This window comes from Sphingobacterium bovistauri (assembly GCF_020295405.1).
Lineage (GTDB): Bacteria > Bacteroidota > Bacteroidia > Sphingobacteriales > Sphingobacteriaceae > Sphingobacterium > Sphingobacterium bovistauri.
Genome location: NZ_JADEYP010000002.1, coordinates 1 through 115,343, shown reverse-complemented (window position 1 = coordinate 115,343; position 115,343 = coordinate 1). Strand labels below are relative to the sequence as shown.

General features: G+C 36.0%; 70 protein-coding genes (1 of these 70 running past the window's edge). 19 read left to right on the top strand and 51 right to left on the bottom strand.

What is annotated here, in order from left to right:
- From IPZ78_RS01665 to IPZ78_RS01615, 11 genes are all read right to left on the bottom strand, one after another.
- Positions 1 to 456: the 5' portion of a SusC/RagA family TonB-linked outer membrane protein gene (locus IPZ78_RS01665; protein ID WP_225551191.1), read on the bottom strand. It extends 2,676 nt beyond the left edge of the window; 456 of the gene's 3,132 nt are visible here — the first part of the coding sequence; the start codon lies at positions 454 to 456; its stop codon lies beyond the left edge, outside the window.
- 279 nt (positions 457 to 735) lie between these two features.
- On the bottom strand, positions 736 to 1,767 hold the full coding sequence (locus IPZ78_RS01660; protein ID WP_225551190.1) for a GntR family transcriptional regulator: 1,032 nt from the start codon (positions 1,765 to 1,767) through the stop codon (positions 736 to 738).
- A gap of 107 nt (positions 1,768 to 1,874) precedes the next feature.
- Positions 1,875 to 4,619 carry a glycosyl hydrolase gene (locus IPZ78_RS01655; protein WP_225551189.1) on the bottom strand — a complete coding sequence of 915 codons (2,745 nt, stop codon included), beginning with the start codon at positions 4,617 to 4,619 and terminating at the stop codon, positions 1,875 to 1,877.
- A 3-nt stretch (positions 4,620 to 4,622) separates the two neighbouring features.
- The gene (rhaM, locus tag IPZ78_RS01650; protein WP_225551188.1) at positions 4,623 to 4,931 is read right to left on the bottom strand and encodes an L-rhamnose mutarotase; all 309 of its coding nucleotides are present in this window, start codon (positions 4,929 to 4,931) and stop codon (positions 4,623 to 4,625) included.
- Positions 4,932 to 4,936: 5 nt separating this feature from the next.
- Positions 4,937 to 7,888, bottom strand: coding sequence for a glycoside hydrolase family 2 protein (locus IPZ78_RS01645; protein WP_225551187.1), 2,952 nt, complete (start codon positions 7,886 to 7,888; stop codon positions 4,937 to 4,939).
- 5 nt (positions 7,889 to 7,893) lie between these two features.
- Entirely contained in the window at positions 7,894 to 9,060 is a 1,167-nt protein-coding gene (locus IPZ78_RS01640) for a glycoside hydrolase family 88/105 protein (protein WP_225551186.1), read from the bottom strand.
- A gap of 135 nt (positions 9,061 to 9,195) precedes the next feature.
- Positions 9,196 to 9,981 (bottom strand): rhamnogalacturonan acetylesterase, encoded by a 786-nt coding sequence (locus IPZ78_RS01635; RefSeq protein WP_225551185.1) that lies wholly within the window; start codon positions 9,979 to 9,981, stop codon positions 9,196 to 9,198.
- 1 nt (position 9,982) lies between these two features.
- On the bottom strand, positions 9,983 to 10,750 hold the full coding sequence (locus tag IPZ78_RS01630) for a rhamnogalacturonan acetylesterase (RefSeq protein ID WP_225551184.1): 768 nt from the start codon (positions 10,748 to 10,750) through the stop codon (positions 9,983 to 9,985).
- Positions 10,751 to 10,756: 6 nt separating this feature from the next.
- Positions 10,757 to 12,622, bottom strand: a complete 1,866-nt coding sequence (locus IPZ78_RS01625; RefSeq protein WP_225551183.1) for a rhamnogalacturonan lyase — start codon at positions 12,620 to 12,622, stop codon at positions 10,757 to 10,759.
- 3 nt (positions 12,623 to 12,625) lie between these two features.
- Positions 12,626 to 13,960, bottom strand: coding sequence for a rhamnogalacturonidase (locus IPZ78_RS01620; RefSeq protein WP_225551182.1), 1,335 nt, complete (start codon positions 13,958 to 13,960; stop codon positions 12,626 to 12,628).
- A 208-nt stretch (positions 13,961 to 14,168) separates the two neighbouring features.
- A complete protein-coding gene (locus tag IPZ78_RS01615; RefSeq protein WP_225551181.1) occupies positions 14,169 to 17,033 on the bottom strand; it encodes a glycoside hydrolase family 2 protein in 2,865 nt (954 codons plus the stop codon).
- Between the two features lie 162 nt (positions 17,034 to 17,195).
- Here IPZ78_RS01615 and IPZ78_RS01610 point away from each other — a divergent pair, with 162 nt between their 5' ends.
- Positions 17,196 to 18,557: a glycoside hydrolase family 28 protein gene (locus IPZ78_RS01610; protein WP_225551180.1), complete on the top strand. Its 1,362-nt coding sequence runs from the start codon at positions 17,196 to 17,198 to the stop codon at positions 18,555 to 18,557.
- A 63-nt stretch (positions 18,558 to 18,620) separates the two neighbouring features.
- Here IPZ78_RS01610 and IPZ78_RS01605 read toward each other — a convergent pair whose 3' ends face one another.
- The 27 genes from IPZ78_RS01605 to IPZ78_RS01475 form a co-directional block, all read right to left on the bottom strand.
- Positions 18,621 to 20,975: a glycosyl hydrolase 115 family protein gene (locus tag IPZ78_RS01605; RefSeq protein ID WP_225551179.1), complete on the bottom strand. Its 2,355-nt coding sequence runs from the start codon at positions 20,973 to 20,975 to the stop codon at positions 18,621 to 18,623.
- Between the two features lie 92 nt (positions 20,976 to 21,067).
- Positions 21,068 to 22,912, bottom strand: a complete 1,845-nt coding sequence (locus tag IPZ78_RS01600; RefSeq protein ID WP_225551178.1) for a RagB/SusD family nutrient uptake outer membrane protein — start codon at positions 22,910 to 22,912, stop codon at positions 21,068 to 21,070.
- Positions 22,913 to 22,916: 4 nt separating this feature from the next.
- The gene (locus IPZ78_RS01595; protein ID WP_225551177.1) at positions 22,917 to 26,096 is read right to left on the bottom strand and encodes a SusC/RagA family TonB-linked outer membrane protein; all 3,180 of its coding nucleotides are present in this window, start codon (positions 26,094 to 26,096) and stop codon (positions 22,917 to 22,919) included.
- 9 nt (positions 26,097 to 26,105) lie between these two features.
- Positions 26,106 to 27,566 (bottom strand): fasciclin domain-containing protein, encoded by a 1,461-nt coding sequence (locus IPZ78_RS01590; RefSeq protein WP_225551176.1) that lies wholly within the window; start codon positions 27,564 to 27,566, stop codon positions 26,106 to 26,108.
- A 14-nt stretch (positions 27,567 to 27,580) separates the two neighbouring features.
- A complete protein-coding gene (locus IPZ78_RS01585; protein WP_225551175.1) occupies positions 27,581 to 29,386 on the bottom strand; it encodes a fasciclin domain-containing protein in 1,806 nt (601 codons plus the stop codon).
- A 6-nt stretch (positions 29,387 to 29,392) separates the two neighbouring features.
- A complete protein-coding gene (locus IPZ78_RS01580) occupies positions 29,393 to 30,859 on the bottom strand; it encodes a RagB/SusD family nutrient uptake outer membrane protein (RefSeq protein ID WP_225551174.1) in 1,467 nt (488 codons plus the stop codon).
- Positions 30,860 to 30,869: 10 nt separating this feature from the next.
- Positions 30,870 to 34,067 carry a SusC/RagA family TonB-linked outer membrane protein gene (locus IPZ78_RS01575; RefSeq protein ID WP_225551173.1) on the bottom strand — a complete coding sequence of 1,066 codons (3,198 nt, stop codon included), beginning with the start codon at positions 34,065 to 34,067 and terminating at the stop codon, positions 30,870 to 30,872.
- A 73-nt stretch (positions 34,068 to 34,140) separates the two neighbouring features.
- The gene (locus IPZ78_RS01570; RefSeq protein WP_225551172.1) at positions 34,141 to 36,357 is read right to left on the bottom strand and encodes a fasciclin domain-containing protein; all 2,217 of its coding nucleotides are present in this window, start codon (positions 36,355 to 36,357) and stop codon (positions 34,141 to 34,143) included.
- A gap of 355 nt (positions 36,358 to 36,712) precedes the next feature.
- A complete protein-coding gene (locus tag IPZ78_RS01565; protein WP_225551171.1) occupies positions 36,713 to 38,023 on the bottom strand; it encodes a rhamnogalacturonan acetylesterase in 1,311 nt (436 codons plus the stop codon).
- 98 nt (positions 38,024 to 38,121) lie between these two features.
- The gene (locus IPZ78_RS01560) at positions 38,122 to 39,480 is read right to left on the bottom strand and encodes an FGGY-family carbohydrate kinase (RefSeq protein WP_225551170.1); all 1,359 of its coding nucleotides are present in this window, start codon (positions 39,478 to 39,480) and stop codon (positions 38,122 to 38,124) included.
- Between the two features lie 12 nt (positions 39,481 to 39,492).
- Complete coding sequence (locus tag IPZ78_RS01555) at positions 39,493 to 40,767, bottom strand: TIM barrel protein (protein ID WP_225551169.1); 1,275 nt, start codon at positions 40,765 to 40,767, stop codon at positions 39,493 to 39,495.
- A gap of 71 nt (positions 40,768 to 40,838) precedes the next feature.
- The gene (locus IPZ78_RS01550; RefSeq protein ID WP_225551168.1) at positions 40,839 to 42,953 is read right to left on the bottom strand and encodes a bifunctional aldolase/short-chain dehydrogenase; all 2,115 of its coding nucleotides are present in this window, start codon (positions 42,951 to 42,953) and stop codon (positions 40,839 to 40,841) included.
- Positions 42,954 to 42,969: 16 nt separating this feature from the next.
- Positions 42,970 to 44,043 carry an L-rhamnose/proton symporter RhaT gene (rhaT, locus tag IPZ78_RS01545; RefSeq protein ID WP_225551167.1) on the bottom strand — a complete coding sequence of 358 codons (1,074 nt, stop codon included), beginning with the start codon at positions 44,041 to 44,043 and terminating at the stop codon, positions 42,970 to 42,972.
- A gap of 160 nt (positions 44,044 to 44,203) precedes the next feature.
- Positions 44,204 to 45,511: a BNR repeat-containing protein gene (locus tag IPZ78_RS01540; protein WP_225551166.1), complete on the bottom strand. Its 1,308-nt coding sequence runs from the start codon at positions 45,509 to 45,511 to the stop codon at positions 44,204 to 44,206.
- 89 nt (positions 45,512 to 45,600) lie between these two features.
- Positions 45,601 to 47,001 carry a DUF4859 domain-containing protein gene (locus IPZ78_RS01535; RefSeq protein ID WP_225551165.1) on the bottom strand — a complete coding sequence of 467 codons (1,401 nt, stop codon included), beginning with the start codon at positions 46,999 to 47,001 and terminating at the stop codon, positions 45,601 to 45,603.
- A gap of 19 nt (positions 47,002 to 47,020) precedes the next feature.
- Entirely contained in the window at positions 47,021 to 48,157 is a 1,137-nt protein-coding gene (locus IPZ78_RS01530) for a DUF4859 domain-containing protein (protein WP_225551164.1), read from the bottom strand.
- An 18-nt stretch (positions 48,158 to 48,175) separates the two neighbouring features.
- A complete protein-coding gene (locus tag IPZ78_RS01525; protein WP_225551163.1) occupies positions 48,176 to 49,621 on the bottom strand; it encodes a RagB/SusD family nutrient uptake outer membrane protein in 1,446 nt (481 codons plus the stop codon).
- Positions 49,622 to 49,670: 49 nt separating this feature from the next.
- Positions 49,671 to 52,805, bottom strand: coding sequence for a SusC/RagA family TonB-linked outer membrane protein (locus IPZ78_RS01520; RefSeq protein ID WP_225551162.1), 3,135 nt, complete (start codon positions 52,803 to 52,805; stop codon positions 49,671 to 49,673).
- A gap of 340 nt (positions 52,806 to 53,145) precedes the next feature.
- Positions 53,146 to 56,544, bottom strand: a complete 3,399-nt coding sequence (locus IPZ78_RS01515; protein ID WP_225551161.1) for a family 43 glycosylhydrolase — start codon at positions 56,542 to 56,544, stop codon at positions 53,146 to 53,148.
- Between the two features lie 146 nt (positions 56,545 to 56,690).
- On the bottom strand, positions 56,691 to 58,928 hold the full coding sequence (locus tag IPZ78_RS01510) for a S9 family peptidase (RefSeq protein WP_225551160.1): 2,238 nt from the start codon (positions 58,926 to 58,928) through the stop codon (positions 56,691 to 56,693).
- Positions 58,921 to 60,333 (bottom strand): APC family permease, encoded by a 1,413-nt coding sequence (locus IPZ78_RS01505; RefSeq protein WP_225551159.1) that lies wholly within the window; start codon positions 60,331 to 60,333, stop codon positions 58,921 to 58,923. Before IPZ78_RS01505 ends, IPZ78_RS01510 begins: the two co-directional genes overlap by 8 nt.
- Before the next feature lie 5 nt (positions 60,334 to 60,338).
- The gene (locus IPZ78_RS01500) at positions 60,339 to 62,090 is read right to left on the bottom strand and encodes a DUF885 family protein (RefSeq protein ID WP_225551158.1); all 1,752 of its coding nucleotides are present in this window, start codon (positions 62,088 to 62,090) and stop codon (positions 60,339 to 60,341) included.
- A 26-nt stretch (positions 62,091 to 62,116) separates the two neighbouring features.
- Complete coding sequence (locus tag IPZ78_RS01495) at positions 62,117 to 63,370, bottom strand: NAD(P)/FAD-dependent oxidoreductase (protein WP_225551157.1); 1,254 nt, start codon at positions 63,368 to 63,370, stop codon at positions 62,117 to 62,119.
- A 24-nt stretch (positions 63,371 to 63,394) separates the two neighbouring features.
- Complete coding sequence (locus IPZ78_RS01490) at positions 63,395 to 64,393, bottom strand: 4-hydroxyproline epimerase (RefSeq protein ID WP_225551156.1); 999 nt, start codon at positions 64,391 to 64,393, stop codon at positions 63,395 to 63,397.
- A 3-nt stretch (positions 64,394 to 64,396) separates the two neighbouring features.
- Positions 64,397 to 65,848 (bottom strand): aldehyde dehydrogenase (NADP(+)), encoded by a 1,452-nt coding sequence (locus IPZ78_RS01485; protein ID WP_225551155.1) that lies wholly within the window; start codon positions 65,846 to 65,848, stop codon positions 64,397 to 64,399.
- Positions 65,835 to 66,758, bottom strand: coding sequence for a dihydrodipicolinate synthase family protein (locus tag IPZ78_RS01480; RefSeq protein WP_225551154.1), 924 nt, complete (start codon positions 66,756 to 66,758; stop codon positions 65,835 to 65,837). Before IPZ78_RS01480 ends, IPZ78_RS01485 begins: the two co-directional genes overlap by 14 nt.
- 109 nt (positions 66,759 to 66,867) lie before the next feature.
- Positions 66,868 to 67,731 (bottom strand): AraC family transcriptional regulator, encoded by an 864-nt coding sequence (locus IPZ78_RS01475; protein WP_225551153.1) that lies wholly within the window; start codon positions 67,729 to 67,731, stop codon positions 66,868 to 66,870.
- 230 nt (positions 67,732 to 67,961) lie between these two features.
- On the opposite strand from IPZ78_RS01475, the gene IPZ78_RS01470 reads away from it, so the two are divergent.
- Positions 67,962 to 70,682 (top strand): DUF5695 domain-containing protein, encoded by a 2,721-nt coding sequence (locus IPZ78_RS01470; RefSeq protein ID WP_225551152.1) that lies wholly within the window; start codon positions 67,962 to 67,964, stop codon positions 70,680 to 70,682.
- A gap of 3 nt (positions 70,683 to 70,685) precedes the next feature.
- On the top strand, positions 70,686 to 72,083 hold the full coding sequence (locus IPZ78_RS01465) for an aminopeptidase P family protein (protein ID WP_225551151.1): 1,398 nt from the start codon (positions 70,686 to 70,688) through the stop codon (positions 72,081 to 72,083).
- A 204-nt stretch (positions 72,084 to 72,287) separates the two neighbouring features.
- Here IPZ78_RS01465 and IPZ78_RS01460 read toward each other — a convergent pair whose 3' ends face one another.
- From IPZ78_RS01460 to IPZ78_RS01400, 13 genes are all read right to left on the bottom strand, one after another.
- Positions 72,288 to 75,344 (bottom strand): beta-L-arabinofuranosidase domain-containing protein, encoded by a 3,057-nt coding sequence (locus tag IPZ78_RS01460; protein WP_225551150.1) that lies wholly within the window; start codon positions 75,342 to 75,344, stop codon positions 72,288 to 72,290.
- Between the two features lie 174 nt (positions 75,345 to 75,518).
- On the bottom strand, positions 75,519 to 78,008 hold the full coding sequence (locus IPZ78_RS01455; protein WP_225551149.1) for a sugar-binding domain-containing protein: 2,490 nt from the start codon (positions 78,006 to 78,008) through the stop codon (positions 75,519 to 75,521).
- A complete protein-coding gene (locus IPZ78_RS01450) occupies positions 78,008 to 79,942 on the bottom strand; it encodes a family 43 glycosylhydrolase (RefSeq protein ID WP_225551148.1) in 1,935 nt (644 codons plus the stop codon). Before IPZ78_RS01450 ends, IPZ78_RS01455 begins: the two co-directional genes overlap by 1 nt.
- 28 nt (positions 79,943 to 79,970) lie before the next feature.
- Complete coding sequence (locus IPZ78_RS01445) at positions 79,971 to 81,896, bottom strand: family 43 glycosylhydrolase (RefSeq protein ID WP_225551147.1); 1,926 nt, start codon at positions 81,894 to 81,896, stop codon at positions 79,971 to 79,973.
- A 23-nt stretch (positions 81,897 to 81,919) separates the two neighbouring features.
- Complete coding sequence (locus IPZ78_RS01440; RefSeq protein ID WP_225551146.1) at positions 81,920 to 84,277, bottom strand: glycoside hydrolase family 127 protein; 2,358 nt, start codon at positions 84,275 to 84,277, stop codon at positions 81,920 to 81,922.
- A 2-nt stretch (positions 84,278 to 84,279) separates the two neighbouring features.
- Positions 84,280 to 86,256: an alpha-L-arabinofuranosidase C-terminal domain-containing protein gene (locus IPZ78_RS01435; protein WP_225551145.1), complete on the bottom strand. Its 1,977-nt coding sequence runs from the start codon at positions 86,254 to 86,256 to the stop codon at positions 84,280 to 84,282.
- 45 nt (positions 86,257 to 86,301) lie between these two features.
- Positions 86,302 to 87,867, bottom strand: coding sequence for an alpha-N-arabinofuranosidase (locus IPZ78_RS01430; protein ID WP_225551144.1), 1,566 nt, complete (start codon positions 87,865 to 87,867; stop codon positions 86,302 to 86,304).
- Positions 87,868 to 87,886: 19 nt separating this feature from the next.
- On the bottom strand, positions 87,887 to 89,830 hold the full coding sequence (locus IPZ78_RS01425) for a glycoside hydrolase family 97 protein (protein ID WP_225551295.1): 1,944 nt from the start codon (positions 89,828 to 89,830) through the stop codon (positions 87,887 to 87,889).
- Positions 89,831 to 89,859: 29 nt separating this feature from the next.
- The gene (locus IPZ78_RS01420) at positions 89,860 to 91,002 is read right to left on the bottom strand and encodes an aldose epimerase family protein (protein ID WP_225551143.1); all 1,143 of its coding nucleotides are present in this window, start codon (positions 91,000 to 91,002) and stop codon (positions 89,860 to 89,862) included.
- Between the two features lie 23 nt (positions 91,003 to 91,025).
- On the bottom strand, positions 91,026 to 92,723 hold the full coding sequence (locus tag IPZ78_RS01415) for a sodium:solute symporter family transporter (protein ID WP_225551142.1): 1,698 nt from the start codon (positions 92,721 to 92,723) through the stop codon (positions 91,026 to 91,028).
- A 15-nt stretch (positions 92,724 to 92,738) separates the two neighbouring features.
- Positions 92,739 to 94,238, bottom strand: a complete 1,500-nt coding sequence (gene araA / locus IPZ78_RS01410; RefSeq protein ID WP_225551141.1) for an L-arabinose isomerase — start codon at positions 94,236 to 94,238, stop codon at positions 92,739 to 92,741.
- A gap of 29 nt (positions 94,239 to 94,267) precedes the next feature.
- Entirely contained in the window at positions 94,268 to 94,960 is a 693-nt protein-coding gene (locus IPZ78_RS01405; protein ID WP_225551140.1) for an L-ribulose-5-phosphate 4-epimerase, read from the bottom strand.
- A complete protein-coding gene (locus IPZ78_RS01400; RefSeq protein ID WP_225551139.1) occupies positions 94,950 to 96,599 on the bottom strand; it encodes a ribulokinase in 1,650 nt (549 codons plus the stop codon). Before IPZ78_RS01400 ends, IPZ78_RS01405 begins: the two co-directional genes overlap by 11 nt.
- A 135-nt stretch (positions 96,600 to 96,734) precedes the next feature.
- Here IPZ78_RS01400 and IPZ78_RS01395 point away from each other — a divergent pair, with 135 nt between their 5' ends.
- The 16 genes from IPZ78_RS01395 to ilvA all read left to right on the top strand — a co-directional run bounded on the left by IPZ78_RS01395 (position 96,735) and on the right by ilvA (position 115,210).
- Positions 96,735 to 97,430: an NUDIX hydrolase gene (locus IPZ78_RS01395; RefSeq protein WP_225551138.1), complete on the top strand. Its 696-nt coding sequence runs from the start codon at positions 96,735 to 96,737 to the stop codon at positions 97,428 to 97,430.
- 505 nt (positions 97,431 to 97,935) lie between these two features.
- Entirely contained in the window at positions 97,936 to 99,438 is a 1,503-nt protein-coding gene (gene atpD, locus IPZ78_RS01390) for a F0F1 ATP synthase subunit beta (RefSeq protein ID WP_225551137.1), read from the top strand.
- A gap of 85 nt (positions 99,439 to 99,523) precedes the next feature.
- Positions 99,524 to 99,772: an ATP synthase F1 subunit epsilon gene (gene atpC / locus IPZ78_RS01385; RefSeq protein WP_225551136.1), complete on the top strand. Its 249-nt coding sequence runs from the start codon at positions 99,524 to 99,526 to the stop codon at positions 99,770 to 99,772.
- 290 nt (positions 99,773 to 100,062) lie between these two features.
- Complete coding sequence (locus tag IPZ78_RS01380; protein ID WP_225551135.1) at positions 100,063 to 101,028, top strand: branched-chain amino acid transaminase; 966 nt, start codon at positions 100,063 to 100,065, stop codon at positions 101,026 to 101,028.
- The gene (gene ilvD / locus IPZ78_RS01375; protein ID WP_225551134.1) at positions 101,012 to 102,712 is read left to right on the top strand and encodes a dihydroxy-acid dehydratase; all 1,701 of its coding nucleotides are present in this window, start codon (positions 101,012 to 101,014) and stop codon (positions 102,710 to 102,712) included. Before IPZ78_RS01380 ends, ilvD begins: the two co-directional genes overlap by 17 nt.
- A gap of 145 nt (positions 102,713 to 102,857) precedes the next feature.
- Entirely contained in the window at positions 102,858 to 104,600 is a 1,743-nt protein-coding gene (ilvB, locus tag IPZ78_RS01370; RefSeq protein ID WP_225551133.1) for a biosynthetic-type acetolactate synthase large subunit, read from the top strand.
- A gap of 1 nt (position 104,601) precedes the next feature.
- The gene (gene ilvN, locus IPZ78_RS01365) at positions 104,602 to 105,192 is read left to right on the top strand and encodes an acetolactate synthase small subunit (RefSeq protein WP_225551132.1); all 591 of its coding nucleotides are present in this window, start codon (positions 104,602 to 104,604) and stop codon (positions 105,190 to 105,192) included.
- A 4-nt stretch (positions 105,193 to 105,196) separates the two neighbouring features.
- Positions 105,197 to 105,664 carry a DinB family protein gene (locus IPZ78_RS01360; protein WP_225551131.1) on the top strand — a complete coding sequence of 156 codons (468 nt, stop codon included), beginning with the start codon at positions 105,197 to 105,199 and terminating at the stop codon, positions 105,662 to 105,664.
- Between the two features lie 33 nt (positions 105,665 to 105,697).
- A complete protein-coding gene (ilvC, locus tag IPZ78_RS01355; RefSeq protein ID WP_225551130.1) occupies positions 105,698 to 107,179 on the top strand; it encodes a ketol-acid reductoisomerase in 1,482 nt (493 codons plus the stop codon).
- Positions 107,180 to 107,270: 91 nt separating this feature from the next.
- Positions 107,271 to 108,668, top strand: a complete 1,398-nt coding sequence (gene leuC / locus IPZ78_RS01350) for a 3-isopropylmalate dehydratase large subunit (protein WP_225551129.1) — start codon at positions 107,271 to 107,273, stop codon at positions 108,666 to 108,668.
- 14 nt (positions 108,669 to 108,682) lie between these two features.
- Complete coding sequence (locus IPZ78_RS01345) at positions 108,683 to 109,504, top strand: methyltransferase domain-containing protein (RefSeq protein WP_225551128.1); 822 nt, start codon at positions 108,683 to 108,685, stop codon at positions 109,502 to 109,504.
- A 58-nt stretch (positions 109,505 to 109,562) separates the two neighbouring features.
- Positions 109,563 to 110,165 carry a 3-isopropylmalate dehydratase small subunit gene (leuD, locus tag IPZ78_RS01340; RefSeq protein WP_225551127.1) on the top strand — a complete coding sequence of 201 codons (603 nt, stop codon included), beginning with the start codon at positions 109,563 to 109,565 and terminating at the stop codon, positions 110,163 to 110,165.
- 6 nt (positions 110,166 to 110,171) lie between these two features.
- The gene (locus IPZ78_RS01335; protein ID WP_225551126.1) at positions 110,172 to 111,638 is read left to right on the top strand and encodes an ATP-binding cassette domain-containing protein; all 1,467 of its coding nucleotides are present in this window, start codon (positions 110,172 to 110,174) and stop codon (positions 111,636 to 111,638) included.
- 3 nt (positions 111,639 to 111,641) lie between these two features.
- Positions 111,642 to 112,715 carry a 3-isopropylmalate dehydrogenase gene (leuB, locus tag IPZ78_RS01330; RefSeq protein ID WP_225551125.1) on the top strand — a complete coding sequence of 358 codons (1,074 nt, stop codon included), beginning with the start codon at positions 111,642 to 111,644 and terminating at the stop codon, positions 112,713 to 112,715.
- Between the two features lie 37 nt (positions 112,716 to 112,752).
- Positions 112,753 to 113,907 carry a 2-isopropylmalate synthase gene (locus IPZ78_RS01325; RefSeq protein WP_225551124.1) on the top strand — a complete coding sequence of 385 codons (1,155 nt, stop codon included), beginning with the start codon at positions 112,753 to 112,755 and terminating at the stop codon, positions 113,905 to 113,907.
- 49 nt (positions 113,908 to 113,956) lie between these two features.
- On the top strand, positions 113,957 to 115,210 hold the full coding sequence (gene ilvA, locus IPZ78_RS01320) for a threonine ammonia-lyase IlvA (RefSeq protein WP_225551123.1): 1,254 nt from the start codon (positions 113,957 to 113,959) through the stop codon (positions 115,208 to 115,210).
- Positions 115,211 to 115,343 lie beyond the last annotated feature (133 nt).

Genomic DNA, 115,343 nt, shown 5'->3' with positions numbered 1-115,343 from the left:
CATAGCTTGTAAAGCATCTTTAACAGGCATAGCCTTTAATTCTTTTTCTCCAATACTTGCAACCGCGCCTGTTACATCTGATTTTCTCACCACATTATACCCCACTACCACGACCTCATCGACTTCAACATTTTCACTTTGCAATTGTACATTGATTGTCTTACGTCCAGAAATAGACTCTTCGAGGGAGGAATACCCTATGACCCTGAAACTCAAGACACCATTATTGGGAGCATCAATACTATACTGACCTGTACTATTTGTTGAAACTGTTTTGGATGTACCTTTTACAATAACTGTTACACTTTCAATAGGATTTCCGAAAGAATCTGTGACTTTCCCTGTCACCAGATTTTGTCCAAAACTCGGAAGTAAACAAATGACCATAAAGTAGAAGAGCAATGACGCTCGTATACTACATGTCATTTGAAAAAATGGTTTAGTTTGTTTTCTCATCTTATAGAATAAAAAGTTTATTTTTGATTATCGCTTGATAGTTTTTAATCCAATATTTATTAATTAAAGCCCACAAAACATGACAAGACATAGACTTGAAATCATTACATTTTGTTAATTAATAAAAGAATAATTCTCTATTAGTAGATAGAAAAAATTATAGATTTAAATTGTTTATCATAGATTATCTTCATAATCATACGCCTAAATTTAACAAGATAAGACAGAATTGGCATCCTGTAATGTCCTGTCCGACACCATATAACTAACTATTATAAATTATATAGAAGGGCGCAAATTCACATAGAAAGGGACTTCTAATTGTTTTTTCTCATTATTTTTTATGATTTGGGCAGCATACTTACCCATTAAATCAAAATCAGTAGAAATGGTTGCTATACCATTGAGGATAAACTTCTTAAGAGCAGTTTCGTTATACGAAATCACACCAATATCCTTTCCAATTTTGTATCCCTTTTTAATACTTTTTTCTAAAAGGAGTTCCAAATCATCTTCTGCCAAATTGATATAACATTCACCTTTTTTAATAGGCTCTTTTGCCAGATTACCTACCAAAAGATGATCAAATGCATATTGATTGCAAAATTTATAAAATCCCTTAATAATAGCTTTGGGGTAATCACTATTATCTGGAAATACAAGCTTAATCATTTGATAACGGGAAAGAGGTTCTAAAAACTTTTCTAAAGCCTCATAGATATCCTTTTCGTAATTCTCATACACACAATCCACATTATCACTAATGCCCTCGATGTGCTTACCTAGTAACATTAATTTTTCTTCAGGCAACAAGGATAATACCTCAGGTGCTTGATCACGTCCTTCCTTGAAGTGAGGAAATACAACGTAACGATCATATTGCTTATTCAAATTAAGCAAAAGACGTCTTAAATGGGAAATATCACTATTATACACAAATAAATCTAGTGATGCATCTTCACCTAATTCTTTAACAAAAGAATCATACACAATCTTTTTATGTGCGCTAAGCTTATTTAAGAATAAAGCGATTTTTAATTTTTTACCTACGTCAGTTTTCGCTACAAAATAACCCTTACCTGGCGTAGATGAAATAATTCCTAAGCTCTTTAATTGCTTGTATCCCTTTTCTACAGTATCTCTTGAAATGTCTAAAAATATACTTAACTCATTAATAGAAGGCAAAATATCCCCCTGTTTTAATGAACTATTTCTCACTCCGTCGATCACAGCATCCACTAGTTGGATATATTTCGGTGTCGATGAAAAGTCATTGATCTGTATATTTTTATTAAACGAAGAACTGCTCATGGCTTTGATAAATGGTAGTGTTAGCATAAAGAAAATATAATTTTCTTACACTAACAAACTTCCATTAACTTTTATTTGAATTAGTCAAATACGATTAAATCTATTTTTTAATAACTGAATAATTTAACAGGACCATTAAGACCGCTGTCCATTACCTTCCATTCACTAGCATCAAACTCTTTATAATTTATATTAACAAAGTTAATTTCATGATAATTTTTCCATTTTACTTTGTTTTTATCAAGATCACGCATGCGATTTGCCATCAAATTAGCAACCTCTATACGTACAGTATTTTGCCCTGTTTTAAGTAAATCTCCAATTTCAACTTGATAAGGGTTCGCCCATAAAACGCCTGCATCAACACCGTTGACAATTACTCGCGCACTCTCTCCTACATCCCCCAACTGCAACAGATATGATTTGTCCCCCTTTTTATCAAGACTTATCGTTGTTTCATATGCTCCAATTCCTGAAAAAGTAGACACTTCGGCTGTATTTAACGCAGTCCAATAACTAAGTTTGTTAAGAGTTGTAGCTTTAGGAATTTTTGGTCCTCCTTTGATAAATGATAGCTTCCATGGATTGTCAAAAACATTTTCCTCTTGCAGTGCATTTATATACGAATAGCTGTTTTTTGTACTTTTTTGATTAGAAGCTAATACAATCCAAGCATATCCTGCCGGAATTTGTAAACGTATCATATCATCATCAACGGGCAAATCAAAAACTTTTCCAGTCTGTGGATCCATCAAACTGTAGTGTTTTCTAACATTATTCAATTGAAACTTTTGATCTACAGTTTTATTACCGTGGTTCACCAGGTAATAATAAACATCCTCACCAACAGCGCGTCGCACGTATTTCAATCCTGAACGCGCTAAACGCTCTGCAAATAGATTTTCTGTTTCCAAAGCTGATGTTACATCCTTAGTCAAATAAACTTTGCCTTTACCGTATTTGGTATATTGATTATCTAAATCTGACTTAAACTTCAATAAAGCTATCTGATCTAACAACTCCTTTTTACGTGCATCATAATTTTGATACCCCTCAACATCTGTTGGTAATGATTCGAAAATTATGGTAGCTCCATTATTCGCTAGTTCTAATAGTTTTTTGAATGTAGCTAGAGAGAAATACTTAGTTTCAGGCACATAAATAGCCTTATAAGGATTTGACTCTGCTGAAACCAACAACTTGTTATTCAATACATTGGTTTTTTGAATAAATGCATCTGAAACAAAGTCAAAACTATATCCTTGTCTTTGTAATCTAACACTTTGTTTGTAGAATGAAGTAGGGTGCAACCAGTCATCAACATGATGAACACCCAATGTCTTAAAAGCACTCTTGGTATCATGCCAAACATCATAAATTGGCCAATAGATTAATAATTCATTATCAGCCTTACCAGATTGTAAAATAGATTGTACACGTGTCACATAACTATTCAAACCAGGTAAATGATCCCAAAATGAGTTACTAGTGGTAAAGTTTGTAGAAGCATAAAACAGCCATCCTGGGTACGCTACATCTTGTGGTGTAAATGTTGTACCATGATAAAACACATGATTTACGCCTGAAAGAAACAATTGTTCTACTTCTGGTTTAGCTTGCGATAGGGCAGTTTTGAAGTGCTCAGTGAGCCATGTAAAAGTCTCAGAAGAGGTATATTTCTTGCCCGAAAGATGTGTCGCTGAAGAAGCAAACTTGAACATCATAGGATCAGGATCTACATTACGGATATCTTGCGTATCACGTCTTAAACCAGGTATATTAAAAGAACTGGAACCAAAAGTTTCACATTCCGCTATATCTGTACTCGCATACAAATCAATTAGATTTCCTGGTGATCCATGAGCCTGATTACGCGATAAAGCCTTATGATTGTTTGAAAACACCGTAAATGGTTGTAGAAAATTCTCTTTCAAAATCAAACTCACTACCTCTCTATAATCTGACTTAATTCGTGATTCTCTATTCTTATCTGTACCTTTTCCCGAAAAATCTAATAAATGATCCTCTAATTTATATCCTTTGATTTTCGCAAACTTTGACAAGAAAGAGTCAGTCCAATTGGCACCATATACTTCGTAACTATCATTAAAAAATGAACGAATATTAAGATCTCTTCCTCTAAACACTCCTGCAAAATGATCAAAATAGCGTTGTGAAGATTCTTTACCTAAATGATCTAATGTAAAGCCCTCACCTCCCGGTGCTGCTCTTTTGACCAACTGCCTCGTACGACCTGTGAATAAAGCGTACACTTTTACATCTTCAGGAGCCAGCCATTCACCAGTCTGTGCTGAAAGATATTGGTCAAGATTGATCTCCTCCCCCTTGGAACTGAATGCCCGAAGAGCTTGCAAATTGCTTAATGTTTGTTTTTTATCACTAACTCGTAACGGGAATGTAAGTTTTTCTCCTTTCTTTAAATCAACTTCATCCAGAAAAAGTTTTGTTGCGGTAAACTGTTGATCTACCTGGGGACCACCAAAAGGCCATCCTGTTCCCAAATTCATATCTACTCCAATACCCAATTTGGCCGATTGATCTGTTGTGACTTTCAACATATCCATCCACTTATCAGACAAGAAGCTAATATATCTTTTTTCAAAGCCTTTGGCACCATAAATCGGTGTGACTTCGACACCGCCGAACCCTGCCTTTTCAATTAATTGCAACTCGCGCTCTAGGTTGGGCTTATCAACAGCCGACCCCATCCACCACCATCGTGTCCAAGGTTTCATTTCTTTTGTCACCTGTGGCCAAAAATCTTGTGAAAATGCTTGAAAAGTACTCAAGCCGCTACATAATAGTAGTAAGAATATATTTTTTTTTAACATGACTTAATCTAAATGAAACATAGGTATTAATGCACTTGATGTCGGTGAAAAATCAGCGTTGGTTTCCATAATGTCAGCCATATATTTCCACCATCTTTGTACTACTTCTTCATTACCCAATTCTTGTGAAGAGTTGCCAGATAATTGCTGAACAGCAAACAATACACCTGTCTCTTCGTCTAAGAATATAGTATAATCAAAAATCCCACTTTTCTTTAACAACTCCACCAATTCAGGCCAAATTTCTGCATGACGTCGCTGATACTCATCCTTCATACCAGGCTTCAATTTCATCTTAAATGCTACCTTCATGGTGATTATATTTTTTTGTGAATATCTATTTCTATTATACTTAAATTACCCTTTGCGTTGGCATCATCTCTTGCTACGCCATCATCCAACTTCTTACCTCCTATTTCAGCGTGTTTATTCACTTCAGCAATGTAAGTGGATCCCTTAAGTTTTATTTTCACCTTCTTACCTTTAGTTCTTGGTATCACAATAGTGTAATACCCTAACGTTGTCTTCGTCGTAATATCGGCTATCAGTTTACCATCCACATATATTTCTAAAGGATAAGCTCTAGATCTAAAATTGTTAAGTTTGATATCAATTTCGTCTATAAACTCAGCTTTTGCGAGTGTATACTCAATCCATGCTGATTGCATTTTACCATCATTCACCCAATCGGTAAGCTCATTATCATCAAAGGATCCTTTCACTTTATCTTGATTAGCTCCAGCAACAGCAGATTTAATTGGCAATGTTATACGTTTGATTTTCAAAGGTGATTCTGACAATCCTTCTCCTCTATCTAAGTTGGAAGGAAGATTATTTTTCGAAGATTTTACAAATACCCCATTATTACTTACAATGGGCTCAACAGACCACGAAAGTTCATCTGACAATAAACCATTTGCATGAGCGGAAAGCCTAACATTTCCTGTTTTATTAAATATTGTGCGTAATAAAACTCTGTTGATTCCGGCTTCTACAGGTAAAGATTCTGACAAAATATAATTATTAGACCCTTGAGCTATTCCTCCTCGCCACTCCATTGGTCCATCGAATTTAAAATCAATCATATTGGTCGCTGTCGGACAACGGTTCCCATCTTTATCAACGACTTCAACGTCCACCATTACCATGTCATTGCCATCTGCGAACAACCCATTCTTACCATGCTGATAATTCAACTTAACTCGGTATGGCTCTCCAGCCGTTTTGATTACTTTTTCATTCAACACTTTACCGCTAGCGTCATAAGAAACAGCCTTTAGTGTTCCCTTTTGGTATTTTACAGCTGAGAATGTATATAAAAAATGTGACGATCTTTCACCTTCACCAATCTTATTATCATTGATAAATAAATCCACTTTTTCACCTGCAGATACTACGAAAACATCTTTTATCGTTCCTTCTTTATAATTCCAATGTCCTACAATATGAAGACCTGAAGGGTCAGACTCTACCCAACCATTCCACATGACCTGATGTGCATAAAAAGCGTCCTTAGGAATACGCATTGGATCGACCTCGCCACTTCTGCGGTAATTTTCTTTACCCCTATAATGTGTATTAGAGTCCGAAAAAATGATATTTAAACCACCAGAACTCACGCGTGCACCTGTTCCTGGACGAACTTTGTAATACTCATACCATCTATGTACTGCTTCTGCGGCAAAAGAATCTTGATTTCTATTATATGAACTAGCATCATTTCCTTTGTACAGTGGCCCTTCTCCATTTTTGTGATAAGGATAAGTGAACTCATCCCAATATTTACGCAAAGCCTCATCGCGCATATATTCTGTAGCAATCATTGGATGTCTTGCACTTTTATTAATGTACAACATCTCTCCTCCATATTCTGCTAATTTACTATCTAACATTTCCCTAGAACCAATAGCTCTATCTCCATGCGGATCATATTGGTCTCTAATAGCAATCATCTCTGCCATGTGTGCTTCAGAAATCGATTCATTACCACATTCATACATCAAAACACTTGGATTATTACGGTAATAAATAATTGCATCACGCATCAATTCAGTGCGCAACTCCCATCGTCGTCCTGTCACATCGCGCTCTGCATCTCCGGCTGGCAACATCTGCATCAAACCTACTCGATCACACGATTCAACATCTTGCCTCCATGGGGTTACGTGCATCCATCGTACTAAATTGGCATTACTCTCTACCATCAATTTATTACTAAAGTCACTTAACCATGGTGCTACAGATAATCCTACAGCAGGCCATTCGTTACTTGTACGCTGTGCGTAACCTTTCATCATCAGTACTTGATCGTTGAGATAGACCATACCATTTCGAAAAGCCGTTTTTCGGAAACCTGTCTTTGTTTCCACGACGTCCATTACATTATTTGGGTTAGTGATTTTTGAGGTAATAGTATATAAATAGCCGTAACCCCAATTCCAAAAATTAACGTTTTGTAATACATCTTTCGCTTGCAATACCTTAGTCTCACCTGCTGCAATTGTATATATTTGTTCGAATTCCTTTACTAATACGTTTTTAGCATCGCGTACTTCAACGATATATTTTCCACTTTGTGCAGCATTCGTCTCATTTTTTACTTCCGATTCTACGAATAAATCTAATTTACGCTTCTTGATATCAATATTTTTCGCGTAAGTGTATACCCCTGTAGTTCCCAAATTAGAGTATAACGGTAGCGTCTGATAAACACTAGGCTTGAAATGTATCCATACATTTTTAGGCATACCACCATAGTTAGCATTGAAATTTTTATCATTCCATTGGTAAGTACTATTGGTCGCTTTCTCTCTGTACGACCAACTATTATCTGTACGTACAGCAATAATATTTTCACCCTTTCGATTTAATACTTTAGAAATATCCAGACCAAAAGCCATTACGCCATTCTCATGAATACCGACATATTCGCCATTTACATAGATTTGCGCACCATGACGCACCCCCTCAAACTCAAGAAAAACTTTTTCCAAAGGTACATTTGTCGGCAAGGCAAGTCTCTTGCGATACCACACCACATTTGTACTGTGAAGATGTATGGGTTTTGCAAAAGCTTCATCTTCATTCCAAGCATATGGTAGGGTCACTTGTTTCCACGTGGAATCATTAAATGCTACATCCTGTGCTTTGTCAATATCGCCAACATGTATTCGCCATTCAGCATTCAAGCTATATACTTTACTATCTTGTGCATTTGAATAATACGTTATAAATAGTAAAAATAAAAATATCAGGTATTTAGGTTTCATCAGAATTAGTTATTAGCGATTAATTTGTATACTTCGGTTCCTGCTAAAAGAAAACAGCCCAAACCATAATCTTCAAAATCTGGAACGGAAGAAAAACTCACAGGCTGACCGTCTTTAGGCTCTTTACCCGTGCCTTGCAAATACCCCAAAAATCCAGAAGGATGAATCGCTTCTTTGACCATCGCATTCCACGCTAACTCCATGGCAGGACGGTATATTTTATCATCCAAAAGCCCGTTATTGATACCCCAAGCCATTCCATAAACGAAAAGTGCTGTACCCGAAGTTTCTCTTCCTCCATAATTGGTCGGATCATGTAAACTTACATTCCAGAAACCATCCTCGCGTTGACAAGCTAATAAACCTTCCATTAGTTCTTTATAATCTTGAAGATATTCTGCTCTATGATTTTCATTTTCTGGAATTAAATCTAATACACGAACCAATGCTGCAACGACCCAACCATTGCCACGAGACCAATAACAATCCTCACCATTAGGCTCTTTGTAAGGTGGAACAAAATCTTTGTCGCGCCACCATAGTTTATCTTTTTTATTGTATAAACCTCCACCTTCAACATTTTTTGAATATGCGTACATCTTATACATGTAGTCAAAATATTTTGGATCTTTATACATGACACCCAATTTTGCAAATACAGGCATAGCCATTTGAATAGCATCAATCCATGTCCAATCGTCGTATTTTCCAGAAGCTATGACATAGTCAATATTTGTTTTGATATCGCGAATACGTTCGGGTTTTGGGTCAATCTCGTAAAGGTCTAGATAAGTTTGACCACACGTCTGATCATCGGCATTTCTGGTTTTAGTTCCATTGCGTAATCCCCATTTATGATTTTCACCCCAATCTACCGCATAATCATAATAGCGCTGATCCTTGTCTATTTTGTATAAAGCCATCAAACCTTCATAATATACCCCTCTAGTCCAAATATTACTAGGGCGCCAACGCGTAGTATATAATGGTTTTCCTGTATCAGGCCATTTATTCATAAAATAATTATTGGTGGAGCGTAAGACAGATAATACATCCTCTTTTTGCATAGTAGAAGTAGGAGTTCTTGAAATTTTACTTTTAGAGGCGCATGCCGTTATTAGCAATATGCTACATAAAAGCAGTCCTAATCCTGTTATTTTTTGTCCTTTCATGTTGAATTTTAAGGTAGTATTTGTATGGTATTATGCATCCTCAAGTATAAATGCATAAGTATTGGTCATCTTTCTATAATACTATTATAGAACTAATTGGTAAAAGCAGCAACCTGTAGTGTCCTGAAAATTTTATTATTTTAAAAATTTTCGAAGTCCTATTTCTTTATTGTTCTTTATATTTTCTGCTACTAATTTTGCGTTCAAAATAGCACCTTCTTTGATCGTATGTGTAGCATCCTTAGTGCCAAAATAAGTTGATTTGACAACATCTTGACCTACCTTCTCATACGAACTGATTATCATGTCTTGTAAAGGAATAAAAAAAGCTCCACTTTGTGCTGCTGCTTCTTGTGCCCACTCCGCATAATTCGATTTCTTCACTTTATTATCCTCCCAAGAATTTCTTGGAATAGGTGAACAGATAACAGGAATAGCTCCTTTGTCTTGTATGTTTTTGACAAATCGACGAAGATAGAATCCATAACTGTACACCATTTCTGTCTGCTTAAGTAAAGGATTTCTAACTTCTTCATAAGAATCGCTATTTCCCTTAATAGTTCCACGTGCCCGCAAAGTATCCACTATTGGACTTGAATCATTATGTCCAAATTGAATGATCACATAATCACCAGGCTTGATATTATCCAATACTTGTTGCCACAATTTTGGATTATTGTAATAGGTTCGCGTACTCGTACCTCCTAATGCCTGATTTCGAACGTTAATTTTATTATCATCAAAATAATCACCGATGAAACTTCCCCAACCCCATTGCCCGTTGGAGCCATCTCCTCTTCCATTTTTAACGGTACTATCCCCAATGATAAATAGTGTAGGTTTATTCCTGTCCTGTACAAAGGAATTAAATAATAAAATTGAAAATATACTTATCACAAGTATGAATACATTCCTTATCATTTTAAAAAGTATTTAAATATTTTATAATTGGATGCTTCAATGCAATTAACCCGTCGATCACTGATGCAGCATTTTCCATTGCCCCATCATAGTTGGTATGCGTGTGGTCTCCAGGGAAATATTTTGACTTGACGGCTTCTGCACCTAATTGATCGTATTTTTTAGCTGTCAACTCATTAAGATCTATAAATGGAACCTGTTCTGCTTCGGCTATTTGTCTAGCCCAAAGTCCAAAATCTTGATTTGCACGTTTGACCTTCGCCTGAGCGTCCCATTGATTTCTAGGTATCATCGAGAACAATATCGGTTGAACACCCTTACTTTTAGCTTGTTTAACCATTCTACGTAGATTCTCACCATATGTACGAACCACTTCATATTGATTATTTCCCCAGTCCAATACAACCGAATCTTGACCAATACCACGTAACACACCTCTATATCCACGTCTAGAAGTATCGGGACTACTACCTTCATTATGACCAAACTGAATAAATAAATAATCTCCAGCTTTCATGGATGAATCAACTTTAGCCCAACGACCTTCTTTGACAAAAGTGCGCGTACTTCGACCCGCCATAGCATGATTGCTTACCCGAATCTTTGCTGTATCAAGAAATTCAGAGAAAAGAGTCCCCCATCCCCAATATTCTTTATTACTATTGCGTACGGTAGAATCTCCTATAATATAAATCGTAGGTTTGGGTTTTAAATAAGACAGGCTTACCAAACCGATTAATGTTATAAACAATAGTTTGAATACTTTCATATTGTTTTATTTTTTCCTATTAGGCGCTATTTTAATGTTTGGTTTATTTGGCTTATCCATTCCCGTCCCTAAGTAATACCCCGTATGTGGAGGCTGATTGTATCCAACATTTTGCCAAGCAACACTTACCCTATAATGTGGATCATGCATCAATGTATATAGTCTATGCGAAGTAGGTATGATCGTGGTATAAATACGTAAAGATTGGTTGTCCGATGACCTAAGAATCAACTCTTCTCGCCAGTCGCCCAAAATATCAGCTGATAAATTTGGTGTACTTTTACTTCCATTTATCGATATAGCACCTTCAGCGGTAAATACTCTACCATGGTTGTATTTTTCAATATAATTGCCATTCAATAATTCTCTACTCAAATCCCCATCCCACCAAATCAAAAAATTAGCCGATCTAGGCGCCCTTCCAATCGATTCACCTTTCATATTAAATAAATTACCTGAACCGGCCCACCACATATAGGCTCCTTTATGATTGGGATCAATATTTGCGGCCACTCCTCTACCAACATCTTGGTCAATTGCTCCTTTAAATATAATTTCACCAGTTTTTGCATCAAGCAATGCAGCTCCTATTCCCTTTCTTCCTCCTTTAAGCTCATGTATACCAAAAATTTCCAATCCTGGACGATTAGGGTCGAAGTCTGACACATGCAGCGCATCACCATGTCCAAGTCGTGTACTGTAAAGACCTGTGCCATCATCATCAACGACCATAGAACCAAAGATGACTTCATCTTTTCCATCCTGATCAATATCAGCCACAGAAAGATTATGATATCCTTGCCCAGAAAATGGATGCGTACGATCCTTAGTATCGAACACCCATCTCCTGACTAATTTTTTATTCTTGAAATCCCAAGCGACTAAAGCTGTTCGTTCATAATAACCTCGAGTCATAATCACAGAAGGTGACTTACCATCTAAATAAGCAACACACGCCAAATAGCGATCTCCTCGATTAGCATTACGATCCCCCCATGACATCAAATCTCCCCTTTCGGGCAGGTAATCTACTGTATGAATTGCCGCTCCTGTTCGTCCATCAAATACTGTTAAGTATTCTGGCCCTTCTAATATCCGCCCATAGAAACGTGATGTACGGACAGTATCACGCCAATCCGCTTTTACATCTCCAACATATTTGCCTACCCCATCTTTAGTCCCATCAGCTGTTTTACAAACTATCTCAGCAATTCCATCACCATCTAAGTCATATACCATAAATTGGGTGTAATGTGCCCCTTCACGAATATTCTTACCTAAATTAATTTCCCAGATAAGTGTACCATCTAGTTTATAGGCTTGCAAAATAGGATCAGACGTCAACCCATTATGCGCATTATCACGTCCTATCCCATTTTGATGAACAATTAATTCATAATTACCATCTCCATCTAAATCACCTACGGAAATATCTCCTGGCGTATATCCTATTGGAGTACGTAATGGTAATTTTAAAAATGATTGAACGTCTTGATTTTTTTCTATTTTAAATTGACCTACCTCCACTTCCTTTTTCCCGTCCAATACGGTTAAAAAATAAGTGATCTCTTGCTCTGATTTTATCTTACTATCCTCAAAATTTGTACCTTCAGTAAGTAAGCTGGAATTAAGTTTTTCACGCTTTTGATCACCATATTGACGATAAAGATTAAAAGCAATAGTATAATCATCCGACCCCAATAATCGCCAACTAAGAAATACGGATGTGTCACTAGTCTTAACACCTACCAATCCTCTATCCAGAAACTCCATTTTCCGCTGAGCAACACACTCGGCATTGAAAATTAACATGCCAAAAAGCAGGGTCAATAACCTAGCTGACAAACTAAAATACCTAAGTGAGCCTGACATCTATTAGTTCTCCTGAGTTACTTTTTTACCATCAACTACCACATTATTTAATGTGAAGTTTTGAATATAGCTCTGCTTTATCGTTCCATTTCGAGAAGACTTTACATTCATGTTGATAAACGAAAAGTCAGAAAGTGTGTATTGTGGTGAATTAATGACATCGAATAAAATTTCACATTCCAAATCAATGTTTTTGAAGATGATATTTTTAGCATGTGACATCTTGATATCTTTCTCACCCTTTAGATCGAAGAACTGTGTCCAAGGCTTAATAAATAAAAAGCTCTTTGCCGTACCTTTCACATTTTCCAATGTAATGTTTTTGTACTCTTGTGGGGTGTCAGGACGCATCTTTAACTGCAATACTTTTTGTGCATTATCTACTGTATTATTTCTGAAAATGACATTGTAGCTCAAAACTGATTCACTACCACAAGTCAAAGCACTATGGCAGAAACCAAATGCACAGTTTTCGATAATAATGTTTGAATTAGGACCATTATTTGGATCTATATCTGCTTTTGGTCCTTTACCACCTTTCAAGGCAATAGCATCATCATTCACAGACATGTAGCAATTCTTGATCAATACATTTTTACATACATCCAAATCTACAGCATCCGAACTAGGTGCTTTCACGGGTTCCTTAGGTGCTGTGATATGAAGATTTAAAAGTTTTAAATTTTCTACTTTGTAAAAATGTGTAGTCCAAAATGGGGAATTGCGAAGCTTTATACCTGAAATTTGCACATCTTTACTATTCGACACGTACAATAAACGAGGGCGCATTTCATCCATATTCGTACAACTCGGGTTGAAACCTCTACGTAACCAAAATGATTTCCAATAACGAAGTCCATTACCATCCAACATACCTTTACCTGTTACTGTAAAGCCATTCACCTCATCGGCATTTACTAGTGCTGCAAAATATTTCAACGTCTGTCCTTCCATGCGGGTGATTAATAATTCAAAATTTGAAATATCATCACTACCTTTCAATACCCCACCTTCTTCAAGATGTAAGTGTGTATTTGCTTTGAAAAACAAAGAACCACTCAAATACACTCCTTTAGGAACGATGATAACACCTCCTCCTGCTTCATGGGCTTTATCTATAACAGCTTGAATTTTTTTGGTCTGAATTACTGTACTATCTTGGATTATACCAAAATCTGTGATTTTATATTTTTTACCTAAGGTATTTACATCAACTAATTTTGCATCCGAAAACCAAGCACTTATTGGTTCTCCATTCGGAAATTTTTGTTGACCAAAGACAGATAAGGTACTTATCATCAAACAAGTAAATAGGATGTTTATCATTGAATTTTTCATCGAAACAATTATTATCTAAGATTTATAATTTGGCTCATCTATGTGCCAGAGATAGACAACTAAAACTATTAACAATAAAATTATTAACCAACCTGTAGCATCCTGTTTTTAGTCTTATTTGGATGTTTATATCCAATTAGTTACATAAAAAAAGCAAATCCCAAAGGATTTGCTTTAACCATACAATTATTAATAAACTATAAACTTGCTAATCTGTGAGCACATTCACCTTTGGCATTTCAAATTGAGTATTATCTTTAGAACCTTTTGGAGTCCCAAAGTAAAAATATAATGTTCTAGTCACTGGCTCACGCATCTTGTTCAATTCACCTGCAGGACCGTTTACACCAGCGTTGTTATTTATACCTAGTGCCAATTTAGACCCAATAGCTGGTATTGCATCTAAGAAAGAGACATTACCTTTTGGCAATTGTGGATACCCTTGAGGACCTGACATTCCGTGAAAATCAAACAGTCGAACAAACAAATCGTCCTGATCTGTAGCCACTAAGAATTTTCCTTGTACGCTATTAAACTGTATCCAATTTATATTCGAGAAATAACCTTTGAATTCTGGAAAATTCCACGGACCTACTCCAGGCTTAGAGTCATTGTACATCTTCTCCCAATTATTACGAAAGACTCCTTGCGTCCTATTCTTCCATACGCGATGAGGTCCATTGCCCAACCATTTTGCTGAAAGCATGTAGCTTTCTGGAAAATCAAAACTCACCCCCGCGAAAGGTACATCAGCATTCAAATGGTATTGATAATCTAACTTTAACCAGCCGTCAGGACGCATTGTCCAGCGAATAAATTTTAAATCCCCTTGGTATAGTGCTTCAATAACTTTATTCTCTCCATCATCCTTTCGTTGAATAGATACAAAAGTAGATGTACCATTAACTAATACTGGCCCATTTCTGAATGCCATTTTCATACTATAATCATTAGCCAAATCAACAAGTAACCCTGTTTTTTTAGAAATAAAAGCCGTTATGCCATTTGCTTTTAAACTATAATTCAGTGAATCCTCTACTGATTCTACAGCTGTACGTGTATCTAATGGTAAGATAGATGCCGTGACATGACTGCTATTTTTCACTTGCCATGACCATGTGAATATTTCCTTATTATGATGATCGACGGCGGTTAATAATAACGCATCATAATCCTTCCAATTCGCTGGCAAATTAAGTTGCACAAAACCGCTGTCTATAGGATTTATTGTTGGACTAGCGACAGCCTTTACAATCTCATTCGCTATGCCTGCAGTATTTGCATATGGCTTTTGATAATTAACAAGTCTATACTCAAACTTACATGAATTCAAATTGGTAAAATGATATCTATTTTCCACTAATATCCTTCCATCAAAAGCAATAGGCAATTTTTTCATTTTAATATGAACCGGCGCATAAATCTCCCGTATAGCATAAAAACTACCTTCTTTTTGTCTATGTGGCCCAAGTATACCGTCAGGTGCATTTACCCCATTTATATCAATCTGGTTGTTAAAATCGGTACGAACCAATCCTTCATCCGCCAAATTCCAAATGAAACCACCAGCACCCAATTTCGACTTCCAATGCAATTCCCAAATATCTGCTAATCCAGCAGCAGCCCCCCCATCATCCTGTGCATGCAAGAATTCAGTAGGCATATATATATTTGGACCTTCTAAGATTTTTTTTGTTGAATAATAATCTTCATAATGATTACAATCTATTCCATTAATTTCATTCCCTGGTCTATGATGCGCATGAATAACTGTTCTATTTGACAAATCATATTTACCATATTCAGCGACTAGTTCTTTATTGTGACCACCTTCATTTCCATTCGCCCAAAGAATAATGCTGGGATGATTTACATCACGCATTACCAACTCTTTAACCAATTTTCGTCCAACATCAGTGCCATATGCCTTTTGCCAACCCGCCAATTCGTCTAGAACATACAAACCCAAGGAATCGCAAATTTCTAAAAAAGCTTTATCAGGTGGATAATGTGAACAACGGACAGCATTCATATTCATTTCTTTGATCAACTTGACGTCTTGCAAATCAATATTTTTATTTACTGAACGTCCTGTTTCAGGCCACCAAACATGACGATTTACACCTTTCATCTTTATTTTGGTGCCGTTGACATAGATTCCATCACCTTGTCTAACTTCAATCGTTCTAAACCCGAAACGTTCTTTCTGTTTATAAGTAGTCTTATTGTTTTGCAACAAAGAGTATTCTGCATGGTACAAATTTGGTGTCTCTGCAGTCCACAATTTTGGATTTTTAACAGTTAACTTCAATGAAACAACAGAATCGTTAGGATTGACCACGACTGTATTTGTAGCGACGATTTTACCCAATTTATCCTTAATATCAACTTTTACATTTGACTTTGACTGAATATTTTCAACATGAATATTCGTTTTGAATGTACCATCTGCTTTAGCATCAATTGCTGTCCACGTAATATGTTGTTTAGGTGTAGCTTGTAAATAAACAGGACGATATATGCCTCCAAATATCCAATAATCGGCTAGTCTTTCGGCATTATTCACCGTTCGGTCTTTGGACATTTTCCACACGACTACCTCAATCGTATTGTTTCCACCAACTTTAATTTTGTCCGAAATATCGTATGCAAATCTATAGAATGACCCTTGATGTGTAGGCCCGGCAACTTTTCCATTTATTTTTACTTCAGTATCCGTCATCGAACCTTCGAAAACTATACTTACTTTTTTGTCTTTCCAGGCTGTAGGAATAGTAAAATTATGTCTGTAAACAGCATACTCTTCATTAAATTGAAAATTTTTGCCATAGGTTACATAATCTCTACCGTAGTTATAACTACCAAATCCTTGTTGCTCCCAATGACTAGGTACTGCTATTTTAGACCACTGACCTGCTTTACGACCACCCGAGACCCAAAAATCCCAGTCTACAGTATTCTCATTATCTTTTCCTGATAAATACTGAATAGCTTTTTCAGTTTGAGCAAATGTTTTAGCATAATTAGCTACTACTAAAATTAATAATACAAAAGCACTAAGAATTCGAAGCATAGGTAAATAGGTGTTTATAATTGATGTTCATCTAAGCTAGCAATATATCAATAGGCTAGCAACCTGCCCTATCCTGTTTATCAGCCATCCAAATAATTAGGTTACACTTGAATTTTTAGATATTTTCGTAGCATTCAACTGATTATAATCATACCTATCAAAATGAAAACAAGCGTAGTATTAATACTTTTTCTATGTTGTTGCTGTCAAATTTCTTTGGCTCAACCGACTAGTGTAAAACTGGAAAACATTAAAGTTGATGCACCTTTTGAGATGCCTGAGATAACAATCCCCAATTTTGCAAATCTTCCAAATTATGACATCAGAAATTATGGAGCAATAGCTGGAGATAAAGAAAAAATCACCCATGCCATAGAAACAGCAATTGAAAAAGCGACTCAACAAGGTGGTACCGTTGTCATTCCTACCGGAGAATGGTTAACAAAAAAAATTCACCTAAAAAGCAATGTCAATTTACATATATCAGAGGGTGCCACCTTACTTTTTTCCGCAGACCCAAAAGATTATTTACCAGCCGTTTTTAGCACATGGGAAGGATTAGAATGTTACAATTATTCACCGTTAATCTATGCATTCGGAATTAAAAATATAGCCATTACAGGTAAAGGAACTATTAAAGCGCAAATGGATGTATGGCGAAAATGGTTTCCACGTCCGCAGGCACATATGGAAAGCATCAAAAACCTGTATAATTGGGCACAAGATGGTGTACCTGTAGAAAATAGAAACATGGTAAATGACACCTCCAACCTACGCCCCCAATTTGTGCAGTTCAATCGTTGTGAGAATATACTGATTGAAGACATTAAAATTCGCAACAGTCCATTTTGGACTGTACATTTATACTTGTCAAAAAACATTGTTGTACGCAATATTGACGTCTATGCACATGGACACAACAATGATGGTATTGATCCTGAAATGAGTCAAAATATCCTAATTGAAAACTGTGTATTTGATCAAGGCGACGATGCTGTAGCGATCAAGTCTGGAAGAAATCCCGAAGGATGGCGTTTACAAACACCTTCCAAAAATATTGTTATTCGTAATTGCACGATGAAAGATGGACATCAATTACTTGCTATAGGTAGCGAATTATCTGGTGGAATTGAAAATATTTTGGTCGAAAATTGTGAAGCTGGTGTTGGTGCTAAACTCATGCACCTATTGTTTATAAAAACAAATGAGCGCATGGGAGGCTATGTAAAAAATGTATATTTCAAGAATATAAAGGCACATGATTTGAGAGATGGAATACTGGGAATAGATACTGACGTATTGTATCAATGGCGCACACTCGTCCCTACTCGAATCAAGAAAACAACACCTATACAAAATGTATATCTTGAAAACATCGTAACTACGAATGGTAAATTCATTAGTAAAATAAATGGCAATCCAAGTGAACCTGTAAAGAATATATTATTGAAAAATGTACAACTTGAAAATGCGAGCGAAGATAAAAACCAACATAAGTTCGTGGAAGGTTTTCAAATCCAATAATTGTATTATTAATCACCTATACCACACACTGCATAGCAAGTGCGTGGTATAGGTGAATATAGGTTAATACACCATAATCTGATCCAAAACAATTCCTTCATCTAATGCTTTCACTTTGACAGTTATTTTTTTAGATGATTCGACAGGAAATTTCAAAGTTCGAAGTGCACGATTGGTTAACACATTTTCTTTCCATTCATCCGATCTACCTACAGTCTGAATCTCCATTATCTTTGCATCACCATCATTTATACTAACCGCGAAACGTAGCTTATTCCCTTCAACTGGATGATTTGGTGCCAGAGCAAAATCAAAATTCAATTCCCCGGATGATGTTGGTTTGATTTCGTAAAGAACTTCCGTGTTTTTAGCGATATGAATAGCTTTACTATTATATCCCAAACCATATGATTTAGGAGCTACCCCAGTGAATTTTTTAAAGTCAAGCCCATCCAATATTCGTATATAGGATTCATTTGTTTTCAACGGTTGTACAGCCTTTTCACGAGGAACACGATGAAAAACTTCGAGATTACGAGGCTTATAATTCATCATTCTTTGCCACTTCCCATTCGATATCGTATCATATTGGTTGGTCATTTGGACAATTTGATCAAAAGCTGCATCACTTTTATCCCACGATTCTTTATCATGTCTTGCTAATTGAGCATACATATGCTTCAGATTCATTGCTGCAGATGCGCGCACAGGGTATTCTACCAATTGAAAAAAGCTATTCCTCTTTGCTGGTAAAATTGAATTATAAATCTTTTTGACACGTTGTTCTAAGCTTTGATAATCTTCGATACGTTGACGAATACGATTTTCAGACCAAGGCATATCTTTAACTTGTTTAGTAACCGGGTTTTTATCTTCCGTATACGTATTGCCCATAAATTCAGGTTTACGTATATAGGCTAATCGGTAAAACTCATTGGTAATTTCTGTCAATTCTTTGCTAGATTTCTTGCCAAACTCTCGACCATACCAATTTTGAGTATAACGATCTAGACCTGATTTGTTGTCTTCAATTTTATTAATATTCCAAGCCATATCCAAGAACAACTCAATAGTGAATTCTGCAGGCTTTATATCGCCAACATTCAATACCCAAATATTATTCACACCTCTATCATACGCTGTTTTCATTTGGGTATAGATTAGCGCTGGATGGTTCGTCGACAACCACAAGTAGTCATGTGGTCTTCCCCAGTAAGAGGCATGATAATACATACCACTTCCACCAATTCTTTTTTGTTCTTTCTCAGTAGGGAAATGACGGATATAACCATAATTATCATCGCACCACACCAAGGTCACATCATCAGGCAAATCCAAGCCTAATTTATACACGTCCAAGACCTCCTTGTAAGGAATAAATACTTGAGACACGTCTTCAACCTTAGGATTTACTAAGTCGGTAATAAGCTTACGTTGGTCCTTGATAATATTATTAATTGCTACACGCTGTTCTTCCAAGGTATTCGCACCTAGCATTTTGCTATCGTGCACACCACGTATACCTAGAGTATAAATATTGTCCGAGCCTGCTAGTTCTCTGACACGCTCCTCCCAAAATTTAACAACAGACTCCCGATTATTTACATAATCATAGGGACCTTGTCCAGCTAATTTCCATTCAGCATTCGTATTGCGCATCATAGGCTCACAGTGGGATGTTCCAATGTAAATGCCGTATTTGTCTGCTATCTCCTTATTTTTTGGTGTCAAATAAAAAGCAATAGTACATTCATGCATCGCTGGCCAAAAGGTATTCGCGCGAAGTCTAAGTAGTAATTCAAAAATTCTTTCGTGCGTCCGTGGTCCAATCTCTCCCGACTTGCTTTCCTTTTCGTAGGTAAGGTAACTCCATGGCAACAACGCAAAATCTTCATCATTTAGAAAAATACCGCGATGCGCTACAGAGGGATAGTCCAACAATTTATAGCCTCTTGGTAAGGAATATTTTTTCAATTTTTCGGGGGTGGAATCTGCCCACCAAACCCAAGGAGAAACACCTATCAATCGTGACAATTCTAAAATTCCATAAGCAGCTCCACGTTTATCTGATCCTAATATTATCAATTCATTGTCAATGACCTGAATCAAAAATCCTTCTGGATTATTCCTTAACAAATTTAAATCTGATATCTGTACCTGCTGTTCAAGTTCTTTAGATACTCCTATTAAACTTACTCGAATAATAGTTTGCTGATTATTATCAATATTCCAATCAAAAACTGATTTATAATCGTTCTTAAAGATATCCAAAGCGGTTTTTATCACTTCTTCTTCAGTATTTAATTCGAGTAAAACCTTGACACCTTTGCCATTTTGAAATAATATATCACCTTTGGCAGCTACAATAGTGGTGCATAATAGGAGTAAAAATATAAGTCGTCTAAGTAATGTATTCATCGTTTAATTAGTGTTAAGAGTGTAGAGCTATATATGATAAAATCTGAACCACAAATGTGATTCAGATTTTGACTTAATGAAAAATATATTCTTTATTGAACTTTAAATGGTAAATACCAATTATTCATATCCAGTAGCTTCGCTCTTACTTGAGCAGCTTTAGGATTATTAGCTTTTAGTAACTTTTCATAAACCTTGTCAGCTAAAAAAGCTGGATCATTTCTTCTTCTCGCTATACGCATCAAATCTGACCAACGACTACCTTCGAAAGCAAGTTCTAAAGCAGCTTCCTCTATGATTTTATCTTCCAAATCTACTACTGGAACATTGTATTCAACCATCATTGTGCCATAATTACTTACAGTACCTGGTCCGTATTTTATTCCTGGAAAAGATATTGCTGGCAACATCGCTCGTCCTCTCACACCTATATTTCTATACCAAACACCTCTTACAATGTATTGATTATCTCGTGCATCAAAATGGTAGGGTGATGACTCAGAAAAAGTGATTCGACTCGCTCCAAAGCCTTCGTGAGATATCTGTGATTCTAACTCAAAAAAACTACCCGCAGCAATAGCCCCTGCCGAAGTAAATGCTCCATAGTAAAATGCTGACTTAATTCCGTGATTTAATAAAGCATAAGCAACACGACCCTTTCCATCACGATTCGCTGCCTCGGCAAAACGAAGGTGCGCTCCTGCTGCTCTTGCAATATTCCATTGCCCTCCTTTATTTAAGAGTGTCAAAGTAGAATTTGAATTGTCTGTATATTTCGTAATAACTGGATCTCCAGCAGCGTCTATTGTGTATGATAATTTACCACGTGCGTCCCAAGGAACACCGTTTATATTTGTTTTGCTATTCCAAATATCCATCGATTTTTGGGATGGTTTAATTTGATAATTACCTTCTTTAGATGCCAACTCAATAAATGGGTTTCCTGGAGCGAAGGAATTGTGATATGGGATAGCCCAGTTCCATTCTGAATTCCAATGTCTGTTTGTATTTGACAATGCAAAGAGGCTTCTCCAACCTTCTGTCAATGAATTCACCAATGATGAACCTTCTTGTCCACGAGCAAATGAAACTTGAATATTAGCATCTGGACCATCGTACCATCCAACACGGTTATGATTAAACTGCTGACTTACATTAGAGTTTTTATCCTCAGCAGACAATACTTTTTTATACCATCGAGCTGCTTCTAGGTAATTTCCTTTCCACAAATACAATTCTCCAATTACATGTGGCTTGTTCGCAAAAATCTTGTTCGTATTATAACCATCTGTAGTAAAAATCAGGGATGTACCCGTTGGATAGCTAAAATATTCTAAAAAAGGTAAGTCTTTTACATCATTTATTAAGATATCTATCAAATCATCAAATTTCGTTTTAGGTTTATTACCTAAATCTTTAATCTGTGTTACATCTTCAATATTACTGTCGATGTAAGGTACATCACCAAAGTGAATTCCCAATTGTAAATATAACCAAGTACGTAATACCATAATATCGGAATAACGTTGGCTGAACTCCGAATTACTCAACTTTCCTTCTTGCTCCATAACCTTAAAATTATGAAGTGCGTCATTACAACTAAATATTACTTTATAGAATAAAGAGGGATCTGCATAAGGATTATCGACAGTTACTTCGTGGTTGGAAATTTGCTGCAAAAAAGGATTAGCATTTCTCGTAACGTCTACCAAATCAGCACGTAATTCATTCCAAATAATATATTTATCACCTAAAGAGGCAAACTGACCATAAATACCTAGCACGGCTGCATCTGCATCTGCTAACGTATTGTAAATTAGCGACCGATCAAGTTTATCCTCGGGCTGAATTTCCAAGGTCTTACTACACGAAATGGCAAGTATACTGGTACAAATTGTACCTATTAAAAAACTTTTTGAAAATCTTATCATATTCATAATATTATAACCCTAAACGTACCCCTAATTGGAATGATCTGAATTGAGGTTCAAGCGTAACATCTATACCTTGATTTAAAATATCAGCAGATTGAGCAAACTCAGGATCATATCCTAGATATTTAGTAAATGTCAATAAATTATTTGCTGTACCGTATATGCGCACATATTTTAATATAGCTTTATCCACAGGGATCATATACTCTACAGATACCTGTCTCAATCTAAGGTAAGATCCATCTTCTATCCAACGATCCGAAAACCTAGCGTTACCCATCGGATCATTGTATGCTGCTTTAGGAACATTAGTAATCTGTCCCTCTGCCTTCCATCTATTGTTTAGCAATTCAGTCTGATTGTAGAAAGAACTTCCTGATTCTAATTGCGCTCTGGTATAATTATACACGTCGTTTCCAAGGGAATATGTAACCAAAGCACCAAATTTCCAATTTTTAAATGTTACGGCATTATTTAAACCGCCATAAATAACTGGATTTGAATTACCTATAACAGTTCTATCTTGTTCATTAATAATTTTATCTCCATTACGATCTGAAAATTTAGCATCACCTGCTTTAAAAGGAACTTTGTCACCTGCCACATTCAAAATGCCCAATCCATCAGCGGAAGCTTCTGCCGAAGTGCTATACACTCCTTCAAAAGTATACCCATAAAATGCATTTGGTGAGTCCCCAACACGTGTAATCATTGTAGCTCCGGCATAGGAATTATAAGCTGTCTCTGGTAGGCTAATGACTTTTGATTTTGCATGACTCATTGTCAAATTTGCATCCCACTTTACTTTTGAGTCTACAATACGACCAAATACTCCTAAGTCTAGACCTTTAGTCTCCAAGCGTCCGTTATTAAAAAGGTAGTAGGCAACTCCAGAAACCGTATTACCTCTATTATACGACAACATATCTTTCGTACTATTTCTATAGACATCTATCGTTAGATTAATGCGCTCTTGAGCGAATGATAAATCCAAGCCTGCATTTATTTTCTCCACATTTTCCCATTGCAAGTATGGATTTGAAATACCATCTCTTACTAACCCTTGTACTCCCAAGAAATTTTGAGATGCATACATGTCTCTAGCATTAAAATTACCTATATCATCATTCCCTACAATACCGTAACTCACTCTCAATTTTGCTAAATTCAAAGATTCGCTACCTTTTAAGAAATCTTCATTAGATAGAATCCAAGCTGCACCAACTGCAGGAAATACTCCATACTTATGACCATTCAATGCTACTCCTTGCTCTACTTTACTACCAAATCTTGAAGAACCATCTAATGATAATGCTGCATTCAGGATATATCTATTTTTAAAAGTCACATTTGAAAGCGCATATAGTGTTTGATTAGCCCATTTGCCAATATATCCACCATACGAACGAGAAGATGCTGTAGAATTACCTATACTTACTAACTGATCTGTCGCCGAGTTATACCCCATAGCATAATCTTGTTCTGCATCATGTTGATGATAACGGAAACCACCTATAGCCTGAACTTTCAATTCGTTATGTAATTCTTTTTGATAGCTTAATCGTATATCATTTGATATACCATAGTAACGACCAACCTGTGTACCCAATCTACTGTAAACCTCCATATTATTTACCGTATCCTTCGCTACACCTTTTTTAGGTATAAAGAAGTTTTCTTGTGCTTTATCGTAAGTAACTGCAGTCACATTACTCAGGGTAAATGAATTATTAAATTTGTAATCAAAATTTATTGACCCATGAAAACGATAAGCCTTTTTATTATTCACACCATTAAAAATTAACTGCATGGGGTTTGAAAGACCAAAGTAATCTGCTTCTGCATAATTAGGTGATATCGTCCCATCAGCAGCCATATCATTTGTATTCAAGAATGGTGCTTTGATCATCGATAGGAATATAGGATTAGTCTTTGGTGAGAGTCCTTGATCCTTAAGAGCTTGTTGACCATAACCAACTGATATATTCGTTTGTGCTGAAAGCTTATTTGCTAGACGCATATCACTATTAAAACGTGCTGAATATCTATCTTGTTTAGTATTGTCAATAATTCCTTTATCACTATTATAACCTACTGACAATGCATAATTAGCAATATTATCACCGCCTGTTACACGCAAATAATAATTTTGATCTAAAGAATTTTTTAACGCTTTATCTTGCCAATTAGTTTCATTATGGTATACAGGGTACAAACTAAAGTTTGGGTTATCAATATTGAAAGGCATTGCTGCAATTTCTTCACCACTAAAATTGGATGTAGCCAATACATCATTGAGATAGCTTCTGTAATTGTAAGCCTTCATCATTGGAATCGACTTTGGTCTAAAATTATAACCTGTCGTCGCTTGAAAATCAATCTTAGTTGCCAATTCATTTGCATGTGTTGTATTTATAACCACAACACCATTCGCCGCACGCGCACCATAAATAGCTGTAGATACCGCATCCTTAAGAACTGTTACATCTTGGATGTCCCTCAAATCTATGTGCTGTAATGGATTATTCTCATGCCCCGATGTAATAGAAGGGGTCAACATCTCAGCATTATAAACTACCCCATCTATAATATACAACGGTTGATTCTGAGTGAACAACGAGCCTATATTACGCACGAACAAGTTGGCTCCCATAGATGGAGTTCCGGATTTACGTATAACTTGTACACCTGACATTTTACCTTGCAGATAACTCGTTATCGTTTCAGAATTTTGCTCCCATGCATTAATATAAGCTTTCTGTACTGCACCTGCTGAATGTAATATATCATTTTTACCAAATACGGTTTCAGTAGCGTCATAATTCGAACTATAACCTATTGGATATAGTTTTACTTGTATAGGCTTATCAAATACTACAGGTATAGACTTCTGAATATAACCATCCATAGACACATTAATTACAGCCCATGAATTATTCACATCTACCTCAAAAGCCCCATTGTTGTCTGTAAGTTTTGCTACAGCAACACCATAAGTAACACGAGCTCCTGCAACAGGTTTATTTGTTCGGCTATCAATTACTATTCCCTTCACATGATTCGATTTTTGCTGTGTGACCAATGCTGCAGACTTTATTTCCTGACTATACGCAGAGGTAACCTGAAGACTCGCAAACAGGCAAATAGTAGTAATCTTAGAATTGAAAATATTATTAAACTTTATCATGCGTATTGGTTATTGAATAATGGGAACAAATCGTAAATATTCCAATATAATCGGCCCAGTTCCGTTAGACATCACAAGAAGTGGAAGGTTTCCATATTGATTCTGGGTTACCTCACCAAGATATACTTCATTATGATTTAACACATTGACGCCAAATGTAAAACGTGTATCTGTGGATCCTAAATGATTGACAACAGATTTTTTATACAAATCCACTTCGTTAGGAGCAACTAACGCAGGATTTAAGAAATGTACATACTGTGTGAATACGGCTGTCTGTGGATCGCCAGGAAGGCCCATGATTGCACGTCCATACACCTTATACCTATTCACATTCATAGCTGTGGCTCTATATTTCACATAGAAAGCAGTCACATTATGACCATGAATCTCAATATCTTTGTAAAGATTTCCTATTGTATCGCGTTTATCTCTGAAATAGGTGTTTCCTCTTTTATCAGTTTGCTTATATCCTATAGGATTCACACCAAATACTATTTTTTCTTTGATCTGATTTACTAACTCAACATCAATACTATGCACCCGATAGACGACACCATTACTAGCCTTATGTCTTGAGATCACACTTCCTGAAGGAATTTTAAATTTCGTACCGCTAATAGAAGTCAGCTCTTGGGACAACTCCGTTTCCAATAAATCTCCTTCTACAATAAAATCTCTTAAGAGAAACTTTTTCGCAAAGAAAGTAGTTGTACTATCAGGTCTATGTGTATTTCCTTCTTCATAATTTGTTTTGAAATAAGGATACAACTTGTTGAATTCAGCATCAAAAGCCGCGTCATCTATCACAAAATAAGTATACTTTCTATTTTCGGTAGTCATATTACGACGCACATCTGATACCCATACAGGACTTGTCTTATAATATGTCTGATCATTTTCTATATAAGCTGTATCAAATGATTCTATTGCCTGTACTTGCTTCGTACCTGCAAACTCTAACTTCACTAAGCTATAAATATTGTTTAGTGGTTGCAATGACTGACCTATTACGTGGTACAATCCATTGCTCGCTGTCAAATTTTTAGATTTTGGTTGTATTCCATCAAAAGAGCCACGCGTAAATTCAACATATTTATTTCTGAAATTTTGTGCTTTAATAGTATCTGTATTATCATTCACACTGTAAATCGAATTGATAATATGGTAACCTACAAAACTTCGAACAACAGCTGTATCATTGAAATTATATTGAGTTTGTGCAGCATTGATTGCCTCATTCGTTGGAATTAATACGGTATAATTCTTAGATGCCTTTAAACTTTCAGCATAGCCTGATTTTTCTAATAAATCAGCAAAAGAACTGTAATCCGAAGAAGATGAAATTATCTCAAATAAATTCAATTGCGAATTAGCATCATTATTTCCAAAATGCGCTTCCCATTTGTCACTACAACCTGTTAAACAAATAAAAAGTATGGGCACTACATATATTAAAATTTTCTTCATACGTATGTAATCAATTATTGTGGTCTATAGAATAATTCACCTGGATAATGGTGGAATCTTGGATAATATTGCTCAGGATCGTCAGCAGGAATAAAATGTACCATATCTAACCATACAGCATTACTTGACCATCTAGGCTCACTAATAGCATAGAAACTTAGCGTATGTCTGTCTGTGGTTTCTACATTGATAGTACCAGCAAGACGTCCTACATTCAATAATCCGTCACCATTTTTTGCTAGAAGTGATTGTGTGACACCATTTGCATTTACATCTCCTACTGTTGCATAATAACGTTTATATCCTTGAGCCAAAAGTAAGTTGTCTGAATTAGGATCGGTTCCTAGTACAGTTGCATTTACACCTGACCCAGTTAAAGTTTGATTTAACATTATAAGATTTGGTAATACTTGCTCATCTGACTTTCCAGGATTAAATGTTACTTGAAGATTTGCTGCATTACTATTTTGGACATAACAAACCCAAACTTTATATCTACCCTTTACTAAAAAAGGAGTTTTAATCTCGAAAGTAGTTGGTCTATTTGGACTCGTTGTACTCATCGTCAAGTCAAGATAATCACCATTTACACCAGGTCTTTTTGTTGATAAGGCTGTCGTTGTGTATCTATTAGTACCAACCGTACTTACATTGAGTGGATAGAAAGTAAACGTATTGGCAATAGGTAAACCATTAGCTATTAATGATGTTTGCCTATTACGATAAGACCCTCCTAATGCTGATACCATTTCTGGAGCTGATGCTAAATCAAAATACACAGGTACTTGAGGTCTTACTTTTATTCTAAACGATTGATTGGTCTCATGCATTACACCATTCGATGCTAATACATCAGATTTAGATCGATTTAATTCGGCCCCAGGCTCTAACACGCCGTTGAAAATATCTTCATTCAAAAGAACTTTTGAATTTTCAAATTTAGTGCTGATTATTTCTTTTGGAGCTAGGGTATATAATGATAATGATTGAATAATATCCTCCAAAAACTTACCGTCATTCATAATATGGTATGCCATGTATAACCATAAACTATCATTTGGATTCTTCGGGTTATTCAAATGCGAATATTTTTGTTTTAAAGCAGCATAATCGTTAATTCCCTGTGTCTTCAAAACAGAATCTGATTCTACAATAACGGTTTGAAAGCGTTTTTCTACAGGTACAATATTTCCTCTTTCAAAATATAGCGTATCGTAGAATCCCGTTTCTTTCAATGCTTCCGTAAATATGGAATAGTTCGGGTTTTTTTCAATTATTTCTGCTAAGCTTAAGGCTGGTGGTGTCAATACTTTATTTACAATATGAATTAAACCATTGCCCGTATATATATTACTTTTACTTAAACTTGCTGTTCTATTAATCCTATATGTTTGATCTGTCAAATCAGTGAAAAGATACTCACCAAACAATGTCGGTGACTTTATCTTACCATCACTAAAACGTGTCGTAGCAACAGTATCCCGAATGACATGATATTTTACGAAATCAACTAAATCACTTTCACTAAAATCAGTAACCGCCGATTTGCCATTCGCCTTTATCCATTCCGTAACGGCATCATTTGTAGGAGCAAATAAGGTATAAGTACCATATGCTCCTAGGAATCCTGCTGTTTTGGAACGATAAAGTATATCAACGAATAAAGAAAATTGATCTTTGTTGTTTTCTAAGTATCCTGTGATATTAACCTCATCTGTAGTCGTCTGCCTATAATTTTCCTTTTGACAGGAATTGATGAATATTACTACTAATATTGTCAATACGCCGTATATCCAATATTGATTTAAAAATCTTTTCATATCGATTTATTTTAGATAAAATGGATTCTGAACCAATTTGTTGTCTCTAAATAGCTCTTCTTCGTGTATAGGCAAATAATGACTATTCACATCTCTACCTTTGTTCAATGCAGATTGTTGAACTGAAGAATCTACTATTTTAGATATCACATCGATAATAACACTGATATTCGTATAATTATCCTTCTTTGCCAATCGCAATACATCGAACCATCTCTTTCCTTCAAAACAAAACTCTCGAGCACGCTCTTGGAAAATAAATTGTATGACATCATCCAAATTATCTTCATCCACAACTCTATTACTTGCTTCAATTGCCCCTCTACTCTCTCTTAGTTTATACAATATTTGAAGTGCTTCAGCCCCTCTATCTTGTTCTGCAGCCGCTTCAGCTTTTAATAACATTGCATCCGAGATTCTGAAAATTGGGAAATTATAGAAGCTTGGGGTTTCTTCTCCGTATTTTAAAACAGTACCATTACTCCTGTAGAGCACACCTTCTCCTCTACTATCAAATTTGTCCATATCGACCTGCAAATTGGGCGGAAAAAATTCAGTGTCAATAATTTCAGTTAAAGCGATATATGGAATACGACCTGTACTAACTAATGGTGTCAGTGGATTTGCCCTAGATTCTTTATGACTAATCTCAAATATGGTCTCTGAATTAGATACATCAAATGAAGTGGAAGTCATACGACCTACTAGCTGGTATCTATTACTGCTTAAAACTTTATCCAATTCTACTTCTGCTGCTGCATATTGTTCTTTCCACATGTACAATTCAGCCAATAGCATATGTACAGCTGGTTTTACAATTCTACCTGTATTGTCAGGATTAACAGAAAAGTTGTTCATAGCTGCCACCTGGTAGTCTGGCACTAGATTTTGTGCTTTCTTAAGATCTTGTTCTAATTGATCAAGAACTACAATAGCCGAAACTTGACCAATAGTTTGCACGTCTGTATCTCTATATGATCCGTTGAGTTTCAAAGGAATTTCTTTGAATGTACGTATTAAATAAAAGTATAATAGACTACGTATAGTCAAAGCTTCCCCCACGTAGCTATTATACTCTGCATCGGTAAATGTAGGATCGCTCGTTTTTGCATCTGGAGCAAAATCGATTAATAAATTACAATTATTGATGACGGAATACAACGCAGCCCAGTTAGATATATCATTCATACTTAGAATGTTGTAATTCCTAACAAGTCTATAATCTTCGGTTGCATAACTTGAAACATCGACCATATCTGCTCTTAACTCACCCCAAAGAAAAATCCTTGTTTCGACAGGTCCAGCATTCAAAGAAGAATATATCCCCATTAAAGCTGCACGCACATCTTCCTTGGTTTTCCAAAATTCAGATTTAGTAATTCCATCTTGAGGCTGTAGATCTAGCCATTTATTACATGATGACACCACAAATCCCAACAAGGTTAATAGACCAACTAAATATATTTTTTTCATCGTCTCTTAATTAAAATCTTGCATTAATACCTAAAGTTATAGTCTTCAATGGCGGAGTCATTGAATTGTCCATCAATACTGAAAATGCATCTTTATATCGTATGGCTACATCTGGATCTTGACCTGTATAATTCGTGAAAGTCAATAAGTTCTCTACTGTCACATAGGTACTCAACTGTCCCATTTTTACACGATCTAAGAATTTCTTGTTGAAATCGTATTTTAATGTCAACGTACGTAAGCGTAAGAAACTTGCATCCTCCACATATCTACTAGACCCCAATGAATTGTATCCTGTGCCAAACAACGCTCTTGGCATATCTGTAATATCCCCCTCTTCTCTCCATCTTCTCAATACTGCTGTACTTTGATTATTGTAATTCAGCATATCAGTAGTATTCATCTTAGTTCCATTAATTATATCAGACCCTTGTCTGTAATTGAAGAATGTTGACAAAGACCACTGTTTGTTGTAACTCACATTAATACCGAAGCCTCCTGTAAATTTTGGGTTACTATTACCTAGATAGACTATATCTTTGTGATCGATTACACCATCAAAATTGATATCCTCATACATAGCATCACCAGCTTGGAATACATAATCAACAGTAGGATAATTGAAGCGCATATAAATGGTCTCGCCATCTGGGCTTATGATTTGGTTTCCTTCGCGGTCAAGTGCAATAGTCTCGTTTTTATCCTTATACACACCTTTATAACGGAATCCATAAAATGATCCGAATGGATTATCTTCCTGCAAATAAGTGAAGAATGATTTATTTTTTAACGAAGCGCGTGCATTTTCACGTGGATATAATGGTGATATTTCACGTATAATATTACGATTGTTGGCAATATTAAAGTTGAGATTCACATTCCATTTGTTATTACGTACAGGTGCATAGTATAAACTAGCTTCCCAGCCGTCATTATCCATTACGCCGACATTCATAGCCAAAGAGTTGAAACCATTATAGTTTGCGATTTGAATGTTGTTCATAAATAAATCTGATGTTCTACGCTTATACACATCACCTCCCAAAATCAATCTATTCTTTAGTAGTTCAATGTCAATACCCACATTAGATTGTGTAATGGTTTCCCAACGCAAATTCGCTAGTTCTATATTAGAAGAATAAACTCCATTCTGACCCAAATAGGCATAATCGTACGTATTATAAATATTTATATACGAATAAGCACCTCCAGGAGCCTTACCGCTTCTTCCCCAACTCGCTCTAAACTTAATATCATCTATAAAGCCCAAATTTTGGATAAACTTCTCTTGCCCCATACGCCATGCGCCTGAGATAGCTGGGAAATAACCAAATCTATTAGCTGCACCAAATCTTGAATTGCCATCCATACGAAAACTAGCCATAAAAATGTATCTATTTTTGAAAGCATAATTCATCTGACCCAATAAGCCTATTGAGCGTGTTTCTGTCAATGATGATTGTGCATAGCCTGTAAGAGTACGTGATGGTATTGATGGATCTTGCAAATAAGATGAACCCGTATTCGTTGATGATAGTCCTTGGATCGTATATCTATCCTGCTCAGTGAATAACGTGACGTTTCCTGTGAACAAATGATCTAAACCCAGTTGCGGGTTAACCAATAAACTTGTCTTTGTACTCATCGCGAATCTGTCATAATCTGAATCATTTGCCACGTTTACTGAATTTTCAGTAAACGGTCTCCCTGTAGCAATTTGAGGTAGGAAAGTTTTAGTTTTATTATTATTAATATTAAAAGATAAATTACTTACCAATGTCAATACTTGTGGAATAATTTTATAATTCACCGCAAATCTCGATGTCAGTACATCTCCCAATTGATTACTCAATGCATTGTCTGCCATTGACAATGGGTTATATGTACCTGCGTACGTACCCTGTGCTGTACTGACAGGCGTAAATAAATTACCTGTTGGATTACCATATTCATCATATTCCCAAACAGCTTGATTTGGCATTTTGCGATACGCAATATCACGAAGTGCTCTAAAGTAGTTTTGATTCGTATTTACATGTGAATACGATAAATCAGATTGAAAAGTAATACGCTCTGATACTATATAATCCAAATTAATACGTGCAGACAACCTATCAGAAGATGTTCCTATTGTTGTACCCGCATTATTGAAATACCCCAAAGACCCCATATACCTAGCCTTTTCACCCCCACCTCGTATCTGTATATTATGATCTTGAAAATACCCCAATTGTGTAATAGCGTCTACCCAATCACTATTATTACTGAAATTATGATAAGTATAGGTATTGTACGGATCGTATTGAAATTGCTGTGCATTTTCGGATATTGAAAATACCCTTCCTGCATTATAAAACTCTTCTAATAACAATGTAGTATACTGGTCTCCATTTAATAAAGGTATCGGACTTGGTTGCTTTGAAATTGAACCCTTGAAGGTATAACCTAAAGTTGGTTTACTTACTGTCCCGCGTTTTGTATTAATCACCAATACACCATTCGCACCACGAGATCCCCAAATGGCCGTTGCTGCAGCATCTTTTAATACCGATATATCTTGAATATCTGATGGAGCAATATTTAATAATTGACCATAAGCATTGTCATCAGAGGTTGCAAAATCAAAATCATCAGGAATAGTGATTTCATATGGCATACCATCTACTACTATCAATGGATCAGAAGCACCATTCAAAGAAGTAGTACCTCTAATCTTGATTTGCATACCTGCACCAGGATCACCTGACACTGTCGCAATATCAACACCAGGAAGTCGACCTTGTAAAGCCTGATCTATAGATGCTGATTGCATCTCCGCCATCTCTGACATGTTGATCGTAGCTATAGACGCTGTATTGCGAGCCTTAGATAACCCCATCCCAGTACCATCGTCAACTGGCTTTGATGCGTTAATAACTACCTCTTCCATTTGTTGGGAAGTAGATTGTATTTGAACATTGATTGTTCTACGATCGCCAATAGTTATATTTCCTGAAGCTTCGTATCCCGTACTTGTAACGTATAGACGCAAGCCTTTAAGTTTAGTACGTAAACTATAATTACCTTCAATATCTGAAGTAGTACCTGCAATAGTCCTATTCTCATTATCCTTCAACACGACAGTGGCTCCAGGAATAGGTTCTTTAGATTCCTTATCTGTGATTTTACCCACAATTACAGTCTCAGTAGTCTGAGCAATTGTATTCATGTGCACAAAAGAGAAGATTAATCCAATTATAATAATTAATAAATTAAAATGTCTTGTCATAAGTCTGTATGAATTAGAATCCGTGTCTTAAATAACCAGATAATGAATGAATAACTAAACGCTGCCCCAATTGATTGCTATTCACAACATCTGCCTCAATGAGATTAAGTGCATTATCTCTAATTTGTAGTCTATTATTTTGGTTAATTAATACTTCTAAAACTTGAGTTGTACCCTCTATATCTTTACATAGCGTTTCAAATGTTCCTTTCTTTTTACCATCAATAGCAAAGGAGTTACGTGTAATGTGGTATTGCAGGAAAAGATTAATCCTATTCTTTAATACAATATCAGTTGTTGTTGGAGACGCAGGTAAATGATTATTTGCTATTGCAGCATCTATCGCGGCATTATTAGGAATCAAAAATGTGTAATTTGCACCGATATCCACCCCCTTTACCACACCATCAGATGCTGAATACAATGAACTCGCCTTTAAATAATTGAAGAATTTGTAATATGGTGATTGTGGCTTATCAGCACCCAAAGAAATTAATAGATTTCCTGTATTTGTATTCGATGAGGTAAGTGCTCCATCCAGATATACAGCGATACCATTCAAAGGACCTGATTGACTATTTCCTATACTTATCGAATCAATTTTAACATATTTCTTGTCAACAACACTATCTTGCGTACCGCTCGACATCAGTTTCATATTATTGAATTTGATATACTCGCCAGCAAAACTTTCTAAAATCCCATTACCAGAGAGTGTTGGAATTGGATCAGTCTCCAATGGGATTATATGAGAATTTATAATCTCGCGCATTTCAGGAGATCCATTAGCACCGTTATATCGAATTGGGTCAGATGTATTATATGCATCGTATGAAAACCCCATGTCATATAAAGTTTCGTCAGAAACTAACACTAGCATATAACGTATTGTCGGCATTCGTAATGTAATATTCAAGCCAAGACGTTCTAAAGCTGTACGCATAAAACTATATTTAGGATCCAATAAGACATTACCATATACGGATTGGAATACATTGGCTTGTTGTGATGAATTCACACCATAAAATGCACCGTTACTCAACAATTTGGCTTCAACAATATTTTGTGTAGTAAGTTTTGTAGTTTCCCCTGTTATATTAGGTTGGCTTACAAATTTGGAAGGCCAAAGTTGTGCATTATACAAATGTGAATTAATATATGCAGTTAGTACCGAAGGATTGCTGTAAAACAAATCTTTTATCGTTGTTCCTGACGGATAGTATTTAAGTAATACACGGTTGGCGTAATCTCGCACTGCAGCATTGGTCGGGATAGTAACCGAAAAATTATTAGTCTGCGCATCATTAGCCTCCTCCTTAACATAGTTTTCATTGTTCAATGCCAATGAAACCCCAATATAACCTTTAACAAAAACTGAATCTCTCCTGCCAGTTAACACTTCATTTTTACGTGTTAAATTCGTATTGTAGGAGTAGGTGGTAAAGAAATTCAACATGTTTTTAAACTCACTATATTCTGGATTCGATTGCAAGTATTGATCGATATTTTTTTCGGGCATCAAAACTTTATCCACGACATGTATATATCCATTCTCTGCAATCAAATTACTACGAGTCGGATCAATAGTTGCCCCCAAAACATTTAAACCTGTGTAATTTGAATTAGGATAGAATGTTTTGTAATCATCCGAACCAAGATTTCTGGCAGACATGTATTCTGTGAAAAAATAGGTCAAATGCTTGTTGTTATTCTCAGACTCCAAGTAAGGAATTCCTACACCTCTATTTGTAGACACGATCTTTCTGATCTTACCATTCTCTTGCACTTCATCCTCTACAAAATCATAATATACCGTTCTTCTCCTAAACCCGTAATCCTCAACCCAACCTCTAGAAGAGAAATAATCTCCTAATTTTTCCAAACGCTCCCCATCATACACCATAGCTGTACGAACGATTTTCTCAGCTAATTTTTTGTCAATTTGGCTCGTATCCGATATTCCACTTTCTGACATAAATTCTAAGAAAGCGCGATCTGTTGGCGCAAACACGGTCCATGATGCAGCAGATCCTAATACATTTCTATATCCAGCTTTTTCAATACAGGATAAAAAATATTTAAAATCACCCATGGAATCAAGCTGTTGATAAATCGGACTGGCTAACCCTTTTGGTCTTCCGTAATAGGCGTCAAATGCTTCCTTCCTACAGCCCACAATGATAATTGTGCAACAGAAAAAAGTAAATAATAAGGTTCTCTTAATACGCATACAATAATCTTGTAGTTTATAATTTTAACATATAGGTCTATCACCATTTCAGTCTGGTGATTTCAAATTGGGTGTAAACTATTTGACAAAATAAATCACAACGATGTGACATCCAGGTTAATAGTTTTTCGCTAAATAAAAATGTTTACTAATCTATAATTTGGTCATTAATTACATACGTAATCAATTGGTCATAAGTATTCAAATGATATATATCAAATATATTACATACCTGCAAAACCAGCAACCTGCACCATCCTGTTACAAATTGATGGACGAGCAGAATACGCAATACTAATACCTAGGTAGGCAAAACGAAACTCTAATACGTAATTAATTGTTAATAAGACAATTATTAGTTTCCATCGGGTTTCAACTCAGAGCTTAAAACACTTAATGGCCAATCCCAAGCCGTAAAATCATCCGGTGTTTTTGGAGAATATTTTTTGTAATTTATTATATTTTTCCTAATAGGCAAGTCTAAATCTATAATACCCTTTAGTATCATTTTTGCAATTTGCCCTGCTCCATATGTATTGAAATGGGTATTATCCGCTAATGCTTGTGATTGATCAGGAAAAGTATTGGCTGGATAATGAACTAGTGCATTTTTAGAATTTTCAACACCCAATGCTTGATAAAATTCCCGAGTCATTGTATTCAAATCAATCAACGGTACATTCATTTCTTCCGCAACCTTACGTGCCGCAGCGGGATATTCTCCTAGTGTAAAATTCAAATTGCCATCCTTGTCAAATGATCGTCGTTCAGTAGAGGTGACTATCAAAGGATACCCTCCGATAGCTCTAAACTTATTTACAAAAAGGCGCAGACGCTCTGTATATCCATTATATGCTCCTGATTTGTCTCCCTTTTCCTTTTGATCATTATGACCAAACTCAATAAATAAATAATCACCTGGCTTTGCGACTGCAAGAATTTTGTCTAATCGATTAGATGATAAAAAAGAACTCAATGCCAAGCCAGATTCAGCGTGATTAGCAACAGCAATTCCTTGATCGAAATATCTAGGAATCATCTGCCCCCATGACGCCCAAGGCTCATGCTCTTGGTTCACTACGGTTGAGTTACCCGCCAAAAATAATGTTGTTACTTTTTCGATAGACTCGATAGTTATACTTTCGATATTATTCTCTCCCTGGAATTCTAACGTCAACTTATTGTCCCAATCTAGCTTTTCTATTTCACGAGGAGTCTTTAATCTTACCACATTATTTTCATCTATCTTTCGATCTTTGATATGAACTATAAATGATTTTTGAACTTTTTTGTTTTTTGGAATTTCAACCCTATCGACTAACCAACGTCTTGATTCAGCACGAACTGTAGAAAATATAGTTTTGTCCTTTAGACCTCTATAATGTATAGTAACTTTATAATTTCCTTCTTCTACATCCGCAGAAAAATAGAAAGGTTTATTGCTATATAAGGAGCTATTTCTACTATGCTTGACAATTTGAACATTTTTATCCGTGTTTAAATCAATACCAAAACCTTGATTCTCGTATTTAATATTTTCATTCATTTTATGAACAGATACTGATTTGGTATCCTGGCCTGTAAATTCAAAAATCTGTTTTGATTGCCCTAACACTAGAGATAGGTTGGCTGTTAAAAATAAAACGGATAATGTTCTTGTCAACATAATTTTAAGTATTTATTGGTTAATAATAGCAAACGCCCTAACCTATCAGCATAGATATAGAGCGTTTACAAAACAGCTTTAATTTATATTCGGTTAATTTAAGCTCTATAGTAACGTAATTCAATGATATTATTTGGAAACGGTAAAGTATTCCAATGTTCATGAATTAACAAAGCAGCACCTACCGCAGTAGCTTGTGCCATGGATGCAGCATAGATTTCAATATCTGAGAATCGTCTTGACAAAAGATTCATATAGATATGATTTTTACTAAAGCCACCATCCACAAAAATTCGCTTCACGTTTTGTTTCGTTAGAACCAATTTTGTCGATTCAACTTGGGCATTCACTAAACAGAGTATCAACGCATGATATGCTTCTTCATATGTATTGAATTGATTCAAATCCAATGACGCAAAAGTCTGCAATGTGAAAGCATCGATGGTTTGTTCTAAATTCAATCCCTCAATAATGCGCCAATTAATTTCAAAATGTTTGAACCGAGCTGTTGTCACATTAAAATGATCTGCAATACGTTTTGATTGGGCCTCATGTTCATATCCAGCGAATAATCGTGATGCTTTCACCGGTGTACCTGAGTATGTCAGATAAAACAAACAATCTTGATCCAATTCATCTTTTGTCAATGGCTCATCATTAAATGGATTCATCGAAATACACCATGTTCCTGTAGAGATCAACACAAAAGGTTCCTGAAAATTAATTAAATAAGGAATCAATGCTGAAGAACTATCATGTAATCCCGTACCTACTTTGTAAGTACTCCCTGGAAAAGTACTCGAAAACACATCTTTACCATTTACAATAGGAGCAAGTTTTTTATCAATTCCACTATCTATAACCCACTGATGATAATCCTTTTTAGTAAAATCCCATAATGCAGTATGACAGCCAATACTAGTCATATCCGAATACATTTGTCCGGAAACCAAAAAACTCAGATATTGAGGTAAATGCAATGCATATTTAATTTGCTCAAACAAGTCAGGCTTTTCTTTTATCAATCGATAAATCTGCTTGCCAGAATTCAAATTCCCCAAAGAAGGGGATGCTGTATCCAATGCAAATTTACTTTCTCCACCGTATGCATTATGCAGCCCTTCCTGCATCTCTGCAGGATAATCTTTTAAATAATTATACAATGGTGTTAATGGTCTTCCATTTTGGTCCAAGTACACAAAACTAGCACCGTAAGAAGTAAAATTAATCGCCCTTATTTCATATTCTGCTTTACGAAACACTTCATGCAGTGAATCAAAAACTGATAGCCTCAGACTTTCCAAATTCTCACAAGGGAATCCATCTTCATCGACAGTTTCCAAAAATCTCGCTGAACGTTCAAATACGATTTGATAATGCTCATCGAATAGGAATAGTTTTTTATTCGTCTTCCCCACATCGAATATAGCAATAACCGGTATCCGCTCTTTTCCCATCCTCATCTATTCTTATAAACCAGTCGCTACAGTCGAATCGCCGCGTTCTTCAGTTAATTTTTCTCTAACCTTCAAATCTGTAAATAACTTTATTGGGTTTAATGCAGCCCCCTCTCGTAATCGAGCTTCTGCAACAAGCGCACGTAAATCTGTACGGAATGCGTCTTGTAATATCTCTTGTGCAGCAACCACATCGTTCTCTTGTTGTGCTTTTTTCAGCGCCTTACGATCCACTAACAATGCCTGAGCATATGCCATTTTTATAGCCTCTACAGATTGTAATAAGTCTGCCAAAGGATCTTTCAGATTGTGTGACGCATCAATCATCCATCCCAATCCTGTTGCATGATCAATACCACGCGCATCCATACCTTCCACCAATTCACTGAAAATCAAAAACAATTGATATGGTTTAACAGCACCCGCTGTCAAATCATCATCAGCATACTTACTATCATTAAAATGGAAACCAGCCAATTTACCTTCCATTAGCAATAGAGAAACAATCTGCTCAATATTGGCATTTGGCAAATGATGTCCAAGATCCACTAACGTGTAAGCCTGGTCACCTAACTTATTCGCTAACAACAATGATTGTCCCCAATCAGCAATTGTTGTGGAATAGAAATTAGGCTCAAATGCCTTATATTCTATAAACATTTTCCAATCAGAAGGTAGGTGCTTATAGATTTCTTTAAGACTTTCTAATGTATTTTGAAATGCTTCACGGAAATTCAATTGACCTGGAAATGATGAGCCATCCGCCAACCATACTGTCAATGCTTTTGACCCTAAAGCAACACCATGTTTGATTACTTCTATATTATGTTCTACAGCTTGTTTACGAACGGCTGGATTCACATGTTGAAGTGAACCATATTTATAACTTAATTCTTGATTAGGTTGATCTTGAAATGTGTTAGAATTAACCGCATCAAATACTAAACCATAAGAAGTAGCTAAATCTTTAATTTTCTCTGCATCCTGAGGAATGTCCCAAGGAATGTGCAAAGAAATAGCTCCACTTGATTTATTCAATGCATGTAATAAACCAACATCCTCAATTTTTTGTTCCAAATTACCTGGCTCGCCTTTACCATTAAAACGACCAAAGCGCGTGCCACCTGTACCTAAAGCCCAGCTTGGAATAGCGATTTGAAATTTTTGTAATTTGGCTACTATCTCCTCAAAATTTGAAATACTTTCCTTTAGAAAATTAACGTTTTTTACGTGTTTAAATACTAAATCTTGGTTATGTTGATCTATAATATGTTGTTCGATTTTCATAAGTACATAGGGTTATAATAGTTAGAAAAATATAAAATATCTTTCTAACTATATCACAGTTAATAAAAATATTACCTAACAAAAGCCATGGCAACGCCACCATCTACATTCAAAACATTGCCTGTAGACTTGTTAAGCTCACCGCCCACAAATGCAAAACAAGCATTGGCTATATCATCTGGCAAGATTATTTCGTTCAACAATGTTCGTTTTGCATAGTAAGCTGGTAATTCCGCTACTGTAATACCATAGGCTTTAGCACGACCTTCGGCCCATCCTCCAGCCCAAATATTACTATCTGAGATAACCGCATCTGGGTTAACCACATTTACTCTAATTTTTGAAGCACCTAATTCTGCTGCATTCAATCTACTTAAGTGTAGTTGAGCAGCCTTCGCTGAGCCATATCCTGCATTATTAGGACCACTCACCAAAGCATTTTTACTTACAATATTTACGATATCACCACCAATATTTTGTGCTTTCAATACTTTGGTAGCTCCTTGGGTTACTAAGAATTGACCCTTTACAAGAACATTGTAAAGTAGATCCCAGTCTTTTTGAGTGTGATCTTCAATTGATTTTGATATCGATAATCCTGCATTATTCACGATAATATCAACACCACCAAAAGCTAATGATGCAATCTTCATTGCCTCTTCGATTTGCTCCTGATTAGTGACATCAAGTACTGCAGTAGTTACATTATCTTTTCCAAATAAGCCATCAAATTCTGCTTTAGCATCTGCAAGACGCTCTTTGTTCATATCGTTTAATACGACAACCGCTCCCTCTTGTGCAAAACGCTTTGCAATAGCCTTACCTATTCCACCAGCACTACCCGTTACTAATGCAATTTTTCCTGACAACGCTTTTGGCTTTGGCATACGCTGCAGTTTTGCTTCTTCTAACAACCAATATTCGATATTGAAGGCTTCTTGTCTCGGCAATGAAGTGTATTGACTTACCGCCTCAGCACCTTTCATTACATTGATTGCATTGGTATAGAATTCTGAAGCAACACGCGCTGTTTGTTTATCTTTTGCGAAAGCAAACATTCCAACACCTGGATATATTATTATTACTGGGTTCTTGTCGCGAATCGCAGGACTATTCGCGTGTTTACAAGACTCGTAATAATCTGTATACATCGCTCTGTACCCTTCGAATAATGGAAGAAGTTTGGTTTTAATAGTTTCTACATCTGACAAATCTTCGTCTTTATCCAAATTAAGGATTAAAGGCTGAATCTTTGTGCGTAAGAAATGGTCTGGACAGCTCGTTCCTAGTGGAGCTAATTTGTCCAAATCATTAGAATTGATAAATTCCAACACACGTACATCATCCGAAAAATGACCTACCATTGGACGCTCACTTGAACAAAATCCTCTTAAAATCGGAGCTATCGAGGCTGCTTGAGCAAGTCTACCTTCTGCTGCAAGACTTTCCACATTTTGCCCTCCAAATACAGGTCTTGTTTTACCGTAGTTTTCTTCCAAATAGGATGCACAAGTCTCAATAACATCTAATGAATTCAAATAACATTCATAAGCTGTATCTCCCCAGGTGAATAAACCATGAGATCCTAACATAATACCACGGATACCTGGATTCTGCGCCAAACAATCTCTCAACTGTAAGCCTAAGTCAAAACCTGGTTTCTGCCAATCTACCCAACCAATTGTTCCATTGAACAATTCTTGCGTAATACGCTTTCCATCTTTAGCTGCTGCAATCGCAATAGCTGCATCTGGGTGTAAGTGATCTATATGGTTGAATGGTAGAAAACCATGCAATGGTGTATCAATAGAAGGTGCCTTTGACGAAAGATCAAAAATACAATGGTTGAACAGTTCCACCATTTCATCTTCGTGATCGATACCTCTATATACCCTTTCCAAATTGCGAAGACGCTCAACATATAATGCTGCTAGACCTGATTTTTTCAGCGTACCAATGTCACCACCAGAACCCTTGATCCACATTACTTCTACTTCTTCACCCGTCAATGGATCCTTATCTACTAATTTACATGATGTGTTACCACCACCATAATTCGTTATCCTTAAATCTGAACCTAATATATTTGATCGGTATAACAATAAAGCTACTTCATCGCCCTCTAAGGATTTGGCAACTTCCTCATCCCAAAGGTAATTCACATGTTGATATGTTTTTGTTTGCATAAATCTTTGTAAAATTTTATTCTAATGTTTTAGCGAACCCTACCACACAAATTGATAGGATAATGATTAAGATTCCCGATATAATGGCTGTATGTGTTGATTTACTCACACCCTTCCACTCTTTCAAGAAAATACCCCAAGCATTGGATATCAAAATGATAAATGCCATGTGCAAAATCCAAGAACTTGCACCATTACCAAGGCGGCTTTCTCCCATTCCATAAAAGAAGAATTGCAAATACCAAGTTGTACCTGCCAAAGCACACAGCAATAAGTTTTTAGCCAAAGGAGCTGACGCTTTTGAGTAATCCGTAAGAGTTTTATTTTTAAATAATAAATATGCACACCATACAAAATTCGTCATAAAACCTCCCCAAAGAATGACGATATAGGTTACATTATTTTGATAAAGGAATTCTCCTTGATTTGGATTTGTAGCTTTCCAGAGCTCATTCGCAACATCAGCCATTGGCTTTCCTGCTTCGATGGCAAAATTGAAACAAGCACTCAATGCTCCTGACACTAAAGCTACTATAATACCAACCCCAAAATTATAATCCTTTTTATCTGTAGTGCCAGCAGAAGCTAACCCCTTTTCCTTTAACATTCCTGCTCTTCCACATAGATAAATACCCAGAACACACAACAGTAAACCTCCCATCACACATAGGCCTGAGGCTGTAGTGAAAAAGAAATCAATACTTTGTTTTCCGTCTGCAGGGTTGAAATAATAAAATATTGCTGGCATCAATGCACCAAGCACCATACTCAATCCCAATATTATACTACTTCCTAAGGAAACCCCTAAATATCGAACACCCAAACCATAAGTCAAGCCACCAATACCCCAAAGCACACCAAATAAAAATGTATAACCCAAGACACTAGTTTCAGCTTGAGAAATAATATCTGAAAAATTAGGAATAGTAAGCCAAGCGGCTATTGGAGGAACAATTATCCATGAGAATAACCCACCTAAAATCCACATCGCTTCCCACGACCAATCTTTTACTTTCTTGTATGGAACATAAAAACTTCCAGACGCAAAGCCTCCTATAAAATGGAAAATAACCCCTGCAATTGCATTCATAAATTGTAATTAAATCTAAATTAGGTTTACAAAAACTAAATTATTTGAAATCGTTCAAACAACTGTTATGGACTGTCATGTTGTTTTCCAACAATTAGTATCGTGCAAGATGATTCTTACACTTAAAATCAAAATAACTTTTAAAAATAGGACTACCGCGCTAAGGCTTATAGTCTAAAACCAATATTGGTGTAGACTGTGAATCAGACAACCCCTCACCATCGACCTGCACCGTATGTTGCACAAATAAACTCAATACATTTTTCTTGCGCCACAACTCTGTGTCAAATGTAGGCTCCCATGCCGCAACAGATTCTTTATATAGATCAACTATTGTGTGCTTGTTTTTTTCTTTCTTCTTCCAGCTCAATATTGAGATTGCATTTTTACGTTCATCGTCTCTGAATATCATCCAAGCTTCCAATTTTCTTCCACGCCCCTTTACTATAAGTTGAGGTCTGGATATCGGAATTTGCTTAGTACCATATCCTCCCAACGTAAAACTAGTTGATCTAAAATCGAAAGATTGTGTTTCCCATCTTCCACTATTTAGATAAACCATTTTGTATTGCGGCCTCTCTGCATATTGACTCTTCCAATATGAAACAATAAATGGATTACCATCCTTATCAGCAGACATGGATGTTTGATTGATTAAATCACTATTTTCAGGTATACGGACAACATATTCTGCTGTGCTTGCTTTGATTGGTAAAATGTAGGTTTCACCGGTTGACTTTTTCCACGAGATCCCACCATCTTCCGAATACGCATAAGCCATATCGTGATTACTTGCAACATTTGGACTCTCTCGCCACACCCATGATATATGAATACGTCCCTTATTATCTACATAGGCTTGCCAATAAGCATTACGCTTCCGTTCTCCATCAATAAGATTTTGATGTAATCTAATCCATGTGCCTTTTGCTCTATCATATTTATTAATGACTAGATTTCCATTTCCAGAACCACCATCTCTATACATAAACAAAATATCACCGTTAAGCAATTTGAAAAATTCAGGATAGGTGACAACTTTCTCTTGCTGTCCCAGCATAGGCAATTCGGATGTAAATTCTAAACTTTCAGCTCGGATAGACTTGATATAACGTAATTTGGAATTGTGATGATCAAAAGCAATATGTAAATAGTCATCACCATCCAACATCATACTAATGACATTGTGCGCATCTTTAGTATTGCCCTTAAAATTAGTTCTTTTTATTTCCCACTGTCTGGACCTCAATCTTCTCTTGCCAACTACCAAAAAACCTTGGCCATCATAATAAGCTATAAATTGATGCTTCCTATTACTAACTAGAGAGTTTTTACGAAATACTGCGGTATTAACAGTATTCTTAGCCCATCCTTGACCTACTTCTGATAGTTTGGTTTTTTTCTGAGCAGATAAATTCATTAAAATGCAACTCAGCAGTATACTGAGTACAAATAGTTTTTTTGACATAATTCAGGCTTTAAGTAGATGATATTAAAACGCAAAACAGATTTGTCAAAATTTAACAAATCTGTTTTACCAATTTAAGATATAATTATTTATTGAATAATTACATTTAATACATATAGAATTTCATTAAAGTATTGTCCATCATCATAGACAAAAGATTGCTTAATTGTCATCTTTTCACCTACCACATTTTTGTCTGGAAACTGACCAACATAGAAAGCCCAATCATTTTTGTTGTATTCTGAATAGAGTTTAGCCCTACCTCCCCAATTCACAGTATTTCCTAGTTCATCCAACCACATACCTGGAGCATTCGCCGTATTAGTAGCATTACGAGTTCCATCAGCTTGAGTTGCATAAAAAGAAACCTCTTTTAATAAACCATCTAAAAAGACCTGTTCTGATATTTTAAGCGCATTTAAAATATCCGTTTTATTGACATCAACTTTTGTTGAAGCATATCCAGCTCCAAATGGAAGGATAACATTTTTAGTAATAGTTGTTGTTTTAAAGAATGGATATCGATGGTTCAAATTCTTCACCTTAAACTTAACAATATGTATCCCTGGCTTATAAAAGCGAGCCATCAAAGAAGTATTAATATTTCTTCCCAAACTTGTAAATGCACCATTAATTCTATAGTTTGAAGTCAAATTTGTGAAATTAGACTCTCCTACGCGAACTGTTGTTTTTACTGGATAAGATAAGCCTTTAAAATAAGGATACTGATATACTATTGATGTATCGGTTAATTGCTCAGGATAAAAAGGTGACCAATCTGCAAAACTTGGCAGGCTTGCTCTTTTAATAACTTCTCCTTGTTTTGGATTAAAGGCCTTTCCATTTTTATCTAACCACATGAATATAATTTTATTTTCATTTCCAGGAATATATTGAATAGTAGTAGAATAATCAGTAGAAGCTAAATTTCTCACATCAGTTTCAGAAGATAGACCTGAAGAGGTGGCACTTTTAGAAAAAATTGAATCTGGTTTTAGTTCTATCAGATTAATATTCAAAACATCTTTATATGATTTTTGTCCAGAAATATTAGATATATCAATATCCAGAGTATAAAGTCCTGCGGGAACACTCTCAGTTGCAGGAGTCAATACTACTTTACCTCCTATTCCATTCACTGAAATCGCAGGTGATTTTTTAGTACCAATCAATGCTGACAATTGATCCATTGTATTAATATCAGAACCTACCTGACCTAAATAAACAGAATACTCTTGTTCTGTCAAAAAATCATTTACGATCTCTCCTGTAACTTTATTTCTTACAGCAACTAACTTAACACTCATGGGTGTTGAACTTCCATTTGCGACTAATGGATTTGTGGTTACTGAGGAGCCCTGTACAGCCTGAAGCTCAGACACATTGTAACGCATATTATCATTCAAAAAACCAATAGTTTCAGGTTTACATGAACTTAAATATACAATGATAATTACAAAGCTCAATTTCCAAATATTTTTCAAATTCATAACATTCTGTTATTAATGATTAATTAATTCTAACATTAAATACAAATTCCACTCGTATCTTCTTATTACTCCTATTTGTATATTCCATGGCTTGTTTAATTGTATATGTATCTCCTATTGCAGATCGACTTGGATATTGTCCAATTAAAAACGTCCATGTAGAAGGAGTATATTCAGAAAACAGGCGTGCATCCGTCCCCCATGAAACAACACCTCCATTTGCACTAAACCAATGTCCTGGAGCTGTCGCTGTATAATTCGTATTAAATGTGCCATTTGGCTCTATAGCTCCAAAAGCAATAGAACTACGTACTATAGATGGAATTTCCTCTGCGTCTAAAGCAAATGTTTCGGCAACCCATGCGCTAGGAATTGTAACTGTAGTACCTGAATAAGATGAGGCTGCTTTAAATGCTACGGAGTATGTAAATCTTAACCCACCATTTTCTATATCCTCAATCAATGGCCCTGTTTCACCTGATTCATTGAAATCTAATATAAACGTATGCAAGTTGTTTAGTACGTTAATAACAGTTCCGGTATTTGTTTTAATTCCCGTAGTTTGACAATATACTCTTACATCTGCTTGATCATTACGATCAACTCTTATACTCCCATCAGGTGCTGTTTGATCAACGTCTCCCCTCACTTTTATATAATATAAGTAAAATACATCCTGATAAGACCATTGACCTTGAGGCTGCTTTTGCTTATTATACGCAAATCCATCTATCGAAGTATTATTAGACAATTGAATATAACTCGTCTTTGCAGTTGATAAACTATGTTGTGCATCACTATACATATAAGCTCGAAGTGAATCAACGGAAATATCTGTCAAAAATTTTTCAAATGTATATTCTGCATTTTCGTCTGTTTCTTTTAGTATTGCCTCTTTTACTTTATAAAATCTCTTTATAGAATAATCAGAGGGTGCCCAAAAAGTTTTCGAAGAATTAAGTTCCTCTTTTAATCCAAAATGATCTATAATTAACAAGAGTGTATCAAACATTCCTTGCGGATGATTAGCTAAATAATCATATGTAGATTGGTTTACATATTCTGAATGTAATCCATCATCGGTTAAATATGCATCCTTTTTACATCCTGAAAAAAGAAAGATAATTCCAATTATTAAAAATATTGTGGCTCTCATAAAATTCATTATTTAATATTAAAAACCTACTGTAGCCCAATATGGTGTTTGTTTCAAAAGTGGATTTTGATTTAACAAACTCGGATCAAATGGCCACATATATTTACCACGATTAAATTGTTCTTGTGTCATACGCGATGCTGGGAATTCAAATATCCCATGATGTCTATACAATCTAACCATATCATAAAAACGATGAGCTTCCATAAACAGTTCCCTTGCACGTTCATCAAATATGGCTTTCATTAATGTCCCATTCCCAGACCATGGTGCTAAACCAGACATCATACGGACTTCATCCAAAACTTGAATAGCTTGACTAGATTTATTAGTTGCGGCTAAGGCTTCTGCCTTTAATAAAACAATATCAGAGTACCTAAAAATTATTATATTATTTTTAAAAACAGGCACAGCATTATTTCCTTCTTCAGGATAGGAAATATTTGAATATTTATTACATATTACAAATGTGCTATTGATTGTAGTATCCATTGTAAATTTACGACGCTTGTCATTTCTATCATTATATAATTCATCAATACGTGTCTTTGATGTAACTAAACGAGGTGAACTTATAGTACGATGATATTTTGGTGAAGCTAATGTAAAGGTTCCAATCCCAACACTTGTACCTTCATTAGTTGCACTCTGTGAGATTTCAAATATCCCTTCAGAGGATTTTCCATTAAAAATGGTTTTGTAAGCCAAACTATCTCTAGATACATAAAAATACATTTCACTATTTATTATTGAATCTGCTGCAGCAATTGTGGAATTATAATTTCCAGTCCATGCGCCAATATGCGCCTCTAAAGCAAATACGGCACCCTTATTTGCTCGGACAGCAAAGTCAGTATTAACTAAATTGCGCCAATCCAAATATTTCTTCGCTTCTTGCAAATCATTTAGGCTTTGTTCCATAACCTTTTCTGCCGTCGCCGACTCATGATTAACAGCATATATTGGAGAAGTCGCTTCAGTCAAAATGGGAACCCCTCCCCATATTCTACCTAAATAGAAATATGTAAACGATCTTATAAAATACGCTTCACCAATAAAATACTTTTTTGTCTTTTCACTATCGAAAAAACTATTTTCCATCTGATTTAGATGTTTGATCACTCTATTCGCCTGATCTATGACTTTATAAAAATCATCATACCTTCTTAATAGGTAAACTGCATTACCTGTATTTGAAGAGGCCAATGACAAATTCAAATTCATATTTACAATATGATGATATGGATCAACATTTGCTGAATTAACCTCGTCAGAAGCTAAGTCCCCATAAGCATAATGTGCAATTCCATATCCACCATTTAATGCCACTCTTAACAAAGCATACATTCCTGCTACTGCAGATTTAGCATCATCTTGTGACTTCCAGAAGTTTTCATCCGTAGCTTCACTTTTAGGTTCTAAGTCCAAAAACCCTTTACATGATACAAGTAATAGTAGTATCATTGTTATATATATATTTACTCTATATTTTTTCATTTTTCAACAGATTACACTATAATGAAATATCTAAACCAAAAGTCCACTTTTTAGGAATTGGATAACCATTTCCCGTAGAATAACCATTAGCTTGTACAGCTTCAGGATCTGGAACGGTCGACCATGAAATTATAGCTATATTATCCAATACACCGTATAAACGAACTGATCTCATACCAAACTTTTTAGAAAAGGATTGTGGAATATTATATCCTATTCTTACATTTTTAATTCGTATAAAACTTGCATTTTCAACAAACGTACTGTTGGCAATATGCCAGTTATCAACAGAGTTTCGAAATAGTGTAGGAAATTTAGCTACATCACCGTCCTTCATCCAGAAATCTGACATATTAAAATCTCCAGCGATAGCTGAATTAGGACCATAAGTTGAATAAATACTTGCTGAACCAGCATCTTGTAATTTGTCGGATAAATATCCATTCCATAAAGTGCGTCCGAAAACAAATGTTGTCAAAGCAGAAATAGACCAGTTTTTATATGCTAATGAGTGTGTCATACCACCTATGAAATCAGGATTAGGATCTCCCATATCCACTTTATCATTATCATCAATAATAAAATCGCCATTATTATCTCTACGTATTGGATCCCCTGCTTGGTATTGAGTACCTCCAGCTGATCCATGTCTAATTCTATCTCCTGTTAATGGATTTACAGGTACATCTGCTAGTGTAGAATACACACCATCAATTTCCCAAACTTTAAATGGATATAATGGTTTACCTACATTCAACGCTCTTTCCATCCAAGGAGGGCCAACTTTAATCTCTCTTCCTCCATCAGGAAGACTAGTTACATAATTACGATTATAGGAGATGTTAAAATTCGTATTCCACTGAAAAGGTGACCTTTGACTCATATTACGGGAATTTAGAGTCAATTCAACACCGGTATTCCTTAAACTAATAAAATTCGTTGAAATCGTTGAATAACCTGAAGTAGCAGGCATTTGCAAAGCATACACTAAATCTTTACTATCTCTTACATAATAATCAGCATTGATTGCTATACGATCATTAAATAGACTTATATCAATACCAGCATTAAATTGAGGAGAACGCTCCCATTTAATTGTAGCTGAAGTAGCTGAGGTATTATAATTTGGATAAACTACATTTGTTCCGTTATATGAATACATACTACTACTCATACCATTATCTAGAACAGAACCATAGTAAGCTCCACTATAACCCAACATGGAATAATGTGCATATTCACCTCCAGGATCTCTTCCTGTTAACCCATAACTACCTCTAAATTTTAGAAAATTTACATTCGAATTAAGGTCTTTGAAAAACTCTTCTTCAGATAAAGCCCAACCTGCAGATATAGAAGGAAATATACCCCATCTATTGGTGTTACTATATCGTGAGGAAGCATCCATACGATAACTCGCCGATAATAGATATCTATCCTTATAATCATATCCAAACCGACCAAATACAGACATTCTAGAACGTTCAGCAATATAAGAGTTACCAGTTAAGTTTGGACCAGAGCCAATACCCGTAATTGTTTTTATGACTTCACTATTGTTGCTTCTCCCCCATAAATAGCTGTTATTCGAAATATTTTTTTCTAATCCAAATCCAAGTACGCCTGATAAGGTATGAGCAGAATTTATCAATTTTGAATAATTGAAATAACTCTCCCATTCCCAACGACGACTTTGATTTACCCAATTAAAAGCCTCATTTTGAGATCCAGTTAATAACTTTGGTCTAAATAAATCTCTAGTATTATTATGTACATTAAAAGAAAACTGTGATCGTAAAGAAAGTTCTGGGATCAAAAATTTCTTAATTGTTCCAGCGAAATTCCCATTTAAGCTAATGCTTCTATCATCATCTAAAAGACCATCATATCTTCCTGTATATACTTGTTTCTCTAGATCATTAATTTCCCAAAATGAAGAAGGAAATCCCCAAGTACTAAATGGATATTTACTGTCATCACCAGAACCATGTTTTGCTTTGGTAAACCCGGAGAAAATATTTGTCTCAAATTGCAAATTTTCCATTGGATTAACTTGAAGCAATAATCTTGGTGTGAGATTTTTATTTTCAAATCCCATCATAACACCTTCTTCATAATAATGTTGTACAGATATACGATAGAGAAATTTATCCATTGAGGCTCCGATACTAAAATTTACGTTGGTAATAGGGGCGCTCTGTAAAAATAGTCCTTGCCAATCAGTGGCATGATTATATGCTGGATTAAGACTATCTGTTAGCATTGGATGAATTTGATTATCATTAAACCAATCGTATTGCCCACCCGCATATAGTAAACCCATTTTCATTCTCCGCTCTGCGGCGCCTACAGTAATAGGTTTCATCGCAGGTCTACTTGAAATACCAGCATAACTAGCAACTCTAATTTCAGGCACACCAGCTGCTGGTCTCTTAGTCTTTACAATGATTACACCATTAGCCGCACGTGCTCCATAAATTGATGATGCAGAAGCATCTTTCAGGATATCAACTGATTCTATATCATTTGGATTTATTGCTTGTAAGGGGCTTGCATCTCCATATGCAGCTTTTATATCACTTACATCGTAAATGATGCCATCAATCACATAAAGTGGTGCTTGCAGTTGATTATCAGCTAATCCCAAATTACTGGAGCCACGAATATTAACAATATTGTTAGTACCAGGTTCTCCTGAAGTGCTCATAACTGTTAAACCAGCAACGCGTCCCTGAAGCATAGCATCAAATGTCGCATAGGGGGTGTTTTCAAATTCGGCACCCTTTACTGTTGAAACAGCGCCAGTCATTTTTTTTCGTTGAATATTTTGATAACCGACTACTACTGTTTCCTCTAGGCTTGTAGTTGCATCATCCAAAATAACATTCAAAACATTCGTACTACTTACTTTTACTTGTTTGGTTTGATAACCAACACTCGTGTAAACAATTGTTTTGCCAGCGGTGGAAACTTTAATCTCATAACTACCATTTTCTTTTGTTTTAGTACTTATTGAACCTCCCAATTCTCTTACACTTACTTCTCCTAAGGGTTGCCCTTGTCGATCACGAACTATACCTGTTACAGTTTGTTGTGCGAAGACGTGTACTGACCCCAAAAACAATAGGAACAAAAGAAAATATCTCTTCATCCTAAATAGATACAAATTCTTCATTGGTTTATAATTAATTAGATAATATTTTGACTCTTAAGCCCTTTGGATAAAATAATATTTAGAAAAAATGAGTTAAATACAATCTGTATGTATTACTCTACTTTTGATAATTTTATAATTATGTTAAACAAATATTAAAAATCGAAAAGCTCGTTTTAAGTATATTTAATTGGTATAAATATTAAAAATGTCAACCTGACGTTTAATCAAATTTAAAATTTTTAGTCTTCTACATTTATTCAGATTTTCACTTATAGCACTTTAATTTTAACTCAATTTATTGAGTTAAAATTAATCACATTTTAATCCTACTTCATTAATGCCACAAATTGATATTTGAAAAGTAGCCGTAGCCTTCTTGATTGTTTGTTGCTATTTGATAAATTCCTATTTGTAATAATTTTCCGTCTAAATCATCTCTTTTGCAGGGCATATTGGGTAAATTAATCCAATTGATTCCATCGATGGATGACCTTAAGAAGAATAAATTACCAAACCTTTGAACTTGAAGATATGGATGGAAGTTTAATCCAGAACCATTATTACCTTCTTGATGTTTCCTATTTCCTGTACTCCTCCATAGATTTCCTAGGTTCCACCCTGTTAATACTGTATTATTTATATAAGAATTTATTTCATCCTTATTTCTTATCATTATTCCAGCTTCACTTGAAGTTCTCGTTTTTGTATTTAAACCAGGTACATCATCAATTTTAATTTGAAAGGTAAAATCACCGATTATTTCTTTATACATAAAAGGTGGAAATAGAGCATCTGAAGCCCAACGGGTATGGGTAGATTTCAAAATCCATTTATCATTATCAAAACTTACATTCGTTTTTGTTGAATCCAAATTGTAGGGAAGTTTTATACCATCCCAGAATGGAATAGTATTACCATTAAAAGTATAACCACTTTTAATGGTAGAACCATCTAATAATTTTAGGGGAGTTTTAGATACCTCAAAGGTATAAGGCAAACTTACATTTCCAAACTCGTCTTTAAGTTGAACTATTATATTATTTGATGATTCTGCTTCTGTAAATAGGTAATAAGGCTCATCGACCCATCCAGAAGATTTATTCTCTGATACAAACACATATTTTACATTATTCAATTTGGATTCTACATGAATAAATACATTTTGATCATTTATAAGTTTAGGTTGAGAAATTACTTTAGGTATAAAACTAGATAATTCTAAACTAAATGTATTTCTCCAGCGATGATAATAATCAGCTACTGAATTGATAGAAACTGTATTTGGGTAAGCATCTAAGAAATGGAAGGAAGCATTTAATTGTAGTGTATTATCTTTATTGATTTTCAATCCTTTTAAAGTAGGTTTTTTTTGCCTTTTACCATTTTTGAATAATACAAAATTATCATTATGATAGTTTAGTATGTAATGATCCCAATTATTATTCTCATAAAGATCTAAAGCTATACAATACTCATCTGAACTCAATACCTCATTGAGTATGGAATCTTGAATTATCGTGCTACCTATTGCAGTTCTATTTCCTACAGTTTCTAATTTTTTGTTTAATATTTTGGTAAAATGTGAACCAATAGATCCTTGATTTCGAATAAATGAAACTTCACCTAGTGGTATACCTTCTGTTCGAAGAGAAAAATAAGATTGAACATTATAAAATTTTTGAATTTCTTGTTCAATAAATTTGACGTCAAGAGCTAAATTAAAAACCTTCAAATCTGCTAAATAGCCTGAGAAATGATTAATGAATAGATCTGAAGATCCTAAAATAAAATTTTCATTAGCCTTTACAAATAACATTCTATTTTGTTCTTTTTGTAAAACTCCGTTAACATATATTTTCTCTAAATACCCATCAAAAGTAAAAACCACATGATTCCATTGATTTGCCTTTGGAACCTCTTTAAATCCCAAATCTGGCCATGCTCCATGTGTAATAGCTCCTCGAGTCGCATCGCTGCCTATCCCGAACACAGATCTTGTAAGATCTTGTACCCCAGAAGAATAAGAAACAACATCCTCATACCTAGAGATTTCAGGATTATTAATCCACATAGAAACAGTATATGGATTATTTCCGGAAATATTTGTTGGGACCTTAAATGTTGATTTAAAATTAGTTTTACCGTCAAAATAGAATGCCTTTTTCCCTTGATAAACCTTTACGGATAATTTTTGTAGGCTTCGAAAGTTTCCATCTAACAAACCTTTATTACTAATTTGGTCTATTTTATCACCTTCAGAGTACTCACTTGCATCAATTTTCACCAATTCTCCAACTACATTTGACACTTCCGGCATAATCTGAGGACTAGACCATAATGTTTCTTGATTAATCCTTTTTTGATAAATTTTAATATTCCAAAGGCCCTTTGGTAGCCCCGGATGTTGGGTGTTAATAACATTAACTCTAACATATCTAGCGTTTGTGTTTCTATGATTTAATATTGGACTAGCCCAACGGTTATTTTTAGATTGATCAACATATAACTCCCAATTTTGACCATCTATTGAGGTCTCAATTGTAAATTGATAAGCATATGTTGGATATTCAAATTGCAAAGCAACCGTACTAATATTTTGCACTTCATCCAGATCTACTGTAAGCCAAGCCGTAGAATTAATATCTTTGGAACGCCATAAAGTACCATTATTATCATCGACTAAAAATGAAGGTTTAAAATCATCACTGTAAAATGATGAGGCTGTAACCTTTTTACCAAAAGCAATATTTTCATGCATTACGGACTTTTTAACTAGGGCTTCAACTCCCTGATGAGTACCTATAATCCTTTTTATTTTACCTTCTGCATCAAAAAACAATTCATCAACAGCTATTTGCCTATGAAACCCTCCTCCAGAATGTGGGTTGTTATGCCTATGGTATACTATAAAATGTCGTCCATTTTCCTCAATCAAACTATGATGTCCTGGTCCATGTATAGTTCCATCAGCATTAGTTTCCAAAATAGGATTATTTGATTCATAATGAAAAGGTCCCATAGGTCCGACTTTACTTGTTGCATACTGTACTCGATATGTATGATCTTCACAATGACCTGACGAATACATAAAATAATATATATTATTCCGTTTAAATACATATGGTGCCTCAAAAAAATCTTTTACATCTGTATTAGGTATTAATTTTACTTTCTCAAAGGATTTCATATCCTCATTTAACAATCCTACAGCACATCCATGATCAGGATAAATCCCCCACGTTCCCCAGTACATATATATTTTCCCATCATCATCTTTAAATGTTTGTGCATCCAAAGTAATTACACCTGGAATCAAATAATTAGGTATAATAGAACTTCCGTCTTTACCTAATGAATGCCATGGCCCTATTGGACTTTCGGATACTGCACCAAATATTTCTACGGGTTGGCTGTAATACAAATAATATCTACCATCGTATCCTTGGGTCATATCAGGAGCCCAATACCAATGTGTATTAGGCCAATTCATCGGTTGAATTGTCCAATTCATGAAATCCTTAGATGTCCAGACCTGTGACGGACCAAGTCCACCTCCATTTCCATCTGTCGTAGCATAGATATAATAAGTATCCTTTATTTTTTTTATAGTAGGATCAGCAAAATATCCAGGAAGAATAGGATTAAGATTTTTTGGTTTAATATGCTCTTGGCTACTTAATGTAAATACATTAGTTAACAATAAAAAGAAAGCAGAGAAAAGGTGTTTTTTCATAATCGTTGATAAATGGCATTTGAAATTACTTTTAAAAACATTACCACAATTATCAGATTTTAGCTCATAGCACCCTCTTTTTATCCCCTTTAAAAAAAACAAAAAAAGCATTCAATAAATGAATGCTTAAATATTAATTAATGATGTTAGTACAGATCCCAATCTGGTGGATTTGCACCAATGAGATGTTTCACAAAAAAATCCCTGCGTTTTTTTTCGCCATAGTCACCACCTGAGGAATGCCCCATTCCTGGAACTAAGATTAATTCATGATTTTTATTTGCTTTTATTAATGCATTACTTAGTTGATAAGTAGATGCAGGATCGACATTATCATCCAACTCACCAACAATTAATAGTAATTTACCTTTTAATCTATATGCATTTTCTACATTTGAACATTCCCCATATTCAACACCAATTGGCCAGCCCATCCACTGTTCATTCCACCAGATTTTATCCATACGATTATCGTGACAACCACAGGAGGATACTGCTACTTTATAAAATTCGGGATGAAATAATACCCCACCAGTTGAACTCTGACCTCCTGCTGATGTACCATAAATGCCTACACGATCAATATCTATATAATTATATTTTTCAGCTGCTGCTTTTATCCATTTTATACGATCAGGGAAACCTGCATCTTTTAAGTTTTTCCAACACATATTATGAAATTCTTTTGAACGATTTGATGTTCCCATCCCATCAATTTGAACAACTATAAAGCCCAATTCAGCAAGCTCTTGCATCCCACTAGGATTGGTATTAAAAGTTTTTGGAACAAAAGAACTATGTGGTCCAGCATAAATATATTCTATAATCGGATACATTTTTGACGAATCAAAATTCGTGGGTCGCACAATTATTCCCCAAATATCGTGTTTATCATCTCTGCTTTTGGATGTAAAAATCTCGGGTGCTTTCCATCCCAAATCATACAATTTAGTTTCATTTGCAGATTCCAGTTCCATCACCACTTTACCTGCTTGGTCTCTTAAAACTGTAATAGGAGCTTTATTGATTAAAGAATATTGATCCACAAAATAAGAAAAATCAGTATTGAAAAATGCGCTATGATTAGCATTCTCTTTTGTTAACTCTTTCAAATTATTACCATCAAAATCGACTTTGTAATAATGAATTAAATAGGGGTCTTGATTTCTATTTTTTCCGCTTCCTTCGAATAAAATATAGCGCTGCTTTTGATCGACATATATAACTTTACGCACCACCCAATCTCCCTTAGTTATTTGATTTATAACTTGACCAGTCTCTCCATTAATGTGATACAAATGATTCCAACCATCTCTCTCTGATGACCAGATGATTTCTTTACCTTCGTTTACATCGTATCTGTATTTCTTACCGCTATAATCAATAAAAGTATCACTAACTTCATTAATGATATACTTACTTTGTCCATTTTCAGCATCTAATTTTACAATTGAATACTGCTGATGTCCTCTTTTATTGAATTCAAAAGTCACACTTTTGCTATCTTCACGCCATTGTAAATAGCCTATAGAAAATTGATTATCTACTAACGATTTATCAATTGCAAATACTTTATTGGTTTCCAAATTACATATTACGGGAAAATATTGTGGTAATGCATCACCGGGTTTTGCATAATGACGGGTTTGCAATTTTGGCTGCAATTGATCAATTGGAGAAGACTCCAACAATGTTAAAATACGTATTTCTTGTTTTGTAACCCTTGTTGAAACTATTTTTTTACTGTCAGGGGACCATTGTATTTGTGCTGAATAATATTCTCCAGGACTCCCATCAAAAGTCAATTGCTTTTCAGATTTGGGATCAGCATATGATACATAATATATGTTATTATTCTTTATATAAGCGGATTTCAATTTATCTGGTGAAACAACTATTCTACCTTTAGTTTCATCTTGACGCTGTCCCCAATAACCAGAAGATCTGGAATTTTCTTCCACTTCACGTACTTTTTTTAAACTTGATAGATTTCTATTCCAATGCCAAATCACATTTTTATAGACAAACTCCACTGTATCTTTCCCCAACAATTTCATGGTATATCCACTAACCATATTTATATCAACTTTCTGCGAAGATTCCCTTTCCAACAACTCTGAGAAAACTTTAGCGTCAAATAGATGTTCTTTTTTTCGTGAAGCAACATCCACAAAAACAAACTCCTTTCCCTTTGGATTACGTTGTTCATATAAAAAAGCATCACCCTTAATGTTCCATTTAATATTGGTTGGAATATTATAGACACCTTCTCCAAGTGAGGAACGAATTTTTTTTGAACGCTGATAATCTTCTATTGTTCCTTGCGCTAAAACAACACTTAGATTTGTTATAAAAACAACTACAGATAATATTTTCCTAATCATTTTTTTTAGATTTTATAATGTAATAAATAGGAATGCCTAATAAGGTAATAATAGCTCCCAATATAGAATATGTCGGTTTAAATAGGACTAATGAAACAATAAAAGCTATACCCATGAATATATACAAAACAGGAAGTACCGGATAGCCAAATGCTTTATAAGGCCGTTCCAAATCAGGTTTTAACCTTCTTAAACGAATAACACCATAAATCGCTAAGACATAAAACACAACAACTACACAGGTTATCATATCCAATAAATCACCATACTTACCACTCAAACACCAAAGCGCCGAAACAAATCCTTGAATCCACAATGCATAGCTAGGTACAGAATACTTATTTAGGCCTTTTGCTTTCTTAAAAAACAAACCATCTTCAGCCATTGAATAATACACACGTGCTCCTGCCATAATAAGACCGTTGTTGCATCCGAATGTACTTATCATAATCATAACTGCAAGAATAGTAATACCTACAGGACCAAATATCTCTTGTGCGACACTCATCGCAACACGATCTTTAGGTGCATTGACCATCGCATTTAAATCCAGCACCGAACTGTACATCAAATTGGTAAGTAAATATATAATGGTTACTATTATGGTTCCTAAAGCTAAACTTAATCCGATATTACGCTTTGGGTTTTTAATTTCACCAGCAACAGCAGAAGAAGAGTGCCATGAATCACTGCTGAATAACGCACCCACCATTGCTGCTGACAGAGCTCCAAAAGCCGCAAAAGAGGTGTAATTTTCAAATGAACCATCGACATTAAGCTTACGTAATGTCCATGTGTTTTGTGAAAACCAATTCTGGTTCCATATTTCGTGCTTAAATGCTAGAAATCCAAATAATACTAACAAAGACAAACTCAATAGTTTGACAAGGGTAACACTTGTCTGCACCCACTTCCCTGCATTGACACCACAAGTATTAATAAATGTCAACAATAAAATAACTGCTATTGATAACATTTGTGCTGAAGATATTTTAAGACCTCCAATCGTTAACAATATTACATCCTCATCCAATATTGGAAATAAATAAGCTGTAAACTTAGCAAAGGCCACCCCTACTGCAGCTATGGTTGCCGTTTGAATAACTGCAAAAAATGTCCATCCAAAAACGAAACTGACTAAAGGATTATAAGCTTCTCTTAAATAAACATACTGACCACCTGCTTTCGGAAACATTGCACTTAGTTCACCATAAGTAATTGCAGCAATTAAAGTCATGATCCCACTAAGTACCCATACAATCATCATCCACCCCACAGATCCTGTATTACGAACTATATCTGCTGTTACGATAAAAATACCTGAGCCTATCATACTTCCTACAACAAGCATTGTGGCATCTAATAAACTTAATGATTTTTTAAAATTAGGTTTTTCGGTGGTCATCGTATTTAATTTTTGAATTGGTAAAATTTCCAAGAGGTCTGGTGGTCTGCATCTAATTTTTGGTCTGTCAATATTGCCCTTAACATTTCCATTGGCATATAATTTTCTTTGATTACTCGATCATGAAATTGCTTATAATTCATTTTACCGGAATCCACCATTTCTTTCTTAATATCCATCAACTGCAATCCACCAACTAGATAAGCCAGTTGATATAATGGGCTATATGAACCTTCAAAAGACCTTTTAACTTCACCATGTGCATTTGCTGGTTCAAATCCTACTCTATCTACCAAATAATCTATACATTGTTGTGGTGTCCATTCACCCAAGTGAAATTTTATGCTGAAAGTTATACGAGCACAACGGTGCATTCGCCAAAAAAGCATCCCTATACGTTCTTCAGGAGTTTTTGCAAAACCTTTTCCATACATCATCAGTTCCCAATACAATGTCCATCCTTCAGTCCAAAATGGGGTATTAAAAGCTTTTTCCCGATAAGGTTTATGTCTTCTATTCATGAAATACTGTAAGTGATGACCTGGAATTAGCTCATGTTGAACGGTACCTCTTGAAAAGTAAGGATTATTACCACGCATACTCATTAACTTTTGTTCCTGTGTCATAGTATTTGTAGGGTAGGATATACTGATTTCACGACCGCCAGTGAAAAATGGATTGACTAATTGACGTTCTGCGCTCATCATTATCATTCCCCAGGTTTCATCTGCTAATGGCGGAATATCCATCAAATCATGTTTTTGAATAAAGGTTTGTGCGTCGTTATATAATTTAAGTATAAGCTCAGGTTGTCTTCCTTCAGGAACATATGTGTTTTTCACTTTCTCTTGTGCTGCTTTCCAATCTTTTCCGAACCCCATTTCTTGTGAAGCTTTCAACAATTCTGCTTCACACCATGCAAATTCTTGGTCTGCAATTCGAAGTAATTCCTCGGTATTATAAGCAATCATTTCATCTTTCAACTGCTTATTGAATGAATTTTTCCCAATTGGTGTTCCTCCTATATTACTACCATCATTAAAAACTTTCCAATCACTTTTTTCCGAGATGAGTTTGCTGTAAGATGTCAAATCCTCAGATAATTGTTTATATGGAGCAGGAACCCACCAACTAAACATAGGTTCATATTCATTATAGAAATCAAAAGAACTGGAAAGGCGTAACTTTAACGATTCTAAAACTTCTTTCAAAAAATTCACATCGGTATATGGGATGGAATTAACACGTTGAAGTTTCTCAGTCTCCTTTTTTATTAACTGAATAGCTTTTTGCAAATTATTCGCAACTTCTTCCCCTTTTATTGTTGTTCCACGTCTTCGCAATTTTTCGAAATCATAAATTATTTGATCAAATGGAATAAATAATTTTATACGTTCATATGTTTTTAATTGCTCAATCAATGATTCCATATTAAATTTCACTTTACGATTAAGTAAAATAAAATCAACTTGACCATTGGTATTTAATTTTTTGTATGGAAAGTCTTTGAGCTTTTGAATGTATTCCTTATCCAATGTTATTAAGCGTTCAATCTGCTCTGGAGTCTCCATTGCAGACTGCTGCCCCCAGCCCTTTGGCATTGGGCCATAAAAATAATTGATCGCCTGTTGATCGTGACCATATTGTATTACAAAAGGCTCAATTGGTGTAGTATGTTGATATAAGTCTTGTGCCATTACAACATTATTAGTAAAAAATAGGATAAGAATAAAAGTGGTTATTTTGGTAGTTTTCATAATGTAGGTTTTTGGTTATAATTGTTTTAGCCAAACCTATCGGGACTAAAAACCGAAATATTTGTTTCAATTTTTCTATTTGACAAAATATCACTTATAGATTTACCCATTGCCGGACCTAAACTTAATCCCATCATACCTCCTCCAGCAGCAATTGTGACATTATCGTATTTGCTTGTTCTTCCTAAATAAGGTAAACCATCTGGTGGACAAGGTCTATATCCATACCAGATATCTTGTTTTGGATAGTCAACACTCAAATTTTTCAAGTATTTAGGTATTGAGTTTACAATCCCTTCAACACGGTTTTTATATATTTTATTGTTGGGAGAACCCAATTCCATAGTTCCTCCAAATCGTATTTTGCCATCCATAGGTGTAACAGCTACTTTTGCTTCTAATAAAAGTGCTGCATGCTCCAATTTCACATGTGTTGGGGGTGTATACATAAATGAATATCCTTTACCTGGCATTAAAGGTAATTTCAAATGAAGCTTATTGGTCAACTCCATCAAATATGACCCTGGACAAAGGACAAATTCATCGCCTGCATAATTACCCTTATCTGTTACTATTTCTTTTATTTTATTACCTAAAATATTATATCCTTTAACCTTTGTTTGCTCGTGAAAAATAACACCTCTACTTTTTAAATAGCTGACAAGCTGTTTCATGAGTTTCATCGGATTGAGCTTGCCATCACATTTATATAGTATTCCCCCTAATATATCAATCTTTACACCTGACTCGAGAGCCTGCATTTCTTCGGCAGTTTTAATTTCTACATCCAATCCTAATTCTTGAGCACGTTTAGCTAATTCTTTTTCTTCATACTCTACCGATTTGGTTTTGTAAAGCATCATTATACCATTTTGTTCCAACTCAAAATTAAATGCTGAATCTTGGGATAAGCTATCATAAAGTTGACTACTATATACATTTAGATCCCTTAATGGCTCCACATGAGCTGATACATGGTTTTTATTTGCATATCTCATAAACTTAAATCCCCAATCCATCAAATTAAAATTCAGAGATGGTCGAACATAGAACGGACTTTTCTTGTCAAACATCCAACGAATTCCTTGAGAAATCATTCCCGGGGAAGCCATTGGTGTAAAATGACTAGGTACAATCATTCCTGCATTTCCGTACGAACAATTGTTATCTAATGTATTTTGTTCAATGATCTGCACATTCCACCCTTGATTTACTAAATAATATGCGGTGGATAAACCTGCTATTCCGGCCCCAATAATGACTACTGTACCTTTTTTCATCTTGTATAAAACATTATTTTGCGACTAAATAACTTGAAAACCGTCTTTGTAAGGATCCTGATCGTCAATAAAAATGGTATTATATCCTGTAATTCGTGCCCAGCCTTCAATTGATGGAATGATAGCTGGTTGTCCATTTATGTCAGTAACAGCTTCAACTTTCCCCGTAAATTGGGAGCCTATATAACTTTCATGAATAAATGCATCACCTTGCTTCAATTTACCTTTAGCAAACCATTGCGCCATTCGCGCCGAAGTACCTGTCCCACAAGGAGATCTATCTAAAGCATTCTCACCTACAAGTACTGCATTACGACCTGAAGAATTACTTTTCATGGGTTTACCCGTCCACTGAATATGGGTTAATCCTTTTATATTAATATCTTCTGGATGGATAAATTCATATTTTTCATTTAACATCCCTCGAATGATTTTTCCGTAATGAATCAGTTGAGCAGCTGTAAAATTCGAAATATCAGCGAAATTTTGCTGTGGATCAATGATTCCATAAAAATTACCACCATAAGCGACATCCACATAAATATCTCCCAAATCAGGACATTTTACTTGTAATGCTTCTTTATAAAGAAAAGATTTTACATTAGTGAGCTTTACAGACGTAACTTTTTCACCTTCCTGTTTATAATCTACCAAAACAAGTCCAGCAGGTGTTTCTAAACGTAATTTTCCTGGAACCTTTGGTTTTATCAAACCTTCCTCAATAGCTATAGTTACTGTACCGATTGTACCATGACCACACATTGGAAGACAGCCACTTGTTTCGATATATAACACTCCTACATCATTTTTTGCATCAATTGGTGGGTATAAGATACTCCCACTCATCATGTCGTGACCTCGTGGTTCAAACATCAAACCCAAACGTATCCAGTCATATTCTTGCATAAAATGGAGCCTTCGCTCCATCATACTATTCCCATTTAAGAATGGTCCTCCTCCTGCAACTAAACGAACAGGGCAACCACAGGTATGTGAATCGATACAAAAAAAAGTTTTTCTCATAATTTAAGGTAAAATGCGCTTGTTATTTTCGATTCTTTCGATTCTTGAAGGATTTGAATTTTGAAGTTCTAATGGTAATAATGTGTCAGGCCAATTTTGAAAACTTATAGGTCTTAGAAACCGTTTCATTGCATCTGGACCAACAGAGGTGAATCGACTATCTGTACTAGAAGGGAATACCCCTCCATGCTGCATAGCATAAACAACTTCTACTCCTGTGGGCATTCCATTAAATAGTAACCTGCCACATTTATTTTTTACTAAATCAACTAAAGTTAAATTTTGTTGAATATCCTGTTTTGTTGCCGCAAAAGTAATTGTTAATTGACCTGCCAAATTTGAAATTATATCTTCCATTTGGGATATTGAATCACATTCTACTATAACACCACAGGGCCCAAAAACCTCTTCTTGCAAATGTTTAAACTTCAGAAAATCAGTTGCATTAACAGAATAAACTACTGCGATAGGTAAATCTCTACTCTCAGCAGTCGATCCTACAACATTCGCTACGACCGTTGAATTTAATAGATCAAGTGATTTATCATAAGATTTACGTATTCCTTCATGTAACATGTGCCCCACTTCTACTGACCCAAACTCTTGCTTTATCAATTGTTTTAAGTTCTCTGAAACTTCATTCTTTAATAAGAACAATATTCCGGGGTTTGTACAAAATTGTCCACAACCCATAGTTAGTGATGCTATATATTCTTTAGCGAAATTTGTCGTATTGGATTGCAAAAATTCAGGCATAGCAATAACAGGATTCAAACTTCCCATTTCTGCAAATACTGGAATAGGTTCAGGTCTATTTGCACCAATTTTAAATAAAGCCATCCCTCCTTGAAAAGATCCAGTAAATGCTACAGCTTTGATTTTTGGATTAGCGACTAAAGATTGACCGACATCATGTGAATTACCTGATGCATATCCAAAAATTTCATTTGGCGCACCGAATGCTTTTAATCCATCATATATTGCTTTCGCCATAATACGTGATGTACGTGGATGTGCAGAATGTTCTTTGTAAATAACTGAACATCCAGCACCTATAGCACTTGCCGTATCTCCACCGGCAGTAGAGAATGCAAACGGAAAGTTTGATGCTCCAAATACAACAACTGGTCCCAATCCAACATTATATTTTCTAATATCATTTTTCCCTTCTCCATAATCAATTCGAGCATCTAACAAAACACCAGATGCCGTAACATCAGCATAAAGTCTCCATTGATGAATTGTACGTGCCTTTTCCCCATTTAACCTGGCCAATGGCAAATTCGTTTCCTCATGAGCCGTTTGTATCAGTTCATCACCCAATGCTTCAATACTTGAGGCTATTGAATACATTAATTCAGCTCGATCTTTTCTAGACATTTGCTGAAGATGTTTATATCCATCCTCAGCATTAGCGATTAAAATATCCAGTTCCATTTTATTAGTTTGTAGCATAATTTAATGCCGTTAAATGAGGTCTGACTGCAATAGCATCTCCAATAATTTTTTCAATTCTTACTTTCTCTTCACCAATTAAAGGTAATCGAGGAGCACGTGTATAAGGCGTGCAAATTCCTTCGTAAGTAGCTGCTAATTTTATATATTGAATTAATTTTGGATGAATATCCAATTCTAGCAATGGCATAAACCAACGGTATAATTCTACAGCTTTGCTATATTCTCCTGCCTTAACCAAATTATACAATGCCATTGTTTCATTTGGAAATGCGTCAACAAGCCCAGCCACCAATCCATCTGCTCCTACCATTAATGATTCTAAACAGATTGTATCTACCCCCCCTAAAACCTTTAACCGATCTCCAAATCTGTTCTTCAATCTAGTCACGTTTGCCAAATCACGCGTAGACTCCTTCACGGCTTGAATTGTTGGCTCTTGTAATAATTCTTCCAACATATCTAATGAAATATAAGTCGCATAGTCTACAGGATTGTTATATACCAAAATAGGCAAGGAAGTACTTTGTGCAATTGCTTTGAAATAAGCGACTACTTCTCGATCATCAGCTTTATAACGCATTGGAGGTAAAACCATCAGGCCATTGGCACCAATTTTCTCCGCACGTTGCGCAAATTCGACAGCATCTTTCGTTGTATTTTCTGTAAGATTAAGGATAATAGGGACTCTCCCCCTAACAATTTCAATCGCTTTTTCTAGCAATAAAAATTTCTCATTCGAAGTCAATGCACTTGCTTCTCCTAAAGATCCAGCTAAAATAATACCATGTACCCCCGCATCAATTTGAGCTTCAGTATTTTTTTCAAACATGGAGAAGTCAATATCATCATGTTTATCGAATGGGGTTAAAACTGCAGGATAAATACCTTCCCAATTTAAGTTTGCCATATTTATAATTTATATTAAAGACCTACTTTCAAAAGTATTTAATCAAATAAGCAAACCCTAACCACCAATTGACATATAATAACCAATAATTAACTTCTTACATATTTGTTTATTGATTTATAGATGTTTCATAACGATGTACAAACTCTTTTGGTGATAACCCCGTACTTGCCCTAAACACCCTATTAAAATTAGTAATACTGTTAAATCCACTATTATATGCAATCATTGAAATACAATCATAACGCTCATTTATTAACAATCGACAAGCCTCGCTAACACGTAATTCATTGAGATAACAGACAAAGGTTTTACCTGTACATTTTTTAAAATACCTACAAAAAGCTTGTGGAGTAAGATTTGCCTTTTCTGCTATAGTATTTAAATGCAAATCTTCACGAAAATGTTGTTTAATATAATTACACAATCCGATGATACGAATGGATGCTACATCATTAATCTCCTTGATTATTGCACCAGACAAAGGTGATACATCTTTTGAAATCACATTCAGTAATTTGAGCAGATATATAAAATTAATTAGTCTATCAGCACCATCTGAATTTTTTAATATTACTATTCGAGAAGATACATCTTTTATATACTCCTTAGGAACACGAAAACCATTACTAAAATTTGTTAAAAAAGTTTTCAAAGTTTTTAATTCAGGAAGACCAAATATGTATTCTAAAGTACCTTTAAGATTAAAAAACACCGAAACTGTCCGTACATGCAATGGTAGCTTATCACCTTTAAAAACATGCGGTTGATTAGCTCCTATTAAAAAAACCTCACCTCGCTCAAAGTCATGTAAATTATTATCAACAATAAGTTTACCATCACCTTCAGCAATCCAAACCAGCTGATATTCTGGATGCTTATGAAAATGTGGATAAAATGAATCTAGGACTTCGTCTTGAACAACTATGGTTCGATCATTAGGAATGTTCAAGTTATAATGTAGCGCTTTCATAGTTTAGAATTTGGTTAGACTTTACTCTAAATTTAACTAAACTTGATAGATAAAAACAATAAAAAAATGCAACAGGATAAAAATAAAGTAGAATGGGATAATATTCAGTAACTAAAAAATCGATTATTCTGACATCTTTGTGTCTCGTGTATAACGTAACCATAAATTTGCACTCATCTTGAGTTCTACAAATTCAATTATATAATTAAGTCATTTCTAAACTAAAATTTATGAAAAGTATATCCATTTCATGTCTTGTTATTTGCTTATTTGCATTGGGACTACCCAGCAAAAGTTTTAGTCAAAATCCTTTTTGGGAAGAAATTAAGAAACAACCAGCTACTTTAGGAATTAATAAAGGATCACAAGATTTTAATCTAAAAAACTTTAATATTTCAATATTGAATTCTTCACAGACTGCATCAAGTTTGAAATTGAAATCAGAGAACAATTTTGATTATACTCCTGACGAACTCCTAAACAAAAGGGATAGGAATAAATTTTATCATTTTGGTGACATCAACATTACTATAAAAGCAGAAGGAACTACTGTTTGGAAAAGTTTTTCATCATCTACCAAAAGAATTGATGTTAAACCCATACATACTGAGAATAAACAAACGCTAGCTGCTTCAGATATTTCAGCTTCCTTAGGAGAAATTCCTGTTCAAGTAAATCGATATTGGCAAAATATAAATGGAGATTTAGTATTAAAATTTGAAATAATTAATACATCAAATCAAAAGTATGAAATAGGTGGATTAGGAATTCCTATGATTTTTAACAATAATCTAGACTGGAAAAATTTAGACACCGCACATATGGATAATGTATTTTTTGATCCATATATTGGAAAAGATGCGGGTTATTTACAAGTCAACAGGTTACATGGTAATGGCCCAAGCCTATTGGTATTGCCTTATGAAAATGCAGGATTTGAAGCCTATAACCCTTTAAATTCAGATCCAACTCCAAGAAGTATTACTTTCGAAGGATTTCACGAATGGCTAATTCATAGTAAAGCTCTAGCAGAAACTGATTGGAAGGGTGTAGAACAATGGAATACGCCTACTTCATCATTTTTAAAACCAGGAGAAAAAAAATCTTTTGCTGTACGTCTTGTACTAGCTCCAAGCATAAAAGAAATTGAAAATGAACTAATTCGCCAACAAAAACCTGTGGTTGTGGGAGCTCCAGGATATGTATTACCACTTGATAATACGGCTAAGTTATTTATTAAATCCTCAAAAAAAATAAAATCCATTCAAGTTTATCCTAACCAAGCTTTATCAATTACTAAAGAAAAGGATACACCTAATAAATGGGTAACTTATCAAATAATAGGAAATAAATGGGGAAAGGCTCGTTTAGAAATAAACTACCAGGACGGAAGCTTACAAACAGTTCACTATAAAATAATAAAAGCCGAAAAAGATGTTGTAAATGATTTAGGGAACTTTTTAACAACAAAGCAGTGGTATGAAAACCCAAGTGATTTATTTGGAAGATCACCATCTGTTATATCTTACGATTATGAAACCAAAACACATATTACTCAAGAAAAACGAGCTTGGTATGCTGGTCTTAGTGATGAAGCAGGAGCAGCTAGTTGGCTAGCGGCTATCATGAAACAACTATTACTTCCGGATGTTAATGAGGTGAATAAACTCAAAAGATTTGCTAATGAAACCTTATATGGTCGAATTCAACATAAAGAAGGAAAAAATAAGTATGGAGTTGTTAAAAGTCTCTTCTATTATGAGCCAGATTCAATGCCAGTTGGTACATATAGTAAAGATATAAATTACAAGACATGGTCTGCTTGGCCTAAAAAGGAAGCAAATAATATCGGTCGTTCATATAATTATCCACATGTTGCTGCTGCGCATTGGGTGCTTTATAAGTTGAGTAAAAATTACACTAATCTTGTTCCTGAAGAAGATTGGTCTACGTACCTAAAACGCGCATACCACACAACAATGGCAATGGTAGAGAAAGCTCCCTATTATGCGCAGTTTGGTCAAATGGAAGGAAGCGTGTTTTTATTTATTTTAGAAGATTTAAAACGGGAAGGATTATTGACTGAAGCAAATCTATTAGAAGCTAAAATGCGTAAACGTGCTGAACATTGGCGTACTTTAAATTATCCTTTTGGCAGTGAGATGCCATGGGATTCTACGGGTCAAGAAGAAGTATATATGTGGTCTAAGTATTTTGGTTTTGATGATAAAGCTTCAGTTACATTAAATGCAATCTTAGCATATATGCCTACGTTACCACATTGGGGCTACAATGGTAGCGCACGTCGCTATTGGGATTTTGTATATGGGGGAAAATTATCTCGTATCGAACGACAATTACACCATTATGGATCTGCATTAAATTCCATTCCAGTTCTCAATGAATATCGTAACAATCCTAGTGATTTCTACTTACTGCGTGTAGGACATGCTGGTATGATGGGAGCTTTAGCCAATGTTACGGAAGATGGCTTTGGTCCTGCAGCGTTTCACTCCTATCCATCTACTTTAGCTAATGACGGTATATCGGGTGATTACGGTAGTGGATTTTATGGCTATGCTGTAAACTCTGGAACTTATATTGTTAAACATCCTGAATTTAAGTGGATCGCATTTTCTGGAAATCTTTCACAGAACTCAAATAATATAGATGTAGAAATAACTACTGCGTCTAAAGCGAGGATCTTTTTAGCAGAAGAGAATTTATGGCTAACAACGGACATAGGTGAAATAAACAATTTACGCTATGACTTAAAAACTAAAGATGTCATCCTGACTTTCAACAGTAAGGTTAACAATATAGAAATAGAACACATTATTTTATCTTTGAATGAAGAAAGTGGATATAAACTTCATGGTTTTGAGAAAAACTCAAATGGTAAATATACACTACCAAAAGGTACAACTTCATTAATTTTAAAAAAGATATAAACAATGTTTTCTACTGATACATATACCAATCGCAGACAACAATTATCACACAATATCAACAGTAATGGGATTCTCTTATTTTTAACAAATAAAGAGAATCCTATAAATTTTGAACATAATACCTATCCATTTAGACAGGATAGTACATTTTTATATTACTTTGGGATAAATGCAGCTGGAATTTCTGCGGTAATTGATTTAGATAGTAATGAAACTATAATATTTGGTGATGAGGCAAGTATAGATGATATTATATGGACCGGAAAAATAGAAACATTAAAAGAAAAAGCTAATAAATCAGGAGTTTACAAAACACTGCCATACAAGGAATTAAAACCTTACTTCCAAAAAGTAATCCAACAAAATCGAACTATTCATTATTTGCCACCTTACCAAGCATATAATCATATTTTAATAGCAGATTTAACTCAACAACACATCTATGCATTACAACCTTCAGCTTCTTTTATACAAGCCGTTGTACAACAACGTTCTGTAAAGGAGCATCAGGAAGTTCAAGAGATTGAAAAAGCATTGACTACCACTGTAGAGATTCATAAAATGGCTATGACCATTACCAAGCCTGGAATTAGGGAATATGAGATTATCAATCAGATGCGTCATTTTGCAGAAAACCAAGGTTGTAAATTTGCTTATCCTCCTATAGTCACCAAGCATGGTGAAATATTACACAATTTACATAGTCATCATAGGATATCGCTAGGTGATATGATTCTGAACGATTCTGGATGTGAAACAGAACTAGGTTATGCTGCTGATTTAACACGAACTTTTCCTGTTTCTGAAAAATTCACACCCATTCAGCGCGACATTTACAACATCGTACATCAAGCTATTAATACTGCTAGCGGAGTACTGTCTCCACAAATAAAATTTCGTGATGTACACTTACGTGCAGTAACGACCTTAATGGAAGGTTTAAAAGACATCGGTATAGTCAAAGCTAATATAGAAGATGCAGTACAAGCTGATGCATTTACCTTATTCTTTCAATGTGGTACTGGACATATGATGGGCTTGGATGTACACGACATGGAAGATTTGGGTGAGCAATATGTTGGTTATACATCAATTGAGCCAAAAGACACCCAAACATTTGGGTGGAAATCTTTGCGGTTAGCAAAAAAACTTGAAGTAGGTAATGTTCTTACAGTGGAGCCAGGAATATATTTCATTCCCACTTTAATTGATCTGTGGGCAGCAGAAAGAAAGTTGTCTGAGTTTATTAATTACGACAAACTACTTGATTACAAAAATTTTGGAGGCATACGTATTGAAGACAATTACGTTATTACCGCTGATGGTTATCGAACTTTAGGACCAGAACTAATAAAATCGATTGATGAAATTGAAGAATTGAGATCATCACAGATATTATAATTAGATATTAAGAGCTTGTATCTCTATTAGTTTTAATTAAGGAATCAGAATTTAATTTAGTAATCAAGGATCTTATTAACATCAAGGAGCCAAATTTTATAGAGAATTTGGCTCCTTTAGGTTTAAACAAATGAATTTTTAAAATAAAATTTGCAGTCATTAGACTAATATTACTTTTTTATACAACTTCATTATTTATATAAATTATTTCAAAGTAACATCTAAATAGACTGAATGCCTACCATAAGTATCATAAAAAGGCTTGAAAAGTACGCCATCGATTTGGAATTCTAAAGTTTTCGGATCTCCTTGTATAGATTTACTTAAGTCTTTGGCATCTAAAGCTACCTTTCTCCAATCTACTCTAGCCTCAGGTTCTTGAGCAGCTAACAATATTGGTCCATAAAATAGACTGGCAATATTTTGCTGATCCATCACAGGATCTAAATGAAAGTCAAATGGCATTTGCAAATCTATGATATCTCCATTTTTCCAATTTCTTTGTAATGACAAATATGTGCCCGGTTGAGCATTTACAGTTTCCTGCTTACCATTTATCTTTATCTTAAATCCCTTTTTTGCCCAGTGTGGTACACGTACGTTAACTTTAAAATTGCCTTTACCTTTTATCGTTAAACGTGTGTGATCCTCCTTAGGAAAATTAGTTGTTTGCTCGATTATAACATTACGTTCCTTCCAATTCAATATTGATGGAACATAAAGATTAACATACAAAGATTTATTGTCTATACTGCGGTGATAAATTGCATTCTGCAATTTGGTGTTGCTCTCAATTGCAGTACCATTACAACAAGTGAATCCAGTCATATTTGGATTTCCAAATTGCTTTACTGAACCAGGTCTTAATGGAACATGATAAGTATTAGCAGGAGTATGCTCATCTACTGAAGCTAAAATATGGTTATACAAAGCGCGTTCAAAATAATCCATATATTCAGCCTTTTGCTCGAACATAAAAAGATTTGATGTCAATTTCAACATATTATAAGTTGCACACGTTTCATTTTGTCCTCCAGCAGAAAATCCATTTTCATATATTGTTGATGGTTCTTTTGCAAAACACTCTGCATTGGCTGGATTTCTTGCTCCAGCAACACCTCCAATACTATACATATAATCATTTACTGCTTTATACCAAAAGTTGTCAGCGATTTTATAATAATCGTCTAAATTGGACACACGATACATTTCAATACTGCCGACAATTTGTGGAATATGTTGATTAGAGTGTAATCCACGAAAAGAGTCAACATTCTTTGCCAATCCATGCGTATGTTCTGCATTGCCAAAAAACAAATCTATGTTATCAAAAAGTTGAGCTGTTTTTAAATATTTAGTATCTTTTGTTATTGCAGAAAGTTGCGCTAATGTTTCATTCATTCCTCCAAATTCACCTGCTATATATGTATTCCACATACTAATTAGTGTTTCTTTTGGTAAGGCATTCAAACGTACATGCACCCAATCTGTCATTCCTACAGCTAAATCAAGAGCCTTTTTATTACCACTTACAGAATAAATATCTAAAAGTCCTGCCAATATTTTATGGAGAGTATAATATGGAGCCCATACCTGATTTTTCTGACCTCCATATTTAGCACCTTTTTCCAACATTATAAATTGATCTGGAGGATATGCACTAATAAAGCCTTTTCCCCAGTTCCAATAATCTGTACGAATACCTTCTATACTTAGGTCTGAATCAAATCCATCTTTTCCCTTGGCCGCAGAAACAGATAATGGGTTTGCTTCAAATTCACTATTATTATTTGGTTTTCCTGAAAGTTGCGACAATTCATATAAAACATCAACCATGTATAGCATCTTTTGAGCAAACTTATCATGCATCTTACTATCATTATAAGTGCCTGCATAAGCTTGTGCCAATGCAGTCAAATAATGACCTGTAGCATGACCACGTAATTTGGTATCTTGACTATCCCAAACCCCTAGTGGTTTAGCTCCTTCAGGTTGTTGTTGACCAAAAGCATTCCGAAACATATACAAGAAAGAATTAGGGTCTGTATTAACTAGTGTACCCAAAAACTTATCTCTATTTTCTATAAACTTTGTCTGCTTATTATTTGAATCCCATGTCAATGAAATTTGATCCAACGAAAATGATGCTAATTTAATAGTAGGGGGGTTAGATTTACTATTTGCCTTTACTGTCACAACAGCTTTAGGAAGAATATTGGAACCGGGTATTTTACCTGTAATAGTATATTTTCCTGCTTGCAATACTTCAGCATTATCAATTGGTGCAGGCCAAATCACTCTAACTTTAGGCCCAATCATGTTGTCCATATATTCCCCTTGTAAATAGCTCGGTAATCTTGGCAACTCTCCTAGTTGAGTCTCTACCTCGCAATCTGCAACGCTCTTCAAATATGTATTGTACAATTGTGCTTGACTAATAGGAAACTCCGGAAGGTTGTCTTGCACTTTCCCCATTCGCTCCTGATCCTGACGTACTCCCTTTACTATAGTATTATATACTCCAGTAATTTGGCCTTTTGTTAAAGGCACACGGTAAATTCTGAAATCATGCAACAGTGCATTTAGACTTTCTTGATTTTTTAGTATAGAATTACCAATTACTATTTCACTGCTACCAACAGATTGTGTACCGAATAATTTCGAAAAATCAATGGGAATATTCTTTTCCTCAGCGAGAAGTTTATTATCTACATACAAACTTATTGTCTTAGAAGGAGCATCCAAGACCACGACCAAATGTGCCCATTTATTAAGTGGAAGAGAAGTCGCATGAATAGTGGTGCCTGCAAAAGCTATAAAAATCTTTTGTTTATCCTGCGAAGCTTTTAGTATAGATTTATTATTTTTCGCAAATTCAAAATAAGTTTGAGTTGTAGTATTTGATTTTGAATACAACCAAGTTGAAATACTCAAAGACTCTATATTTAATAATGCATCCTTGGGTATTGATAGATATTCTGAATGTTTATTGTCAAAAGATAATACTTTATTAAACTTAGTATCTGACACAAATTTTGGCAGACCTTGTTGGTAACTGCCATGTAAATTATTTCTAGACCAATCTTTTAAATCTCCATTAAAGATATATCGTGAAACCATTCCCGTCTCACCAATACCATCTAATATTTGATCACCATTTTGAGCTTTTAACGATATACTTGAGCATATGACTAATATCGAAGTCACAACTCTACATACATTATTTACTATCCACATATATTGTCCGTTTAATTGATTCATTAAGTATGAATATTAAAATTATGAAATCAGTGAAGTGCTTTTAGGGTTGATTTTAGCTAAAAACAATTGAATATTAACTGTTTTAGAAAAGATGGTATTAAAAATGAGAAATGGCTATAAAATATATTATAACCATTCCCAAATTTTGATAACTATAATTATAAACCTATAGACTTAATTAAAAGCCACATTGATTTCTTTTTTATTCAACCAATTAGATGACAAAACAATCTTACCCGTTTTTTCATCCGTTTGGTTAGCTTTGAAATAGATAATCATTCTTCCCCTGAATACTCGATGTCTATTATCTGTATAGCTCGTCATGTCAGAATTATTACCTGCTTCCATACCTAACAGACGAATATTTCGAGAAGATTCAAACGTAATCTCTTCATCAGAAAGAAGTACAGGAACACCATCTTCATCTACGAGCTGAATTTCCAACTGTCCAATCTCTCCATCTTTTGAAATGGTAATTTCACTGCCTTGCATTACAGTAATTGCTTTCGCTCTTTTTGAAGTTTTTATGAGATTCCTAGACACCTCCTTACCACTTTGATCCAAACCAACAGCTACCAATGTACCATCAGTGTATGGAATATCCCAAAATAGAACACCATGATTGCCCTTATCAGACTTTTTCTCTCCTACTATCTTGCCGTTCAATTCAAGATAGGCTTGTGGTGCATTGGTATAACATACCACACGAATGATTTGCCCATTTATATAGTTCCATATCGGCCAAGCATCTGTAGAAGGAGCTTCGTTCCGTCTCCGCTCTGATATTTGCAAAACGGATGTATTATCCTCCCAATTTGCATCATGCAAAGGATAACTTCCGATATACAGCATAGGTTTTTCATTCCATAGTGATTGCCTAAAATACCCTCTTGGCTTGATATACCCTCCAAGATCTAATAATCCTACATAAAATCCACGTGATGGCCATCGCCCCGACTCCCCCAAGTAATCAATTCCTGTCCATAGAAATTGTCCAAAAATAAATTCATTATCAGTTACCGCCTTCCACGCTTCTAAATCATGACGATTTTCACTACCATAGATCACACGATTAGGGTATTTTTTATGGTCTTCATGGTACTTACTTTCGGTATAATTATACCCGGCAATATCCAATACTTTTGGATAATCAGTCTCATTTGACATGGCTACACCAGCTAACCCTGCTGTTACGGGTCTACTTAAATCATATTTTTTCACAACAGCCACCAACTTCTTTGCAATATCCCCAAGGCGCATGGCATCTGGTGCATCCTTTTTATAACCACCGTAGATAGCTTGCGTAAACCCTTTGTTTTTATCACCATCTAAAATCGAATGTGAATAGGGATCGTTTGGATAGTCTACCTCGTTACCTATGCTCCATGCAAAAATGGATAAATGATTGCGATCCCTCTTAACCATACTTGCTAAATCTTCTTCACCCCACTTTTCAAAATAATCATAAGTACCTTGAAATCCTGGTGTACCCACATTCCAACCCTCTAACCATTTTCTCTTTGGAAATTCCCATTCGTCGTATGCTTCGTTAATTACCAATAAACCTAATTTATCACATAACTCATATACGATAGATGCTTGTGGATTATGACTAGTTCGAACCGCATTGACACCGATTTTTTTTAGATTTAATAGCCTACGCTCCCACACCTCTTTGTAGACCTCTGCCCCAAGGACACCTGCATCATGATGAAAACAGATACCTTTCATTTTCATCCATTTGTCATTCAAAGCAAAGCCTCGATTCGGATCAAAAGTGAATTTACGAAACCCTGTATTGACCGTAGAACTATCAATTAATTGATCTCTATCGTAAACTTTAGTTACTAATTGATAAAGAATTGGAGACTCCAAAGACCAAAGCTGTGGCTTAAGAACTTTCAGGCTTGATTTAAACTGATTTTTTTGATTTTCAGCTAATGTATGTTGAGCTGCTTTTTTAGTTACAACTTTACCATTGGGGTCTATAAGTTCGTATTCGACTTTGACTTTCTTGGATTGACTATGATCATTTACCAAATTCAATTCTATTTGCAATGTTCCTGCATCTTTACTGATCTCGGGATAGCAATATACCCCCCACAAGTCAATATGGATGGGCTCCGACTTCACTAACCATACATCACGATAAATTCCAGATCCTGTATACCATCTTGAATCTGCATCTTGGCTGTGATCCACTCGTACAGCTATTACATTGTCTTCACCAAATTTTAAATGCTTAGTCAAATCATACATAAATGAAACATATCCATTTGGTCGATGTCCTAGAGACTGCCCGTTGACGTACATATCACTACGATTATAAACACCTTCAAAATAGATAGCCATCTTTTTGTTAGCATCTTCTTTTGGGACATTAATCACTTTATAATACCAAGCAATACCGCCAGGCAAATACCCCGTAGCACTCGCTAGTGAAGGATTCAATGCTTGTTTGACTGACCAGTCGTGTGGTAAATCTATGCGTTGGAAAGAACGGTCAAATTGCCTTATTCCTTCTCCGTTCTTGATGTCGCTAAGTTTGAAAAACCAACCATTATTCAATTTAGTTTGTACACCAAACCCAGCATTTGCCCATACGTCAACATATGCAAAGATGACCAATAAGCTACTTAGCAGTATTTTAATTGAAAATTTCATTACAAACTAGGAATAACAGGCAATACATTACCTTTCTCATCAAATTTCAACGGATCAATACATACTTCACGGTGATAACCAGCTGCATCGCCCATCGCGATACCATTAGGGATACTAAAACGATGATAAACAATATACCATTCGTCCTTGCCAGGTACTTGAATTACAGAATTATGTCCTGTACCATATATGCCACGGGCTGGATCCTTTTGTAAAATTTTATTGTTTTCTGGAATGATGATTTTGCCTGTTGGTGAATCAGAATACCCATAGCGCACACTATAATTTGGACTACGTGTATCATCTTCAGACCAGAAGAAATAATACTTACCATTACGAACAATAACAAAGACACCTTCACGGAAGGTTCCATTTGGCGTAATGATTTTCATTGTACTTTTCTTAATGTCAATCATGTTTTTCTCCAGTTCTGCTACCGCCAAATATCCATTCCCCCAGTACAAATAACTTTTTCCTGACTTTGGATCATTAAAAACAGCTGGATCTATCTCTTGACCACGGTTTATACCTTCAGGTTTGAAATCAATCAATGCTTTGCCTGAATCTTTGAAAGGCCCAGTAGGCTCATCAGACACCGCAACACCAATCTTTTGTGCTGCCGTGAAGTAGTAGAAATACTTGTAGTTTTTACCTATTTTTTTCTCTGTTATTGTCGGTGCCCAAGCATGGCGATTGGCCCATGATACATCCTTTTTCAAATCCAAAATAACACCTTCATCTTTCCAATCTTTCAGATTTTCCGATGAAAATGTCTTGAAGTAATATCCACCCCAACCATCAAAGCCATCGCTTGTCGGATACAAAAAGTATTTTTTATGTTTTTGTGAATAGATAATATCTGGATCGGCATAATAACCCTCCAAAACAGGATTTTTCGCCTTAGGAATTTCTATACCTTCTGGTTTACCCCACTTATTGGTTAATGCAACTAATTCAGAGCGAGTAATTGGGATAATAGAACCATGTCTGGGATGAAAATCCATTGAAATTTTTTCGTCGATTAATTTAAATCGATCTAAATCTGTACTTTCTGTAAAATCATAACGGCCTTTGTGATATACATCATACATCAAGATGTACTTGTCTGAATGATTTAATTTAAAAAGACTTGACCCTTCCACCGCATCACGTGTTTGTTGTTTATAGCCTGGTTGCTCGATCCATTTGCCCGAAGTCAATGAATCTGTCAATGCCAAGCGTAAACCATTTCCATGACCTTCAGTCTTGTAAAAGAGATAGAATAACCCATTTTTATTAACGATATCTCCATCGATACAAGATTTTTGGTTCTTAGGAATAAATAATGGCTTTGGCTCTGTTTCTAAATCAGTGAAATCAGCATTCGCATACGAATAATAGATGATATCTGGTCCATCACCATGTTTCATTGACCAATAAACCATGTATTTTCCTGCAGATTCATCATAGATAGTTTGAGGAGCCCATACTCGCTTCAAATCTTCGTGTCCCTTAAAACGCTTCTGAATATGTATGTTAGAATGTGTCCAATTGATAAGATCGTTTGACTTTAACAATACCATTGCTCTGTTCGAATCCCAGCCTTTTGATGAAGTCATATCTGTCAATACCATATAAAAACTTTTTTCGTCATGCCCACGCAATACATGCGGATCACGAACACCACCAGTCAGACTGATCTTTGATGAATTAAGTATAGGTTCATTTTTATTTAAAGTTTTATAATTGTAACCATCTGTACTGACAGCATAACAAACTACTTCATTCTCTACTGCATTACCACGGAAATAAGAAAACAAATAGCCTACATAATCTTTATCAGCAGGGCCTGATTTATATGGCTGTGCACCTACAGTGAGTACTAGTAAATGTATACAAAGAAAAGCTGCTATTTTTCTCTTAATGGATGTTGTTTTATTGAGTATTTGTATCATAATATTAGTTTCTAGCTTGATAGAGTTATTATATTCCTTCGGAAGTCATGACAATTCGTTTAATGGTACCGTCATCATTATATTCCATTTTATCAATGCATACAGAACGACTGTAACTTCCTCCATCTGTGTTGATTCCCCCATTATGGTATATGAAATACCATTTCCCTTTGAATTCAAGAATTGACTGATGGTTTGTGTTACTATTGCCTGCGATTTCATTCAATATACCTTTGTATTCCCATGGACCCTGGATATTGTCAGACATTGCATATTCAATTTTCTCTGGAAATCCTGTAGCATAAGTTAAGTAATATTTTCCTTTGTATTTATGAATCCAGGGAGCTTCTGTGAATGAAAATCCGTCAAAATTGATTTGTTTAATTTCCCCATCAATTTCAATCATATTATCTTTTAACTTGGCATAATAACATTCTCGATTCCCCCAAAAAATCCATGCTGTACCATCATCATCGATATAAACCGCTGGATCAATACAAGCCCAAGAATGCGTAGATGCAAAACAGTCTTTATTGGTCAATAAAGGTTTTCCTAAAGCATCCTTGAAAGGTCCCTCAGGTCGATCAGCGACCGCAACGCCTATTCCAGTATGATTGGTACTTACATAAAAATAATATTTACCATTTCGCTCCGTAACATGACCTGCAAAAGCTGCCTTACTCGTAGCCCACTTAAACTCTGATACGTGTAGAGGCACTGGATATTCTGTCCAAGTCTTCATATCCGTTGTGGAATATACTAACCAATCGCGCATGACATAGCCACGCTGTCCTCCTTCGAAATCGTGCCCTGTATACAACCAAAGCGTATCACCCTTTACCAACGCTGCTGGATCGGCTGTATAATGATGTTGGATGATTGGATTTCCTTTATGCTGAAAAACGTATCGATCTTCTTTTTCTTTTGGTTGAACAAGTTCAGGAACTACTCCTCCCCATTTGCGATCCAAATTTCTAGCTTCTTCTTTTGTAATAGAGATTATACTTCCATGTCTAGGGTCAAAATTCTTAGTAAATGACTCTGGTTTCTCCGTGAAATTTGCTAAATCTTTGCTGCGTTGGAACTCGTATCGACCATCAGAATATACATCGTACATTAACAAATATTCATCCGAATTATTAAGTTTGAAGATACTAGAACCTTCGACTTTGGTGGGGGTATTTGCATAAGCATCCAAATAACCGTCATTTTCTTTCCATGGTCCCCATAGTGAATTCGACGTTGCTACTTTTATGCCATTTTTGAATTCTTTGCCATTAGCATCCTTGGTGTTTCCTTTATAAAAGAAATGATAAATCCCTTTATCAAAAATAATATCGCCATCAATACCACCAAATTTTGGACTAAAAAGAAGCTTTGGCTCTGATTCAAAACCCGTAAAATCTTTATTCGCGTAAGCGGCATAGAAATCTAGCTTCTCATTATGATGATAGCGAACAGTGAAGTAAACTAAATACTTACCTTTTTTGCTGTCATAAAATGTTTGCGGTGCCCACACCCATTTTACATTTTTAAACTTTTTAGGATATGACTTTTCTAGATTAATGACTTTGTGTTTCCAATCTGCCAAATTATCAGAATACATCATAACAAGGCCAGGGTTATTGTCCCATCCATTTTTGAACGTCTTCATATCGGTTGCTACCATATAAAAACCTTTGTCCTGTCCCCTCAATAAATGTGGGTCACGGATACCTCCTGTACTCGCAATGGTATCAGAAGATATTAATGGAAAATTGTTATTCATCGCTTTCCATTTAATGCCATCTAAACTCGTCGCAAAGCGTAAATACTCACGCTTCATAGGGTCGCTCTTTCCTTCAAAATAAGCAAACAAATACCCCTCAAATTTAGGTGTATCGTTTTGTTGCTGAGCCACCAAGGACTGACTCAACAACATTAGAAATGGTATAAATATTTTTTTTAGGTTCATTGTTAATTTGTATCGTAATGTTTTTATTCTATTATTTCTGTCAATAATCGTATTTCTTTGATTTTTGGAGTGGTTTGATTTTGCTTCGCCTTAAGAATTATTATATTTTTCTCCGTTCCATCCTGCAGTTTATAATATTTGCCTGCTGTATTGATAATTTCAGGCTTTATGAGGGCATCGTTAACCAGTACATCAAAATCTTTTGATGTACCTTCCAAGTCTGAGATCCAAAGGTATTTTGCTCTTGTATTTTTATTGTTCATGATGTAAGAAAACCAACCTGTAGCATTACGCCACTGTACACCATTATCAGACCCGATATTTGATTCATGATACTGTATCCCATGATCAGATTCAGATTGTTGTTGACCACTTTGAATTTGATCCACAGTAATTGTGTTTAATCTGCGTTGACGATTATCTTTCTCATATTTTACCAATTGTTCTGTAAGTTGATTCGAAGATTCAACACGAGGCCAATAAATTATGTATCGGCTATCATGCAATTGGTAAAATGGCATCAATTCCATTTGTGTAGCTTGATTTTTGACTTGTAGACTTTTTAACTTAAATCGCAAATCTTTTGCTGACACCATTTCAACTTGCTCATTAGGTGTAGAAGTGACTAAATGAGGTATTTCCGTCATGGATATTTGGTCTCCTTTGGCAATATGTCCACCGCGACTATCGTCCGCGATCAAACCAGTCATATTAGTATCATTAGTTTTTGCGGCTAAGACTATTGGACCATAACGGAATGCATAAAATTCGGATTGATCAGGCAATTGTTCTACATTCACTTCCATTTGAAAATTAAGGTTGACAATGTCACCATTTTTCCATTGGCGATCTATCGATATATACCCATGTTTGTCCACAGTAGCAATGAAATTCTTGCCATTGACTTTAATTGTGATTCCATTTTCAGGAAGCCAACTTGGATAACGAACTTTAACAGCCAAAGCAATACTCTTTTTCGTTTTTAAAATAAATGTGGTTTGTCCTTCTTGTGGAAACGTAGTTTGTTGGATGAGTTGAATTCCCTTTTCTTTCCAGTTTAACTCAGAAGCGACAAAAAGATTAACAAACAATTCATTGTTGCGATGTGCATAGATAAATTCGCCGTATTTTGAATGGTTTTCAATTCCCGATCCTACGCAACACCAAAAGCTCGTTTGGGGTTGAGAATAGACACGGTAATGTGAAGGACGCATTTGTGTAAAATACACCAATCCACCATGTACTGGATGTTGTGATGATAAGATATGATTGTACATGGCACGCTCATAATAATCTACATATTTACTATCGCCATCTGACTGAAAAAACTGCGTACTGAGTTTCATCATATTGTATGTGTTGCAAGTCTCAGGTCCTTCGATGTTGGACATCATATTTGAAAAATTATCTGAAGGATGAAAATGCTCACTCGCACTATTTCCTCCAATCGCGACTGTTCTCTTTGTCACCACATTATCCCAAAAATATCGAGCACCATTATCCCAATCTTTGCGACCTTGGAGATCCGCAATACGCTTAGCTCCAATGATTTTAGGGATTTGGGTGTTAGCGTGTTTACCTGTCAACTCGTCTTTCTGTTGTATTAGAGGATTTAATATCTGCAGATGTGTAAATCTCTCTGCCAATTTGAGATATTGATCGTTATTAGCTATTACTGCTGCATCCGCAAATATTTCATTTAGACCTCCATGTTCACTACGCAACATATCTTGGATTTGTGCATCACTTAAATTACTAACCAAATCTAATGTCCAATCCATTAGTTTTATCAACATCTGTTTGGCATCATCTCGGCCTACTAAATAATAAGCGTCGCGTAGTCCTGCATAGATTTTATGGATATTGTATAGCGGTACCCAACGGCTATTTAAATCAAATCCACCAGCTCTAATTTTACCCTGTTTGACATCTTCCCATAATTGTTTACTACCAGGTACCCCCCCAATATATCCTGTACCTAAGTTATCTTGACATTTTTGAAGTTCTTTCAACGCATAGTCTAAACGAGCATAAACCTTTTGATCTCCACTCGCAGCATACAATAAGGCTAATGCTGAAATATAATGTCCACCTATATGCCCATCCAATCCCGTATTTTCCCAATTGGTATAATTTATTTTTCGGGGTTTAAGACCTGCCTCGCGTAGATACGGAGCTAATAATCTATCTGGATCAAGCGTTAATAGATAATTCTTATTGAGATTTTGTGCATGCAGAAATATTTCATCTTTCAGTTGCACATCGGACAATTTAAAAAGTGAAATTGACTCTTTATTTTCTTGTGCAATTCCTGCTGTAGAGGAAGCAACAGTCAGCGCAAGAGCGAATACTATATTTCTGCATACAGACTTTCTCATCATTATTACAATTTAATTTTTATTAGATTAACTGACTTCGCCTTTAGCGTATAAGGAAGCTTCTTTCCTTTATAATTTACCTTGGAATTTATTGGTGATACCGAGGGTGCTTGTCCTACTTCATTATGAGCTAAAGGATCATCATGTTGCAATACACTTACTTCAGCTTCGCCACTTGATTTCTTGATTCCTTTTAGATCGATATTCAATATCTCTTGGCTTTCACCTGTATTGATTATTTTCAATACCAATTCTTTAGTATTTTTGTCCACTACAGCTGAGCCATATAAATTGTCCTCCCCAGCCAACATTTTTCCATCACGCAATAACGGTACGACGTCTGTTCCCTTATTGGTGCTATACATTTTTTGAACATGGTAACTTGGCGTTACAAAAACATTCAAATTATCTACCCAAATTAAATCAGGAGTCCATTGCCAACCATCGATATGTGCAAATAATGGTGCATAAGAAGCTAATTGGACAACATCAGCATTACGCTCAACCCCTGTCAAAAATGCTGCTTCAGAAAGTGCTGCTTCCCAATTGTTACGATATTCAGGCTTTTTATTGTTTTTGCTATGCGATGCATATTCTCCTGCAAATATTTTAGGGCCAGTTCTATCATACTTGTCATAGCGTTTTGCATTAGACAAAAACCACTCTGGATTTCTATAGAAATGCTCATCAATGATATCAATATTCATCGCTCGTAATTCCTTATCCAAATAATCAAAACGCGCACCCTCTGGATCGGTCCCCGAACTTGCAATTATTTTAATCTCAGGATGATATTTTTTCAGAGCATCTTGAAATACTTTCAAACGTTCTACGTATTGTGGACCCCAGTTTTCATTACCTACGCCCAACATTTTCAAATTGAATGGGGCAGGATGTCCCATATCTGCACGTAACTTGCCCCAAGTACTATTTACAGAACCATTCGCAAATTCAATTAAATCCAAAGCATCTTGTACATACTCATCCAATTGATCCAAAGGCACGACTTCCCCTGTATTAAATTGACAGGCCATGCCACAATTTAGTATTGGAAGCGGCTCCGCACCCAAATCTTCGGCCAACAAGAAATATTCATAAAAGCCTAGACCAGATGTTTGGAAATAATCTGGCGTCAATCGGTGGGCAAACTCTGTATTCCAACGATTCACAATAAGTTGTCTGCTCTCTATTGGTCCTACCGTTTTCTTCCATTGGAAGCGTTGTGATAGATCAAACCCTTCAACGATACATCCTCCCGGAAAACGGATAAAACCAGGCTTTAAATCAGCCAATGTCTGTACCATATCTGCACGCAACCCTTTTTTTCGTCCCTTCCAAGTATCTGTAGGGAACAATGAAATCATATCCAAATCAATAGATCCATCTCCATCAAACCAGACTTGCAAAGTTGCCTTATGATCTGTCTTACTTGATGTAAAACTTACTTCTTGATATTGCCACTGATTATTATTTTGCGATGGTTTTAATTCAGACTTTCCAATTACAGCCCCTTGGCTATCGACAAGTTCAACTCGAACGGTAATCCCTGGGCTTTTTTGACGATACCAAAGTGAGAATTCATACGTATTTCCTTGTTTAACGCCCATCCCACGGAACCCTTCATTCCGCAATCCTATGGGTTGTTTATCTGTAGATTCTTTTAGTACACGTAAATAACGAGGGTTTGCCTCACTATTCAATTGACGATTCAGAATAAGATAATTACCCTCACGAACAGCACCCAAATTTTTCCAGCCCATCATTGGTCGGAAAAATTCAAAGGATCTATTTTTTATTAATTCAGCATAAATTCCACCATCAGCCCCCATATTAATGTCCTCAAAAAACACACCCCACATATTAGGATCTACCTTAGCAGTGGAAGTATTTACATCTACAACTAAGGATTTTTGCTGGGCATGACTGAATTGAATGCTCTGCATTGCTAGTGCAGCAAGAACGATATATTGTTTTAATTTCATGAGTCTTCTTTTAAATTTAAATAAACCAACTGCTGTGGCCTTCAACTATTTTAACTGTAGTACAACAACAGAATAAGGTGCTATTTCTACTGTTAATTGATTGTTTTTCACTTTTGCACCATTAAATGCTACTGGTTTAATTTTATCAGGAGCCTCAAAAGTATTGTGATCAGTTAAAGTTTTAGATGTTAAAATTCTTCCACTGATATCCTTATATGATTTGTCCAAATCCACTACGATTTCATGTTTTACTTTTGAATCAATGTTTACTAAAGAGATATGCGTGACACCTTCTTTAGCTGAAGCCGAAGCGTGAATAGCTGGAATTTTCTCATTGCCAAATACGTAATCTTTGCTTTGTAATGTCAATGGAATCAAGGTCGCATCTTGGTGAACTTTATACATTTCCATAACATGGTACGTAGGTGTCAAAATCATCTTGTCACCTTCGGTCAATATTACAGCTTGCAAAACATTGACAGTTTGCGCTAAATTCGCCATTCGTACACGTTCTGCATGATTATTAAATACATTCAACGTTACCCCAGCAATCATAGCATCACGCATGGTGTTTTGCTGGTACAAGAAGCCTGGATTTGTACCCGGTTCTACTTCGTACCATCCCCCCCATTCATCTACCACTAGCGCAATACGCTTGCGCGCATCGTATTTGTCCATGATAGCTGAGTGCTTCGTTACCAGTTCTTCCATATGCCAAGCAGATTTCATAGTTTTGAAATATTGCTCGTCTGTAAATCCTGTTGCAGGACCTTTTTTGTTCCACTGCACATTTGAATAGTGATGCAGCGCCAATCCATCAACTAGACCATGTGGAATGTTTTTCATCAAAACTTCTGTCCAGTTGTAATCACCTCCATTTGCCCCCGAAGCTATTCTGCTTAAACCGCCTGAGTTTGTCCAATCTGACATAAAAGTGGCATATTTGCGGTATACGTCTGAGTAATATTCTGGTGTCATATTACCACCACAACCCCATGCCTCATTTCCTACTCCCCAATATTTCACTTTCCAAGGATTTTCACGCCCATTTTTACGACGCAAATCAGCCATAGGGCTTGTACCCGCATGATTAACATATTGCACCCAATCAGCGAGTTCTTGCACCTGTCCGCTGCCTACATTACCTGCCAAGTAAGGTTCAGTCTCTAATAGTTCACACATATTTAAGAAATCATGTGTACCGAAGCTGTTATTCTCTGTCACCCCGCCCCACCACGTATTGACGATAGTAGGTCTTTGGTCCTTAGGTCCAATACCATCCTTCCAATGGTAGGTATCCGCAAAACACCCTCCCGGCCATCTTAGGTTAGGAATTTTTAACTTTTTAAGTGCAGCAACGATATCATTACGTACTCCAGCGGTATGTGGAATAGTCCTATTATCTTCACCGACATAGAAACCACCATATATACAGCGACCTAGATGTTCGGCAAAATGCCCGTAAATATGTTTGTTAATGGTAATTTTCTTTTCAGAAGCTTGAAGTTTAACGCTGTTTTGTGCGACTTGTGCTTGCCCTGTCTGCATCAGAAATAGCATGCTAAGCACAGCACCCGATTTGAGTACTTCGCCAAAAATTTTTTTTCTCATAATAGTAGTTTTAAATAGGCTATTGTATGACAAGCACGAATCCGCCGTTGGGTTTCATCGGGATTGTCAATTGTTTAGTTGATATTCCTTTATCTATATGAAATGAATCTGTTGATCCATTATCAGTGACTTTCAATTTTATATTTCCCTTAAATTGGGACAAATCCAGGTTTAGCGTTTTCGCCTTATTTTCCCCATTTATACCTGCCACATACCATGCATCATTTCCTTTTCTAGCGATAACGACATCCTTCCCTGGATAACCACTCATAAACTTGCTGTCATCCCATTGATTAGGAAGCTTTCGGAGCATATTCTTGATATCCTCTGGAACCTTTTCCATACCATCTGGTGATTCAGCATAATGTTGTATGCCCGAAAGAAATAATATACTTGTCGCCAATTCAAACGATTTGGTTGTTTTACGTTGTACTTTGGTCTTTAACGTGGATAGATTCATCGGTGTAAAATCCATTGGATCGTAGACATTACGTGTGAAAGGCAATATACTAGAAATCTCAGCTTCTCTGTCAGCATCTTCTTGCATAAAAGTAACCATTTCAAATCCACGAACAGCTTCTACGGTCATCAAATGCGGATATATAGTTGCCCAACCGCGGGGTAGGGTGGCACCATGAAAATTCAATAGTAACTTATATTCAGCCGCATCTTCTAAGATGTCGATATAATAATCGATCACTGACTGTCCATCACCACCAAAAAAATCAATCTTTAATCCCTTAATCCCCAAATCTTGAAGTTTTTTAAATTCTTCACGACGAGATTCTTTTGTCAACAGTTTATTCTTTGGTGTATATCCTACAGTATTCCAATCTCCTGCCGAATTGTACCATAACAATAAACCTACATTTTTGCTTTGTGCATATTTGCTTAATTCAGCAATCTTTTCATAGCCAATTTTTGTATCCCAATTGACATCAATAAGACAGTATTGCCAATTCATATCAGCGGCAAAATCAATATATTTCTTTTGCTCATCGTAAACGATGAAATCATCTTTACTATTGATCCAACTCCAAGAAGATTTACCTGGTTTGACAAATGATGAAAATGGCAAAATTGGCTTTTTTACTACTGCATTTGCTAAATCGGATTCCACAATAGTTTTAAGATTCCCTACAGCCACAACACGCCATGCCGATTCGAAGTCGCTGTCAATCTTTGTAAAAAGATTTTTATCGTTAATTACTTCACGTTGATCAGGCATTGCGATGCGGTATTCCCCATTAGGTGACTCAAAGTGCAGTCTCGTCGCACAATGGTTACGTGCTAATCCGGCCTCTGTAATTAACACCCAATTCCCTTTAGATTCAAAAAGAGCAGGATAAATCCATCCTGTTTTGGTACTTTCTTGCGTTCCTACAGGAATTTCCTTTTGATAATGTTCTTCATAGGAAGGATTTGTTTGTTCCCACCCAGTTTTTGCAATAGCCATCGGTTGTAGCCATCCTTTGGCAGTATTTAAAAAATTATAACTTGTTTTTTCTGCTGTAATAAGATCAGAAGATGTGGAATATTTTGGCAGTAAGTATTGAAAAGCAAATCCATCATCAGAAACTTGAAATCGTATTTGAACAGATTTATTTTGGGCATTTTTCCAAGATAATATACGCTCATTCGCTTGATATGAATTGTATTTCCTTTTCCCTTGTATAGCCTCATACTGCTCAGAAATTAATCTATTAGCTGTTGCACTTGTGTAAGTAAGATTAGAAGCAAAATTTTGTTGCTCAGTAATCAATCCCAATTGAGAAGTCTCCAATACAATTGCACCACGGTGTTTGACTTGATATTGTATTTCACCCTGTCCGTTGGTCCATACAGATACCTCAATATTTTTAGATGGACTAAAAATATGCGTAGGTTTATTTTCTCCCAAAACAAAAAAAGGAATAGAAAATATCACTAACAGAAGGAAATAGCTAATAGAAAATTTCTTCATCACATCTTACATTTATTATACGATCTATATTATCTTGTCGAAAATCTATATTCAGTCTTTGATGTATATTTTTCACCTCCCTTTAATACCGTAGATGGAAAATTCTCATGATTTGGAGCATCAGGAAAATGTTGCGTCTCTAAACATAAAGCCGCACGGAAAGGATAAGATTTTCCAGCTTTGCCTTTAGGATCAGTATCTGTCATGAAATTTCCGCTGTAAAACTGAAGTCCTGGCTCTGTAGTTAATATTTTCATCTCAATACCTGTTTTTGGAGCGTAAAGACTTGCGACTTCAGCAAAGCCATCCTTCTTATTTAGTTCAAAATTATGGTCATATCCTTTACCATATTTCAATTGTTCTGATGTTTTATCAATATCCGAACCTATAGTTTTTGCTTTAGTAAAATCAAATGGAGTTCCAACGACATCTAAACTTTTCCCAGTAGGAATCAATTTACTGTCAACTTCTGTAATTTTATTAGCATCTACCCGTAGTTCATGATCCAAAATAGTCGAATCCCCCTCTCCATTTAGATTGAAATATCCGTGACTTGTAAGATTCAAGATTGTTTCTTTATCCGTCTCTCCATGGTAATCAATCTCTAAACCACCTTGGTTGTTTAATTTATAAGTCACCTGCATTGTCACATTCCCAGGGTAGCCTGCTTCACCATCAGGCGATACATACTCTAATGTTATCGCGTCTTTAGTAATAGAATTAACAGACCATACTTTATTGTAAACTCCGTTAGTTCCTCCATGAAGTGAATTTTCACCATCGTTTTTCTCTAGCTGATAGCTAGAGCCATTCAACGTAAATGAAGCATTGCCGATACGATTGCCAAAACGACCAACTACAGCACCATAAAAATTCTTTGTATTATCGATAAACTCTTGAGCTGAATCGTAGCCCAATAGTATATCAACAGGATTAGAGTTTTTATCCTTAACAACCAATGACACTAACCTCGCTCCGAAATTGGTCACACTGACTTTCAATTTCTCATTTTCGATCACGTACAATAAAACGTCCTTCTCATCTAATTTGCTATAAAAGCCAGCAGTATCTTGAACTGCCACTTCAGTAGATGATTGATTGTTTTGCGAGTTCTGACACGAACTCGCAAGCAATATTCCTGCACACAGGAAACCTAAATATTTTACTTTCATAATGCTGGTATTTGAAGTTTTATTTACCAAAATTTCACGTAAAGAGCACCCACGATTAAGATTGTCAAAACAATCATAATCATTACTGAAGGTTCTACTTTAAACATTTTTGAATCCAATTCCAACCCTTTAGGATTTTCTTTAGGTCCAAACAAACTCACCAATATCATTATAATCATGGTGAACATAAATGCTAAACCCATACAGATTTGGAAAGGAATTTCATATACACCTGCTGAATTTTTGTATGCTGTATATAAGAAAGTTTCGTTGCCAAACCATGCTGGTGCGAAATTGTTGAATACGATAGACAACACAAATCCAGTAATCAGACCAACAATTGCAGCCGTACCTGTAGTTCTTTTCCAAAACATACCCAACAAGAACATAGCGAATACCCCTGGTGAGATAAATCCAGTATATTTTTGGATAAAGGTGAAACCACCTGCACCACCTATTCCTAATAAATCATCCCAAGTGAAAAACACAGAAACGATAATCGAAACGATGATGGTGATTTTACCTACGTTGATTAGTTTTCTCTCAGAAGCTTCTTTATTGATATATTTATTGTAAATATCCATTGTGAAGATTGTCGCAATACTATTCGCCTTACCAGCTAATGAAGCTACAATTGCAGCAGTCAATGCTGCCAATGATAATCCTTTCATTCCATTTGGTAAAAATCCTAAGATAGCTGAATAAGCATTATCAGGATTAAAGTTACCTCCCGGTGCCATCTCTTCTTGCAATGCGCCATTTTTGTACAATACATAAGCTGCTATTCCTGGCAACATTACAATAATTGGCATCAATAATTTTAAGAAACCAGCAAACAAAATACCTGTACGCGCAGTTTTCAAATCTGCTCCCAAAGCACGCTGTGTGATGTATTGATTACAGCCCCAATAATTTAGATTCACAATCCAAATACCTGCTAAATACATCCCGATACCAGGCAACATCAGGTATTTATTTACTTCCTCTTGCGTACTCTCAGGCGTTGGTTTATCAACTATTAAGTTAAAGTGTTTAGGAGAATCGATCATTAACTGTTTAAAACCAGCTATAAAATCTTTACCCATGCCAAAATGCTCAGACACAAGCACAAGAGCAACGTACGTAGTTGCTAGACCACCCACTATTAAAACGACCACTTGAATCACATCTGTGAATCCGATTACCTTCATACCACCTAAAGTGATAATAATAGAAAATACTGCTAAGGCAACCATAATGATATGAAAATACTCTCCACCACCTAAATTACTGATGGCTAATGCTCCCAAATAAAGAATAGAGGTAAGATTCACGAATACATACAAAAACAACCAGAATATGGCCATAATTAAACTCGTAGTCTCGTTATAGCGTTGCTTCAAAAATTGAGGCATCGTAAATATTTTATTCTTGAGATACACAGGAATAAACCACACCGCTACAATAATTAAGGCTATAGCTGCGATCCACTCATAAGCTGCGACAGCTATACCAACGGTAAAACCATTACCACTCATTCCAATAAATTGTTCAGCAGAAATATTAGAAGCAATTAAACTGGCCCCGATAGCCCACCATGTTAGAGAGCCTTCAGCCAAAAAATAATCTTTACTACTAGCGGTTTCCTTCTTTTGTTTGGCGTACACATAATAGCCATAACCTGAGACTATTACGAAATAAATTAAAAAGATGACGTAGTCAATCGTTGCAAACTTTTCCATAGGTTTATAAATAGGTTAATTTTGAAGCTTATAGTACAATTCGCTATTTCTCAATTCTTTTTCAAACTGATCCAATTGCGTTGATTTGTCTATTACAATTAATTCCAATTTAGCGATTCGTGCGAAATCTTCCATATACTCTTTTGTAAGATTTTGGCTATAAACTGTATGATGCGCTCCACCTGCATAAATCCATGCAGTACAGCCCGTTTTCATATCTGGCTCAGGCTTCCACAACACACGTGCAACTGGCAATTTTGGTAGTTCATTTGTCACCTCGACTCCCTCAACTGTATTTACTACCAAACGGAAACGATCTCCCATATCGACCAATGATGCATTGAATGCAGGGCCTCCTTTGGCATCAAAGACCAAACGTGCAGGATCTGCCTTGCCACCAATGCCCAATGGATGAACTTCTAATTTTGGTTTGCTGGCTGCTAACGAAGCATCTACCTCCAACATATGCGACCCCAAGACCATTGCATTTGCGGGATCAAAATGATAGGTATAATCCTCCATAAATGCATTAGCGCCTTCATATCCCATTGCCATCACTTTACAAGCACGCACCATAGCTGGAGTTTTCCAGTCGCCCTCACCTGCAAAAGCATAACCTTCCGCCATTAAGCGTTGCACCGCTAATCCAGGTAACTGTGAAAGACCATACAAATCTTCGAATGTATCGGTAAACCCTTTATAGTTGCCCTTTTCTAAGAAAGAACGTAATCCCAACTCTATTTTTGCAGCGTCATATACATTGGAACGATATTTACCTCCTTCCAATACATCAGCTGACATAATATATTGCTCTTCATACTCTTTCAATAATTCCTGTACCGCTGCATCTGAAATTTGATCTATTTCTTTTACTAAATCGCCTATACCGTGTGTATTAACTGAAAAACCGAATTTAATTTCCGCCTCTACTTTATCCCCTTCAGTTACTGCTACATAACGCATATTATCGCCAAAACGTACAAACTTTGCACCTTGCCAATCCTGCCAAGCTGCCGCCGCACGACACCAGACATTAATGCTTGCTATAACCTCAGGATCTTGCCAATGCCCTGTCACTACTTTACGTGGTAAACGCATACGTGAAACAATAAAACCAAACTCTCGATCCCCATGTGCACTTTGATTTAAATTCATGAAATCCATATCAATAGAATCCCATGGAATATCACGATTATACTGTGTATGAAGATGTAACAATGGTTTATTTAATATTTGCAAACCACGAATCCACATCTTCGCAGGAGAAAATGTATGCATCCAAGTAATTAGACCTATACAATTTGCTGTATTATTAGCTGCTAATATCGTTTGGTATATTTCTTCTGTATTTCTAACTATAGGCTTGAAAACTACACGAACGGGAATTCCATTGTGTTGATCAAAATATGCTGCTATTTCCTTTGAATGATCTGCTGCTTGACGTAAAGTTTCTTCTCCGTATAAATCTTGGCTACCTGTAATAAACCAAACCTCTAAAGTTTCTAATGATATCATAAAATAAATAATGTTATAAAAGGTTTTAACTATTGACCGTAATAAGCATCTTTACCATGCTTACGCTCATAATGTTTCTTAATTAATGATGGTTTTAAGCGTTCTATTTTTGGATTAATGACCTCTGAATAGTATGCCAATTCCGCGGCATATTCCAATACCGCAGCATTGTATACCGCCTGTTTGCCATCTTTGCCCCAAGTGAATGGAGCATGATTTCCTACCAAAATCATTTGTATCTCTTGATGATCCAAACCCAACTCTTCGAAGTGATTGATGATTTGATATCCTGTTTGATATTCATAATTTCCCTCAATCATCTCGTCTGCCATTGGTGGTGCACAAGGAATATCCTTAGTCAAATGGTCTGCGTGTGTAGTACCGTAAATGGGAATACTTCTATTCGCCTGAGCCCAGGCTGTACCGTAAACCGAATGCGTGTGAACTACAGCTCCCAATTCAGGCCATTCTTTATATAATACGGCGTGTGTCTTCGTATCTGAAGATGGTCGTAAAGTACCCTCTACTACTTGAGCATTTAAATCCACAATGACCATATCATCAGCTTTCAAAATTTCATAAGGCACTCCACTTGGCTTAATCGCAAAAACACCTTTCTCTCTATCAAATACACTGACATTTCCAAAAGTGAATTTCACTAACCCCAACCTGGTTAGGTTCATATTCGCCTCAAAAGCTTCTTCTTTTATATTATTGTACATCGTATAAATTATTTTCTATTACATCACCTGCTAATAAGTACCTATCGTATCTTTCTTGATAAATACCAACTACATCTTTGTTTGGAGAGTAAATTTTCTCAAAACCATGTCCCATATTTCTCATCGCATCTTCAACAGTTGGATATACTTTTGCCGCCACAGCAGCAAACATAGCCGCCCCTAAAGCACAAGTTTGATCCGACTTATGTACCTTGATAGGCATATTTAGAATATCAGCCATCATTTGCATAATAAAAGGAGACTTTTTAGGAATCCCCCCCATAGCAATAATCCCTTTTACAGGTACACCTTGTTCAATAAAACATTCTGCAATTTTACGCGCTCCGAAACATGTAGACTCCACCACTGCACGGAAAAGTAACACTGTGTCAGACGCTAGATTAAGATCTAGCAATGAAGATTTTAAATTTTGATTAGCAAATGGCGTACGGCGACCATTCAGCCAGTCGATTGCAATTGGATGCTTCACATTTGGAACAATTACATTCGCCTTTTCACTCAATTTGGAAAGAAGAGTCGATTCTATTTCTTGAAGTTTCGACTCTTCTATTTCATAGATGTTTTGTAAGGGCCACATAAGGATATTTTTGAACCAAGCGTACGCATCACCAAATGCAGACTGCCCAGCTTCCAATCCAACCATATTAGGGATTACTGAACCATTCACTTGTCCACAAATGCCTTTTAAAGTATTTTCTATTTTTTCTGGAGCAACCAATATATCACAAGTTGATGTGCCTACGATTTTACTCAAATAGTATGGCTCAATCTCACCTCCTACAGCTCCCATATGACAATCAAAAGCACCAACCCCAATTACGACATCGGTACTAAGTCCAAGCTTCTCAGCCCATTGATAGGATAACTTTCCTACAAATTGGTCCGATGTATATGTCTGATTGCCTAAGCGTTGTACTTGATCCTTTAATAATGGATCTAATGCCGTGAAAAATTCATTAGGTGGATACCCATTAAACTCTTCTGCCCATAGACCTTTATGACCTGCCGCACATACACCTCTTTTCAATAGTGTGACATCCCTTCCGCCTGTTAATTCATACGGTATCCAGTCACAATGCTCTACCCAAGTATAAGCTGCACGTTGTATCTTTTCATCTTCACGGAGAACATGCAACATTTTAGCCCAAAACCATTCAGAAGAATATACTCCTCCGACATATTTCAAATAGTCGGTTTTATATCTCTTTGCATGTTGATTGATTTCGCTTGCTTCTCTAATCGCTGTATGATCTTTCCACAAGACAAACATAGCATTAGGATCTTCTTTAAATTCTGCCGTAAGTGCCAACGGCACCCCCTCGCGATTAACAGCTACTGGCGTGGAGCCAGTTGTATCGACAGATATCCCCACTACTCGACTAGCGACCTCAGCAGATGTATCTTCAATACATCCCCTAATCACCTCTTCCAAGGTTTCCAAATAGTCTAATGGATGTTGCCTAAATTGATTAATAGACGGATTGCAATACAACCCCTCTTTCCAGCGTGGGTAATAGCTTACCCGAGATGCTAATACTTCTCCATTAATAGCATTTACTAATATTGCTCGTACGGAATCACTACCAAAATCCACCCCTATTACACAAGGACTACTCATTACTATTGTTGATTTTTCAGTTTATAATTGTTTTCTAAAATAGACAGATGTCTTAATAATTAGTGTCAAATTAACACTTATTTTTGAAGTTTAAAATTTTTTTTTAATTTTTATAGAAATATTTATCTTAAGCTCATGACTTTAGACTTCTACAAAAAGAATAAAAAGATACTTCTTGCCGTTGACTGTATTATTTTCGGATTCAACAAAGAGGAACTAGAAATACTACTTATTCAACGTGACTTCGAACCCGAAAAAGGAAAATGGAGTTTGATGGGCGGATTCGTGGAAGAAAAGGAATCACCAAGTGAGTCTGCCCAACGCGTATTAAAATCTTTGACCGGATTGGATGACATCTATATGGAACAATTTGCTGTTTTTGGAAATCCAGATCGGGAGCCACAAGAACGCGTAGTCAGTTTATGTTATTTTGCCCTTATCAATACAGAAATATTAAGTACAGACTATAAAGCAAAATGGTTTAAACTAGACAAATGTCCACCACTTATCTTTGATCATAATGAAATGGTCGTAGAAGCTCACAATAAATTAAAAAAGAAAGCAGCTCTATACCCTATTCTTTTTGAGCTATTATCAGATAAATTTACCATACCACAGATTACTCTTCTCTACGAAGCTGTTTATGAAAACCAATTGGACAAAAGGAACTTTACGAGAAAACTACTTGCCTCCAAACTATTGATAAAACTTAACGAAAAAGATAAAGAAAACTCAAAAAAAGGGGCTTACTATTATAAAGTAGACAAAACCGTATATAAAGAAAAGATCATTTCATTTCTTAATTTTCTACCTGGATGGTACGAAGAATAAAGTATTTAGGACACAGATTTTCAAAGCAGGTGGAATATAAACCAAGAAATCCACCTGCTTAACATAAGTTTCATTACCCAATCTTTGGCGATAAATCCTTGTGACGCCATCCGTTTTTTATAAAACTATTTTACTGTTGATAAAAGTTCACAATAAGCTGGATACTCTAGCTGATAAAAAACTAACTAAAGACGAAGAAGAAATAAATCGAATAAAGTCCTTTCATAAATCAGGTTACTTGTAAATAATAATATAAACCTCTAAAACAGGAGTTTAATTCAATATTGATCTTATAAAAAGACAACTTGATTGATCTAAAATAAGGTCAATTTTTTATTTATTATGGTCAACAAATTTCAAGTTTTAACAAAGTATCTAGAAATTTAAAATTATTCTTAACAATCCCTTTGCTTTTAATAAGATATACATTATTTTTGCATTCCGAAATACAGACTGATTAAACAGCCTGTGGATAAATTGATTAATAAATTTTAGTCCCTATAATATGCCCAATATTGGTAAAATAGCGCAGATTATCGGCCCAGTGGTTGACGTCAACTTTGCCGACAATGAAAATCTTCCTAAGATTTACGATGCATTGTACATTGAAAAAGAAAATGGACAACGTGTCGTTTTAGAAGTTCAACAACACTTAGGTGAAGAACGTGTTCGTACGATTGCGATGGATGCTACAGAAGGTTTAGTACGTGGTATGAAAGTGGTTGACACTGGTGCTCCTATTAAAATGCCTGTTGGTGAAGAAATCAAAGGTCGTGTATTCAACGTAGTTGGAGATCCTATTGATGGTATTCGCGAATTGGACAAAACTAATGGACGTCCTATCCACAATACACCTCCTAAATTCGAAGATTTATCTACTGAATCAGAAGTCCTTTTCACAGGTATCAAAGTAATTGACTTACTAGAGCCTTATTCTAAAGGTGGTAAAATCGGATTATTTGGTGGTGCTGGTGTAGGTAAAACTGTATTAATTCAAGAGTTAATCAACAATATCGCTAAAGGTCACGGTGGTCTTTCAGTATTTGCTGGTGTAGGTGAGCGTACACGTGAAGGTAATGACTTATTACGTGAGATGTTGGAATCAGGCATTATCAAATATGGAGATCACTTCATGGAAGGTATGGAAAAAGGCGAATGGCCTTTGGATACTGTTGACCAAGAATTGATGAAAGAGTCTAAATGTACTTTCGTATTCGGTCAGATGAATGAGCCTCCAGGTGCACGTGCACGTGTAGCGTTATCAGGTTTGACTGTTGCAGAATATTTCCGTGACGGTGAAGGTGATGGACAAGGTAAAGATGTATTATTCTTTATTGATAATATCTTCCGTTTCACACAAGCGGGTTCTGAGGTATCAGCTTTATTAGGTCGTATGCCATCAGCGGTAGGTTACCAACCTACATTAGCTACAGAGATGGGTTTGATGCAAGAGCGTATTACTTCAACTAAAAACGGATCTATCACTTCAGTACAAGCAGTATATGTACCTGCCGATGACTTAACTGACCCTGCTCCAGCGACGACTTTCGCTCACTTGGATGCAACTACAGTATTGTCACGTAAAATTGCTGAGTTAGGTATTTACCCTGCAGTGGATCCTTTGGATTCTACTTCACGTATCTTATCTCCTGCAGTATTAGGTAACGAGCATTACGATACAGCACAACGTGTGAAAGAAATTTTACAACGTTACAAAGAACTTCAAGATATCATCGCTATCTTAGGTATGGACGAGTTATCTGAAGAAGATAAATTGACAGTACACCGCGCACGTCGTGTACAACGTTTCTTATCTCAACCATTCCACGTAGCGGAGCAATTTACAGGTTTGAAAGGTGTGTTAGTAGATATCAAAGATACAATCAAAGGTTTCAACATGATCATCGACGGTGAGACTGACGAATACCCAGAAGCAGCTTTCAACTTAGTAGGTTCTATCGAAGAAGCTATCGAGAAAGGTAAGAAATTATTAGCAGAAGCAGTTTAATTATAAGTATTGCGTACTGAGTATAGGGTAATGAGATTTTCTCTACTCCATACTCAATACTCCATACTCAATACTATATAGCAAAATGAAATTACAAGTAATAACTCCAGACAAAATAGCTTACGAAGGTGAGGTAACAGCAGTTACGGTACCTGGATCTGCTGGTTCTTTTCAAATTTTGAAAGATCATGCTGCTATTGTCTCTACGTTAGAAGACGGCAAAGTCATTATTAAAAATAGTAATGGCGAAGAAGTCATTATTATTAAAGGTGGTGTAGTCGAAGTAAAGGACAACAATATCATCGTTTTGGCAGAAGGAATTGTGCAAGGATAACGACAAAAGATAATGATAAAATAGCCCTTAAGACTTCAAGTTTTAAGGGCTATTTTTTTATACTTTCCTCAGTCAATTCAGTGTTTTAAGAAGAATTTCAGCGATAAATCAGAAATATTCAAAACCAATAAAATATACCAATTTTAATTTCGGTCTGCTTATTGAAAAATTAAATTTTGGTAAAATTATATTTCATAGAATATTTTAAAGTAAAAAACTAAAAATCGAAATAAAAAACTTTTTAAAAATAAAGTGTTTGTCTATTGTAAAGAATTTTTTTTCGTCTTAACTTGACGAAGCATCTAAATCGAATACGTGTACCAATTCTTTGGGGAGGGAATGTACACCTTAATAATTTATATCATATGCAATACTATAATCAGAACACGAAAATATTTCTAAACAGCGAGTTTGTCAATGCGAATTCTGCTGGTATAGATTTATTCGGTCAGTCGTTGCATTATGGCTATGGTGCTTTTGAAGGATTACGCGCGTATAGTACACACAATGGCACACGTATTTTCAAAGCCGAAGCACATTTCGAAAGATTGCGCAAGTCTTGTGAATCTATAGGTCTTCCATACGTATGGAACAATAGAACATTAATAGAGAAGTGTTACGAATTGTTAGAAATTAACAATCTACGTAGCGCTTATATAAGACCTCTTGTATTCTCAGGATCAAACATGCACTTAACATCTTCGGAAGACGCAAACATTATGTTGGCTGCATGGGAATGGGGACCGTACCTAGGTCAAAATCTATTGCGTGTAAACATTTCAAGTTACGAACGTCCTAACCCAAAATCTTTTCATATTGATGCAAAGATTTCTGGTCAATACATCAACTCCATTCTGGCATCCACAGATGCTATTCGCAATGGCTATGATGAAGCGTTGCTGATGGATCAAAATGGCTTCGTAGCGCAAGCCTCGAGTGAGAATTTATTTATTGAAAAAGATTATAAGATATATACCCCGCCACTTGATAACATTTTTCCCGGTATCACTAGACAAACGGTGATAGGAATTTGCAAAGAGTTGGGATTCGATATCATCGAAAAGAAACTAACCATCCAGGATATATACACAGCAGACAGTGCCTTCTTAAGTGGCACTGCAGCTGAAATTATCGGGGTAAAACAAGTTGATCATATTATTTATAAAGAAGAATGGGAACATAGCATTGGTGCTACGATCCAACGAAAATATAAAAACTTAGTATTAGAGCAAGAGAATTATGAAGTCATCATCTGATAACGAAAAAGGAATCAATAAGTACAGTCGCATCTTCACACAAGACGAGACACAACCAGCTGCCAAAGCCATGCTTTATGGTATCGGATTGACCGATACTGATATGGACAAAGCGCAAGTGGGTATCGCTAGTATGGGCTATGATGGTAATACATGTAACATGCACTTGAATGACTTAGCTCAAGTCGTCAAAAAAGGAACATGGGACAATGGATTAGTCGGACTTACTTTTGGTACTATTGGTGTGAGTGATGGTATGAGTAATGGTACAGATGGGATGCGTTATTCATTGGTATCACGTGATGTTATTGCTGACAGTATCGAAACGATTTGTGGTGGTCAATATTATGACGGATTAATTGCTATCCCAGGTTGTGACAAAAATATGCCGGGTGCTATCATCGCTATGGCACGTTTGGACCGTCCTGCTATTATGGTATATGGTGGTACTATTGCTCCAGGTCATTATAAAGGCGAAGAACTGAATATTGTTTCTGCTTTCGAAGCATTAGGACAAAAAATATGTGGCAACATGTCGGAAGAAGATTTCCAAGGTGTCATTAAGCATACTTGTCCAGGCGCTGGTGCATGTGGCGGTATGTATACAGCTAACACTATGGCCTCAGCTATCGAAGCGTTAGGGATGAGCTTGCCTTATTCGTCTTCAAATCCAGCTATTTCAGAAGAAAAACAAGCAGAATGTCTAGACGCAGGTAAATACATCCGTATTTTATTAGAAAAAGACATCAAGCCTTCAGATATTATGACACGCAAAGCTTTTGAAAATGCTTTACGTTCTATCATTATTTTGGGAGGAAGTACCAATGCCGTATTACACTTTATCGCTATCGGTAAAGCCATCGGTGTAGATATTACTCAAGATGATTTCCAACGCATGTCTGACGAAACTCCAGTATTGGCAGATTTTAAACCTTCTGGTAAATACTTAATGCAAGATTTACAACAATATGGAGGCACACCTGCTGTGTTGCGTTATTTACTAGATAATGGTTTATTGCATGGTGATTGTATGACTGTAACAGGTAAAACTGTTGCTGAAAACTTAGCTGATGTAAAATCAGTTATTGATTACAATCAACCTATTATCAAACCTTTGAGTGAGCCGATCAAAGCAACCGGTCACTTACAAGTGCTTTATGGAAATTTAGCAGAAAAAGGTTCTGTAGCTAAGATTTCAGGTAAAGAAGGGGAACGTTTTGTAGGTCCAGCACGTGTTTTTGACGGAGAACATGATTTGGTATCTGGTATCAAAACCGGCAGAATCAAACCAGGTGATGTAGTCGTAATTAAAAATGAAGGTCCAGTTGGAGCACCAGGCATGCCTGAAATGTTGAAACCAACTTCATTGATTATTGGTGCAGGCTTAGGCAAATCAATAGCTCTAATCACCGATGGTCGCTTCTCTGGTGGTACACATGGTTTTGTAGTAGGACACATCACACCTGAAGCATACAACGGTGGATTAATTGGCTTGGTAGAAGATGATGACATCATCGAAATTGACGCTGTTAATAATACGATCACATTAAAAGTTGAAGACAGTATCATTGCTGACCGTCGTGCAAAATGGACACAACCCGCATTGAAAGTTACTAAAGGTGTATTGTACAAATACGCTAAGACGGTTGCTGATGCTTCACAAGGTTGTGTAACGGATTTATAATAAATATTTAGTAAAGCGTATTTAGTAGGTAGATTTAAAACCACCACTTATTCTTTACTGATTTAGATAACATGATAAAATAATTAGGATTATTAGACCAATAAGTCTAAATACTCAATACTAATATCTTAATACTAACAATAAAATGAGTACACTGGAGAAAACAGAAACAAAGAAACCCCAAACCATTGCAGCCAATACACAGATATCGGGTTCGCAAGCGGTGTTGGAAGCTTTGATTCATGAAGGAGTTGACACGGTATTCGGCTACCCAGGCGGTGCGATTATGCCCATTTATGATGCATTATATGATTATAATGACAAAATAAAACATATTCTGGTCCGTCACGAGCAAGGTGGAATTCACGCAGCTCAGGGGTTTGCTCGCACTTCAGGTCGTGTGGGTGTCGCTTTTGCAACATCAGGTCCTGGTGCAACAAATTTGGTAACTGGTCTAGCTGACGCGATGATTGATAGCAATCCTATTGTCTGCATAACCGGACAAGTGTTTGCATCATTATTGGGAACGGATGCTTTCCAAGAGACGGATGTAATTAACATTACTAGCCCTGTGACAAAATGGAATTATCAGGTAACTGATGCAACAGAAATTCCTTCAGTTTTAGCTAAAGCATTTTATATTGCAGGTACTGGTCGTCCAGGTCCGGTATTGATTGATATCACGAAAAATGCGCAGATGCAGTTATTCGATTATGAAGGCTATGAACCATGTTCTCATATTCGTAGTTACCGCCCAAAACCAATTGTTCGTAAAGAGTATATAGAAGAAGCTGCAGCATTAATCAACTCAGCAAAAAAACCATTTGTAATTTTTGGTCAAGGTGTAATCCTTGGTAAAGCAGAACAAGAATTCAAAGAATTCATCGAAACAGGTGGTTTTCCTGCTGCGACTACAGTAATGGGGTTGAGCGCTTTAGAAACTGACCATTCACAACATGTCGGTATGTTGGGTATGCATGGTAATTATGCCCCAAACGTGATGACCAACGAGTGTGATGTTTTGATTGCAATAGGTATGCGTTTTGATGACCGTGTAACTGGTCGTTTGGATAAATATGCAAAACAAGCAAAAGTTGTTCACCTAGATATTGACCCTGCTGAAATTGACAAAAATGTAAAAGCGACTGTTCCTGTATGGGGAGACTGTAAAGAAACTTTGCCTTTGTTAACTGCATTACTTACGAAAGTAGATCATTCAGCTTGGTTACAACAATTTAGAGATTTAGAACAAGAAGAAATTAAAGAAGTAATTCACGATGAATTAAATCCTACGAGTGATGTAATGACTATGGGTGAAGTTATTCGTGTATTGAATGAGTTGACAAATGGCGATGCTGTTATTGTAACAGATGTAGGTCAACATCAAATGGTCACTTGTCGTTATGCGAAGTTCAATTCATCTAAATCCAATGTAACTTCTGGCGGTCTTGGCACAATGGGATTCGGATTACCGGCAGCCATCGGTGCTTGGTATGGTGCACCTCACCGTGACGTAATCGCTATTATTGGTGATGGTGGTTTCCAAATGACTTTACAAGAATTGGGCACTATTATGCAATTCGGTGCTAAGGTGAAAATCATGATTCTTAATAATGAATTTTTAGGTATGGTACGCCAGTGGCAACAATTGTTCCACGACAGACGTTACTCATTTGTAAATATCACAAGTCCGGATTTCGTCGCATTAGCGAAGTCGTATTATTTGGATGGAAATAAAATTTCAGAACGTAAAGACTTGGTATCCGCTGTGAAAACGATGTTGGATCATGACGGCGGCTATTTATTAGAAGTTATGGTTGGAAAAGAAAACAACGTATTCCCGATGGTAGCACAAGGTACAAGTGTATCAGAAATTAGATTGAAATAAAATGGAAAAGCAAGAATTTACCATTACGCTATATACAGAAAACGCCATCGGTATGATAGGTCGTATTTCTAATATTTTTTCAAGACGTAAAATCAACATCGAAAGCTTGAACACCTCTCCTTCTGAGGTAGATGGCATTCACCGTTTCACCATTTTGATTACCGAATCAGAAGATGTGGTCCGTAAACTTTGTCGTCAAATCGAGAAACAAGTCGAAGTATTGAAAGCTTATTTCAATACTAATGATGAATTAATTTGGCAAGAACAAGCCTTGTACAAAGTACCTACAGAGGTTGTAAACGAAAAAGTTTACGTGGAGCGTTTATTACGTGAATACGGTGCAAATGTCGTTGTGATTCGTCCAGATTATATCGTATTCGAAACAGCTGGTCACCGCGAGGAGATTGACCGATTAACGGAAGAATTAACTAAATACGGCTTAATCGAGTTCGTACGTGGTGCACGTATCGCTATTATCAAAGCAAGTGCAGGGTTCCACTCGAAATTAAAGCAATTCGAGAAAGAAGAACCTTCGCCAGAAATCGTAGAAAACGAATTCTTAGATCAACAAGACACTGTATTTACGATGTAATTTTATGGAGCAGGTATTTAAATTCATTATCGACGCGCGTAAAGCTTTCATCAAAGACATTGAAAGTCTTTCATTAGAACAGTTAAATGAAATTCCTACTGGATTCAACAATAACATCATTTGGAATTTTGGTCATATTGTAGTGACTACTCCTATTTTATGTTATGTAAGATCAGGCATTTGGGCTGATGCAAGTCAAGTAAGATTTGCTGCAGCTTATGCCAAAGGAACAAAACCTACATATTTTGTTACACAAGAAGAAGTAGAAGCATTAAAAGCGCTAGCGATTTCTTCTATCCAAGCGATTGAAGCGGATTATAAAGCTGGAAAATTAAGTAATATCACACCTTTCGAAACGAGCACATATGGTGCTACATTGAATAGTATTGAGGATATTATCATTACTACAGCAGGTCACGACAACACGCATTTAGGCTATGTAACAGCGCAAAAAAGAATAATCAACAAATAAATAAACTAGAAAAGATTTTAAAATAGTACAACAATGGCAAATTATTTTAACACATTACCTCTTAGAGAGCAATTAAACCAATTAGGTGTAGCAGAATTTATGGACTCAGCAGAATTTGCTGATGGCGTAAATGCTTTAAAAGGTAAAAAAATCGTAATCGTAGGTGCTGGTGCGCAGGGTTTAAATCAAGGACTAAACCTGAGAGATAGTAGTCTTGATGTATCTTACGCGTTACGTAAAGAAGCTATTGAGCAAAAAAGAGATTCATGGAAAAATGCAACTGATAACAATTTCACCGTAGGTACATACGACGAATTAATCCCTACAGCGGATTTAGTTATCAACTTGACTCCAGATAAACAACATACTTCAGTTATCAATGCGGTAATGCCATTGATGAAACAAGGAGCTACATTATCTTATTCGCACGGTTTCAACATCGTAGAAGAAGGCATGCAAATCCGTAAAGATATTACTGTAATCATGGTAGCGCCTAAATGTCCAGGTTCTGAAGTACGTGCTGAGTACTTAAGAGGTTTCGGTGTTCCTACATTGATCGCTGTTCACCCAGAAAATGACCCTCAAGATAAAGGATGGGCTGAGGCAAAAGCATATTGTGTAGGTACAGGTGGTCACCACGCAGGTGTATTGAAATCATCTTTCGTAGCAGAGGTTAAATCTGACTTGATGGGTGAGCAAACAATCCTTTGTGGGTTGTTACAAACTGGTTCAATCCTTTCTTTTGACAAAATGGTTGAAAAAGGTATTGATGCTGGATATGCTTCTAAATTGGTTCAATATGGTGTAGAGGTAATTACTGAAGCTTTAAAGCACGGTGGTGTATCAGGTATGCTTGACCGTTTGAGCAACCCTGCTAAAGTGAAAGCTTTTGAATTGTCAGAAGAATTGAAAGACATCATGCGTCCATTGTTCCAAAAACACCAAGACGATATTATGTCAGGTGAGTTTTCTAAAACTATGATGGAAGACTGGGCTAATGGTGATGCGAACTTATTGAAATGGAGAGCTGAAACAGGTGAAACAGCATTCGAAAAAACTCCTGCTGGTGATGTTAAAATCAACGAGCAAGAATACTTTGACAACTATTTATTGATGGTTGCTTTCGTAAGAGCTGGTGTAGAATTAGCTTTCGAAACGATGGTTGAAGCGGGTATTAAACCAGAATCTGCTTACTACGAGTCATTGCACGAAACTCCATTGATCGCAAATACGATTGCACGTAAAAAATTATTCGAAATGAACCGTGTTATTTCGGATACAGCAGAGTACGGTTGTTACTTATTCGATCAAGCTTGTAAACCATTGTTAGCTGATTTCATGAAAACAGTAGATACTGATATCGTTGGTAAAAACTTCAATGAAGGTAAAGATGGTTCAGTGGATAACACTAAATTGGTTCAAATCAATGACGTGTTGCGCAATCATCAAGTAGAAATCGTAGGACGTAAATTACGTAAAGCGATGACTGCAATGAAGACGATTAAAACAGTTTAATATTTCGTAATTTTGATAATTACAAAAAAGGGATAAAGCGCATTGAAAGCCTTTATCCCTTTCGAAATTACTTATACTATACATAAGAGAAATGGGAAAAACATTAGTAGAAAAAATTTGGGATGCTCACGTCGTCAAGCGTGCGGAGGGTTTTCCAGATATCTTGTATATCGATACGCATTTGATTCATGAGGTGACTTCTCCTCAGGCATTCGATGGATTGCGCAAAAGAGGTCTTCCTGTATTCCGTCCAAATCAAACTGTTGCGACAGCCGATCACAACGTTCCTACTTTAGATCAACACCTTCCGATTAAAGAAGAATTATCCCGCTACCAAGTGGATATGTTGACTAAAAACACGTCAGAGTTTGGCATCGAATTGTATGGTTTAGGTCATCCTTATCAAGGCATTGTACACGTTATCGGCCCAGAGCTGGGCATTACCTTGCCGGGAAAAACTATGGTGTGTGGTGATAGCCACACCTCTACACATGGTGCCTTTGGTGCTATTGCTTTCGGTATCGGTACTTCTCAAGTAGAACAAGTTTTCGCGACACAATGTTTATTGCAATCAAAACCAAAAACGATGAAAATCGAAGTAAATGGTGAATTGCAAAAAGGTGTTGGCGCAAAAGATATTATCCTTTACGTTATTTCAAAAACTACCGCAGCAGGTGGTACAGGTTATTTCGTTGAATTCGCAGGTTCGGCTATCCGCTCGTTGAGCATGGAGGGTCGTATGACTGTATGTAATATGAGTATTGAAATGGGTGCACGTGGTGGTCTTATCGCACCTGATGCTACAACTTTCGATTACATCAAAGGGAGAGAATTTGCACCCAAAGGTGAAAAATGGGATGAAGCATTAGCGTATTGGGAAACATTGTACACTGATGAAGATGCGGAGTTTGACGCAGTATTAACATTCGATGCGGCTGATATTCAACCGATGATTACCTACGGTACAAATCCAGGAATGGGTATCGGTGTACAACAAAATATTCCAACTACAACTGCGCAACCTGAGAGTGAGCAACCTTCTTACCAAAAGGCATTAGACTATATGGGTTTTGCAGATGGCGAGAAAGTTTTGGGTAAACCCGTAGATTATGTTTTCATTGGTTCGTGTACGAATTCACGTATCGAAGATTTACGTCAAGTAGCGGCATTTGTTTCTGGTAAACAAAAAGCAGAAGGTGTAGAAGTGTGGATTGTACCGGGTTCTAAACAAGTAGAAGCGCAAGCAATAGCGGAGGGCATCGACAAAGTATTCGAAGCGGCAGGTTTCCAATTGCGTGAACCAGGATGTTCAGCTTGTTTGGGTATGAATGAGGATAAAATCCCAGCAGGAAAATACTGTGTATCGACCTCAAACAGAAACTTCGAAGGCCGTCAAGGTCCTAATGCACGCACAATGTTGGTAAGCCCATTGACAGCAGCAGCAGCAGCTATCACGGGTAAAGTTACAGATGTAAGAGAATTAATTTAAGATAAAGCTCGAATATGTGTCAAATTTGTCAAGCAGTAACTGTTACCGAAAACAAGGTGATTGATAGAACAGGTCAAAATGCCTCTTCGATCTTCAACCAACGTTCGTTGGAACAAGATTACAGAACACTTAAATCAGCTTTAAAACCTGGCTTGAGAGTTTTGGATATTGGCTGTGGTACAGGTTCGATTACCAAAGATATCGCCCACTTGGTTGGTCCGACGGGTTATGTCATTGGAGTAGATAATACCGAGTCATTTATTGACGAAGGAAAATCACTTTTTTCAGAAGTTGATAATCTTGAGCTTATCCATATGGATATATTAGATTTCGAATCAGACGAAAAATTTGACTTAATTGTATCTGCGCGTACGTTTCAATGGATTTCTACTTTAGACAAAGCTATTGAGAAGATCAAATCATTGTTGAAGCCTAATGGACAAGTATCTATTTTGGATTATAATCACGAAGCCATCAATTGGACACCAAAGATTCCAGCAAGCATGCAGAATTTTTACAACATGTTTTTGATGTGGCGTAAAGATGCAGGTATGAACAATCGCATTGGTTTTGACTTGATTGATATCTTCGAAGAACATGGTTTTAGCGAAATTGAAATTTTCAACGCCGATGAACATTACGAACGTATGTTTCCTGCACATCTTGAAAAGCTAAAAGTTTGGTCCAAAGTAGCAAGTTCTAAACAAATGGTTGAAGAAGGGTATATCTCCGATGAAGACCGTTTGCAAGCTATCGCAGATTACAACAATTGGGCAGAACATGATGCGACAAGTATGACCATGAAGCTGAGAGAAGTAAGAGCAATTTTAAATTAATACAACACATAAATTAAATTCATAAGTCGAATAGTCTTTTGACTTTATACTTTGAAAGATGAAAAAATTTGAAAAATTAACTTCAAGCGTAGTTCCACTACCGATTGAAAATATCGATACGGACCAAATCATTCCTGCTCGTTTCTTAAAAGCAACGACACGTGATGGTTTTGGTAAAAACTTATTCCGTGACTGGCGCTTCGACAACAACAATCAGCCAAAAGCTGACTTCGTATTGAATAATCCTCAATATTCTGGTCAAGTATTGGTTGCTGGTAAAAACTTCGGCTGTGGATCCTCACGTGAGCACGCTGCTTGGGCGATTGACGACTACGGTTTCAAAGTTGTGGTAAGCTCTTTCTTTGCTGATATTTTCAAAGGAAATGCATTGAATAATGGCGTATTGCCAATTACAGTAACAGAAGAATTCTTAGAAAAAATATTCGCTCAAGTTTTCATCGATGCAAATGCACAATTAGTGGTGGATTTGGAAGCTGAGACATTGACAATTGCTGCAACAGGTGAATCATTTCAATTTGAAATCAATCCATACAAAAAATCATGTTTGATCAATGGATACGATGACATCGACTTTATTTTGAGTCATACCGATGAAATCAAAAGTTTCGAGCAAACAAGACCGTATTCGTTTTATAGATAAAAATTAATGACAGAACCAGTCGTCCATATTGATAATTTAACTATTCAATACCCGAATAATTTGGTATTAAATTCTCTTGATTGGTCTATCCAACAAGGTGAAAATTATATTATTGGAGGCACGTCTGGTTCTGGCAAAACAACTATAGCGAAAGCTATTGCGGGATTAATTTTTACAGATAACACAGTTAAAGTGACTTTTGATGATTCAAAATCACTTCCTGCTAAGGTTACATACATCTCCAATTGGTATCAATTTACCAATCTGGAAGGCGATCGCAATTTTTACTACCAACAACGCTATAACCATCATCAAGGTCATGATACCTTAACAGTGAAAGCTGAGTTGGAACATTTTGCAAAAAAGGAAAACCTAGATTTTTCGGATATTCAACAACGCGTTCAGGATTTTGGATTTGAAGATGTGCAATCATCTCAACTGATTGAATTGTCGAGTGGAGAACACAAGAAATTGCAATTGGTTCGTGGATTATGGGAGAAACCGCAACTATTAATTATTGACGAACCGTATACTGGTTTGGACAAAAATTCAAGAGTGGTGTTGAACAATTGGCTGGATGAGTTGGTGCAAGAAGGTGTACAGCTAATCTTGATTACAAACGACACCCTGTTGCCACAATCTATCAATCGTTATGCACATTTAGTAGATGGCAAAATAGAAATTGTGGATTCTCAAGCTGACTTTGCAAAAGATAAAAAACGTCAGCAAAAGGAACTACCAGCATTCTTACGTGCAATTCCTGAGACAAATTTTGATACTGTAGCCGAATTGAATAATATTTTCATTCGCTACGGAGATAAGGTCGTATTGAAGGATGTGTCTTGGAAAATAAATGTTGGCGAAAAATGGTTGTTACAAGGACCAAATGGTTCTGGTAAGTCGACCCTACTGAGTCTTATCAACGGCGACCACCCTCAAGCCTATGGACATAATCTTTCACTATTTGGAAATAAGAGAGGTTCGGGTGAAAGCATTTGGGATATAAAACAAAAAATCGGGATTATTTCCCCCGAGATTCATTGGTATTTTGATCAAAACGCTACTGTCTGGCATACTATTGCATCGGGTTTTTACGACAGTATTGGTTGGTTTATTGATGTAAAATTCCAAGAGAAAACACAAATTGAAGAATTATTGGAGTTTTTTGATTTGATGGATGTCAAAAATAAAAATCTACACACTTTACCGCTAGGCAAACAAAGACTAGCATTGCTGGCAAGAACAATTATCAAAAATCCACCATTATTGGTGTTGGATGAACCTTGCCAAGGTTTGGATAATGACCAAACCAAATATTTTAACGATGTAGTGGACGAATTGGCGCATTATGGCAAGACATTAATTTATGTAGGTCATTATGTGTCGCAATTGCCATCATGCATCGAACATAAAATTGTATTAGAGAAGGGCGAAGTAAAAGCCATAGAAAATATATTAGAAACAGTAGCATAACAAATGAAGAAAAATATTCTAATCATTCCAGGTGATGGAATTGGACAAGAGGTTACAATATGGGGAAAGCAAGCCTTAGAGGCTATTGCTGTAAAGTATAACCATGAATTTGCTTTTGATGAAGCGATCATGGGGCACACAGCAATAGAAGCAAAAGGTAATCCATTACCAGATGAAACTCTTGAAAAAGCAAAAGCTTCGGATGCGATTTTATTTGGTGCGATTGGTCATGCCAAATACGACAACGATCCTTCAGCGAAAATTCGTCCTGAGCAAGGTTTATTGAAAATTCGTAAAGAGTTGGGTTTGTACGCCAACTTACGTCCTATTCTATTATTTGATGAATTATTAGATGCTTCAAGCTTAAAACCTGAAGTGTTACGTGGAACAGATATTTTATTCTTCCGTGAATTGACAGGTGATGTGTACTTCGGTGAGAAAAAACGCAATGAAGACAATACTTTTGCTTCGGATTTAATGAATTACCACCGTTATGAAGTAGAGCGTATTGCACGTAAGGCATATGAAGCAGCTCGTACACGTGGCAAAAAATTATGTTCAGTAGATAAAGCTAACGTTTTAGAAACTTCACGCCTTTGGAGGGAAGTAGTTCAAGAATTAGCTAAAGAATATTCGGATGTAGAGACAGAACACATGTTTATCGACAATGCAGCAATGCAATTAGTTAAAAATCCGAAAAAATTTGATGTGGTATTGACTGCAAATTTGTTTGGTGATATCTTGACAGATGAAGCTTCACAAATTGCGGGTTCAATGGGTATGTTGGCTTCAGCTTCTATCGGTGACAGCACAGGTTTCTTTGAGCCTATCCACGGTTCTGCACACGATATCGCTGGACAGAATAAAGCGAATCCATTAGCTTCTATCCTATCGGCAGCATTGTTGTTGGATATTGCATTTGGTCTACAAGAAGAAGCTAAAACTGTAACTACGGCGGTAGCAGATACTTTGAAAGCGGGCTGGAGAACAGGTGATATTGCAAATGCAGATACACCAGCAGACAAAATTTTGGGCACAAACGAAATGGGTGCTAAAGTTTTAGAATTTATAAAGTAAGAAATAACCAAGGTATAATCATATAAAGGAAAAGATTATGTTACACGATCCGAATCACTTATACATTTTCGACACGACGTTACGTGATGGCGAGCAAGTACCGGGATGTCAATTGACAACTCTTGAAAAAGTCGAAATTGCAAAAGATCTTGAACGCTTAGGTGTAGATATCATCGAAGCAGGTTTCCCAGTGTCAAGCCCTGGTGATTTTCAGTCTGTTGTAGAATTATCAAAAGCTGTAAATGATGTGATCATTTGTGCGTTAACACGTGCTAATGAAAATGACATCAAAGTAGCTGCTGAAGCTTTAAAATACGCAAAGAGACCACGTATCCACACAGGTATCGGAACCTCTGACGTTCATATTCAATACAAATTCAACAGTACACACGATGCAATTTTGGAACGCGGTATCGCAGCCGTAAAGTATGCAAAACAATTTGTTGAAGACGTCGAATTTTATGCTGAAGACGCAGGTCGTTCGAATCCAGAATACTTAGCTCGTATGATCGAAGGTGTTATTGCAGCAGGCGCTACTGTTGTGAATATCCCTGACACAAATGGCTACTGCTTACCGCATCAATATGGCAATATTATCAAGTACTTAAAAGAGAATGTAAGCAATATCGATCAAGCAATCATTTCTGCTCACTGCCACAATGATTTGGGTCTAGCAACAGCGAACTCTATTGCTGCTGTTCAGAATGGTGCACGTCAAATTGAATGTACGATCAATGGTATTGGCGAACGTGCTGGTAACACTTCTTTGGAAGAAGTAGCCATGATCTTGAAAGTGCACAATAAAGAATTTGGTAGCTTAACATCAAATATCGATAGCAAAATGTTCACTTATCTTTCACGCAAAGTGAGCGAAATGATGAATATGCCCGTTCAGCCTAATAAAGCGATCGTAGGTCGCAATGCATTTGCACACTCATCAGGTATTCACCAAGATGGTTTCTTGAAACACCGTGAGACTTACGAAATCATGCGTCCTGAGGACGTTGGCCTAGCTGAAGCGGATATTATCTTGACTGCTCGTTCAGGTCGTCATGCGTTGAAACATCACTTAGAACGTCTTGGTCATCACTTAGATAAAGAGGTATTAGCTAATACATACGAGCGTTTCTTGGTTTTAGCAGATGCTAAAAAAGAAATCACTGACGAAGATTTATTGACGTTAGTAAAATAAATTTAAAGGCTAGAATTCTAGCCTTTAAACTCATAAATAAACAATTACCATGAGTTTAGATATAGCTGCTCTAACTATAAATAGTCTAGAAGCAAAAGAAAGAATCAAAACTGTAGTAACACGGACACCTCTGCAATACAATCTGCATTTGTCCGAAAAATATGGCGCTGATATTTATTTAAAAAGAGAAGACCTACAAGTTGTACGCTCATATAAATTACGAGGAGCATTTAACAAAATTTCCTTACTAACGAACGAACAACGTGCTGCAGGTGTAGTATGCGCAAGTGCCGGCAATCACGCCCAAGGGGTTGCATTGTCATGCAAACGATTAGACATCAAAGGTGTAATTTTTATGCCAGGTCCTACCCCACGTCAAAAGATTACACAAACAGAAATGTGGGGTAATGGCAATATCGAAATCATTCTGACAGGTGATACATTTGACGATTGTCAAAAAGCTGCATTGGATTATTGCGCACAAAACAACATGACTTTCATCCCTCCTTTCGATGATTTACAGATTATTGAAGGACAAGGAACTGTAGCTGTTGAAATTTTGGAAGATCTTGCTGACGTTGACGCTATTCTTTTGCCTATCGGTGGTGGAGGGTTGTCTTCCGGTGTGAGCTATCACATGCGCAAATATTCGCCAACAACCAAACTATATGGTGTAGAGCCTGAAGGAGCTCCATCTATGCAAGCTGCGCTAGCAAATGGAGGCCCTATCGAACTAGAGCAGATCAACAAATTCGTAGATGGTGCTGCTGTAAAGAAAATTGGTCAATTGACGTATGATATCAGTTCACAATTATTAGATTCAGTTAAATCTATTCCTGAAGGAAAAATCTGTACGACGATATTAGAATTGTACAACAAAGATGCTATCGTAGCAGAGCCAGCTGGTGCATTAGCAATTGCAGCATTAGAGTTCCACAAAGAGGAAATCAAAGGCAAGAAAGTCGTTTGTATCGTATCAGGGGGTAATAATGACATCGATCGTATGGGCGAGATCAAAGAAATGTCATTGCTTTATGAAGGTTTCAAACATTACTTTATTGTACGCTTCCCGCAAAGACCAGGCGCACTTCGCCTTTTAGTAACCGAAGTATTGGGACCTAAAGATGATATTACCCGTTTTGAATATATAAAGAAAACAGAACGCGAACGTGGTCCTGCATTGATTGGAATAGAATTGAATAGTCCAAATGACTATATACCATTCATCGAGCGATTAAAAGAATATAAATTTGATTTTATTGAGATTAATAAAGATCAAACATTGTTCGAATATTTAGTTTAAAACAAAGAGGCTGTCTAAAAAGGTCTGTTAATTAAAGAGCCCCGTCATTAAAAAATAATGGCGGGGCTTATGTTTTTTGTCCTCAATTTTTTGTAAATTGAGGTGCACCCAAAAAACGATATGAAAGTACAAT

Coding starts and splice junctions, on each gene's coding strand:
- IPZ78_RS01660 (WP_225551190.1), bottom strand. CDS start 1,767: ATGAGCAGTTCTTCGTTTAATAAAAATATACAGATCAATGACTTTTCA.
- IPZ78_RS01360 (WP_225551131.1), top strand. CDS start 105,197: ATGGAGCAGGTATTTAAATTCATTATCGACGCGCGTAAAGCTTTCATC.
- IPZ78_RS01580 (WP_225551174.1), bottom strand. CDS start 30,859: ATGAAAAAAATATATTTAGTTGGTCTATTAACCTTGTTGGGATTTGTG.
- IPZ78_RS01400 (WP_225551139.1), bottom strand. CDS start 96,599: ATGAGTAGTCCTTGTGTAATAGGGGTGGATTTTGGTAGTGATTCCGTA.
- ilvC (WP_225551130.1), top strand. CDS start 105,698: ATGGCAAATTATTTTAACACATTACCTCTTAGAGAGCAATTAAACCAA.
- ilvN (WP_225551132.1), top strand. CDS start 104,602: ATGGAAAAGCAAGAATTTACCATTACGCTATATACAGAAAACGCCATC.
- IPZ78_RS01325 (WP_225551124.1), top strand. CDS start 112,753: ATGTTACACGATCCGAATCACTTATACATTTTCGACACGACGTTACGT.
- IPZ78_RS01415 (WP_225551142.1), bottom strand. CDS start 92,723: ATGGAAAAGTTTGCAACGATTGACTACGTCATCTTTTTAATTTATTTC.
- IPZ78_RS01530 (WP_225551164.1), bottom strand. CDS start 48,157: ATGAGAGCCACAATATTTTTAATAATTGGAATTATCTTTCTTTTTTCA.
- IPZ78_RS01435 (WP_225551145.1), bottom strand. CDS start 86,256: ATGAAATTAAAACAATATATCGTTCTTGCTGCACTAGCAATGCAGAGC.
- ilvD (WP_225551134.1), top strand. CDS start 101,012: ATGAAGTCATCATCTGATAACGAAAAAGGAATCAATAAGTACAGTCGC.
- IPZ78_RS01450 (WP_225551148.1), bottom strand. CDS start 79,942: ATGATACAAATACTCAATAAAACAACATCCATTAAGAGAAAAATAGCA.
- IPZ78_RS01505 (WP_225551159.1), bottom strand. CDS start 60,333: ATGACCACCGAAAAACCTAATTTTAAAAAATCATTAAGTTTATTAGAT.
- IPZ78_RS01440 (WP_225551146.1), bottom strand. CDS start 84,277: ATGATGAGAAAGTCTGTATGCAGAAATATAGTATTCGCTCTTGCGCTG.
- IPZ78_RS01445 (WP_225551147.1), bottom strand. CDS start 81,896: ATGAACCTAAAAAAAATATTTATACCATTTCTAATGTTGTTGAGTCAG.
- IPZ78_RS01560 (WP_225551170.1), bottom strand. CDS start 39,480: ATGGGAAAAGAGCGGATACCGGTTATTGCTATATTCGATGTGGGGAAG.
- IPZ78_RS01610 (WP_225551180.1), top strand. CDS start 17,196: ATGAAAACAAGCGTAGTATTAATACTTTTTCTATGTTGTTGCTGTCAA.
- IPZ78_RS01565 (WP_225551171.1), bottom strand. CDS start 38,023: ATGTTGACAAGAACATTATCCGTTTTATTTTTAACAGCCAACCTATCT.
- IPZ78_RS01600 (WP_225551178.1), bottom strand. CDS start 22,912: ATGAATATGATAAGATTTTCAAAAAGTTTTTTAATAGGTACAATTTGT.
- IPZ78_RS01540 (WP_225551166.1), bottom strand. CDS start 45,511: ATGTCAAAAAAACTATTTGTACTCAGTATACTGCTGAGTTGCATTTTA.
- leuC (WP_225551129.1), top strand. CDS start 107,271: ATGGGAAAAACATTAGTAGAAAAAATTTGGGATGCTCACGTCGTCAAG.
- IPZ78_RS01430 (WP_225551144.1), bottom strand. CDS start 87,867: ATGAGAAAAAAAATTTTTGGCGAAGTACTCAAATCGGGTGCTGTGCTT.
- IPZ78_RS01615 (WP_225551181.1), bottom strand. CDS start 17,033: ATGCTTCGAATTCTTAGTGCTTTTGTATTATTAATTTTAGTAGTAGCT.
- IPZ78_RS01345 (WP_225551128.1), top strand. CDS start 108,683: ATGTGTCAAATTTGTCAAGCAGTAACTGTTACCGAAAACAAGGTGATT.
- IPZ78_RS01645 (WP_225551187.1), bottom strand. CDS start 7,888: ATGAAACCTAAATACCTGATATTTTTATTTTTACTATTTATAACGTAT.
- IPZ78_RS01555 (WP_225551169.1), bottom strand. CDS start 40,767: ATGAAAATCGAACAACATATTATAGATCAACATAACCAAGATTTAGTA.
- IPZ78_RS01655 (WP_225551189.1), bottom strand. CDS start 4,619: ATGTTAAAAAAAAATATATTCTTACTACTATTATGTAGCGGCTTGAGT.
- IPZ78_RS01475 (WP_225551153.1), bottom strand. CDS start 67,731: ATGAAAGCGCTACATTATAACTTGAACATTCCTAATGATCGAACCATA.
- rhaT (WP_225551167.1), bottom strand. CDS start 44,043: ATGAATGCAATTGCAGGGGTTATTTTCCATTTTATAGGAGGCTTTGCG.
- IPZ78_RS01635 (WP_225551185.1), bottom strand. CDS start 9,981: ATGATAAGGAATGTATTCATACTTGTGATAAGTATATTTTCAATTTTA.
- IPZ78_RS01405 (WP_225551140.1), bottom strand. CDS start 94,960: ATGTACAATAATATAAAAGAAGAAGCTTTTGAGGCGAATATGAACCTA.
- IPZ78_RS01630 (WP_225551184.1), bottom strand. CDS start 10,750: ATGAAAGTATTCAAACTATTGTTTATAACATTAATCGGTTTGGTAAGC.
- IPZ78_RS01395 (WP_225551138.1), top strand. CDS start 96,735: ATGACTTTAGACTTCTACAAAAAGAATAAAAAGATACTTCTTGCCGTT.
- ilvA (WP_225551123.1), top strand. CDS start 113,957: ATGAGTTTAGATATAGCTGCTCTAACTATAAATAGTCTAGAAGCAAAA.
- IPZ78_RS01570 (WP_225551172.1), bottom strand. CDS start 36,357: ATGCGTATTAAGAGAACCTTATTATTTACTTTTTTCTGTTGCACAATT.
- IPZ78_RS01605 (WP_225551179.1), bottom strand. CDS start 20,975: ATGAATACATTACTTAGACGACTTATATTTTTACTCCTATTATGCACC.
- IPZ78_RS01470 (WP_225551152.1), top strand. CDS start 67,962: ATGAAAAGTATATCCATTTCATGTCTTGTTATTTGCTTATTTGCATTG.
- rhaM (WP_225551188.1), bottom strand. CDS start 4,931: ATGAAGGTAGCATTTAAGATGAAATTGAAGCCTGGTATGAAGGATGAG.
- IPZ78_RS01575 (WP_225551173.1), bottom strand. CDS start 34,067: ATGAATACAATTGCTCAGACTACTGAGACTGTAATTGTGGGTAAAATC.
- IPZ78_RS01495 (WP_225551157.1), bottom strand. CDS start 63,370: ATGAAAAAAGGTACAGTAGTCATTATTGGGGCCGGAATAGCAGGTTTA.
- IPZ78_RS01455 (WP_225551149.1), bottom strand. CDS start 78,008: ATGAAATTTTCAATTAAAATACTGCTAAGTAGCTTATTGGTCATCTTT.
- IPZ78_RS01515 (WP_225551161.1), bottom strand. CDS start 56,544: ATGAAAAAACACCTTTTCTCTGCTTTCTTTTTATTGTTAACTAATGTA.
- IPZ78_RS01525 (WP_225551163.1), bottom strand. CDS start 49,621: ATGATACTACTATTACTTGTATCATGTAAAGGGTTTTTGGACTTAGAA.
- IPZ78_RS01535 (WP_225551165.1), bottom strand. CDS start 47,001: ATGAATTTGAAAAATATTTGGAAATTGAGCTTTGTAATTATCATTGTA.
- IPZ78_RS01420 (WP_225551143.1), bottom strand. CDS start 91,002: ATGAAAGTAAAATATTTAGGTTTCCTGTGTGCAGGAATATTGCTTGCG.
- IPZ78_RS01550 (WP_225551168.1), bottom strand. CDS start 42,953: ATGCAAACAAAAACATATCAACATGTGAATTACCTTTGGGATGAGGAA.
- leuB (WP_225551125.1), top strand. CDS start 111,642: ATGAAGAAAAATATTCTAATCATTCCAGGTGATGGAATTGGACAAGAG.
- atpD (WP_225551137.1), top strand. CDS start 97,936: ATGCCCAATATTGGTAAAATAGCGCAGATTATCGGCCCAGTGGTTGAC.
- ilvB (WP_225551133.1), top strand. CDS start 102,858: ATGAGTACACTGGAGAAAACAGAAACAAAGAAACCCCAAACCATTGCA.
- IPZ78_RS01590 (WP_225551176.1), bottom strand. CDS start 27,566: ATGAAGAAAATTTTAATATATGTAGTGCCCATACTTTTTATTTGTTTA.
- atpC (WP_225551136.1), top strand. CDS start 99,524: ATGAAATTACAAGTAATAACTCCAGACAAAATAGCTTACGAAGGTGAG.
- IPZ78_RS01625 (WP_225551183.1), bottom strand. CDS start 12,622: ATGTCAGGCTCACTTAGGTATTTTAGTTTGTCAGCTAGGTTATTGACC.
- IPZ78_RS01510 (WP_225551160.1), bottom strand. CDS start 58,928: ATGATTAGGAAAATATTATCTGTAGTTGTTTTTATAACAAATCTAAGT.
- IPZ78_RS01595 (WP_225551177.1), bottom strand. CDS start 26,096: ATGATAAAGTTTAATAATATTTTCAATTCTAAGATTACTACTATTTGC.
- IPZ78_RS01485 (WP_225551155.1), bottom strand. CDS start 65,848: ATGCTACAAACTAATAAAATGGAACTGGATATTTTAATCGCTAATGCT.
- IPZ78_RS01480 (WP_225551154.1), bottom strand. CDS start 66,758: ATGGCAAACTTAAATTGGGAAGGTATTTATCCTGCAGTTTTAACCCCA.
- IPZ78_RS01520 (WP_225551162.1), bottom strand. CDS start 52,805: ATGAAGAGATATTTTCTTTTGTTCCTATTGTTTTTGGGGTCAGTACAC.
- IPZ78_RS01640 (WP_225551186.1), bottom strand. CDS start 9,060: ATGAAAGGACAAAAAATAACAGGATTAGGACTGCTTTTATGTAGCATA.
- IPZ78_RS01335 (WP_225551126.1), top strand. CDS start 110,172: ATGACAGAACCAGTCGTCCATATTGATAATTTAACTATTCAATACCCG.
- leuD (WP_225551127.1), top strand. CDS start 109,563: ATGAAAAAATTTGAAAAATTAACTTCAAGCGTAGTTCCACTACCGATT.
- IPZ78_RS01620 (WP_225551182.1), bottom strand. CDS start 13,960: ATGAAAAATTCAATGATAAACATCCTATTTACTTGTTTGATGATAAGT.
- IPZ78_RS01460 (WP_225551150.1), bottom strand. CDS start 75,344: ATGAATCAATTAAACGGACAATATATGTGGATAGTAAATAATGTATGT.
- IPZ78_RS01585 (WP_225551175.1), bottom strand. CDS start 29,386: ATGAAAAGATTTTTAAATCAATATTGGATATACGGCGTATTGACAATA.
- IPZ78_RS01465 (WP_225551151.1), top strand. CDS start 70,686: ATGTTTTCTACTGATACATATACCAATCGCAGACAACAATTATCACAC.
- IPZ78_RS01500 (WP_225551158.1), bottom strand. CDS start 62,090: ATGAAAACTACCAAAATAACCACTTTTATTCTTATCCTATTTTTTACT.
- araA (WP_225551141.1), bottom strand. CDS start 94,238: ATGATATCATTAGAAACTTTAGAGGTTTGGTTTATTACAGGTAGCCAA.
- IPZ78_RS01425 (WP_225551295.1), bottom strand. CDS start 89,830: ATGAAGAAATTTTCTATTAGCTATTTCCTTCTGTTAGTGATATTTTCT.
- IPZ78_RS01490 (WP_225551156.1), bottom strand. CDS start 64,393: ATGAGAAAAACTTTTTTTTGTATCGATTCACATACCTGTGGTTGCCCT.